The organism is Pseudomonas sp. CROZ-RG-20F-R04-15, from assembly GCF_022662375.1.
GTDB lineage: Bacteria > Pseudomonadota > Gammaproteobacteria > Pseudomonadales > Pseudomonadaceae > Aquipseudomonas.
This window is the reverse complement of record NZ_JAKNQL010000017.1, coordinates 1-115,343: the sequence shown is the minus strand read 5'-3', so window position 1 is coordinate 115,343 and position 115,343 is coordinate 1. Positions and strand designations below refer to the sequence as shown.

Here is a 115,343-nt window from a genome sequence, read left to right as displayed (position 1 = left end):
TTGCCAATCCCAAAGTGCGCGAAGCGGTGCGCAACCTGATCGACTACAAGGGTCTGGACGAACAGGTGATGCCGTATTACGGCCAGCTGAATCAGCAGCCGATGCAACTCGGTCTGGCGGCGCGCCTGCCGGATCCGGGTTATCACATGGACGTCGCCAAGGCGAAAAAGCTCCTCGCCGAAGCGGGTTATCCGGACGGCTTCAGCACGACCATTCGCACATTGTCAGAGCCGCCCTTCATCGACATCGCCGCGCGTCTGCAAGCGACGCTGGCCGAGGGCGGGATCAAGGCCAGCATCGTCAACGGCACTGGCAACCAGGTGTACGGCGCCATGCGCGCGCGCAACTTCGACATCATCGTTGCGCGCGGGGCCGAGCGTTATCCGCATCCGTATTTCAGCCTGCGCACGTTTGCCTACAACCCCAACAACAGTGATGACGCCGGCTTGCCGAATTTCCAGGGCTGGCGCGCGTCGTTTTTCAGCCCGCAGCTCAATAGCCTGATAGATCAGGCCGGGGTCGAACGCGATGCCGGCCAGCGCCTGAACCTGTATCACCAGGCGCAGAAAATCTACGACGAGCAGGTCGGCCCGATCATGATGATTTCGCAGATGACCGACACCGTGGTCAGCGCCGCCGACGTCAAGGGTTTCGCCGGCGATGATGCCGAGGCGACGCGTTATCTGGGTGTCTACAAACAACGCTGAACGCTGCCCGGTGCGTCGGCGTACGCACAGGGTGATCCTGAATTCAATCCGAGAACATGCCCATGATTGCCAACATGTCTTCTACAGATTCGAGCGCCAAGCGGCGGTCGGATCGTACCCCCGGATCCAGCTTCGACGCCTTCTGCAAAAGTGCCCTGAAAGTCTTGCGGCACTTGTTGCGCAACCCGATGACCCTGGCCGGATTGCTGGTTGCGCTGGTACTGGTGGTGGTGGCGCTGTTTGCGCCGTGGATCGCCACCCATGATCCGGTGGCGCAAAACCTTTCCAACGCCCTGCAGGCGCCGGGCGCTGCCCACTGGTTCGGCACCGATGAATACGGCCGGGATATCTTCAGTCGGCTGGTCTACGGCTCGCGCATCACGTTGTACATCATCACCCTGGTGACCGTGATCGTCGGCCCGATCGGCCTGTTTATCGGCACTGTCTCCGGCTACTACGGTGGTGTGGTCGACACGGTGTTCATGCGCCTGACCGACATCTTCATTTCCTTCCCCAGCCTGGTGCTGGCGCTGGCATTTATCGCTGCGCTCGGTCCGGGCCTGGAACACGCGGTGGTAGCGATTGCGCTGACGTCGTGGCCGCCAATCGCGCGACTGGCGCGAGCGGAAACCCTGTCGTTGCGCAAGGCTGATTTCGTCGTAGCGGTCGAGCTGCAAGGGGCTTCGTCAACGCGAATAATCCTGCGGCACATTGTGCCGATGTGCATGTCGTCGGTGATCATCCGCCTGACCATGAACATGGCTGGGATCATCCTCACCGCAGCGGCTTTGGGCTTTCTCGGCCTCGGTGCGCAAGCGCCGTCGCCGGAGTGGGGCGCGATGATTTCCACCGGGCGCCGCTACATGCTCGAGTGCTGGTGGCTGGTGGCTGTTCCGGGGGCCGCAATCATGTTGGTCAGCCTGGCTTTCAACCTGTTGGGCGACGGCCTGCGGGACATTCTTGATCCGCGCAGCGAGTAATCGGAGGCTGTATGTCTGCAATCAAATTGAACGTCGAAGGGCTCAATGTGCGCTTCGTCAATGCTCAGAAAGAAACCCATGCCGTGCGCGACGTGTCCTTCACCCTCGGGCGGGAAAAACTCGCCATCGTCGGTGAGTCGGGCTCGGGTAAATCGACGGTCGGTCGCAGCTTGCTGAAGCTGCACCCGGCCAGCGCGCGGATCACTGCCAAGGCCATGCAGTTCGGTGAAGTCGATCTGTTGTCAGCCGGCGAAAAGGTCATGCAGAAGATTCGCGGCCAGCGCATTTCGATGATCATGCAGGACCCGAAATACTCGCTGAACCCGGTGGTCAAGGTCGGCGATCAGATTGCCGAGGCGTATCTGGCGCACCACAAGGCCAGCCGCAGCGAGGCCCGCGAGCGGGTGCTGGAAATGCTCGAAAAGGTCCATATCCGTGATCCGCAACGGGTCTACAACCTGTACCCGCATGAGGTTTCCGGTGGTATGGGTCAGCGCATCATGATCGCGATGATGGTCATCACCCGGCCACAGGTGATCATCGCCGATGAGCCGACCTCGGCCCTTGATGTCTCGGTGCGTCAGCAAGTGCTCAACGTGCTGGAAGAGCTGGTCGAGCAGCAGGAAATGGGCCTGATTTTCGTCAGCCACGACCTCAACCTTGTGCGCAATTACTGCGACCGCGTGTTGGTGATGTACGCCGGCAGGGTGGTCGAATCGCTCGCCGCCGGCGACCTGCAACATGCGCAACATCCCTATACCCGAGGCCTGATGGCGGCGTTGCCGAGCATGGACAACCGTCGCGAACGGTTGCCGGTGTTGCAACGCGATCCACTGTGGCTGACTTGCTGAGGAATCAACCATGTCCATGATCCAAGCACACGCGCTGAACCTGAGTTTCGGCGCCGGCCCGGCCCTTAACCAGGTGCTGCACGACGTCAACCTCAGTGTCGCCGACGGCGAATCCTTCGGCCTGGTGGGGGAGTCCGGCTCCGGCAAGACCACGGTATTGCGCTGCCTGGCCGGGCAGTACCGGCACTGGACCGGCGAGTTGAGCATTGCCGGCGCGCCGCTGCAGCACAAGATTCCCAAGGAACATTTCCGTCAGGTGCAGATGGTGTTCCAGGACCCTTACGGCTCGCTGCATCCGCGCCACACCGTCGACACGGCCCTGCGTGAGCCGCTGATTATTCACGGCGTGCGCGACAAGGACGACCGGATCAACGAGATCCTGCTCAAGGTCGGTCTGAACGACAGTTACCGTTTTCGCTATCCGCACCAGTTGTCCGGTGGCCAGCGCCAGCGCGTGGCGATTGCCCGTGCGCTGATTCTCGAGCCGCGCGTGCTGCTGCTTGATGAGCCGACCTCGGCGCTGGATGTCTCGGTGCAGGCGGAGATTCTCAATCTGCTGGCGGATTTGCGCCGGCGCGAGAAACTGACCTACCTGATGGTCACTCACGATCTGGGCGTGGTCACGCACCTGTGTGATCGAGTGGCGGTGATGCAGCAGGGCAGAATCGTCGAATTGCTCGATAGTCAGGCGCTCAGCCAGGATCTGGCAAGTCACGCCTACACGCGGATGCTGGTGCAGGCCAGTCGCGATTTCAGCCAGGAGTCGGTGCGCCAGCTCGCTGGTTGAACCGATCCATCAAGGAGCGCGACATGCCGCATTGCCTTATCGATTGCCCGCAGACCCTGGCCCAGCGTGTCGGCGAGCAAACCTTGCTCGCTACCGTGCATGACGCCCTCGATGCCTTCGGCCTGTTCAAGGCCGGCGACATCAAGGTGCGCCTCAATACGTTCACGCATTACCGCTGCGGCGCGGGCGCGGACGATTTTATCCACGTCGTCCTGTCGGTGCTGTCCGGGCGCAGCGCTGAACAGCGCCGGCGTCTGGCCTCGGCGACCGTGGCGGCGCTGGTCGCTTTACTGCCGGACGTTGAGTCGTTGTCGATGGAGGTTGTGGAAATGCCCCGCGAGACGTTCGTCAACCGCAGCCAATATCTGCAAGAAGCCGGATTGTCGGCCTGAACAAGGAGTGCTCATGCCTTATCGATATGTTGTTCCGACGCAGCGCAAACAGCCTTTGGCCTTGTCGCTGGCAGCCACGTTGACGCTGGTTTGCAGCGTGCCGTCGTGGGCGCTGGAGGCGCCGGTAAAATTGCAGGTGCCGACCCTGGCCTACGATGATCAGCAGATCATCCTGGTCTGGGAAAAGCCCGCCGATCACGCCGACATCAGCGACTACCGGGTCTACGCCAACGGTGTGTTGCTGGGTGGCAGCAACGCCAACAATGACCGCGTCTCGCCGGCCAAACCTTACATCGACCGCTTCTATGAACAGGATGTTGCCGGTTTTCATCATCGCATCGGCATTCACAGTTACACCGCGCAAGGCTTGAAACCGGATACGGTCTATCGGTTCACCGTGCGTTCGGTGGGCACCGATGGCACGGAATCGGCCGACAGTCCGCCCGTTGTGCAGCGTACGAGCAAGGTCGCCGCCGTGTTCGATGTCAGGAAATATGGCGCCAAGGGTGACGGCAAAAGCCTTGATACTTTGGTGATCCAGAACGCCATCGACGCCTGCACCCCCGGTTGCAAAGTATGGTTGCCCAAGGGCACCTATAAAAGCGGGGCGCTTTACCTGAAGAGCAACATCACTCTGGAAATCGCCGAGGGCGCAACGCTGTTGGGTTCCGAGCGTGCCGAAGACTATCCGCTGGCCGGCTACATCCAGTATCCGTATTCGAGCACCGTGCGCCCGGCGTCGCTGATCAATGCCTTGCCGCGCGATCCGCGTCAGCATCAGTCCTTCGAAAACATCCGCATCGTTGGCAAAGGCACGATTGACGGCAACGGCTGGAAGCGCCGCGCTGATGTCGTCGACGAACGCGGTCAGCCATTGCCGTTCTACCTGCCCAGCGACAACACCCGCTACCAGCAGGACGGCATTCTGGCCAAGGCGCAAGTCGAACAAGCGGTCGCGCGCGGCATGAACGTCAAGGACGCCTACGGCCAGATGCGCTCGTCGCTGATCACCCTGCGCAACGTGAAAAACGTGTTCTATGGCGGTTTTACCGTGGTGAATCCGGCATTCCACGGGATCATGAACCTGGAAACCGAGAACGTGGTGCTGGCCAATACCACGCATAAAACCTACGACGCCAATAACGGCGACGGCATCGAATTCGCCAACAGCAAGGGTGCGATGGTCTTCAACAACTTCTTTGATACCGGCGATGACTGCGTCAATTTTGCTGCGGGCACCGGGGCTGATGCCGTGCAGCAAAAGCCGCAGGAAGATGCCTGGATCTTCAATAACTACTTCCGCAAGGGCCACGGCATGGTGGTTGCCGGTAGCCATACCGGCGCGTGGATTCAAAACATCCTCGCCGAAGACAACGTTTCCGATGGCACCGATGCCGGCTTGCGCATGAAGAGCACCAACTTCATGGGCGGCGGCGCGCGTAACGTGATCTTCCGCGACTCGGCAATCCGCAATACGCTCAAGCAGGCGTTCATTTTCACCCTCGACTACAACGATCCGAATGCCAAGCTGGATTACCAGCGCTCAACCATTCCCGGGCAATTCCGCGATATCCGTGTCGCCGACGTGAGCGTCGAAAATGCCCAAGGCAAGGCGATCGAGGTCAAGGGCGACAGTCAGCACAATGCCTGGCATCAGGGGTTGGTGTTCGAGCGCGTGCGCTTCAGTGGTCCGGCCAAAGCGCAGATCGACGGGTTGAAGGATTCGCTGTTCGACCATGTGTCGTTCGGCGAGCACGGCGCTGCCAACCCGTGGCAAATCACCGGGAGTGTCGGGCTGACGTTCACGGAGGTGCAGCCACCACCTCTGTAGAACCCTAATCAAGGTTTCGGCGCTTTACCGAGTTCTTCCGAGTCGCTTGAAGTGGCTGCATCTTTGGCCGTTTCATGCGACTCGGCGCCGGAGTTTGAACCCGAGGCCTCTTCACCTTTCTTGTCGGCCTTGTCGTCGTTGGATTGAGCTTTGCTGGCCTGATTCACGCCGGGAAGCGCGGTCGGCGGCGCGGCAGACTCGTCAGCTGCCTGCCCGGCTGCCGAGGCGAAAAGCGGGCAGGCCGAGAGCAGGCCTGCGAGGGTGAGCACTGCAATTTTGCTGTTCATGATGGTTGTCTTCCGGTCGAAGCGGATGGTGATCATTGGAAGCACCCGGCGAGCGAAGGTGCCCGCTGCTGGACGGGCGGTCAGTCGCTGCGTTCTCATCACTGGAGGTCGACGATCTGGCTCCACTCAAGCCCGAACCGGCCGAGGTATTTCCTCAGTCGATCGGCGTCGTTGGCTTGTGCCTTGGCCTGGCGCGATATTCCGAACAGGCGGCGGCCGGCGTCGGACAAGCTGTCCGCCTGCCGGCACACCTCAATCACTGCCTTTAATTGCAAGCGGTCGAACAGATCCATGGTTTCGGCGTCCCCCGGCAACTCTCCTGAAATCGCCTGCGGTTGCGCCAGGCCCCAGGCGTAGCGCAGCCGATCAATTTCTTCCTGCACCTGGGCCTCATCGATACGCCCGCTGTCGGCCAGGGTCGCCATGCGCGTGATCGAGGCGGAGAGTTCGCGGAAGTTGCCCAGCCACGCCGCCTCACGAGAGCTGGCGAACGCCAGATAACTGCGCCGGGCTTCCAGATTGAAGCGCACCAGTTGCCCGTGTTCGCGGGCGTGGCGCTCCAGCTCGAAATCAATGTTCGGTTCGATGTCCTCGCGGCGGCCGGCGAGGCCGGGCAGGTCGAACGTCCATAGGTTGATGCGCGCGTACAAATCTTCGCGGAACAGGCCGTCAGCGACGCGGCTGCGCAGGTCGCGGTGGGTGCCGGCGATGATCAGGAAATCGCTTTCGACTTCCTTGTCGGAACCCAGCGGAAAGAAGCGTTTTTCTTCAATCGCCTTGAGCAGCATCGCCTGTTCGTCTGCGCCCAACTCGCCGATTTCATCAAGGAACAGCATGCCGCCATCGGCGGCGCGCAACAGGCCGTCGCGAGCATTCTGTGCGCCGGTGAAGGCGCCTTTGACATGGCCGAACAGCGCCGACATTGCGCCATCGCCACGCAAGGTGGCGCAGTTGACCTCGACAAAACGCCCCTGCATTTGATGGCGGCTGCGTTTGAGTTCGTAGATGCGTCGGGCGAGGAAGGATTTGCCGGCGCCGGTCGGGCCGATCAGCAGCATCGGCGCCTTCGAGCGCACGGCCACCCGCTCGATCTGTTCGATCGAGCGGTTGAAAGCGGCGTTGCGTGTGGCAATGCCGGACTTCAGGAACTCCAGGCCTTCGAGGCGCTTGTTGGCGAAGCGCGAGGCGATGCGATCGTAGCGCGACAGATCGAGATCGATCAGGGCGTGAGTGCCGATGGCGTGATCGCTGTCGCTGTTGCGTTTGGCCGGGGAGGTCTGAATCAGCCGCGCCGGCAGATAGCGCGCCTCGGTCAGCAGAAACCAGCAAATCTGCGCGACGTGGGTGCCGGTGGTGATGTGGACGAGGTAGTCCTCGCGCTCGGTGTCGAAATCGTAGGCGGTAGTGAAGTCGTGTAGCGCACCGTAGACCTCTTCGAAATCCCATGGGTTGCGCAACGACATCGGGTGCAGGCGCACTTCGGTCTCTGGCGAAACCTGCTGGATGTCGGCGCGCACCCGCTCGGCCAGGCTGACGTCGCGGGCGTCGATGCCGTGAATCAGCTCGAGCCGGTTGATCAGCACGTCTTGCTGTTGGCAAAGGCCAACGCTGGGGCGCCAATGGCTCCAGCGATTGGCACCTTTGCCGACGCGATCAAGGGTGGCGCCGATAAATCCGATGGCGACGGTTTGCTTGTTTGGCATGTTTATCTCAAAAGATAAAAGACGATACCCAATGATAATTATTCGGCGAAGGGTTTGTCGTCGGTTGATTCAATGAAATACGAGATAAAAATAAAAGACATATAAAACAATAAGATAAGAATATTTTTAAAGAGAAATCCAAAGCTGGCACAGCCGCTGCAATACCTATCGCAACGAACAGGACAACACAGCGAGACGCCAAGATGGCCAACTCAACTCTCTTCAACACGCAATCGAATCACTTGCCGGCCTGCGATACCTTGAATGCTTCCGGTGCCAGCGCTTATGCCTACAGCCCGAAGCACCAACTGGCGCAATTGGCAGTCACCGGTTGCCTGAGCCAGACCTTTTACGCCTCCGCAGAAAGTCAGCTGGATCAAGTGCTGAAGCTGGTGGCCGAGCTCGACAGTCGCTTCGTGGCGAAAGCCGCGATCTACGCTCGCAAGAAAGGTCACATGAAAGACATGCCGGCCTTGTTGCTGGCGGCATTGAGCGCGCAGCGTTCAAGTCTGGTGCCAGAGGTTTTCGAGCAAGTCATCGACAGCGGCAAGATGTTGCGCAACTTTGTACAGATCCTGCGTAGCGGTGCCACCGGACGTAAATCCCTTGGCTCGCAACCCAAGCGTCTGGTGCAGAACTGGCTGAACAGCGCGACCGAGCGGCGACTGCTGCAAGCGTCGATCGGCAATCAACCGTCGTTGGCGGACGTGGTGAAGATGGTTCACCCCAAACCTGCCGAAGCGTGGCGCGAAGCGTTTTTCGCCTGGTTGATCGGCAAACCGGTGGAGGCGAAGGCCTTGCCGGAGCTGACCCGCGATTTGCTGGCGTTTCGCAGCGGCGCGAGCGATGAAGTGCCGGCGGTGCCGTTTCAGTTGCTCGGCAACGAAACACTGAGCAAGGAACAATGGGCCCATCAAGCCCGCAACATGGGCTGGCAGGGACTGCGCATCAACCTCAACACCCTGGCGCGCCACGGTGCATTTGAAGTGCCGGGTTGCATCGAATATGTCGCAGCGCGGTTGGCCGATCCACAGGAAGTGGCGAAGGCGCGGGTGTATCCGTACCAGTTGTTGTCGGCTTATCGGATGATGGGCGAAAACACCCCGGCAGCGATCCGCGAAGCTTTGCAGGAGGCGCTGGAGTTGTCGCTGGCCAACGTGCCCAAGCTTGAGGGTGCGGTGGTGGTTTGCCCGGATGTGTCGGGTTCGATGGGCAGCCCGGTGACCGGTTATCGCCCTGGTGCGACCTCGCAGGTGCGCTGCATCGACGTGGCGGCACTGGTGGCCGCAGCGGTGTTGCGCAAACAGCCGGCTGCGCGGGTCATGCCGTTTGAGGTCGATGTGGTGGGTATCCAGCTCAACCCGCGTGACAGTGTGATCAGCAACGCCGAGAAGCTCGCCGGAATTTTTGGCGGCGGCACCAACTGCTCGGCACCGCTGAAGAGATTGGCGGACAGCAAGGCCAGGGTCGATACGTTGATCATGGTCTCGGACAACGAATCGTGGATCGATTCGCAGCGTCGCGGCGCCAGCGAGACGATGCGCCAATGGGAGCGGATCAAGAAGCTCAACCCACACGCCCGGCTGGTGTGCATCGACATCCAGCCAGGCCATGCAACACAGGCGGCGGATCGTGATGACATCTTGAATGTCGGCGGTTTCAGCGATGCGGTGTTCGACGTGATCGAGCAGTTCACCAGCGGCCAATACAGTGCGCAGCACTGGGTCGAGGCGATCGAAAGCGCGTCATGAATTGATTGATCACCGGCGCTGAATGCCGATGGGACTACATCCAAAACGTCTCATCAAGCCCTTGTCAGCGCCAGTGACGGCACGAATGCCTGATGGCTGTACATCTGAGGCCGGTTAAGTCCGGAGCGCGGCAACGCGCAACAGTCATCAACTTTTGTCGTGCCACCTTTTTTGCAGTTATTGGCAGCGAATGCGACAGGTACTACATCGGAAAGCGGGTTCGACTCCTGCCCCGGCAACGGGGGCTCAACTGGCAGAGCCACAGTGTCTGTGTTTTTGTCGCTGCGACTTACAGAACAACGCCGAATGATCGGCCAATGAATAAAGAATGAAGACATGAAAGAACACACTTACCAACTGCTCGAAGTCGCCAATGGCAAACCGATCAAACTCTGGACCGAAGGCGTTCCGGTGGAAAACGAGGCCCGCGAGCAGTTGATGAACACCGCGAAAATGCCGTTCATCTTCAAACATCTGGCGGTCATGCCGGACGTGCACCTGGGCAAGGGCTCGACCATCGGCAGCGTGATCCCGACCATCGGCGCGATCATTCCGGCAGCGGTCGGCGTCGACATCGGCTGCGGCATGATCGCCGCGCGTACGTCGCTGACGGCCGCTGATTTGCCGGACAACCTGCTCGGTCTGCGCAGCGCCATCGAGCAAGCGGTGCCGCATGGCCGCAGTTCAAACCGGTCGCGACGCGACAAGGGCGCCTGGGATGAGATCCCGCAGCAAGCCGATCAGGCCTGGGCGGGGCTGCAACCACGGTTCAAGTTGATCACCGACAAGTACCCGAAACTGGCCAACACCAACAACCGTGGGCACCTCGGTACGCTCGGCAGCGGCAACCACTTCATTGAAGTGTGCCTGGATGAAGCCAACCGGGTCTGGTTCATGTTGCACAGTGGCTCGCGCGGTGTCGGCAACGCCATCGGCAACCTGTTCATCCAGATGGCTCAGGCGGACATGCGTCAGCACATCGCCAACCTGCCGGATCGTGACTTGGCCTACTTCGAAGAAGGCAGTCAGCACTTTGATGATTACGTGGAAGCAGTGGGTTGGGCGCAGGACTTCGCCAAACAGAACCGCGAACTGATGATGCGCGCGGTGATTCAGGCGACGCGACAGATTATTCGCAAGCCGTTTGAAGTGGCGCTGGAAGCGGTCAACTGCCACCACAACTATGTGCAGAAAGAGCGGCATTTTGGTGAAGAGGTGCTGGTTACCCGCAAAGGCGCGGTGTCGGCGAAGAAGGGCGAGTTGGGGATTATTCCGGGCTCGATGGGCGCCAAGAGTTTCATCGTGCGTGGTCTGGGCAACGAAGAGTCGTTCAGTTCCTGCAGCCACGGCGCCGGTCGCACCATGAGCCGCACCAAGGCGAAAAACACCTTCACCGTCGAAGATCAGATTCGCGCCACTGCCCACGTGGAGTGCCGCAAGGACGAAGCGGTGATCGACGAAATTCCGATGGCTTACAAGGACATCGACAAAGTCATGCACGCCCAGCGTGAGCTGGTGGAAGTGCTGCACACCTTGCGTCAGGTGGTGTGCGTCAAAGGATAAAAGGAAAAGCAGGTCATGGAACTGGAAGAGCGTCATCCGCTGTGCGCCACGATGCGTGCGCGGGTACTGGCAGAGCTGACGCGCATAGAGCGTGAACGCAATGTCACGGTGTTATACGCCTGTGAGTCAGGCAGCCGGGCCTGGGGTTTTGCCTCGACCGACAGCGATTACGATGTGCGGTTTGTTTATGTGGAAAAGCCCGAGTGGTTCGTTCAGGTCGATGCGCCGCGTGATGTGATCGAACGTCCGCTGGACGATGAACTCGACGTCAGTGGCTGGGAGCTGCGCAAGACCCTCGGTTTGTTGCGCAAATCCAATCCGACGTTATTGGAGTGGCTCGACTCGCCGCTGGTTTATCGCAGTGAAACCGCTCAGGTGGCACAGCTGCGCGAACTCGCCGAAGCGTTCTACAGCCCGCCAGCGGCGCGCAATCACTATCTGTCGATGGCGAAGAAGAACTTTCGCGGCTACCTGCAAGGTGAAACCGTGCGTTTCAAGAAGTACTTCTACGTGCTGCGGCCGCTGCTGGCGGTGCGCTGGATCGACCAGGGCCGAGGGCGGCCGCCGATGACGTTCGCCGACCTGCTGACCACCGTCGACGACCGCGCGCTGCTCGCGGAAGTCGACGAACTGCTGGCCCTCAAACGCAATGCCGACGAGAGCGCCTACGGGCCGCGTCGTCCGGCGCTGCACGGGTTCATCGCCGCCGAACTTGAGCGCGAAGTGCCCACATTACTCAGAACTCAGGAAGACTCGCGACGTCTGGATCGGTACCTCAGGGATACGGTCGGACGATACGCGTAAGGAATGCAATGGAACAGGAAGTGATAGAGCTGGACGGTGCTATCGGTGGCGGCCAGGTGTTGCGCAGTGCCTTGAGCCTGTCGATGCTGACAGGCCGGGCGTTTCGCATTAAACAGATTCGTGCCAAACGCAGCCGTCCGGGACTGCTGAGGCAACATTTGACGGCCGTCATGGCGGCGGCCGAGGTCTGCGGCGCGACGGTTTCCGGTGCGCACTTGGGCTCGCAAGCGTTGAGCTTTGAGCCCGGCGCGATTCGCTCCGGCGATTACCAGTTCGCCATCGGCACTGCCGGCAGCTGCACGCTGGTGTTGCAGACCTTGTTGCCGGCACTGTTGCGGGCTCCGCAGGCGAGCCGGGTGCGTATCTCGGGTGGCACGCATAACCCGCTGGCGCCGCCGACCGATTTCCTCACGCGCAGTTGGCTGCCGCTGCTGCGGCGGATGGGCGCAAACGTCGAGCTGGACTTGTTGCGACATGGATTTGTCCCGGCAGGCGGTGGCGAGATCGAGGTGAACGTGCAGCCGTCAAACCTGATGCGGCTGGACCTGTGTGAACGCGGCGAGGCAATTTCGCAACAGGCATCGGCGCTGACTGCCGGGCTGGCACCGACGGTGGCCGAACGTGAGTTGAGCCAAGTGGCCAAGCGCTTGAGTCTGCCGCCTGCGGCGCTGCAACCTGTCACCCTCGATCCGGCGCGGGGGCCGGGCAATGTGTTGCTGCTGGAGTACGCATTCGAGCACGTCACCGAGGTGTTCAGCGCGTTTGGCCAAGTGTCGTTACGGGCTGAAAAGGTCGCCGACGCCGCGATCAATCAGGCCGCCGACTGGTTGCGCAGTGGTGCTGCGGTGGCCGAACACCTTGCCGATCAATTGCTGTTGCCAATGGCGCTGGCCGGTGGCGGCTCGTTTACCACGCCGCGCATGACCGAGCATCTGCACAGCAATATCGCGGTGATCGAATTGTTTTTGCCGGTTAGCATCGATTGTCGGGAAGAGGGTGGTGATCGATTGCGCATTGAGGTCATCGCCAACTGATCGTCAGGCCAAGGGCGGTGGGATTTCATCAGGAAATCCCGTCGCCCTTTTCTACGTCCGCAAAAAACTCGCGAAAGGCGGCAAATTGCTGGCCCCCGGATTTTTGCTTCCCCGGCAAAATCGCCTTTTTTCAAAAGGTTAGGTTGGCTCTATGCGGACGATTGTCATCACCGTTGCAACGCTTTCCCTGGCTGTTTTCGCGGTGGGAGTGCAGGCAAAAGAACTGAGCAAAAGCCATCGCTTTGCCTGCACCTGGGGCTCGGACATTGCTGCCGGTGCCCAGCAATCGAAGTTGTCGGGCGTCTCGCTGTACGGTGCACGCAAACAATTGCAGGTGCGTCGCTTCCAGCAGCCGTGGATGCGCATGACCGCGATGGGGATTACCGAGCAAACCTACAACAGCACGTCGAAGCTCAAACCGGCGGCGGTCAAGCAGACGTATTACGAACAATGCGTACGCCACGAATTGGCCCAGCGTTAATACAAAAAGCCCAACCAGAACAGGTTGGGCTTTTTCATGCCTGAGGAAATCTCAGCGTTACTTTTCGCTCTCGCAATTGACCATCCACGATACGCCGAAACGATCCACCAGCATACCGAAGCGCGCGGCCCAGAAGGTCGCTTCCAGCGGCATGTCGATGCGACCGTCCTTGGCCAGTGCGTTGAACACACGTTCGGCCTCGGCAATGCTGTCGACGTTCAGCGAGATCGAGCAGCCGCTCATGCCTTGAGTCGGCCGATCGGGCGTGGTGTCCGAGGCCATGATCATTTGATCGCCGACTTTCAGGCACGTGTGAATGATCAGGTGCTGATGCTCTTTCGGCACATGCTCGGCGGCGGGCGTCTCGCCAAACGTCATCATGGCCTCGAGTTTTCCCTGCAGGGCTTGCTCGTAAAAGGTGAACGCCTCGCGGCAGTCGCCGTTGAAGATCAGGTACGGGTTGATTCTCATGTCTCTGCTCCCGGCAGTCAGGCGCGGAGCGTGGCGGGGGTTCGCCGGGTTCCGCGTAGGGCGGTTAAAACATAGCAGAGCGTTGGACGTCGGAAAGGCCTGAGTCTTCCAGATGTTTTTGTTCTGAAAAGCGCGTCGACGATAACGCGCTCGTCGTGTGAAATTCAGTTGTAGCGCTGGAGTACCATAACGCACCGCCATCACCTGCCGAGCCCAATGCCCCATGCCTGATCTATCGCGTTTCACCTCCTTGTTCGATCAGGCGCAGCGAGCCTTGCGCTTGGTTTGGGGGACATCGCGTGGCTTATTTCTCGGGCTGGTGCTGGCAACGTTGGTGGCCGGGCTGCTGCCGGCACTGGCGGCGTGGCTGGGGCAGCGGATTGTCGATGCCGTGGTTGCCGCGATGCAGTTGCACGCGCAACACGGCAGTGCACCGCTTTGGCCCGTATTGCGTTACGTATTGTTGGAGGCGGGGGTGTTGGCAATGTTGTCCGGCACGCAACGGGCACTGTCGGTGCAGCAGTCGCTGCTGCGGGTGCAACTGGGGCAGAAGGTCAATACGCTGATCCTGGAAAAAGCGCAGACCCTGTCACTGGTGCAGTTCGAGAACTCCGAGTTCTACGACAAACTGGTGCGTGTCCGGCGTGAGGCTTCGACCCGGCCACTGGCGCTGGTCATGAAGTCGTTGGGATTGATTCAAAACCTGATCATGCTGATCAGCTTCGGTGTGCTGCTGGTGCACTTTTCCCCTTGGGCGCTGGTGCTGCTGGTGGTCGGTGCGTTGCCGGTGTTCTTTGCCGAGGCGCATTTTTCCGGTGACGCTTTTCGTCTGTTCACCCGCCGCGCGCCAGAGAGTCGGCAGCAGAGCTACATCGAAACCTTGCTGTCCCACGAAACGTATATCAAAGAGGTCAAGCTGTTCGGCTTTGCACCGCTGTTGCTGCAACGCTACCGCGACACGTTTGCCAGGCTGTATGCGGAAGACCGGCGTCTGACGTTGCGGCGCGACGGCTGGGGTTTCGGCCTCGGCCTGCTCGGTACGGCGGCTTTTTATGTGGCCTATGCCTGGGTGGTGATCGATGCCGTGCATGGTCAGATCAGCCTCGGTCAGATGACCATGTATCTGGTGCTGTTCAAGCAAGGCCAAAGTGCGGTGAGCAGCAGCCTGAGTGCGATCAGCGGTCTGTACGAAGATGGCCTCTATCTGACCAGTCTTTATGAATACCTGGCCGAACCGGTTCAGGTTGATACCGGCCACCTGACGGTCGGAGCGTGCCCGGGCGATGGTTTGCGTTTCGAAAACGTCGGTTTCCGTTATCCCGGTGCCAGTCGACCGGCCTTGGAAAACATTGATCTGCAACTGGTGCCCGGCAAGAGCATGGCGTTGGTCGGGGAGAATGGCTCTGGCAAGACCACGCTAATCAAGTTATTGACCCGGCTCTATCGCCCCGATCAAGGGCGCATCCTGCTCGACGGCAGCGATTTGCAGGATTGGCAGGAAACCGCGTTACGTCGGCGCATTGGCGTGATTTTTCAGGACTACATCCGCTACCAGTTCAGCGTCGGAGAAAACATCGGCGTCGGCGACACCTTGGCGTTCAACGACTCGCAACGATGGAAAGAGGCGGCTGCCCAAGGGATGGCGGCACCCTTTATCGAAGGACTGGACAAGGGCTATGCCACGCAATTGGGACGCTGGTTTGCCGGTGGCCAGGAATTGTCTGGCGGGCAGTGGCAGAAGATTGCCTTGTCCCGCGCGTACATGCGCCGTGATGCCGACATTCTGATCCTCGATGAGCCGACTTCGGCGCTCGACCCGGCCGCTGAAGCGGCGGTATTCGAGCATTTCAGCCAGCACAGCGAAGGGCGCATGACCCTGCTGATTTCCCATCGCTTTTCCAGCGTGCGCAATGCTGACCACATCATCGTGCTGCAACAAGGGCAAATTCTGGAGCAGGGCGGCCACGATCAATTGATCGCCGCCGACGGGCATTACGCGCAACTTTTCGATTTGCAGGCTCGCGGCTACCGTTAAGTGTCCCGGTCGCTGCGCACGGTCGCAGGCCCGGCCACCCGCGGGGCCGGCTTGCTCTGCATCAGGCTGTCGAGCGCCTTGCGGTAATTCTGCCCACCGAGCGCCATGCTGTTGTTGTGCGTCGCGCCCGGCACCAACAGCAGGCGCTTGGGTTGTTGCGCGGCGTTGAACAATTGCTCACTGAAACGTGGTGGCACGAACGCGTCAGCCAGACCGTGCACCACCAGCAGTGGCATGTGAATGTCGGCGATCTTGTCGATCGAATCGAATTTCTGCGACAGCAGCCAGCGCACCGGCAGTGACGTGTTGGCCACGGAGGCAGCGACATCGGCCAGCGTGGTGAAAGTGGACTCGATCACCAGTCCGCGCACCGGCAATGCAGAGTGATCGCGAGCGGCGGTCTGCCCGAGTTCAGCGGCCAGATCGATGGCCACCGCGCCACCCAGAGAGTGACCGTAGATCAGCCGTTTGGCTGGGTCCGGTTGCAGCAGTTTGAAACGCTCCCACGCCACCCGCGCATCTTCGTAAACGCTGCTTTCCGAGGGCAAGTCGCCTTTGCTCTGGCCGAACCCACGGTAATCGATGGCCAGTACCGAATAACCTGCCGCGCGCAATTGTTCGATGCGGAACAACTGCCCGGTCAGATTCCAGCGCACCCCATGCAGATAAAGAATGGCCGGCGCATTGGCTTTTTCCGCCGGCCACCACCAGGCATGAATGTTTTGCCCAGCCTTGAAACTTTTCGGTTGCAGGTCGAGTTCCTGCACGCTGCCGGGTAAACCGTGATACCAGCCGGCGGTGCCCGGTTCGATGCGAAACAGCAATTTGCGCTCGGTGTGTTGCAGCACACCACAACTCGCCGGCACGCCGATAATCAGCGCGGCCATACAGGCAAACGCCAAGCGGCGGCGTCGTAGACGCGTCATGAAGGACTGGAACATTAAACGTTTCACCAAGGCGCAGACAAAGAACGCTTTTTACCAGATGCCTCGGCCTGCGCGTGAATTTTTCGACCACCGCCCCGGCGCAACGATTACCAAATGCTGCAAGGACTCACACGACCTGCAGCACGATCTTGCCGATATGGTCTTCGGCCTCCATGTGCGCGTGAGCCTGAGCCGCGTCGTTGAGTGAGTAAACCTTGTCGATCATCGGCAGGCAGCGCCCGGCAGACAGTGCCGGCCATACGTGCTCACGCAGTTGATCGGCAATCGCGGCTTTTTCGGCAGCGGTGCGGGCGCGAAGGAGAGACCCGGTGATGACCGCGCGTTTGGCCATCATTGCCAACAGATCAAAGTCGTTGGCCCGCGCGCCGCCGAGGAAACCGAGCATGACCAGACGGCCGTCCATTGCCAGTGCGCTGACGTTAGCGTTGAGGTACGAACCGCCCATGATGTCGAGGATCACATTGACGCCTTGGCCTGCGGTTTTCTCGGTGATGACCTTTGCGAACTCTTCATCACGATAGTTGATCGGCAGGCCGCCGAGCTTGCTGATCGCTGCGCATTTCTCTGCGCTGCCGGCGGTGGCGAACGCTTCTATACCGAACTCTCGGCACAGCATCAACGCGGTAGTGCCGATGCCGCTGGTACCGCCGTGAATCAGCGCGCGTTGACCACGGCTGGCGCCGCCAAGGCCGAACAGGTTGGCCCACACGGTGAAGAACGTTTCCGGGATCGCGGCGGCGTGCACCCAGTCCAGGCCGTCGGGAATCGGCAGGGTCTGGCCGGCTGGAACTGCGCAGTACTCGGCATAACCGCCGCCATTGGACAGCGCGCAGACTTTGTCGCCCACGGCGAACTGACTGACACCCGCTCCGAGTGCGACGACTTCGCCGGCAACCTCCAGCCCGGGGATCGGATTCATACCGGGTTTCATCGGATATTTGCCGGCTCGCTGCAAGGCGTCTGGCCGGTTGATCCCGGCGGCGTGCACGCGGATCAGCACTTCGCCTTCTGCGGTGACTGGCAGCGGGACGCGTCGCGGTTGCAAGACTTCGGGGCCACCGGGCTCGGTAATTTCGATTCGGGTCATTTCATTGGGCAGGGACATATCGTTTCTCTTGGCTTGAGTTGTGTTAGTGGGAGCCTGCCGAGCAGGCAATGATTCCCTTCAATTTGCGCAGCAGCGCGGCTCAACCGGGGCGGGCAGCCATTTCATCGCTTGCTCCAGCAGCAGCGCCACGACGATTGCGCCAGCGGCGATGACGAACAACAACGCGTGGTGGCCGCCGCTGGCATTGAACAGCGCCGAATAGGCAAATCCGGCCAGCGCCTGAAACGTAGCGAACGACACCGTGGCACGGCTCCAGGCGATTTGCTGACGGTGGTGCTCCGGCACCAGTTCATGCACCCGCGCCAGCGCCAAGGGCACGATGCCGGGCGGAAACGAACCGAGAATCACCGCCAGCAACGCCAGCGCGAGAAACGAGTGCGACATCGCCAGCAGCCCAAGGGCAATCGCCTGCACCAGCAGCACGAGGCGAATGCCGGACCGAGGACCCAGCTGATCGGCGAGAAAGCCATAACTCACCGGGCCAACAATAGCGCCCAAGCCATACATCACCCAGATCAACGCGCCGACATGCGCCCCGGCGCCGAGTCCACGCGCCACGTAATCCACCAGAAACACCATCGCCGGCACCAGACCAGCGGCCATAAAGGCATATTGGGCGAACAGCACGTAGACAGCGCTCGGCGTCGGTTCAACGGACGCCGTTTCGTGCGCAGCCACCGGGTGCGCAAAATCGGACGGCCAGCCGAACCAGCTCAGCGTAGTCAGCAGCAGGGCCAATGCGCCCAGGCCCAGCCAGGTCGCCTGCAAACCCAGGCTCAACAGCGGCGGCACAAGCGTCCCCGAGCCGGCAATGCCAAGACCGATGCCGAGAAAAATCGCGCCACTGGCCAGCCCTTTACGCGCCGCCGGAACATGCGGCAATACCGTCGCGGCAACCAACACCATGATCGCGCCACCGGCAATCCCGGACAGCAGTCGCCAGCCGAAGAACCAGCTCACCGACAAAGGGAATGCACAGGCAAAAAATGCGGCGGTGACGATCAGCATCATCAAGCGCAAGGCATTTTTATTGCCGAGCTGGCGCGCTGTCGGCCGCCCGAGCAGCGCGCCGATCAGGTAGCCCACCAGATTGGCCGCACCCAGGTAGACCACATCATTGGCGCTAAACCACTGCGCTTCAATCAGTGAAGGAATCAACGGCGTGTAAGCGAAACGCGCCAGCCCGATGCTGACCAGGCTGGCGCAGAGGCCGGCAAAGATCGGCAGCCAGATACCGGTGGAGTTTGAAGTACGCATGACAGCGATCTCGCGGAAGGTTTATGGCGTTCAGCATATCGGCTATCTTTGCTGCGTTAATGCAGCGATTAAGCGGCACGCTGATGCGTATTTGCATCATACGGAGGCAGCATGAATTGGGATGACGCACGGGTATTTCTCGCCGTTTGCCGCGAGTCGACGCTGCGGGGTGCGGCACGGATTCTGGGGGTCGATCAGGCGACCGTCGGGCGGCGGATCACAGCGCTGGAAAAGTCCCTGGGCGCGACGTTGTTTTTGCGCACCTCAGACGGCTACGCGTTGACGGCCGTCGGCGAAGCGGCGCTCAAAAGCGTGGAGAAGATGGAGCATTCGGCGTTGGAACTGGAGCGGCAGATTCAAGGCCTGGACGATCGCCTGACCGGCACGGTGCGCGTCAGTACCACCGATTCGCTGGCCATCGATTTTCTGATTCCGGCCATTGCCCGTTTGCATGCACGGCACCCGGATGTGCGCGTGCAACTGGATGCGTCCACGCAAATCCTCAGCCTGGCCAAGCGCGAGGCGGATATCGCCGTGCGCAATACCCGGCCGGACAATCCGGACCTGATCGCCCGGCGAGTTGCCCGATGGCCGGTGGGGCTGTTTGCTTCCCAAGCGTATATAGACGCCAATGGCGTACCGCCGCCGGGCACGGCATTTGAAGGGCATGACCTGGTGGTTTATCAACCGTATCTGCAAGGCAAAAAGGACCTGACGCTGGTGTCTGAGCCGTTGAGTCGCGGTCGGATCGTCGCCAGCCTCAGTTCCAGTTTGCTCGTCCGTCGTTCGATTGCCGCAGGGTTGGGTGTAGGAGAAATCCCGGTGTACATGGGCGAGCGCGATGGCTTGATCAGGCTCTGGCCGGAGCGCACTACGCCGCTCCCGTATGAGGTATGGCTGGTAACCCATGCGGACCTGCGCCATACCGCGCGGGTGAGGGCGGTGATTGAGCAGATTGTCGACGTGTTCGCGTCGGAGAATGAGTAGGTAAATGCTGTTTTGGCAGGGCTACAACCTCTGACGAAACGGCCTACACCAGAGGCAGAATCCCCCGGCTTGTGAGCCTGTTGGATGGGGCCTATTGTTACGGCATGTCGGTGAGGGGCGCAGGGCTCGCACTGATATTGATACCAGGGAAGGTATTGGTAAACCCAGGAAGGTGCCGAATTGAGAACCACGGAATTCAGTCAAAATCCAATCAGTGATCTATCGGGTAAAGGTCGGAATACTCAAACCATGAACGCTATAAGCCGCGAAGAGTTCAATGCCAGGATCGAGACCATTGAGACGAGGATGGACGCTCGGTTCGAGGGTGTGTCGGCAAAAATCGATGCTTATCTTTTGACTCAAGCGGAGAGGGACAAACGGTACGATTTGATGTGGGACGGCGTACAACAAATCGCCGAAGACTCAAAAGAAGCCATCAAACAAGCCTCGACAGTGAAGGCGCATTACTGGGCGACGACAGCCGTCCATTTCCTCGGAATGATCACTGTCGTCGTGGGGGCGCACTTTGCCAATCAGGCAGCGGTGTTAACCACCTTGCAGACGACACTCGCTGCGATCCAGGTAGGTAAGGATATAGGCGCTCCAAGACCTGCTCCGCAACAAGCACCCGAATCAGCACAATAGAAAACGGCCTTCAAAGAAGGCCGTTTTTGTGGGCGTTGAAACGCAGCGTTATGGCATCTCTGGCAATTCCTGCGGCCGCAGGTCGAATACCAGCACTTCGGCATCGACACCGTTGCTCAAGGCCAGCAACTGTTCCTCGCGAACCCGCACGCCGTCACCTTCGCGCAGTGGCTGGCCATTGAGTTCAACGCTGCCACGTGCGACATGCACATAGGCATAGCGGTTGGCTGGCAATTTCAGCGTGGCGCTTTCCTTGCCGTCGAACAGCCCGGCATACACCCGTGCGTCTTGGCGTACTTTCAGTGAGCCGTCGTTGCCGTCCGGCGAAATGATCAACTGCAAACGACCGCGTTTTTTCCCGGCGCTGAAATGCTCCTGTTGATAGCGCGGTTTGGCGCCGCTGACTTCCGGCACGATCCAGATCTGCAGGAAGTGCACCGGTTTGGTCGCCGAATGGTTGAACTCACTGTGTGCCACGCCACTGCCGGCGCTCATCAATTGCACGTCACCCGGGCGGATGACCGAGCCGGTGCCCAGCGTGTCCTTGTGTTCCAGCGCACCTTCCAGCACGTAGGAAAAGATCTCCATGTCGCGATGCGGATGCTGGCCGAAACCTTTACCGGCGGCAACGCGGTCATCGTTAATCACCAGCAGGTCGGAAAAACCCTGTTCGCGAGGGTCGCGATAGCTGGCGAAGGAAAAGGTGTGGAAGGACTTCAACCAGCCATGATTGGCGAGGCCACGATCGGAGGCTTTGCGAAGGGTCAGCATCATGAAATCTCCTTGCGGGACGTGAATTCGTCCGAGTGAGGAGAAGGTTACTGTTTACTGATGGACGCAATAAGTAGATGAAAATTGAAAGACTGTCCCGATCAGGTTGACAGTTATGCGATGCGCTTCGCACAAACTCTTGCGCCCTCTATGTCGTACTTGGCCATAATGTCTGGCCTGTCTCATGTCTCCTTGATTTAAGTGATGTCTGCCCATGAAAACCGTGGCAATGGTGCTGTTTCCCGACTTTCTCCTGCTCGATATGGCCGGGCCATTGGAGGTTTTTTCGGTTGCCAATCGCTACCTGAAACCCGATGCGCATTATCAATTGATCACGCTTGGCACTGAACGTGGCCCGTTGCGGGCATCCAACGGCGTTTTGGTGCATGCCGACAGGATTATCGACGACAACACCGAACATTATGATCTGCTGTTGGTTCCGGGCGGCCCGGGTGCCTACAACCAACAGTTTCCGGCGCTGTTCGCCTGGCTCAAGGACGCCGTTCGGCGCGTGGAACATTACGGTTCGATCTGCACCGGCGCCTTTGTGCTGGGCCATGCCGGATTGCTGGACGGTTACCGGGTGACCACCCACTGGAACTACACCGAACGCCTGATCAAGCGTTTCCCAATGGCTCAAGTCGCCACGGATCAGATCTATGTCGAAGATCGCAACCTGATCACCTCCGGCGGTGTCACCGCCGGGATCGATATGGCGCTCGCTGTCATCGCCCGCGATCACGGCAAGAAACTCGCCCAGGACGTGGCCAAAGTCCTGCTGGTGGTGATGAAACGGCAGGGCGGGCAGGCCCAGTTCAGTCCGCTGATGGCCGCCGTGGCACCGCAGGAAACGCCGATCACCCGCGCGCAAAGCTACGTGCTGGAGCACCTCGACGAAGCCTTCACGGTCGAACGCATGGCCGCTATTGCCAATATGAGTGCGCGGCACTTCGCGCGGCTGTTCACCCGCGACATCAACATGACGCCGATGGAGTTTCTGCAAAGTGCGCGCATCGACTGCGCGCGAAATCTGCTGGAAACCAGCGATCTGCCGCTTAAAACCGTGGCTTACAAAAGCGGTTTCGGCAGTGTCCGGCACATGCGCTCACTGTTCGCTGAAAAGCTCGGCCTGACCCCTGCGCAGTACCGCGAACAGTTCAGCTAGAGCGCTTGTGTCCGTCTGGCGCACCCGGATGTCCGTGCTGCGCCTCGTCTAGCGGTTGTCGCGTCATCTGAGGCTGCCAAGATAGTTGGCATGGATAGCCTCAACGATTTGAACACGGCGTCGGTGCTGCATTTCGGCCCTTACGCCTTCCACCTGCGGCAACGGCTGATACTCGATGGAGATCGGCCCTTGCGCATGGGCGGTCGTGCGCTGGACATCCTGCAAGTGCTGGTCGAGCGTGCCGGTCGAGTGATCAGAAAAGAGCAGTTGATTGCTTTGGTGTGGCCGACGTCGGTGGTCGAGGAAATCAACCTGCGCGTGCACATCGCCGCACTCCGGCGCGCATTGGGTGATGGTGAAAACGGTCAGCGCTACATCGTCAACGTGCCGCAATGCGGATACAGCTTTATTGCCCCGGTGCGTTGCGACAGCGCCGCGCAAGTGGTCTTCGAGGGGCTGCAAACGCCCCAGCATAATTTGCCTGCGCGACTGACTGCGGTCGCCGGACGCGACTCGCTGGTCGGCGGGCTGGTGCGGCAAATGCCGCTATGCCGGCTGGTGACCGTCACGGGGGCGGCCGGGGTGGGTAAATCCACTGTCGCATTGCGGGTCGCGGAGCTGCTGTTGCAGTACTACCGAGACGGCGTCTGGCGGGTCGATCTGAGCTTGGTCGACGGCGACACGTCGGTCCTCGATCATGTGCTGCGCACCCTGGAGGGCGATTTGACCGGGTTCTCGACTCGCCACGCCTTGCTGCTGCTGGATAACTGTGACCACCACCGCGACGCTTGCAAAGCAGCGGTTGAAACGTTGCTCGAAGCCGCGCCTCGACTGTCGATTCTCGCCACCTGCCGCGAAGCCTTACACGTCAGTCTGGAAACGCTTCAGTACGTGCCACCGCTGGCCACCCCGAAACGCTCGACGGCCGATTGCATCACGCAAGCCATGGGCCATTCGTCGGTGCAGTTGTTCGTCAGCCGTGCGCGGGCGCGACAGCATGATTTCCGCTTGCGTGAGCAGGACGTCAAAGTCGTGGTCGAGATCTGTCGGCAACTCGACGGTTTGCCCTTGGCGATCGAGCTGGCGGCGGCGCAGATCGATGCACTGGCGTTGGTCGGCTTGCAGGCGCAAATGGCCCACGGCCTGCAAGTGCTCAGCCATGGCCGGCGCACCGCTGTGCCACGGCACCAATCCATGCAGGCGGCCCTCGACTGGAGCTATCAGCGCTTGAGTGAACAGGAGCAACGCGTACTGCAGCGTCTATCGGTATTCAGAATGGCGTTTACGCTGGAGGCGGCGCTGGCGGTGATCAGTTGCCCGCAACTGGCTCCGCAGCGGCTCGCCGTGATCATCGAAGGTCTGGCACTGAAGTCGTTGCTGACGGTGGAGCGGGGCGGCAGTGCGGGCCGATACCGGATGCTCAACACCACCCGCTGCTATGCCCGCGAGCAACTTGAGCGCAGCGGTGAAGGGATTGAGCTTGAACGCCGGCATGCGCGTTACATCAAGCGGATTCGTCTGGCCTCAGGTGTGCACGCACTCGCGTAACTCGTCGATCAGCAAGCGCACCTTGCGCAAGTCCGGGGTCGCGTAGCCCTCGGTGAAGCGTTGATAGATCGGACTGAGCAAATCCAGCGCCTCGCGACAGCGCGACTGGCGCTGCCAGAGTTGCGCCAATGAAGTAGCGCTGCGCAGTTCCCAGGCGAGCGCGCCTTGGGTGCGGGCGATTATCAGGGATTGTTGCAAGAGTGCTTCGGCTTCCTTGAGGGCCTCTTCGCGAGCAGGCTCGCTCCCACAGGGGATTGTGGTGAACTCAGAATCAGTGTGGGAGCGAGCCTGCTCGCGAAGAGGCCCACCCAGACAACCCGGATCGTCACTCAATAACGCATCCGCCCGAGCCCGCAGGATCTCCGCCGTGCTCCACCCGGCATCACCACTCAACGCCCGCTCAAGCAGCGCGTCATCCATAAAGCGGCCATCCAGTGTCACCATGATTTCCCGGATCAGCCCACTGCTGTCCGTCAGCACCGGCGCCTTGGCTTGCGCGTCAATCACCTGCGCATAGTGCCGCGCCCACGTGTTGAACAGCAGCACCGAATGTTTCTGCGACTGCTCCAGCAACAGCTGCAACAGCGCCCGGGCGTTTTGCTGATCACCGTTGTAATGAGCGATCAGACAACTCGCCAGCGCGAGGGTGTAGCAAATCGAGGTGCCATGGTCGATCTGTACAGCAATGTCCAGGGCCTGCCGCGCCGTGTGCCAGGCTTGTTCCGGCAGACCTTGCATCCATAAGACCCGCGCCAGCACCGTCAGCGACGCGACGCTCTGGTCGTATTGCACGCCAAAGCCATGAGTGAAGCGGTTGACATGGCCGCTTTGCGCCAGGCGCTGGAGGACCTGTTCGGCGTGAATGCGCGCCTGTGGCTGGTCGCCGGCATAATGCAGGGCCAATACGCGCAAGCGATGGGTACTCAGTGACAACAGCGGGTCGCCGTGCAAGCCGAGGCGGTCGAAGTGCTCGCTCTGTGCCAGCGCCATGCGGTAGTGCCCGCAACTGAGGTTGACCGCCATGTGCCCGGAAACTGCGCGCAATTGCCCGGCAACGTCGTCGTGTTCATGCGCCAACTGGCGAGCTTCGGCGAAAGCTTCGATAGTTTCCGCCGTGCCACCCCACGTGTGATAGCAGGCACTACCGAGGGCCAGTTTCAGCGCAACTTTCAGGCGCGGGCAAGGTTCGTCGAGTTCATCAAGCAGGCTCAGCGCCCGGCGTACATAGCCGCCGTACTCCTTGAGCAGCGACAACTCTTGCCACAAGGGCGCCGACGCTGCCGCCAGTCGAATCCCTAGACCCCCGGGGCCGACACCGTTCAGGCTCCAGTCCAGCGCCGCGCGCAAATCTTCTAGTCCTCGGGCGTAGCGATCGATCCACAACAGCGTCGGGGTATTTTCCCAATCGTTCTGCGCCTGCTGCATCAACGCCAGACAGCGTTCGGCATGCCGTTCGCGGGTTTCTTCGCATTCGGCAGCGTGATCGAGTTTTTCCAGCGCGTAACGTCGGGTGGTGTCGAGCAAACGGTAGAACACGTCCTCGTCACCGACTTCGACGGCGAGCAGCGACTTGGCCACCAATTGCGTGATCGACACAAACACCACACCGGGGTCGATCTGTTGGCCGACGATAACGGCCGCCGCCGACTCCAGGGTAAAACCACCGCGAAACACGCCCAGACGACGCAGGCAGGTTTGCTCGCAGTGGTCGAGCAGATTGAAACTCCAGTCCAGCGTGGCGCGCAGGGTGAGGTGGCGCTCCAGACTGCTTTGATTGCCCGCCGCCAGCGGCGGCAAACGGCCCTGCAATTGGCTCAGCAGGCCGTCCAGACCGAGTTCGGCGACCTGCGCTGCGGCCAGCTCAAGCGCCAGTGGAATGCCATCGAGCCGATGGCAGATCTCGATCGCTTCCGGCAACTGGGTATCGCTCAGTTCGAAGCTTTCCTGCGCGGCCGTCGCTCGTTCGACGAACAATTGCAGCGCCGAAAAATTCAGCGTTTGCTCACGATCCAGCGTCGTCGTCATCGGCGGGTATTCGAGGGAGTCCAGACGCTGCACGTATTCGCCTTCAGCCCTTAGACTCTCGCGACTGGTGGCGAGGATATGCACGTGCGGCGCCCCGCGCAGAATGCTTTCACTGAGCGTCGCAACGGCATCAATCAAATGCTCGCAGTTGTCGAGCAGCAACAGCATCTGCCGCTGTTGCAGGCCTTTGACCAGCGCCGTCTGCGGGTCGCCCTCAAGGAGTGCCAGATCAAGCAGGGCGGCCAGGTGTGAACAGATCAACCGCGGATCGCTCAGCGGTGCCAGATCCACCAGACGAATGCCGTCGCGATAGTGCCCGATCAACTGCTCGGCTACCCGCAGGGCCACGGTGGTCTTGCCGATCCCGCCAGGGCCGACCAGGGTGATGCAGCGTTGGCGCGGCAAATGCGTCATCAAGCTGTCGACCAGCGGTTGGCGACCGATCATCCGGGTGCGCCGCAAGGGCAGATTGTGCCGACCGCCAACATCGCCCACAGGACGCTCCTCCATGGATTGCGGTAAAACCGGGGCGACGAAACTGTAACCTCGTTGCGCCACGGTGATGATGTAACGCTGGCCGGCCTGACCGTCACCGAGCGCTTTGCGCAGCGCTGCCATGTGCACACGCAAATTGATCTCTTCAACGACACTGTCTGGCCAGACGCCGGCCATCAATTGCTGCTTGCTCACCACTTCGCCGGCATGGGCCAGCAGAATCAGGAGGATGTCCATTGCCCGTCGGCCCAGACGTAACGGCTGCTCGCCTTCGAGCACGCGCCGTTGTCCGGGATGAATCCGATAGGGGCCAAAACCGAGGGCCTGATTCGGCGAAAGACTCAACAGCTCACTCCTGCGGTGCTGCGGCGGACAGAGCGGAGCAGTGCCGCGCGCATGCGCAGGCCTTCTAATCCGGGGTGTCCCGGCATAATCCTCAGGTTTGAGCGTCAGTGCAACGGGGGCCGCGATCAAAACATGGCGGTCTGTGAACGGTGAGCTTTGGGTTCACGCATGATCTGGCAGCGCCAGGCAAACGGATTGATGCCCTCGCTGCGGGTAAACATATGGCAGAAATGCGCCTGATCGCAGAACCCGCATTCCAGGCTGATTTGCGTCAGGCTCAGGTCAGTGTGCTGGATCAGCAGCTTGGCCCGCGCGATGCGCTGGGTGCGAATCCAGTCCTGCGGCGACAATCCGGTACTGCATTTGAAGGCGCGGGAAAAATGACTGCGTGACAGCGAACAGGCGCGGGCCAGTTCGGTGACCTCGAGGCTTTCGCCCAAACGTTCGAGGATCAATTGTTTGACCTGTCGTTCGCGCTGCGGACTGAGCCCGCCGATCCCGGTCTTGCGCGGTTCGCTGGCAGGGGCGAGGGCGACGCTGTGCTGTAAGTGAGCCATGGCCAAAGTCCGTGTCGATGGGGAATGCACGGTCGGCGCATGCCCTCAGGTCAAAAAAACAACGCTGCGCAGAGGGACTCATTGTTGGGTGAGGGCGGGAGGCTGACGAGTTAATCGTTGTTAATTTCGCTGCGAAACGGCGCTAACAGTCCGGTTGATCGCGTAAAGTGCGCAGCACTGGCGTCTGACTGGCTAAAAGGAATCTGTGCCCATGAACCGTAACGATCTGCGTCGCGTCGACATGAACCTGCTGGTGATTTTCGAAGCGCTGATGTTCGAAAAGAACCTGACCCGCGTCGCCGAAAAACTGTTCATGGGGCAACCGGCCGTCAGCGCGGCGTTGGGGCGTTTGCGCGACCTGTTCGATGATCCGTTGTTGCTGCGCAACGGCCGTAGCATGGAGCCGACCGCGCGGGCGCTGGCGATTCTCAAGGAGCTGCAACCGGCGATGGACGTCATTTCCGGCGCGGTCAGCCGGGCCAAGGAGTTCGAACCGGCGAGCAGTTGCGACGTGTTTCGCATCGGCCTGTCGGACGACGCCGAATTCGGCCTGTTTCCGCCGTTGTTGCGTCAGCTTCAGCAAGAGGCGCCAGGGATTGTCGTGGTCGTGCGCCGCGCTAACTACCTGCTGATGCCGGCACTGTTGGCGTCTGGAGAAATCTCCGTCGGCGTCAGTTACACCACTGAGTTGCCGGCCAACGCCAAGCGCAAAAAACTGCGCGACATTCCCTGCAAGGTCCTGCGCGGCGATGACCGCCCGGGGCCGCTGACCCTCGACGAATACTGCGAGCGCCCGCACGCGATGGTGTCGTTCTCCGGCGACTTGAGCGGCAATATCGACATGGACCTGGCCAAGGTCGGACGCAGTCGCCGCGTCGTCCTCGGCGTGCCGCAATTCAGCGGTTTGCGCGCCTTGCTCGCTGGCACCGAGATGATCGCCACCGTGCCGGATTACGCCGCGTGTGCGCTGGTTGAGGGCTGTGCCTTGCGTGCCGAAGATCCACCGTTTCCGATCGATGCGGCGCAATTGTCGATGGCGTGGAGCGGGGTGCATGACAACGACCCGGCAGAGAAATGGTTGCGTTCGCGGATCAGCCAGTTCATGGCGGCGCCGCTGGATATTCCAGTGATTTGAATCCCTGCGCATATCTCACAAACAACACCAATCCCCTGTGGGAGCGAGCCTGCTCGCGAAAGCGGTGTGTCGTTCAAAGCATTTATCAACTGACCCGACGCCTTCGCGAGCAGGCTCGCTCCCACAGTGTTCTGCGGTGTTTCAAAAAACCTGGCGCGCCGTGGAACTGAGCACACCTATCCAATTTCCTCCCACCCAACCCCGGCATGATTCACCCAATAATTATTCACGGGTGAGTCCATGCACGTTTCTCAACGGGATGAACAGGCACGCGACATCGGTTTGCTGTTCCTGCGGGTCAGCGGCGGATTGTTTCTGCTGTGGGTCCATGGCTTGCCCAAGCTGCTCGATTTCACTGCGCAACTGCAGTTGATCGAAGACCCGTTCCACCTCGGTGCCCACCTCTCCCTGATCCTGGCGATCTTCGCCGAAGTGCTCTGTCCGCTACTGATCGTCGCCGGGTTACTGGCGCGATTGGCCTGCGTGCCTATTCTCTTTGTGCTGCTGGTGGCACTGCTCGTCGTGCATCCGCAATGGAGTGTGGCCGAAGGGCAGTTCGGCTGGTTGCTGTTGATCCTGTTTACCACTGTGTTTATCGCCGGGCCGGGACGGCTGGCGATTTCTGTTCGTTTGCCCGGAGTGTTGCGTTATGCCTGAAGTCCTCAATCCACAAGCACCGGGGGTCGACGAAACGGTCACGTTGATCATCAAACACCGGGTCAAGGCTGGTTTCGAGTCGGCGTACGAGGCCTGGTTGCGCAATATCGTCCACGTGGCGGGGCAGCGTGAGGGCCATCTGGGTGTGGACGTGGTGCGCGGCAAGCGCGGCCGTCTCGATTTCTACACCTGCGTACTGCGCTTCAGTTCCACCGAATCGATGCAAGGCTGGCTGGAGTCGCCGCAGCGCCAGGCACTGGTTGCCGAAGCCGCGCCAATGCTGGCTGATGGCGATCAGACGGAAGTCGCGCCGATCAATGAATTCTGGTTTACGCCACTGGCCGATGCCGCTTCGCGGCCACCGCGCTGGAAGCAGGCCGTGGTCACGCTGCTGGTGATTCTGCCGCACACCTTGCTCGTGCCGCTGATCTGGGGGCCGCTGCTGGCGCTGCATCCGCTACTTTCCAACTACGTGGTCGCCACGTTCCTGATCACCCTGACCATCGTTCTGTCGGTGGTGTACGTGGTGATGCCGCCGGTTACCCGTTTGTTTACGCCGTGGCTCGAAGCCAGTCAGGCCCATGAACACCTCGATTCCCAAGAAACCTCGCCACGCTGAGCGCGCGGGGTTCGCTCCTTTTCACTTTGCTTGAGGAACTGCGATGAGCGCCGATCTGATTCTGTTCAATGGTCAATTTCATACCGTCGACCGCACCAAACCGCTGGCCAGTGCCGTGGCCATCACCGACGGCCGCTTCGTGGTCGTTGGCAACGATAATCAAGCGATGGCCCTGCGCGGGCCGAACACGCAAGTGGTCGATATGCACGGCCGCTGCGTTATCCCAGGTCTCAACGACTCGCACTTGCACTTGATTCGTGGCGGTTTGAACTACAACCTCGAACTGCGCTGGGAAGGCGTGCCGTCGCTGGCCGATGCGCTGCGCATGCTCAAGGATCAGGCTGACCGTACGCCAACCCCGCAATGGGTGCGCGTGGTCGGTGGCTGGAACGAATTCCAGTTCGCCGAAAAACGCATGCCGACCCTCGAAGAAATCAATCAGGCTGCGCCGGACACCCCGGTGTTCATTTTGCACCTGTATGACCGCGCGCTGCTCAACCGCGCCGCGCTACGTGTGGCCGGTTACACCCGCGACACGCCGAACCCGCCGGGTGGCGAGATCGTCCGCGACAGCAATGGCAACCCGACCGGCATGCTGGTCGCGCGACCGAACGCGATGATTCTCTACTCGACGCTGGCCAAGGGGCCGAAGCTGCCGCTGGAATATCAGGTCAACTCGACCCGCCAGTTCATGCGCGAACTCAATCGCCTCGGCCTGACCAGTGCGATCGATGCCGGCGGCGGTTTCCAGAACTACCCGGACGATTATCAGGTGATCGAACAATTGGCCAAAGACGACCAGTTGACCGTGCGTATCGCCTACAACCTGTTTACCCAGAAGCCGAAAGAAGAGCTGAGCGATTTCCAGAACTGGACCGGCAGCGTCAAGTTGCATCAGGGCGATGACTTCCTGCGTCACAACGGCGCTGGCGAGATGTTGGTGTTCTCGGCGGCGGACTTCGAAGACTTCCTTGAGCCGCGCCCCGATCTGCCGCAAACCATGGAAGAAGAGCTGGAGCCGGTGGTGCGCCACTTGGTCGAGCAGCGCTGGCCGTTCCGTTTGCACGCCACCTACAACGAGTCGATCAGCCGCATGCTCGACGTGTTCGAGAAGGTTAACCGAGACATTCCGTTCAACGGTCTGCCGTGGTTCTTCGACCACGCTGAAACCATCACTCCGCAGAACATCGAGCGTGTGAAGGCATTGGGCGGCGGCATCGCGATTCAGGATCGCATGGCGTTCCAGGGCGAATATTTTGTCGATCGCTACGGCAAGCAAGCCGCCGAGGCGACCCCGCCGATCAAACGCATGCTCGCCGAAGGCGTACCGGTCGGCGCCGGCACCGATGCGACGCGGGTGTCCAGCTACAACCCGTGGACTTCGTTGTACTGGATGGTCAGCGGCCGCACCGTCGGCGGTCTGGCGCTGTACGAAGAAGGTTTGCCGCGCACCACCGCGCTGGAATTGTTCACCCACGGCAGCGCCTGGTTCTCCTCGGAGCAGGGCAAGAAAGGCCAGATCAAGGTCGGGCAACTGGCGGATCTGGCGGCGCTGAGCGCGGACTTCTTCCATGTCGAGGAAGAAGCGATCAAGTGGATCGAGTCGGTCATGACCGTGGTCGGCGGCAAGATCGTTTACGCCGCTGGCGACTTCGAAGACCTCGGTCCGCGCTCGATTCCGGTGCTGCCGGACTGGTCGCCAGTGGTGAAAGTCCCGGGCCACTGGCGGCCGAATTCGCCGTTGCAGGCGCAGGTTCACCAGTGCAGCGGGCCGTGTGCGGTGCACACCCACAGCCATGAAAAGGCGCGGATGTCGAATGCGCCGGTCAGCGACTTCGCCGGTTTCTGGGGCGCGTTCGGCTGTTCCTGTTTCGCCTTCTGATTCCCCCTAAAGCGCCGGCCATCCGGTCGGCGCTTCACGCTTCATCCATCCGTCCATCAGGAGTTTTCCCATGAGCGTTCCTTACACACGTCTGAACAAAGATGATGCGGTTGTATTGCTGGTCGATCACCAGACCGGTCTGATCTCGCTGGTCCAAGATTTCACCCCGAACGAATTCAAGAACAACGTGCTGGCGCTGGGTGACATCGCCAAGTTCTTCAAGCTGCCAACCATCCTCACCACCAGTTTCGACGCCGGCCCCAACGGCCCGATCGTGCCTGAGCTGCGTGAGCAGTTCCCGGATGCGCCGTTCATTCAGCGTCCGGGGCAGATCAATGCGTGGGACAACGAAGACTTCGTCAAGGCGATCAAGGCAACCGGTCGCAAGCAACTGATCATCGCCGGTGTGGTGACGGACGTTTGCGTGGCGTTCCCGACCCTGTCGGCGATTGCTGAAGGGTACGAAGTGTTTGTGGTGACGGATTCGTCCGGCACCTTCAACACCACAGTGCAACAAGCGGCATGGGCGCGGATGTCGGCGGCGGGTGCCCACCTGCTGAACTGGTTCTCGGTAGCGTGCGAGCTGCAGGGTGACTGGCGCAACGATATGGAAGGTCTGGCGCATCTGTTGTCGGAGCGTCTGCCGAACTACCGCAACCTGATCAACAGCTATACCAAGTTCACTGCCAAGTAATCGGCTGATCCTGAAAAGCCCCTCACCCTAACCCTCTCCCGGAGGGAGAGGGGACTGACCGAGGGGCTCTTTCGAGGTACGCCGACCTGTAATACCGAGCCGAACTCAGGTCTTGAAAACCCCGGAGATCGGCTCCCTTTCCCTTCGAGGTTTTGGGGAGAGGGGACTGACTGAGGGATTTTTTCGAGGTGCGCCGACGTGCAATACCGAGCCGAACTCAGGTTCTGAATTGTATGCGGTCTGCTCCCTTTCCCCCTCGCCCCCCTGTGGGAGAGGGCTGGGGTGAGGGGGCTTTTGATCTTGATCTTGCCGCTTCAACGCTTCTGCAACCAACCCAAAAACCCACCTTTCCTCACCGCCACCGGCTTGGCCATCAACGCGAGGCGACTGTTCTGCTGACGCACCGCGTGCAACTTGTTCAGCGCCCGACCCACCTCTGTGCGCTGCGCCATGCACTCGCGGGTCAGATTCTTGTCGAGACGATAAATGATGCTCGACGTCAACGCCGTGAACGTCGCCTGCGACGGCGTATCCGCCAGAATGCTCTGCTCACCCATGACCTCACTCGGCCCCATCCGCCCGGCTTCGACCTTGCTGTCGCCATCAGGCACAGTCGCACTGACCACTCCGGTGGCGATCACGAAAAGACTGTCCGGCACTTCGTCCAGATCGAGCACCACTTGGCCCGCCGCATACTGCTGCGCAACCATCGATTCGGCGAGGCGATCACGCTCCTCACTGCTCAGCGAGCGGAAGATTTTCACTTCATCGAGCAATGCGCGAGCGCGGGTCGACGGTTCGATCACCCCGTCAGGTTGCCGCGAGATTCCCGCCGCTTCGAGATGCCGGTGAGCGAGGTCGAACAGCTGATTGCGCACTTCGCTTTTCTTGCCAAGCTCGGCGATGAAACCGCTGGCCACGTATTCCGACATGGTTTCGCCCGCCTCTTTCAGTACGGCTTTCGGTGCCGGACTCAACAGCAGCGAACTGCTGCCTTGCAGCGTGCGATCAAGCGCATCGAGTACCCGACGCGGGCGAATGTGATTTGGCACCTGAATGCTGATCGACACGCCATGCATGTTATTCGGGCGACTGAGGTTGACGATCTTCGCCTTGGCCGCGACCGAGTTCGGCACTACCGCCATGGTTCCGGCGCTGGTCAGCAGGTGCGTGGCGCGCCAGTCGATGTCGAAGACCTTGCCTTCGACGCCGTCGATCACCACGAAATCATCCACCTGATAGGGCTTGGTGGTGTTGAGCACGATCCCGGAAAACACATCGGCCAAGGTGCTTTGCAGCGCCAGACCGACAACGATGGCGACCACGCCGGAGGTTGCCAGCAAACCTTTCACCGGCAATTCCAGCACGTAACCGGCTGCGGCGACGGTGGCGACCAGAAACACCAGCGCACCGATCACGTCCTGCAGCAAACGACCGCTGTGGCCGATGCGGCGCATCAGTGCCAGGCCGATGACTTCGGTCAGCACCCGCGCGGCGTACAGCCACCAGAGAATTCCCAGTGCTGTCGCGCCCAGTTGTGCCACCCGGTCATCGGCGAACAATGGCGCTTGCAGCGGACTGACACCCGCGTTGATTACCAACGCCGTGAACGCCAGAAACAGCACCAGCCGCACACCCACTCTCGGGGCGCGATGAGTGAAGGGCGAGAAGTGCCAGAGCACAGCGTCGAGCAGCAGCAGGGCGGCGCTCCAGGACAGCAGGTGAGTGTAGAAAAGGGTCATGACCGAAGCTCCGCAGTGTCTGCCGATAAAAAGATCGCAGCCTGCGGCAGCGTCTACAGAAGAACGTATTCCAATGTAGGCGCTGCCGCAGGCTGCGATCTTTTGCTGTTATGGATTCAGATGAGTCTTCAGCTCAGCCGCCGCCTGACGCACCGCCGCTTTCACTTCCGGAATCTGACTCAGCGGATTGAGCAGGCCAAAGTCATGAATCATCCCGTTGTAACGCACCGAGGTCACCGCCACGCCGGCCGCATCGAGGTGTCGCGCATAGCCTTCGCCTTCGTCACGCAGCACGTCGAATTCGGCGGTCTGCACCAGTGCGGCAGGCAGGCCTTTGAGCTGTTCGGTGCTGGCGTTGAGCGGCGAGGCGTGGATCTGCGCACGCTCGGCCGGGTTGGTGGTGTAGTTGTCCCAGAACCACTGCATCATGCCTTTGGTGAGGAAGTGGCCCTCGGCAAATTGCTGGTACGAACCGTCATCGAACTGCGCGTTGGTCACCGGCCACATCAGCAACTGGAAGCGCAGCGCCGGGGCTTTCTGTTCCTTGGCCATCAGCGCCACGACCGCCGCCATGTTGCCGCCGACGCTGTTGCCGGCCACGGCCAGACGTTTGCCGTCGACCCCGATGTCCTTGCCGTGCTCGGCCACCCATTTGGTGGCGGCGTAGGCCTGGTTGATCGCGGTTGGGTACTGTGCTTCCGGCGACGGCGTGTAATCGACGTACACCGCGACGGCGCCAGAGCCCACCACCAAATCACGAATCAAGCGTTGGTGCGTCGGGTAATCGCCGAGCACCCAGCCGCCACCGTGGAAGAACATGAACACCGGCAACTCGCCTTTGACCTTGGCCGGACGCACCACTTTCAGGTTGATGGTCTGGCCATCAACCTTGATCGCCTTGTCGCTGACTTCAACACCCGACAGATCCACTTTCACCGAAGCCTGCGCGCCGGTCAGTACTGCACGGGCGTCTTTCGGGCTCAGTTGCTCAAGGGGTTTGCCACCGCCGGCGGCGAGGGCGTTGAGGAAGGCTTGGGTGTTGTGTTCGACGCCGCTGGTTTCAGCGGCGAAAGCGTTGCCGATGGACAGAGCGAGGAGGGAAGCGGTGAGGGTTTTTTTGACGATGTTCATGGTGGAAATCCTTTTGAATGTTTTTTGATTTGTTTGCCTGGGTTGCGGGCTGCTGTGGCGCTGGGGTTCAGGCCTCAGCAACACCGTGAGCACAGATTAATAGGCTGCCGAAAAGTGAAAAAGCGGCTATAAAGCGTTTAACTGTCCACCAGAGAGTGACAATGAACCCGTTCGAAGACATGCGTATTTTTTGCCAGGTCATGGAGTCCGGCAGCTTCACGTCGGCGGCTGATCAATTGGGCTTGTCCAAGCAATTCGTCAGCCGACGCTTGATGCAGTTGGAAGAGCGCCTCGGCGTGCGATTGTTGAACCGTTCGACGCGGCGCCTGGACGTCACGCCGTTGGGACAGAGCTATTACGAATCGGCGTTGCGCCTGTTAGGTGAAGTCGAACAAGTAGAGCAGGGCATCGCCGGGCAGACTGCCGAGCCACGCGGGACGATTCGCTTGAGTGCGCCGCTGTCGTTTGCCGTGGCGCATCTGGGCTGTCTGCTGCCGATGTTTTTGCAGCGCTATCGCGAGGTCACGGTTGAGGTCGATCTGAGTGATCGCCCGGTGGATTTGCTCGGTGAGGGCTACGATCTGGCGCTGCGCATTGGCGTGCTGGAAGACTCGACCCTGATCGCGCGGCGTATCGCGTCCATTGAGCGGGTGTACTGCGCCAGCCCTGCGTATCTGGCTGAACGGGGTACGCCTCTTGAACCAGAAGACCTGCACAGCCATGACTGTTTGCCATACGGGCATAGTCGTTCGGTGCAGTGGCGCTTCAACGCGGGGCAGGGCAAGCCAGTGTTGGTCAATGTCACCGGGCGGATGCGCGTTAACAACGGCGAGTTGCTCAGGGATGCAGCGGTGCAGGGGATGGGCATTACTTATCTACCGACGTTCATTGTCGGTGCGGCGCTGAAGGATGGCCGGCTGGTGCCGGTGCTGGATGATTTGCGCCCGGAGCCACTGACGTTGTCGGCGGTGTATCCACAGCATCGTCAGGCGTCGCGGCCGGTGCAAGCGCTGGTAGAGTTTTTGCGCGAGCGCCTGAATCAGAGCCACGTCGATCTCTGATCTATACGCAGATCAAACTGTAGGAGTGAGCCTGCTCGCGAAAGCGTTCTGTCTGTCACAACTTCAGTGTCTGAATGACCGCTATCGCGAGCAGGCTCGCTCCTACACTTGATGGTGGTTGTCTGCGGAATCTGCGTACGTCGCAAAACCTTGTGGGAGCGAGCCTGCTCGCGAAAGCGGTGTGTCAGTCAAAACATCATTGGCTGACCCACAGTATTCGCGAGCAAGCTCGCTCCCACATTTGATAAGGGTTGTCTGCGGAATCTGCGCACGTCGCAAAACCCTGTGGGAGCGAGCTTGCTCGCGAAAGCGGTGGGTCAGTCAAAACATCATTGGCTGACATACAGCATTCGCGAGCAGGCTCGCTCCCACATTTGTTAACGGTCGTCTGCGTAATGTGCGTACGTCGCAAAACCTTGTGGGAGTGAGCCTGCTCGCGAAAGCGGTGAGTCAGTCAAAACATCATTGGCTGACATACAGCATTCGCGAGCAGGCTCGCTCCCACATTTGATAAGGGTTGTCTGCGGAATCTGCGCACGTCGCAAAACCCTGTGGGAGCGAGCTTGCTCGCGAAAGCGGTGTGTCAGTCAAAACATCATTGGCTGACCCACAGTATTCGCGAGCAGGCTCGCTCCCACAGGTTTTGTGGTGTTTCTAAAAATCAGTTGGCGCGCTTGTCATCGCCCGGCTCTCCGCCGATATGCACGCCGCGATCATCGCCGGCTTCAGCCGCAGCGTGGACGCCACGATCATCACCGACTTCACCGGCACGATGAACGCCACGATCATCACCGACCTCACCGGCGCGGTGGACCCCGTGGTCATCGCCGACTTCTCCAGCGCGGTGCACGCCATGGTCATCTCCCGCTTCAGCATGGGTGCCGTTGCGGCCGGATGAGGCGCTGTCGCCCGAGTGCCCCGAGCCGTGGTCGCTGCCACTGTGGCCACTGTTGCCGCCGCCACCGCCACCGCCACTGCCACTGTTGCCGCCACCGCCGTGACTGCCTCCGCCGCCACTTCCGCCCCCACCATTTCCACCGCTGCCACCACCGCTGCCACCGTGACCGCCGCCGCCACCGCCACTTCCTCCGCCTCCACTTCCGCCGCCGCCCCCTCCGCTACCGCCACCACTGCCTCCACCACCACTCCCACCATCCTTGGCATAAGCACTGGACGCCCCGGACAAGCTATCGGGAATGAGTACCGTTGACGCCGACAGAACTGCGCCGATGGCCATTGCGAGCACGAGCTTTTTAATGTGCATATCGTTCTCCGTCTTTGTGGTTTTGTTGGGAACGTAAAAGTGCGTTGTTGCAGGGACCGGACCCGTTCCCGGAGTCAGTGAATACTCGAAGCCAGTTCGAAAATCGGGATGTACATCAGGATCACGATGACCCCGATCAGCAGGCCGATAAACGTCATCAACAGCGGTTCGAACAATTTCACGAACCACTCCAGCCAGCGACTGATTTCCTCGTCGTAGAAGTCGGCGCTGCGTTCCATCATCTGCCCGAGGTTGCCGGACTGTTCACCGGCCCGGAGCAGTCGTAGCGACACCGGTGTCACCAGGTGATTGAGCTCCAGCGCGGTGGACAACGATTGCCCTTCGCGCACCCGCTCGCAGGCCTGATCCAGTCGCGTCCGCGAAGCCACAGTGAGCAAGCCGCGCACCATGCTCATGGCGGTCACCAGCGGAATCCCGCCTTGCAGCAGAATCCCCAGCGAACGGTAAAACCGCGCGAGTTCATACATGAAAATCCGTTGATGCACGGCCGGCAGTTTCTCCACCAGCCGATCCAGCCCACGGCGAAACGCCGGTTGCTTTTGCAGCAGGGCGAGGGCGATGACAATTGCCGCCAGCGCACCGAAGAATTCAGCCTGATGCGCATGTAAAAACATGCCGCTGCTCATCAACACCTGCGACAGCCACGGCAGGTTATTGCCCAGCCCTTCGAACACCAGACTGAAGCGCGGCACCACATAACCCATCAAGAACAGCACCACGCCACCGCCAACGATCAGCAACAGCATCGGGTAGATCGAGGCACTGATGATCTTCTGCCGCACCTCGTCCATGCGCTGGCGATAACTGACGTAGCGACCGAGCGCATCGCCGACCGCGCCGGTCTTCTCGCTGGACTGTACCAGCGCCACGTACAGCGGCGGGAACACCGCCGACAACTGGCCCAACGCCTGCGAGAAGGATTTGCCCTCATAAAGCAGGCGCACCAGCTCACTCAAGGTTTTCCGGGCAGCGGGCGCGGTTTCTTTTTCGGCGAGGCTTTCCAGCGCATCGATCAGCGGTAGGCCGGCATTGAGCAGCGTGGTCAGCTCCTGGCTGAACAACACCAGATTGAAGGTCTCGCGCTGGCGCAGTTTCAGCGAACGCCAATGCTTGTCGGCGTGCGAGCTGAGCACGCGCAAACCCTGATCCTCGGCGATCCGCCGTGCCTCGCTGTCACCCGCAGCTTCGACGCTCAAGGACACCACGCCAGCCTTGCCGACCGCTTTCAAATGAAATCGCATGGGCCGCGCTCCGTTTACTGCCAGTTGGTCACTTCAGCGTTTTCACCTTCGCCGCCGGGCTGGCCGTCCTTGCCCATCGACAGCAAGTCGTACTCGCTGTTTTCGCCGGGATAGCGGTAGGTGTAGTTACGCCCCCACGGATCCTGCGGCAGCTTTTTCTGCAAGTACGGGCCGGTCCATTTCGCCTCGTCGCTGGGTGCGGTGACCAAGGCCTGCAAGCCCTGTTCGGTGGACGGGTAGTGACCGACTTCCAGTCGATAGATATCCAGCGCTTTGCTCAGTCCTTCGATCTGCGCCTTGGCCACTTTCACTTCCGAGCGGCCGAGTTGGGCGAAGTATTTCGGCGCGACGATCCCGGCCAACAGGCCGAGCACCACCAGCACCACGAGCAATTCGAGCAGGGTAAAACCGCGTTGGTCACGCGGACGAAATTGCAGCTTCATGATGACCTCCCGTGAGTGGCAGCCGTGTCGCCTGAAGGGCTTATGCAATTGCCATGCTCAGCCCCCACTGAAAACCACCTGATTGGCTGAAACCCTTGTAAACCGGCCGTCTCAAGAGTCGGCACAGTGCTTGCGTATGGCTCAAACGTGATCGGCCATTGGGGCATTTCCCCCAATTTATCGGGGTCGATCCGGGGAGGCCCGACATGAAATTTCTCGCCAGCGGATTGCTTGGATGTGTGCTGCTCAGCGGCGCCGCGCAGGCCGATGTGTTCATCTCGGTGGACGCCAAGGGCAGCTATGTCCTGTCCAACGTTCACCGGCCTGGACGCACTTACGAACGGGTGATCCACGAGGCTGAATTGCCTGTGGCCAGCCTCGATCAACAGCCGCAAATGATCGCCAATCAGCCCTACGCGGAGCTGGTCTCAGCGGCAGCCAAAGTCAATCAATTGCCCGAAGCGCTGCTGCACGCGGTGATCAACGCGGAATCCCACTACAACCCCGGCGCCACCTCAGCCAAAGGCGCGGGCGGGCTCATGCAGTTGATGCCCGACACCGCGCGCGAACTGGGTGTGACCGACGTCTATGACCCCAAGGCCAACATCCAGGGCGGTGCGAAATACCTCAAGCGCCTGATGACCCTGTTCGACAACGACATCGCCCTTGCCGTGGCGGCCTACAACGCCGGGCCCGACGCGGTGCTCAGCCGTGGCCGGGTGATTCCGCCGTTCGCCGAAACCCAGCGTTACGTGCCGAACGTGTTGCGCCAATACCGGCGTCTGCAAGGCCTGGCCATGGATGCGCCGTTGTGAGCCCAACCCGGTTTCCCCACTTTCGGGGCAAACCGGATACACCCGAAAAGTGGGGAAACGGGGTGGGGAATATTCCCCGGATTCTCAACTGGTCGCGGTAACTGATTGAACGGACATGCAATTTTTTGTGGCACGCGGATTGCTCCGGGGCATTTGTCGAGAAGTGTTCCCAAGAGCACCCACTACGAGGTTACTGATCATGGTTGGCATTCATCACGCTCCGTCTCTGTTGAACTGGCTGCTGATCCTGGCCTCGATGCTCAGCGTCGAGCTGGCCAGTGCGGCCGTGCGTTGCGAGCGCAATCTGGTGGCCAACGTCGTCGCCCTCGATCAACCGCTGATGTTCAACCGCCTCGGCGCGCAGAACATCAACGGCATGATGTTCGCCCTGCGACGCGACGTGGTCGATGAACATGAGCAGTCGCTGGCTTACGGTGGCGCCGCGGTGCCAGGCAAAGTCTCGCTGCGCCCGGACAAGCGTCCTCGGCCACTGGTGTTGCGCGTGGCGGCGGGTGATTGCCTGACGATCAATCTGCAAAACCTGCTCGACTATCAGGCCAACCCCAACAAGCATTTTGAAAACGAGGGCGAAGAAGAGGGCGCGGAAAACGCCAACGGCGCTGAAGACTTCAAAGTCGATGAGCAAGTGGCGGATCGTCACGTCGGTTTCCAGGTCAACGGCCTGCAAGCAGTGAACAGCATTGATGACATCTCTTCATTCACCGGACGTAACGCCAACAGTCTGGTGCCACCGGGGGCGAGCCGCTCCTACACGCTGTACGCCGAGCGCGAGGGCGCGTTTGCCGTCAGCAGCCGTGGCGCGACGTTTGGCGGCGAGGGCGCGGCCGGCAACGTTGCCAATGGTCTGTTCGGCCAGGTCGTCGTGCTGCCCAAGGGCGGTCGCACTTATCGCAATACCCTCACCGAAGAAGAAATGCGCCTGGCCACGACTGGCCGCGCACCCACCGGCCAACCGATCGTTGATTACCAGGCGCGCTACCCGCAGCGCCAACCGTGGCTGCGTGAAGGCAAGGCTGGCACGCCGATCATCGGCATGGTCGACGGCAATGAAATCATTTCCAGTGAAAGCGACGCGATTGTCATGGGCAGCAACGCCGATGGCAGTTTCCCACCGAGCACTTATCCGCTGGAATCGATGGGCAAACGCAACCCGGCGATCCCCAACCGCCTCGAAGCGTTCCGCGATTTCGCTTCGCAATTCCAGGACGAAACCGCCGCCACTCAAGCCTTCCCGGCGTATTGGGCCGATCCGGTGATGGCTCATGTGCTGGAGCCGACCCGCGACTCGTTCATGATCAACTACGGCTCCGGCGGCATGGGCGCCGAAGTGGTCGCCAACCGCTTGGGCGTGGGGCCGATGCACGACTGCCTGTCGTGCGCCTATGAAGAATTCTTCCTCAGCTCGCACACGGTCGGCGATGTCGCGATGCTGGTGGATGTGCCGGCCAACACCGGGCTTGAGAATATCGCTCCGGGCCAGACACCGCGCGCCGATCAGATCGGGGTGAAAGCCACCATGGCGCTGTATCCGTCGGAGCCGTCGAACGTCAACCACAGCTACATCGGTGACTTCGTCAAATTCCGCAACACCCACAATGGCCACGAGCAACACATCTTCCACCTGCACGGCCATCAGTGGCTGTTCAACCCCAACGACGACAACTCCGATTACGTCGACGCCCAAGGCATTGGCCCGGGTGCCGGTTACACCTATGAAATCGCCAATGGCGGTTCGGGCAACCGCAACCGCGTGGCCGGCGATGCGATCTATCACTGCCATTTCTATCCGCATTTTGCCCAAGGCATGTGGGCGATGTGGCGGGTCCACGATGTCTTCGAAGAAGGCACCCGGCTCGACGTTTCGCAGCAGGGCGCCGACGGTTATCACAGCGAACCGTTTGCCCTGCGCAGTGGCAAACCGGCGGCCGGCGCACGCGCCTTGCCCGATGGCGAAATCGTCGCCGGTACGCCGATTCCGGCGATTGTGCCGCTGCCGGGCAAAGCCATGGCGCCGATGCCCGGCAAAGTCGTGGTGGTGCCGAAAATCGGCGAAACCCTGGTCGCCGGCAATGATGACGACGATGACGAAGAAGAGGGTGATGATGACGGCGAGCACCATGGCGGCAACGCCGGCGGTCAAGCCATCGGTTCGCTGGCGCTGGTCGATCGCAGCGAAGCCAACCGCAATGCCGACGGCAGCCTGAAAAACCCTGGCTATCCATTCTGGATCGGCGGCATGGAAAGCTCGGTCGGCCAACGTCCGCCAACGCCGCCGCTGGACATGCTCGACGCCGCCACCGCGCAGTCGCTCAAGGCCAGCGGCAAAGTGCTGTGGGCCAACCTTGATCCGGCGCAATCCGGTGGTTGGAATGGCGGCTTGCAGCGGCACGCACTGGATGGCGTCGCGGCCGGTGGCGAAGCGCACACCGTGACCACTTCGCTCGACTTCTCCAAGGAAGTCACTCGCGCCAAACCGATTTACCTGCCGGAAGAAGGCACCGAAGTCGAACAGGCGGCGATGGCTTTCCACGCGAAAAAAGATCACCCAAGCTATGCCTTGCTGCCCGGCAATCAAGTGGTGGCCAAGGCGTTTCGCACCAACGGTGCCTTGCCGATGGCCGGCGCGCCGTACTACGAACCGTGCATGGACGATCGGCAAAAACGCCTGACCAGCAGCGCCGGCAGCGGCGAGTTCGCCAGCGGTGAGCGCGTCGACGGCATGTCCTTCGTCGGCGCCTCGACCTTCACTGCCGACCGGCCACGGATCTACAAAGCCGCCAATATTCAATTCGATGCGGTGTACAACAAAGTCGGTTATCACTTTCCGCAGGCACGCATTCTAGCGCTGTGGGAAGACGCCTGGCCGGTGATCACCAAGCAGCGTCCGCCAGAGCCGCTGGTGATGCGCATGAACACTTTCGATTGCGTGCAATACCAGCAAACCAACCTGGTGCCGGCCACCTATGAGATGGACGACTATCAGGTGCGCACGCCGACCGATGTGATCGGTCAGCACATCCACTTGCCGAAGTGGGACCTGACCTCGGCGGACGGCTCGTCCAACGGCTGGAACTACGAGGACGGCGTGCTCTCACCCGGCGCTGTGCAGGAACGTATTCACGCGATCCGTGAGTTCAACCAATGCGCCAGCACTGACCCGCGCGACGGCACCCAGGCTTGCCCGAAAGCCAAGAACCATCCGTTCTTCGGCCAGTTCGGCCGCGCCGATTGGGTTGGAGCGCGCACGGCGATGCAGCGCTGGTTCGTCGATCCGGTGGTCAACGCCAAAGGCGTCGATCGCGGCCTCGGCACCATCTTCACCCACGACCACCTCGGCCCATCGACGCACCAACAGATCGGTCTATACGCGACTGTGCTTGCCGAGCCGGCCGGTTCCACCTGGTTCCACGCCGAAACCGGCGAGCCTCTGTACAGCGGCGCGCGGCAGGACGGCGGGCCGACGTCGTGGCAAGCGGTGATCAATACCGGCGACCTCGATGGTGACGGCAAGAACGACAGCTTCCGCGAGTTCTTCCTCGAATACAGCGACTTCCAGCACGCCTATGAAGCTGGCGTCTATGTCGGTGCCGGGCCTAACGGTGTGCCGAACGCGCAGGCGTTCCCGGCGACAGCCGACAGCTTCCGCTACGCGATCAATCCGCCAGTGCGCAACAACGCCAGCAACTTGCTTGAAGGTGTATTGGAAGTGCAGGGCGGTCAGGTCCCGGGCTGCCCGAGCCGGCCATGTCCGCAGGCGATCTCGGTGGATGATCCGGGCATGTTCGTCGTCAACTATCGCAACGAGCCGCTGGCCCTGCGCGTGTACGACCCGAACAAGGTCGGCCCGGACGGCAAGCGCGGCATGCAGGCTGACGGCCTCGGCGGTGATCTGTCGTTCGCCATGCAAAGCCGCACCGACCGCGCAATTCCAGCGATGAACCTGGCGCCGAATCTGCTCACCTCCGCCACCGGCCCAACCGGCGGCACCACGCTGTTCCCGCCGCACATCAACAAGGGCGGCGCCGAACCGGGTGATCCGTTCACGCCGATGCTGCGCACCTACACCGGCGACAACGTGCGGCTGCGCGTGCATGCCGGCGGCCATGAAGAGGAACACAACGTCACCCTGCACGGTGTGAAATGGCTGCAGAGCGGTTCCGGTTTCGGCAACAGCTCCAACTCTGGCTGGCGCGCGTCGCAGATGATCGGCATCTCCGAGCAGATGGGTTTTATTGCGCCGGTGTCGATGCTCTCCAGTTCGGCGGCGACCACGGGTGATTATCTGTACTCGATGGACGCTTCGATCGAAGGCTACTGGAGCGGCATCTGGGGGGTGATGCGCAACTACACCGCCAAACGCAATGACCTGTTCGCCATCCCCAACAACCCGAATCCGGCGGGCATGCGCAACACCGTGGCGTTCGAGGGCAGTTGCCCACGGATCAGCGCCAACCCCAACGGCATCGGCACGCGGCCGACGGTGCAGCGCAACTATGAAGTGGTCGCGGTGCTGGCCAACGACATTCTCGGCAATGCGCTGGGCCTGACCATCGGCGATCCCGAAGGGCTTGGCCAGCATGTCGGCGGGCCGCTGAATCCGGCGGGCGGCACCCTGGTGCTGAACTCGCGCACGGTGAGCATTCCGCAAGTCACCGTGACCGATCCGGAGGATGGCGAAACCATCACCATCGGCGGGCAGAGCGGGCCGCTGCATGACCCGACCGCGATTCTGTACGTGCGTAAATCCGATCTGGATCCGCTCAGCGGCAAGCTCAAACCCGGTATCCCGGTCGAACCGCTGGTGTTGCGTGCAGCGGCAGGGGACTGCATCAACATCACTTTGGAAAACCGTCTGCCGAGCGTGATGCCGGACCTGACCCAGACGGCGGTGATGCAAGGCATGGTCAAGCGTGATCGCAACAGCGGACTGGGCTCGACCACCTTCAGCAACAACCTGATGCGGCCGTCCAGCCACGTCGGCCTGCATGCGCAATTGCTGGCCTACGACATCACCAAATCCGACGGGGCCAATGTCGGCGCCAACCCGATCCAGACCGTGCCACCGCGCGTCGGCAACAGCGGCGCGTACCCGACCCGTACCTATCAGTACTACGCCGGGCACTTGGAGCGTGAAGGCAAACCGGTGACGCAACTGGGCCGCAGCGTCGACAACATCAACGCCACGGCGGTGGAGTTCGGCGGTTTGAATTTCACCCCGGCGGACGTGATCAAGCAACCGCAAAAAGGCCTCGGTGGGGCGATGAGCATCCTGCCGATCGGCGCGACCTGGGTTGATGATGCGCGCAAGGTCAACGCCACGGTCACCGCGCCGGGGCAGACCAGCTACCGCGATTTTGCGATGGTCTGGCACAAGGCGTTGAACACCCGTTGGGCCAATGGCCGGCCGGTGGAAGGGATTGCTGCTGAGGGTTTCGGCGTGCCGACCGATCCGCAGGACAACTCGAGCATGGCGATCAACTACAAGACCGAACCGCTGTGGTACCGCTTCGGCCTCGCCCCGGATGCACCGTTCGGGCATGCCGATGGCGCGGGTTATGGCGATATGACCAACGCGCACATGGCCTACAGCAATGCGCTGGTGGGTGGCGATCCGCAGACACCGGTGTTGTATGCCAAACCGGGGCAACCGTTCCGCACGCATATTTTGATGCCGAGTGGTGGCAGTCGTGGCACCACGTTCCAGCTCGACGGGCACGTCTGGTCGGTGAACCCGTTCCAGGCCGAGAAGAGCGATGTCGGCGGATATCCGATGGGCTCGCCGGGCGTGGGCTCGGTGCGCTTCGGCTACAACCCGATGTCGATGTACATCGGCGCCCACGAAAGCGTCCTGCCGGCCGCGCACTTCAGTTTCATGATCCCGAGCGCCGGCGGCAGCAATGCGATCCCGGGGGATTACCTGTTCCGCGACTACGCCGCTTACGGCAACACGTCCGGGTTATGGGGACTGCTGCGCGTGACCAACGAACCGGAACCGGCGCCGCCAAGCCAGTAGGTACAACGAAGAGCCTTGTGGGAGCGAGCCTGCTCGCGAATGGGCCCGACTCGATTCTGAACGGTGCGGCAGATGACGCCTTCGCGAGCAGGCTCGCTCCCACAGTGGGCAGTGGTGGCAGTGAGGGAGTGGGATGCATGCAAATCCCTTGTGGGAGCGAGCCTGCTCGCGAATGGGAGCAACTCGGTTTCGAGGATGAGGCGCAAGACGCCATCGCGAGCAGGCGAAGGCCTACAGGGGGCCGGTGGTTGGCAGTGAGGGAGCGGTAGGAATGCAAATCCCTTGTGGGAGCGAGCTTGCTCGCGAATGGGAGCAACCCGGTTCTGGATGGTGAGGCGGACGACGCCTTCGCGAGCAAGCTCGCTCCCACAGGGATCGCGTCGTTTGGTTGGAATGTGTAGGGGAGGGTTGTATGAACAGGATCATCAACATCATCGGTATTTGCACGCTGGCCATGGCCGGGGCGTTGCTGACGCTGAGTGAGATTGCGCTGGCGCAAAACGGCAGTGGGCAGACGTTGAACCGTGATGGCGTGGCGGTGGATTTCAACCTCAAGCCACTGGCCGCCGACGGCAAGCTGCGCGAAGGCGAGTTCGCCGATGTGCAGTTCCGCGTCACTGATAGCGCCTCCGGCCAGCCTTTGTCCGGGGTGGCGCCGGGCGCCTGGGTCGATCCGCAGACCCTCGCCGCCGATCAGGCCCAGGGCCGCGATCAGAGCTGCAAGGCCCGGGTTGGCGTGTTCCTCAAATCCAACATCGGCGCACGGCCGTTGCTCGACCTCAACAGCTATTTCCTGCTGGTGATGAACCGCGACGCGAGCATCGCCGTGGTCGATCCTTCGGTCTCGGTCGGCGGCATCACCAGCACCCTCGCGCGGATCGAACTCAAACAACCGCCGATGGACTGGGTCACGCCCAAAGACAACAAACGCGTGTTCGTTTCCATGCCGACAGCGGGCGAAGTTGCCGTCATCGACAGTGAGCAATTCAAAGTCATCGATTCGATCAGCGCCGGCAGCCAACCGTATCGCGTCGCGCTGCAACCGGACGAACGCCTGCTCTGGGTCGGCAACAATGCGAGCAAAGCCGAAGACTCCGGCGTCACGGTGATCGACAGCCAAAGCCTCAAACCCCTCAAACATTTACAGACCGGTCGCGGCCACCACGAAATCACCTTCAGCAAGGACAGCCGCTTCGCCTTCGTCAGCAACCGCGACGACGGCACCGTCAGCGTGGTCGACATCGCTAGGCTGAGCATCGTCGAGCAGATCAAGACCGGTTCGCATCCGCTGTCAGTCGCCTATTCAGCCCTGTCCGGCGCGGTCTACGTCGCCGACGGCAAGGACGGCACCGTCACTGTGATCGACGCCAGCACCCACGCCATCCGCCGGGTGATCCAGTTGCAACAAGGCCTCGGCCCCATGGGCTTCAGCGCCGACGGCCGCTTCGGCGTGGTGCTCAACACCGTGGAAAACCGCGCCAGCGTCATCGATGCCGCCACCAACAGCGCCATCCATGATCTGGAGGTCAGCGCCGAGCCGTACCAAGTGGTGTTCACTCAGGCCTACGCCTACATACGCGGTCTCGCTTCACCGAAAGTCACCATGATCAACCTGTCCTCCCTCGGCGAAGGTCGCCAACCGATCAGCCAGGGATTCGAAGCCGGCCCGCAAGCACCGCGCCTGGCCGGTGACTTGCCGCTGGCCTCAAGCCTCGCGGTGTCGCGCGATGACAACGCGGTTTTCGTGGTCAACCCGGTGGACAACACCACCTATTTCTACGCCGAAGGCATGAACGCGCCGATGTCCGGCTACCCCAACCGTGGCCAGATCGCCCGCGCCGCGATGGTCATCGACCGCAGCCTGCGCGAAGTCTCGCCGGGCCTCTACAGCGCCAGAGTAAAACTGCGGGCAGCGGGGCGTTTCGACGTTGCGTTCCTGCTCAATCAACCGAACATCATTCACTGCTTCACCGCGCAGATTGATCCTGACGGCAAACCGCAAAAACATTTTGGCCTGCCGAAAGTCGAGTTCCTTCTCGACAAGACTGCCGTGGCGCTCAACGACCCCTACGTCGTGCGCTTCCGCATCGTTCAGGGCAAAGACAAAACCCAACGCAGCGGCGTCAAAGACGTGCAACTGCGCTACTACCTCGCGCCCACTTCACACCCGCGCCAAGTGGCGGCGCTGGAAGTCGCCGACGGCGTGTTCGAAGCGCCGATCACCCTCGACCGCAGCGGCGCCTGGTACCTGCATGTGCGCGCGGCCTCGCTGGGCGCCGGTTTCGATGACAAGACCTTTGCCAGTGTTCGGGTAACCCCCGGCCAGGCCCGTTGAAGAGGAGTTTCGACATGAACCGATTTGCATCCACTGGCCTGTTGACCCTGTGCCTGTTGAGCCTTGGCATCCAACACGCCAACGCTCACTCGGCAGACGAACACGCTGGGCACAAAGCCCCGGCTAGCAACACGCAAGAACACGCTCAAGTGAAATTCGCCAACGTGCCGCTGCTCGACCAGAACGGCAAAACCGTGCGCCTGGAACAGGATCTGGTGCAGGGCAAAATCGTCGTCATGAGCTTTATCTACACCAGTTGCACCACGGTGTGCCCGGTGGTCTCGTCGATCATGGGCAAGGTGCAGAAACAACTTGGCGCGCGCGTCGGCAACGAAGTGCAACTGGTGTCGATCAGCATCGACCCGCAGCGCGATGACCCGAAACGCCTGCAGGATTACGCCCGAACCTTCCAGCGCGGGCCGGGCTGGAGCTGGCTGACCGGTTCACCGCAGTCGATCAACGAAACCCTCAAAGGCCTCGGCAGTTTCAGCGGTGACTTCAAGAATCACCAACCGTTGATCCTCGTCGGCGACGGCAACAATCGTCACTGGATGCGCTATTACGGCTTCACCGACCCGGCGCTGCTGGCCAAGGAAGTGGAAAAACTCAGCGGCCTGCGCACCCACGCCAAACACACCGCCATCGCCATGGAGCAACAGCCATGAGACTGCTTGACTGGATTTCCCTGAGCGTGTGTTTCTGGATCTTCAGCACCGTGGCGTTTGCCCACGAAGGCCATGCCCCTGAGCCGACAACCGTGGTGGCGGCCGCGCCGGCCAAAGGCACCCACGACGCAAAAACCTGGTTCACCGACACGCCGTTGCAGGATCAGAACGGCGAGACTTTGCGCTTCTACAGTGACGCACTGCAAAACCGCATCGTGCTGCTCAACGTGATCTTCACCAGTTGCACCGATGCCTGCCCGCTGATCACGCAAAAGCTCAAAGAGGTGCGTGAGCTGTTGGGTGACAAGGCGCAGGACATCACCTTCATTTCCCTTACCAGTGACCCGCTGCGCGACACGCCGGCGGTGCTCAAGGCTTACACCTTGAAGCAGGGTTCCGATGACCCTCATTGGCTTTTTCTCACCGGCGACAAGGCGCAGATGGACCTGGTATTGAGCCGCATCGGCCAGATCGTGCCGACACCCGAGCAGCACTCCACACAGTTGATCGTCGGCGACGTCGCCAACAAACGCTGGAGCAAGATCCGCCCCGACGCCCCGGCCGCCGCCATTGCCCAGCGCTTGCAGTTGCTGACAATGCCCGTGGCCGGCCGCTGAGTCCGTGCCATGGACCTGAGCCGCGTACTCGCCCTGATCCTGCTCGCTGGCGTCAGCCTTGGCGCGGGCGCTGCGCCGCTGACCCCGGAAGAAACGGCGGGCAAGCGTCTGTACCGCCAGGGTCTGTCGGCCAGTGGCGAGGCGATCATGGCGCGGGTTGGCGCGGCGGACGTGTTGCTGCCGGCGACCAGCCTGCCGTGCGCCAACTGCCACGGCGCCGACGGCCTCGGTCGACCGGAAGGCGGGGTACGTCCGCCGCCGCTGAACTGGGCGCGACTGACCAGCATCTACGGCCAGCAACAGGTCAACGGGCGCAGCTACCCGGCGTACACCGAAAGCTCACTGGCGACCGTCATCGAGCAGGGCCGCGACCCCGGTCACAATCGCCTCGACCCGAGCATGCCGCGCTTTCTGCTGTCGATGAAGGATCAGCGCAACCTCACCGCGTACCTCAAACGCCTCGCCGACGAACGTGATCCCGGCCTCGATGCCGAGACCTTGCACCTGGGCACCTTGCTGCCCAGCCAAGGGCCGCTGGCGGAAGAGGGCATGACCATTGCTGCGGTGCTCAATGGTAGCGTCGCGCGAATCAATCAGGCCGGCGGCATTCACGGTCGGCAACTGCGCCTGACGGTGATCGACCCCGGCCCGGATCGCGCCAGTGCCGAACAAGCCTTGCAGCAGTTGATCGAGCAGGAACAAGTGTTCGCCCTGATCGCACCGCTTGCACCGGCCCTCGACAGTGAACTGGGGCCGCGTCTGGAACAGGCCGGCGTGCCGCTGATCGGCGCCTTGTCGTTGCTCGGGGCGATGCAGGCCAGTCCGCAGATTTTCGAGCCGTTGCCGGGCTTGCGCGAGCAATTGATCGCCTTGGCCGACTACGCCACGGCCAGCCTGCGCGTACTGCAAGGGCCGACGCTGATCGCTTATCCCGATGACCCGGCACAAACACTGGCCGCGCAAAACCTCGGCGAGTATTTGCACAATCACGGCTGGCAAAACGTCCATCTGCAAGCCTACGGCCCGGCGGCGGATGCGCTGCCGCTGGGTTCGCGTTCAGTGTTTTATCTGGGCAATGGCGGCGGCTTCAGTCGTCTGGCAACGCGTCTGCAAAGCGCCGGGCAAGTGCCTTACCTGTTCGCCGCCTCAAGCCAGGTGGCCGGCGATCTGCTGCAAGTCCCCGACGGTTTTACCCGACGGGTGTTTCTCGCTTATCCGTTCGTGCCCAGCGACTGGACCCAAACCGGGCGCATGGCCCTGACGCTGTTGCGCGAAAGCCAAGGCCTCGGCGCCCAGCACGCGGTGCTGCAAGTCGGCGCCTACGCCTCGATGCTGCTGCTCAGCGAAGGCATGAAACAGGCTGGCCGCGACGCCAGCCGCGAAAAACTGGTGGCGGCGCTGGAAGGCCTGCACGATTTCGACACCGGCCTGACCCCGCGCCTGAGCTTCGGCCCCGGTCGGCGTCTAGGCTTGAGCGGCGCCCATGTGGTCACCGTGGATTTGCCCGATCAGCGCTTCTATCTGGTCGCGCCCTATAAACCGATTGTTGCCAGCCCCTGAACGGAGGGCCCGATCATGAAACGCACAACGCTGATCTTGCTGCTGAGCTGCTGGTTCCCCCTGGCCTGGGCCAATAACGAGCCGGCCGTGGCGCGGGTCAACGGCGAGGAAATTTCCGGGTTTCGCTTCGAGCGTTTCTTCGCCGAATACCTCGAAGATCAGGGCCGTGCGGTGACGAGCATTCGCAGTCCCAAGGCCTACAAGGAACTGCGTCAGGCCGCGTTGCAAATGCTGATCGACAAAGAATTGCTGTGGCAGGAGTCGCAAAAGCGCGGTGTGCAGATCGACGATCAAGTGGTGCGCGAGCAGATCGAGCAAACCCGCATGGCCATCGGCGGCGCGGATAAATTCGTCCGTCGCCTGCAGGATGCCGGTTTCGATGAGGCGTCCTTCACCGAGTACACCCGCCGCGAGCTGGCGGCGCAGCAGATGTTCGCCGAGCTGATCCGCGCTAATACCTTGCAACCCCGCCACCTGCTGATCCGTGTGCCCGCGCAAGCGGATGCAGCCACAGTGGCTCAAGCGCGTCTACGCTTGATGCAAATGCGCGCCTCGGTTGTCAGTGGGGCGAGTTTCGCCAGCGATCCGGTGCGTTCACCGTTCGGCTGGCATGTGATTTATTTGCCGAACCACTTGGAGGCCGCCGATGTCCCAGATTTGCAGGGGCTGGATACAGTCAGGGCAGAGCTCGCCCGACAGCAACAGACCCAGGCTCGTCGCCAAGTGCTCGCGCAGTTACGGGTGCAGAACAGGATCGAACGAATTGACGACGACTGAAGGTTCCCCCCCAATAGTGGGGAATGGCTTCGATGCCCATTCAGGTGCTTCCCCGTTTCTGGGGAACGGGGTACCGGGACGAGCGGGCATTGTCATTAATTTCAAGGACATGAAGACATAAAATTACCGGCACTCAGCCTGGCATGAAGTGTGCGTTACCCCTGGTAAGGCGCACTCTCAGGGCGGGGTCATCGGACCTGCTGTTTCAAGGAGTCGACCTTGGTTAACAAAGTACTGGTTGTCGAAGACGAACAGCTGCTTGCACAGAACCTTCAGGATTATCTGTCGGCGCAGGGGCTGGACGTCGCGATTGCACATGACGGAGCGACGGCTATCGGTTTGGCCGAAACCTTTGCCCCCGACGTGCTGGTGTTCGATTACCGCTTGCCCGATATGGAAGGCTTTGAGGTGCTCGACGCAGTCCGCCAGAACAGGACGTGCCATTTTGTGCTGATAACGGGTCACCCGACCGCTGAAGTCTGTGAGCGGGCGCGGCAACTGGGGGTCAGCCACATCCTGTTCAAACCGTTTCCATTGGCGGAACTGGCGCGGGCGGTCTGCGACCTTCTGGGCATCAAGCGTGAAGCGAAACCCGGTGCGAGCCCTTCCGAGGGTTTTGTCGAACGACGCCAGAGCAGGACCGAGAGCTTCCCGTTGCAGTTGTACGATGGCAGTTGGGTGTTGGCGGATCGGCGACGACAGTTGCACGCCATGGCACCGGACGACGATCAAATGCTCACCGGGGAGTAATGGCGCGAACAGACGTTCCGGCACTTGCCGCCAAGGTTTGCCGCGCCGACAGGGCTCTGAGCCCCGGTTGGAGAGCAAGCCATGGAACGTCTGTCCGTTGTCGTCGAACCACTGCCGGCCGAAAGCGCCCCAGAGCGTTTTTCCAGTGAACAGCTTGCCCAGGCCCGGGCGCGGGCCGCCACCTCCGGCGAACGCGTGCTTGAAGCCCTCGGCGTGTTGTGCGAACTGGCGCCGATGCCGTTCATTCACACCCTCGGCGCCACCCTGCATTACCCGGTGCTCGACACCGACAGCCTGTTTGCCGCGACGCCGGTGTTCGACCGGGTCACCCTCGCACAATGCCTGAAACGTGAATTCATCCTGCTGCGCCACAACGACGAAGTCATCGGTGTATTCGCCGACCCCTTCGACCCGGCGCGGCTGGCCTGGATCGACGATTGCCTGCACGGCGCGCCGCTGTATCTGGTGCACGCCGATGACCTCAAGGCCTATCTGGCCCGCCACGAAGAAAGCTTCCACGCCGTCGAATCGCTCAACGCTCAGGGCGACACTCACCACGAAATCGACACCCTGCAAAGCCTGTCGCTGACCAGCATCAGCGAAGACGCCAGCAGCGTGGTGAAACTGGTCAACTCGACCCTCTACGACGCGCTGAAAATGCACGCCAGCGACATCCATCTCGGCACCACCGGCCACGGTCTGGTGATCAAGTACCGCATCGACGGCGTGCTCAATAACATCAGCAAAGTCCAGGGCAACGAGTTCGCCGAGCAGGTGATCTCGCGGGTCAAGGTCATGGCCGAACTGGACATCGGCGAAAAACGCGTGCCGCAAGACGGTCGTTTCAAGATCGGCATCAGCGGCCGCCAGATCGACTTTCGCGTATCGATCATGCCGAGCATCTTCGGCGAAGACGCCGTGCTGCGGGTGCTCGACAAGCAGGATCTCGCCGACAAGGTCTGCGGCGTGCAATTGCAGGCGCTGGGCTTTGAAGACGAAACCCTGCGCCAGTTGCGCCGCCTCGCCGCCGAACCCTACGGCATGGTGCTGGTCACCGGCCCGACCGGCAGCGGCAAGACCACCACGCTGTACGCGATGATCACCGAGATCAATCACGGCGTGGACAAGATCATCACCATCGAAGACCCGGTCGAATATCAATTGCCGGGCGTCCTGCAAATTCCGGTCAACGAGAAAAAAGGCCTGACCTTCGCCCGTGGCCTGCGCTCGATCCTGCGCCACGACCCGGACAAAATCATGGTCGGTGAGATCCGCGACCCCGACACCGCGCAGATCGCCGTGCAATCGGCGCTCACCGGCCACCTGGTGTTCACCACCATCCACGCCAACAACGTCTTCGACGTGATCGGCCGCTTCACGCAAATGGAAATCGACCCCTACAGCCTGGTTTCGGCGCTCAACGCGATTCTCGCCCAGCGCCTGATCCGCCTGGTGTGCGCCAGTTGCAGCGCGCCGGTCAATCCAAGCGATGAAGAACTGCGCGCCTCGGGTCTCGATCCGCAGAAAGTCGATCACTACCACTTCGTTCACGGCAAAGGCTGCGGCCATTGCCGGGGCAGCGGTTATCGCGGGCGCACGGCGATTGCCGAACTGCTGCACCTCGACGACGAGCTGCGCCAGATGATCGTCGAGCGCCAACCGATCAAACAAATCAAAGCCCTGGCCTGTGCCCGTGGTTTGCGCCTGCTGCGCGAATCGGCGCTGGAGCTGGTGGAACAAGGTCGCACCACGCTGGAGGAGATCAATCGTGTCACATTTATCTCGTGAGCGTTTTGTCGCCGTGCTCGGCGCCAGCGGTGTTGGCCTCGGCCAGCGGCGCGGCAGCGACACCCTGTGGCTGGGCAGCGTCGGTTACATCGACGAAGGCTTCCAGAGCTACGCGGTGGCGCTGGACACCCTCGATCGCCTGCTCGGTGAACACGCCCGTGCCGGTGCCGAATTGAGCGTGGTCATCTCCGGCCATTTCAGCCGCTTCTGCCTGGTGCCATGGAGCGCGCAGATCAGCAGCCCGGAAGAACTGCGCGGCTTCGCCCAACTGTGTTTCGAAGACCTGTTCGGTGCGCCAACCCAGCCGTGGGGTCTGGTGCTGTCCGCCGAGCCGGCCGGTTACGACCGCATCGCCAGCGCCTTGCCGCAAGACCTGCTCGAACGCCTGCGCACGCTGGTAAGCGCTCGCGGCCTGCGCCTGCGCTCGGTGCAGCCGTACCTGATGGCGGCGTTCAACCGCTTCGACAAAAGCCTCGATGCCGGCGACTTCCTCTTTGTCGTCGCCGAGCCGCAGCGCAGCGTGTTGTTGCTGGCGAGGGAAGGGCGCTGGGCTGGCGTGCGTTCGGTCGGCGGCAGCGACAGCGATGCCGCGTTGAATGCGCTGATCGGGCGCGAACGGCAGTTGCAAGCCTCGACCAGCGAACGTGCGTTCAACGTGTATCTGCATGCGCCGGCGCGCCTCGATGCGCATCCGGACGTGGCGGGTGTGCAACTGCGCACCCTTGAAGACGCCTCGATGACCGTGCGTGACGGCTTGTACGTCATGTCCCGGGCGGTGGCCTGACATGCGCGCGCTCAATCTCGACTTCGAGCCACGGCCACGTTCCGGCCCGTTGGGTTGGAGCCTGCTCGGCGGCGGTGTGCTGCTGGCGCTGCTGTGCTTCGGCGTGCAACAGCACCTCGACGCGCACACCGAACAGCAACAAGGTCACCTGCAAACCACGCAGCGTCAGCTCACTGGTGACAGCGGCGCCAAGTCCACCCTGAGCCCGGCAGAAACCCGCGAGCAAGCGGCGAACCTCGCCGAGATGCGCAAGGTCTCGCAGCAACTGCGCCGGCCGTGGGAACGCCTGTTCGCCATGCTCGAAGCGATGCCGCGTGATGACGTCGCGCTGCTCAGCCTGACCCCAGATGCGCGCAAAGGCCAGGTCCGCATCAGCGCCGAAGCACGGGATCTGCAAGCGATGCTCGATTTCCACAAACGTCTGGAAGCCAGCGACGAGCTGTCCGACGTGTCGCTGCTGAGCCACGAAATCGTCGTCAAATCGCCGGAACAACCGGTGCAATTCAACCTGTCGGCGACTTGGGAGATGGGCGATGCGAATCCCTAGACTGATCGTCCACGAATACCTGCAAGGCCTCGGCATTCCGGGCCTCGCCGGGTTGGCGCTGCTGCTGGTCGCCGTGGCTTGGGCACTCGGTGGTTTGCTGCCGGGCTGGCAATCGTTGCAGCACTTGAGCCAGCAGACTCAGGAAGCCAGCGCGTACCTGGCCAAGGTTGAAGACGGCAGCATCGCGCCGCCGGTGGTGCCGCAACGTCAGCTCGACGACTTCCGCAACAAACTGCCGGCGCAGCCGCAAGCCACCGTCGCCATCGACCGCATCTACGCCCTCGCAGCCCAGGAGCACATCACCCTGGCACGCGGCGAATACGCCCTCGGCGTCGACCCGAAAACCCATCTGGCGCGCTATCAGATCCTCCTGCCAGTGCGCGGCAGCTACCCGCAGCTGCGCCGCTTCGTACACGCCTTGCTCGGTCAGTTGCCGGCGGTGGTGGTGGAAGACCTCGAGTTGCAACGCAAGAAGATTGGCGACACCGACCTCAATGGCCGGATCCGTATGACCCTTTACCTGTCGAGGTCGTGATGAATACCAAGCGCGTGACAGGGTGGGTAGCGTTCTTCGCTGTGGCGGCGGCGCTGGCGTGGTTGCCGGAATATTTCTCGCCGAGTGAAGACGCCGATTCCAGCGAAGTAGCGGTCGCCACGCCGGGGAAAACCCGGGGCGCGCTGCCGGCCAGCACCGCCAAGGCCAAGGAGGCACCGATCAAGGACCTGAGCCCGGCCGGCGACCTGTTCGCGGCGAAATCCTGGAAAGCCGCGCCGACCCTGGCCACGGTCACCGAGCAAGCGATCAACCCGGCCACAGTGGTGCAAGCCCCGAGCCTGCCACCGGTGCCGTTTCAGTTCGTCGGCAGGCTGCATGACCGCAGCGACCTGCAAGTGTTTTTGCAGAACGGCGAAAAGATCTACGTCGTGCGCAACGGGGATGTGATCGACGACACCTGGAAGATCACCGGCATTTCCGATGTGGAATTGAGCCTGGTTTACCTGCCTTTGCATTTGTCGCAGACCTTGTCTGTGGGGAGTACGCAATGAACCGTTCCCGTTTGCTGATGAGCCTCGGCCTGTGTGCCGGGCTGGCCGCGTGCAGCTCTGCGCAAGTGGCCAACAAGGAAGCCGCCGACCTGATTGAACAGGGTCAGTACGAGGCGGGACTGGCCCGAATTGAGGAAGGTCTGCGCGAGAACCCGCGCGACACCGAATTGCACCTGCTGCTCAACACCGGTCGGGCCAAGGCGATCACGGCGTTGCTGACCGCCGGCGACACCGACCGCGCGCGCCGCGATTTTACCTCTGCGCGCACCGCCTACATGCGCGTGCTGACCATCGAACCGAACAACCGCCGCGCGCAGGATGCGCTGAAGCAGATGGAATACCTGCGCAGCATGGACGAGAAACTCGAGCTGGCCCGTGGCGACCTGCGTCGCGGCGACATCTACGGTGCGGATCGTCAGGTCAAACAGATCCTCGAACTCGACCCGGCCAACGAAGGTGCGTTGGAGCTGCAAGGCAACATTCGCCTGGTGCAGAGCCGCAACGTGATCGCTTATCCGCAACTGCGCACCAAGCTCGATCGCCCGGTGACCCTGGAATTTCGCGACGCCAACCTCAAGACCATTTTCGAAGTGCTGTCGCAGGTTGCCGGGCTGAACTTCATCTTCGACAAAGACCTGCGCCCGGACATGAAAGCGACAATATTCGTGCGTGACGTGCGCATCGAAGACGCCGTGACCCTGTTGCTGCAACAGAACCAGTTGCACCAGAAAGTGGTGAACGAAAACACCTTGCTGATCTACCCGGATTCGCCGCAGAAAGTGAAGGATTACCAGGAACTGGTGATGCGCACCTTCTACCTGACTAGCATCGACGCCAACACCGCGCTGAACATGGTCAAAACCATGCTCAAGACCCGCGACGTGTTTGTCGACGAACGCCTCAATACCCTGACCATGCGCGACACCGAAGATGCCGTGCGCATGGCCGAGAAACTCCTGCAATCGCAAGACCAGTCCAACCCCGAAGTGGTGCTCGAAGTGGAGGTGATGGAAGTTGCCACCCAGCGCATTCTCGACCTTGGTCTGCAATGGCCAAGCACCTTCGGCGTGGTCAACTCCGATGGTTCGCCAGTCGCCCTGTTGGGCCAGCTCAAGGGCATCAACTCTGACCGGATCTCCATCGGCCCTTCGCCGCAAGCCAAGATCAACGCGCAGGACAACGACATCAACACCCTCGCCAGCCCGGTGATTCGCGTCAGCAACCGCGAGCAGGCGCGTATCCACATCGGTCAGCGTGTGCCGATCATCAGCGCCACCTCGGTGCCATCGACACAGGGGCCGGTGATCACTGAAAGCGTGACCTATCTGGATGTCGGTCTGAAGCTCGAAGTGACGCCCACCGTGCATTTGAACAACGAAGTGGCGATCAAGATCGCGCTGGAAGTGAGTAACGCCACGCCGCTGGAACCGACCCGTCAGGGCACGATCCCGGTGCAGGTCGATACCCGTAACGCGCAAACCTCGCTGCGTCTGCACGATGGCGAAACGCAAATTCTCGCCGGGCTGGTGCGCAACGATCACGGCGCCACCGGCAACAAGATTCCCGGCCTCGGTGACATTCCCGGTTTGGGCCGCTTGTTCGGCAGCAACAAAGACACCATCGGCAAATCCGAACTGGTGCTGTCGATCACCCCACGGATCGTGCGCAACCTGCCGTATCAGAGTCCGTCGGACATGGAGTTCTCCACCGGTACCGAAACCAGCATGCACATCCAGGCCCCGGATCGTTCGCAAAGCTACGTGATGCCGTCGCCTGCCGCGCAGCCGCGTGCCGTCGGTGAATCGGCCGTGGCCACCACCCACGTTACTGTCGAGAAGCCTTGATCATGAACGCCTCCCAACGCGGTTTCACCCTGATCGAAGTCGTGGTGACGCTGGCCCTGATCGGCCTGTTGGCGAGCATGGCCGCGCCACTGACCGAGACCTTGGTGCGGCGTGGCAAGGAGCAGGAATTGCGCAATGCGCTGTACCAGATTCGCGATGGTATCGACGCCTATAAACGCGCGTTCGATGCCGGCTACATCGAGAAGTCGCTGAACAGCAGCGGCTACCCGCCGAACCTGAAAGTGCTGGTCGAAGGCGTGCGCGATGTGCGCAGCGCCAAAGGTGCCAAGTTCTACTTTTTACGCCGCATCCCGCGCGATCCGCTGGTGCCGGCCAAACGTGATGACGAAGGGGGTTGGGGCGTGCGCGCCTACGACAGTTCGGCTCAGAACCCGCGCGATGGCGAGGACGTCTTTGACGTCTACTCCCACGCCCGGGGCAAGGGCCTCAACGGCATCGCCTACCGCGAGTGGTGAACCTCATGCGCCGGGAAAAAGGTTTTACCTTGCTGGAGTTGATGGTGGTGATGGCGATCATCGCCACGCTGATGACCATCGCGTTGCCGCGCTACTTCAACAGCCTCGAAGCGTCGAAGGAAACCACGTTGCGCCAGAGCCTGTCGGCGATGCGCGAGGCGCTGGATCACTTCTACGGTGACACCGGGCGCTACCCGGATTCCATCGAGCAACTGATCGAACAACGTTACCTGCGCAACGCGCCACTCGATCCGATCACCGAACGCAAAGACCAGTGGGTGCTGATCGCGCCACCGGACGGCGTCGCCGGTGGCGTGGCCGATATCAAAAGCGGTGCTACCGGGAGGGCGCGTGATGGCAGCCAGTATTCCGAGTGGTAACCGTGCGCAGCAGGGCGGCTTCACTTACCTGGGCGTGCTGTTCCTGATCGTGGTGATGGGCATGGGCCTGGCCAGTGCCGGCGAGTTGTGGTCGACCGCTTCGCGTCGCGACCGTGAGCGCCAGTTGCTCTGGGTCGGCACCCAGTACGCGCAGGCGCTGCGTAGCTACTACCGCAGTTCGCCGGGGTTGGCGCAGTACCCGAAAGAGTTGGTCGACCTGCTCGACGATCAGCGTTTTCCAGAAGCGAAACATCATTTGCGTCAGCTTTATCCGGACCCGATCGGTCAGGGTGAATGGGCAGTACAACGCGGTTTCGATGGACGCATCACCGGCCTCAACAGCCCGTCGACCGAACTGCCGTTGAAGCAGGCGGACTTCCCGTCGCAGTGGTCGGATTTCGAAGGCATGCAGCGTTATTCGGACTGGCAGTTCGTCGCCGAAAAAGCCTTTCTTGAGGGCACCAATGGTCCGGCCAAAGGGCAATCGGTTCTGCCGCGGGCGTTGCAGCCATGACTCGCCAATGGCTGTGCGTGCTGATCCTCACCGTAGTGGCGTGCTGCGTCCATGCCAGTGAAGAAGACGAAATGATGGGTTTCATCGTCGATGACACGATCTCGCACATCGGCCACGACTTTTACTATTCGTTCAGTGAACGCCTGCGCGACACCAGCCCGATGGATTTCAACCTGGTGGTGCGCGAGCGGCCCGACGCACGCTGGGGCAGCCTGGTGACCGTGGAATATCAGCAACGCCTGGTTTATCGGCGCTTCCTGCCGCCGAACACTGTGGAACTGAAGGACGAGGCCTACGAGGCCGCCGATATGGTTCGACTGGAGGTTGTCCGGCGCAAGCTGGAAGCCATGTTGCAGGACACCACCGACCTTGAGAAGGACGAACTATGAACAGCACAACGTTCTCACGGCGCAGCGGATTGTGGATCTCGGGGTTGTTGATCGGGCTCGCCAGCGCCGCGGCTGTCCAGGCCACTGAACTGGTCTACACGCCGGTCAACCCGTCGTTCGGCGGCAATCCGCTCAACGGCACCTGGTTGCTCAACAACGCCCAGGCGCAAAACGACTACGACGATCCGGACCTGAAGAAGCGCACCACGGTGGCCGGCACTTCGGCGCTGGAGCGCTTCACCAGTCAATTGCAATCGCGGCTGCTGGGGCAACTGCTGGACAACATCTCCACCGGCAACACGGGGAGCCTGTCCACTGACGCTTTTATCGTCAACGTCGTCGACGACTCGGGGGCACTCACCATTGAGGTGACCGACCGAGCGAGCGGTGAAGTTTCGGAAATTCAGGTGAACGGCCTCAACCCATGACGGGCTGACAGTTCCGGGGAGTGATGGACATGAAAAAAATAATTGCGCTAGGGCTGCTGTTGGCAACATTACAAGGCTGCAGTCTGCGTGAGCCGATGTCGGCCGAGCAGGACACCGAAACCCCGACCCTGACTCCAAGGGCCTCGACTTACTACGACTTGCTGAAGATGCCGCGACCCAAGGGGCGGTTGATGGCGGTGGTGTACGGCTTCCGTGACCAGACCGGGCAGTACAAGCCGACCCCGGCGAGTTCGTTTTCCACCAGCGTGACTCAGGGCGCGGCGTCGATGTTGATGGACGCGATGCAGGCCAGTGGCTGGTTTGTCGTGCTGGAGCGGGAAGGGCTGCAGAACCTGTTGACCGAGCGCAAGATTATTCGCGCGTCGCAGAAGAAGCCGAATACGCCGGTGAATATTCAGGGTGAGCTGCCGCCGTTGCAGGCGGCGAACATGATGCTTGAGGGCGGGATCATCGCGTATGACACCAATGTGCGTAGCGGTGGGGAAGGGGCGCGGTATCTGGGGATTGATTTGCAGCGTGAGTATCGGGTGGATCAGGTGACCGTGAACTTGCGTGCGGTGGATGTGCGCAGTGGGCAGGTGTTGGCGAATGTGATGACCAGCAAGACGATTTATTCGGTGGCGCGCAGTGCCGGGATTTTCAAGTTTATCGAGTTCAAGAAGTTGCTTGAGGCTGAGGTTGGGTATACGACGAATGAGCCGGCGCAGCTTTGTGTTCTGTCGGCGATTGAGGCGGCGGTGGGGCATATGGTGGCGCAGGGGATTGAGCGGCATTTGTGGCAGGTGGCGGGAGACGCTTCTACGCCTTCGCAGGATGATGTGTTGAATCGGTATTTGACTCAGAACAAGGTGGATCCGGAGGCGGAGTGAACGTGGCGGCCTTCGGGCCGACCAGGTTCTTGCAGATGTACCCAGTTCCCACTGTGGGAGCGAGCCTGCTCGCGAAGGCTTTTTGTCAGGCGGCGGGGGTCTTTTTGACTGAGTACATATCCGTTTCTGCGGTAACGGCTGCTTAGGGTTCCGCCCTTACGGCGGGTCACTTTTTCCAGACGCCGAAAAAGTAACCAAAAAGGCTTGCTCCTGCGTGCGGCCCGCTCGCTGGGGCTCGGGGTTCCTTCGCTCCGGGATCGATCCGGGCGCAGCGCCTACGGTTTGCTGCGCTGCACCTCCTCTCGCTGTGTTTGGCTGCGCCAAACGGTCGCTACGCTCCCACGCCCGGATCAATCCCTCCACTCAGCCTTCCGACGTCGCCCGTGGATCAAGATCAAAAGCTGCAGCCGAGCTAACGCTCATCCTGTTGAGTGGTGAAGAGCGGGGCGTGGTCGGCTTTGACCGAGTACATATCCATTCCTGCGGTAACGGCCACTTAGGGTTCCGCCCTGACGGCGGGTCACCTTTTCCAAACGCCGAAAAGGTAACCCAAAAGGCTTGCTCCTGCGTGCGGCCCGCTCGCTGGGGCTCGGGGTTCCTTCGCTCCGGGATCGATCCGGGCGCAGCGCCTACGGTTTGCTTCGCTGCACCTCCTCTCGCTGTGTTTGGCTGCGCCAAACGGTCGCTGCGCTCCCACGCCCGGATCAATCCCTTCACTCAGCCTTCCGACGTCGCCCGTGGATCAAGATCAAAAGCTGCAGCCGAGCTAACGCTCATCCTGTTGAGTGGTGAAGGAGCACAGCGTGGTCGGCTTGGGATTTGTGTTGGAACTGCCCCTCACCCCAGCCCTCTCCCCGAGGAGAGGGAGCCGATTTGTGTGCTTTTCAAAACCTGAGTTCAGCTCGGTATTTCACGTCGGCGTACATTTCCCAAACACCACAGTCAGTTCCCTCTCCCTCCGGGAGAGGGCTAGGGTGAGGGGCAGCGATCTGAAGTGTGTTTAAAGAAGTGTCTGAATCGGCGGAACCTTCCCACAAGGTTTTCAGGTTGTCCGTCGGACGTCCGGTCTCTAGCCTGTGTTCGTCGCTGTCAATTCAGCGACCGGGCGTGGAAACCCGAGTAACTACAGAGCGCACAAGCGCCATTCATAACGTATCCTTGCGCACCTCACTGTGTGCACTTTGTTATGGCGGCTGTGCGTGGGAGACCTTGTGTCTGCCGGGTTGCCTCTGTCCCGGGTTTCCAACCTGCGTACAGCTGCCACCTATTCGCTTGGAAACCGAATGGGGGGCCAGCTATAACCGTCATACAGGGTAAATAATCATGAAAAAACCAACACCCAACCCCCCAGAATCAGACACCAACACCACATCCCCCTACGCCTCAGTCGATAGCAAAAAACTCCATGAAGCCGCCGACCGCGCCCTCGATTTCTACCTCAACCCCACCGCCCACATCATGTCCAGCGCCAACGAGCCGGAACCCATGTACCTCGCCAACCCCAGGTACAACACCGAATCCCTGCTCGCCAACGCCAGCGAAACCCTCGGCTCGGCCAGCGAAATGCTGATCAACTTCGCCGCCTCGCTGGAAACTTCACAACGCAAGACTGCTCTGGGCATCGCACAAGTCGTCATGCTGGGCGAACTGGCGGTGAATCAAGCGCTGGATCACGTCGAGTTGAAGGATGGCTAATTCTCCGAAGATCCAAAACGATCAAGAAGTAGAGAAGCGCCGTCTGACCTTTGAAGCGTTGGCCGATGTGGATGCTGGTCGCGTTATTGATGATCAAGCAGTGCAGGACTGGGCTGACTCTTTGAGTTGCTCGGAATTACCATCCAAGAGTTCCCCATAACTGAGGAAGGATGGGAAACAAAAAACGCGACCTCGAAAAGCTCGCGTTTTTTTCGTTAACAAAATAATTACGTTTGATCTGCCGGCATTTTTCGGTCTGCGTTATGGATATTCCTGACGCGCATGCAAAACGCTCAGAATATTTATCCGGCCCACCACTTGATAAATGATCAGATAATTGGGGTTTACGACCATCTCGCGAGTACCGGGCGCTCGACCCACTCGATAGAGGTATGGATGTTGAGCAAGGGCAACCGTAGCGCCTTCGATAGCTTGGGAAAGTCTGTCAGCCGCTACTAAGTTCCTGTCACTGATGTAATCAAGGATTTTCAGGAGTTCAGCCCGAGCTTCGGGCTGCCACTCAACCTGCATCGTATTTTTTACGCTTTGCTTCCATCAGGGCACGCATCTCAGCCATAACCTGATCATTTGGAATGCTCGGTCTTGTATCACTCATCGAAGCCTGCACTTTGGCTATTAACCAACGGTCATAGCTCGCGGCCTGCTCTTCGGGGTCAAGATCTGAAACAACTGGGCACAGTGGGTCGATTAAAGACGGGTCGATCATGGCACCTCCGGGTTTAATGCCTCGAAGTCTATTCGGTAAAGCATTTGCTGTCGTCGCTGGCTGGATAAATAGCACGTTGGTCAAGCTCCATGAGGATCAATTTGTCCCAAAGAATCCTAGACGCCCTGCTTCCGACGGCCAACCGCCAGAAGTGGTAGGAAAACACCACGAATTTGGTAAAAGCTTTCTTTTTTCTGTAGGACTCGGCTGGTCTGGCAAGCCTCGCGTGTGGTTACGTCAGCCCACAAAAAAACCGCGACCCCCCTCACCAGAGAATCGCGGCCCATCAACACCCAACCCCTACTGCTGCAACACCGTCGCCTGGTTAGCCGACCCAAACTGCTGAATATTCGCTGTCTGCGTCACCCCACTCTGATCGACATTGGCAATGTTCCCGGTCCCGCCCTGGGTCACATACGCCACGTTCATCGTATCTGCCTGTTTCACCGTGATCATGTTGTCACTGCCATACAACTGCGCGGTATATGCCTGGTTCCCCGATCCGGACTGATCAAACTCGGCGCTGTTGCCGGTGCCATTCGAAGAACCCTGCACCAGGTTGCCAGTCCCGCGTTGATCGGAGATCAAAATGTTGTCGCTACCATTCTGATCAAAATACAGCTCGTTATACGACTCCGCCTGACTGACCGTGGTCTTGTTGCCCGTCCCGGTCTGTTGCGTGGTCATCACATGGCCGACGCCATCCTGAGTGAAGCTGGCGATGTTGCCATTGCCCGCTTGAGTGACGGTCGCACGCTGGTTGCTGCCGAACTGTCCACCCGATTGCGGGCCTTTCCAGTTGCTGGCGTAGACCTTGTTGTCGTTGCCCACGGAGGTGGCGCTGAGCGTGTGACCGTCGCCGCTCTGGTAGGTGTAGTGGACGTTGCCGTTGCCGACTTGGTACAGCGCCAGCGTCGAGTTGACCGATTCAAACTGGTCGGCGTAGATCGCGTTGGTGTTGCCGACCTGGGTGACCGCGGCGGTGTTGTTTTCGCCGAAGCTTTGGTCGACCACGGTTTCGTTGCTGTCGCCGTATTGGTTGACGGTGGCCTGACTGGCGAGTTGCGAGTCTTGCCAGATTTCGCTGCCGTTGAGGTTGCCGAACTGGTTGATGGTTATGTTGCCGCCGGTGCCGTTGCGCTGGTCGCCGTAGGCGTAGTTGCTTTCGCCGGCCTGGTTGATGCCGATCTGCCCGCCGTTGTGGGTGACCTGTTCGGCGGTGCCGTAGTTGGCGGTGCCGTATTGGGTGATCACCGAACTGTTGCCGCTGCCTTCATAGAGTTGTTCGATGTTGGCTTCGTTGCTGTCGCCGAACTGGAAGGTTTTGCCTTCGCTGCCGTTCTGCGAGTCCTGATAGATGAACGAGAAGTTGCCGGTGCCTTGCTGCTGTTGCAGCGCGCTGTTTGGTGAGCCGAAGCCCAGTGACTGGCTGGCGTGGGCGGTGTTGAAGGCGCCCACTTGTTGCTGGGTGATGGTGGCGTTGTCTTCGTAAAGTTGTTCGGCGTAACCGGCGTTGTAGTCGCCGACCGCGTCCTGGGTGATCACGCTGGTGGCGTGGTCTTGCACGGCGGCGGCGTCGTTGCCCTGGCCCAGTTGGGTCTGGGTGGCGGTGCTGAATGGTGCCTGGGTCTGTTTCACATCCGCAATGTTCGCGGTACCGACCTGGCTTTGGTTGGACAGGCTGTCGTCGGCCATCGCCTGGGCACTGATCATGACCAGGATGGCGGCGGTGAGGGGCGTCAGTTTGAACATGATGAACTCTCCGATGATGTGCAGTGCTTAGCGATATTGCTTGACCGAAACGCTCATGCCGTTGCCCGACTGGGTCACGGCGCTTTGCAGCCCCGTGCCGGCCTGCTCGATGCTGGCGTCGTTGTTGTTGCCGTTTTGCGATATCTGCGCGCGGTTGTGGCTGCCGTTTTGGGTGATGGAAGCGGCGTTGCCGGAACCGTTCTGGTTGATCAGCGCCATCAGGTCGCTGCCCTGTTGCAGGATGTACGCCTCCTGATTGCTGCCCGATTGCACGATCTGCCCGAGCAGCGACTGACCGTTCTGTTGCAGCAGGGCGACGTTGGCCTGGCCGAGCTGGTCGATCAGGGCTTGCTGACCCACGGGTGGGGGCAGTTCGCCGAGATCGCTGCTGGTCGGGGCCAGGTCGTCGTTGTCCATCAGGTCGTCGGCGCGCACACCCGCACTGCTGCACAGCAGAAGCAGGCAAAGCAGGGCGGCGGTCGGCGTGTTCATGGCTCACTTCCTGTCAGGCGTTAACCGGTTTCAATTCAGCCCCAGCCACCCGCGAGTGGCTGGGGATCTGGCTTACAGCGTGGTCACCGAGACCGTGCGCACGGTGCCCTGGGACGAGCGGATCGTCGCGGTCGGGTTGGCCGATGGCACTACCAGCGTGTTGTTCAGCGTCAGCCGCCAGCGTCCGGTGACCGGTACGGTGGTGGTGCCGAGGGTGACCAGCCCGGTCGGGGTGGTGACCTGCACGGTGATGGTGTTGCCGGTGGTCACCGACGAGGTGCCGGCGAAGTCCCAGTTGAAGCGTCCGCCCGAGCGTGCCTGCACCGTCGAGGTGGTGATGGTGAAGGTCTCCGCTGCTGGCCGTGGCGACACTTGCACGGTGACCGTGGCCGGCGTCGACAGGGCGCCGAAGCTGTCCCGGGCGATGTAGGTGAAGGTCGTGGTGAACGCCGTGGTCACGGTGGCCGGTGGCGTGTAGGTGATCAGCGTGCCGTCAGTGCTGACCGTGCCACGGCCGGCGGCCGGTTGGGTCAGGCTGGCGACGCCCAGCGGCACGTTGCCTTCCGGGTCGGTGTCGTTGGCCAGCACATTGATCGGGATCGCAACGCCCAGAGTGGCGACGCTGTCGGCGACGGCGGTCGGTGCCCGGTTTGGCGCGACGGTAATCGTCACGGTCGCCGGGTTGGCCGAGGCCAGGCCTTTGGCGTCTTGCGCCTTATAGGTGAAGGTGGTGGTCAGTGGCGTGTTGACCACGGCAGGCGGCGTATAAACCACGGCGGCGGTGCCGCTGAGGGCGACGGTGCCTTGGCCGGCCGCCGGTTGGGTCAACGCGGTGATGCTCAGCGGCGTGTTGCCGTCGGGATCGCTGTCGTTGGCCAGCAGGCTGAGGGTGATCGGCACACCGAAGCTGGTGCTGCCGGTGTCGGCATTGCTGATCGGTGCCTGGTTTTCACCAGTGTCCGGTGCGCTGCCGACCACGACTACCGGCTCGGTGTCACTGCCGCCAGCGGCGGATTTCACCGTCACGCTGGCCGGTGGCTGGGTCAGGTCGGCGACGGTGATTCGCTGCAGCGTGCCGGTCTTCGACAGGCGTCCGTAGCCTTGCGCAACCATGTCCGGGATCGCTACTTCATCGGTCGATGTCGCTTCGATCAACAAGGTTTTATTGGCCCAGTTGTAGCGCGCAGTTTGCACTTTCACCACGTCGGTGAGTTTGCTCGACACCGAGGTCGGGCGCGTGGTCCCGGCCGGGTTGGTCGCGGTCACGACGACGACTGACGGCAAGGTGCCGTTGCCCAGGCGCTGGCCGAAGAACAATCCGGTGTTGTCACCGGTCAGGCTGGTCTGGCAAGGCGTTGGCGGTGGGCCGGGCAGCAGCGCCACGGTTTCGCGGAAGCACAGGGTCGAGCTGCTGTCAGCCTTGGCGAACACTTCGGCACGCACTCCCGCCGAGGTGCGGCGATAGGTGGCGCGGTCGAGTTCGACAGCGGTTTGCTGACGGTTGTCGAGCACTTTGCCGGCGACGGTAAACAGGCTGGTTTGAATCGTACCGGCAGCGGATGGCCCGACGATGCGTACGAAGTTAGTGTCGAACGGGCTGCCGGTCACCGCCTCGGTGAGGTTCGGATCACCAACGAAAGTTTCGACACCGCCGCTGTCAGGATTCACTTCGGTGTAAGGGCCGTTGACGCTGCGCAGGAACGGGCCAATGGCACCGGTCAATGCGCCACTGAAGTTGCCCGGCGCGCCGATGCCGATGTCCTTGGTGATGTTGATCGCGCGGCGCCCGGGGGTGGTGACGTTGACCGTTTCGACGCCATACGGGTGGGTGATGGTGTATGTGCCGGCTACGGGAACGTTCACCCGGATGCGAATTCGCGCGAAAGCTATTTGATCGCCATCCACCGGATTATCCGAGGAAAACGCTGCTTCTATCCCCGCGACATAGGCGTCCATGCCGTAGCCGGCGCCATTGTTGGGGATGTTGGTTTCCGCGAGGAACCAGAAGGCTTCCGGCGGCCAGTTGTCGGGGAACACCATCGGCAGGGTGTCGTCGAAGACGCCCGGTTCCGGCAGCAGGGTGCACATGTAGGCCGGCGGCGTACTCACGGCCACCCGCGAACTGGCAGCGCGTGACTGGCACAGTTCCATCGACAGCAGGTTGTTGTCCTGATACCACATCGGGAATTTCCCGGTGGCAAAGGTGTAGGGGCCGGGGTCGACGGCGGCGAGTTGCGCATAGGCACTGCCGGTCAGCGAGAGAGCGAGCCCGAGCGCGTTGAGCGCAAAGCGTGGCCACTTGTTCATGATGCCTCCTGATGCGGATCTGGGCATGTGAGCGTTCATTGCACGATGACCACTTCTTCGGTGTCGCTGCCGCCATTGGACGACGTCACGCGCACCTTGGCCGGCGGTATCGGCGAGATCCCGGTGGCCAGGGTTTTCACCGCGCCGTCGCCGCTCAGCGCACCGATGGCGGCGCCGCTGCCGGAGGTGGCGGTGAGTACCGGTGGCGAGGTTTCGTCACTGGTCGAGGCCACCACGGTCAGTTGTCCGGAGCTCAAGCTGTATTGGGCGCTCTGGATCACCACCAGGTCAGTCAGGGTCATGGGCAGGGTGGTCGGCGTGCTGCTGGCGATGGCCAAGTGGTTGTCGGCGGTCACTTGCAGAACGCTCGGCACGGTCGGATTGGCCGACGATTGCGCGTACCAGGCACCGGTGGAATTGGCTTCGGTCATGTTCAGCACCGGGGTGAAACTGGTCACGGCGACGGTGCCGGGCGCTGGTGGTGCGAGGACGAATACGTCCTGCTGGGCCACCGGCGCGCTGGTCCCCGCTTTGCGCGAGTAGGTGCTGCGTTGGGTGATCATTGGCGTTGGTCGCACCACGCTCGACAACTTGCCGGAGACGGCAAATATCGTCGTGCGCAGATCGAGGCCGTTGGGGCCTTCGATGCGGATGAAGTTGGTGTTGAACGGGCTGCCGGTCACCGCCTCTTCAAGGTTCGGATCGCCGACAAACTGTTCGGCCGAGCCGGTCACCGGGTTGGTTTCGGTGTAGGGGCCGTTGAGGCTGCGCAGAAACGGTCCGACGTCGCCCTTGAGCGCGCCGTCGTAGGTTTTCGGTGTGCCGATGCCGATGTCGCGGGTCATGTTGATCGCGCGGCGGCCAGGGGTGTCGATGTTGAAGACTTCGACACCATACGGGTGGGTGATGACGTAGGTGCCGGCCGTGGGGATATCGACGCGGATGCGGATCCGCGCAAAGCTGATCTGATCGCCTTCCGCCGGGTCACCGCCACTGAACGCGGCTTCGATCGCCGAACCGTACGAAAGGTTGATACCGCGCGCGGCGTCGACAATCGTGCCGTCAGCGGTGAACCAGAACGCCTCGTCGGGGAAGTTGCTGGGGAAGGCCAGCGGTTGAGCGTCATCGAATATGCCGGGCGCCGGCAACAGCGAGCACATGTACGAAGGCGCGCCGGGTGTGCTCGGCACGCGTGAGCTGAGTGCTTTGGACAGGCACAGATCCAGCGTGCGACCGTGGGTGTCCTGATACCAACTGGCGAAACCGCCAGTGGCCACCGTGTACGGACCCGGGTCAACAGCAAACAAAGCAGCCTGGGCAATGCCCTGGGCCAAGGCGCTCACGACCAGGACGGTCGCGGTTTTGGACAGTAAAGGGTGCATGAGTTAATCCCTCTATCAAAGTACCTGCCCCTTGGGGATGGGTCAGTTGCAGAGGGCCTGTACACCTTCCATGCCAAGGTGCGGTGGATGGGCGGGACAGGGCCGAAATAGAGGGCTTGGCGCGCAGAAGTGGCAGGTTTTTGGTCAGCGGGGAAAGGGCGTCATTCCCCAGGATTGGGGACGGTGGGGAGGACATTGAACGTCTGTCGGATGAAAAACCTGTGGGAGCGAGCCTGCTCGCGAAAGCGGACTTCCTGTGACGAAAGTATTGACTGACCCACCGCCTTCGCGAGCAAGCTCGCTCCCACAGGGATTTGGGGTGAGTTTGGGAGGTGTGCATCGGGTCGATTTCCCCGCATCCGGGCAAACCCCCACCCGTGGGCTATAACCCTATAGGGACGTATAGAGAAGTCGCCGCCATGAACATGCAGTCGAAATCGTTACCGGTCGAGGAGGGCAATCTGCGGTTGGGCTCGCGCAAGCAGCCGTTCAACCTGCTGGGCTGGTTTTCGCTGATCAGCATGGCGGTGATCGGCACGGTGGCCGTGGCTCTTGGGGCGGTGTCGACGCGGTTCGTGATCGAGGAAAGCGTGCAGCGAGATGCCTTGCTCACGGCGCAGTTCATTCAGGCCATCGCGTCAGCCGAAGTGCGTCACGTGTCAATTCCCAACATCCGCACGATGGGCGAACTGCTCGACCCGCGCCAGGACAAGGATTTTCCGGATGTCGATCCGCAGGCCCGGGCGGGTGCGCGCGGTGAATTTCTCGACCACATCGAACACCTGCCGGACGTGATCCTCGCCAACATTTATGCCCCCGACCGCCAAGTGATCTGGTCGACCAACCCGGTGCTGATCGGTACCAGTATTCACGCCGATGAAGATCTCGATCGCGCCTTCAACGAAAAGATCCCGGTCTCCGCCAGCTACCACGACGTCGACAAGGCGCGTGAGGAGCAGAAATTCGTCATCCCGCCGGATTACATCTTCATCGAGAACTACATCCCGCTGTTCGACGCCGAGGGCAAGAACGTCACGGCGATGGTCGAGATCTACAAGGAGCCCAAGGACCTGATCGCGCGCATGGAACGCGGTTTGACCTTGATCTGGCTGGCCACCGCACTGGGCGGCGGGCTGATTTATCTGGGCCTGTACTGGATCGTGCGGCGCGCGGCGATTCTGCTTGCAGCCCAGCAAAAACAACTGATTGCCAACGAAACCTTTGTCGCGTTGGGCGAGATGTCTTCCGCCGTGGCGCACAGTTTGCGCAATCCGCTGGCGACGATTCGTTCCAGCGCCGAACTGGCGCTGGAATTCGATGCCGGCCCGGCCGAAAAGAACATCAAAGACATCATCGGTCAGGTCGATCGCATGTCGAAGTGGGTGCGCGAGCTGCTGCAATCGCTGCGTCCGCTCAACGATGAGCCGGAACCGGTGAACCTCGTCGCCACGCTGCACGAGAGTCTTGTCGCCTTCGAGCAGCAGATTGCCAAGGCCGGCGTGCAGGTGGTGTTCCATCCACAAAATACGCCGATGGTGCTGAGCCAACCGGTGCAGTTGACGCAGATTCTCAACAGCCTGCTGGCCAATGCGCTGGAGGCGATGGACAAGGGCGGCACATTGACTGTCAGCCTCGAACCGAGCGATGACCGTGGCGTGTGCGTGGTGCTCAGCGACACCGGCAAGGGCATGAGTGAAGAGCAACGGACCATGGCGTTCCGGCCGTTTTTCACCACCAAAACCGGTGGTCTGGGTGTCGGCCTGGTGCTGGTCAAACGCATCATGGAGCGCTTTGGCGGCGGCGTGACCCTCGACAGCCGCGAAGGCGAGGGCACCACCGTTCGTCTGGCCTTTCAGCTTGTCCCATAAATCCGCAAAATTTCTCTGAACTTCCCCCAGCAGTGGGTGTCAAGCCCCGGTCACCGGGGAGTGGGGAAACCCACAGCACCCCCAAGTCCCTGTTACAACTGGAAATAATTTCTTGGCGCACTAGTTGCAAAACACCATCACCCCTTCCTTGATGAGGCGGCTGGTGATGGACAGAACAACGCGTAACCCAAGCAACACCTTCCTGCTGACGCCGCTGAGCGTCTTTCTGATGTTAACCCTCGGCACCATGGCCGGCGTTCGCGCCAGCCCCATTGATGACGAACGACAGCCAGAAACCTCCGACCCGTCGGCGTATTACGACGAGCCGGCAGACGAGCCGACGGCGCTTAACGCCATCCTGACCCTGCCCGAAGCCAACGAAGATTCCTTCGACTTGCCCGACGGCGTCAAAGGCAACCGCGCTGAAACGCGCATCGAAAACGTCCTGCCGCCGTCCGTGCAGACCAGTTTCAACTACCCCACCAACGGCAAGCCGAGCCCGCTCTATGGCGCGCAGCCGTTCACCCAGCAGTTGACTCTGTTCGAAGAGTTCGGCCCGGAAAAACTCGACCCGACCACTCCGGCCGCGCCACTGCCGTTTCCACCGGCGGCGATTGGCCCGGCACCCGCGCAGGACCCGAACAACGTCGCCCGCAGCGCACCACCGGGCACCGCCCTCGATGCCTTCCTGCGGCAACCGGGGCTGACGCCATTCCCCAGTCAGTTCTCAAACGTAGTCGACCGCAACCCGTGGCAGGCGCAGATCGAGGTATTCCTCAACCGCCACATCGGCTCGTCCGCCGAAGGCCGGCCACCCGGAAAAGGCTGGGCGCACCAACGCTGGAACGAGTTCTACCCGCAAGCCGCCTACAAAACCGCGCAGACCGGCGCGCGGATCAACGGAGGCCTGCGCGACAGTCGACAAATGCATGGCTATACGATGGGCGAATTCGGTCCCGGCGGTCTGTACCACAACGTCGCTGGCGTACCGGCGACCGATGGCACTGCCAAAGGTGTCGATCCGCGTTTCCACCCGAACATGCCGGTGCAAAACCACAACGCGGTGTGGACCTTCGACGGCACACTGCCGCCGAAACTGTTGATGGTGCGCTACGGCCAACCGGTGATGATGCGTCACTACAACGGCTTGCCGATCGACCCATCGGCCAACCGTGGTTTTGGCCTGCACACCATCAGCACCCACGAGCACAACGGCCACGCGCCAGCGGAAAGCGACGGCTATGCCAACGCCTTCTTCTTTCCGGGGCAGTTCTACGACTATCGCTGGCCGATCCAGCTCGCCGGTTACGACAGCATCAACACCAAGGCCGAAGACCCGCGCGCAGCGTTTCCCTGCGCACCGGGCGAAACCCTGTGGGTCAACGACCTCGCACCGGCGAAGAAGACCTGCGACAACGGCACCATCAAGATCCGCGGCGATTGGCGCGAAACCATGAGCACTCACTGGTTCCACGACCACATGCTCGATTTCACCGCGCAGAACGTCTACAAGGGCAACGCGGCGATGATGAACTACTACAGCGCGCTGGATCGCGGCAACGAGTCGGTGAACGACGGCGTCAACCTGCGCTTTCCCAGCGGCAGCGCCTTGCCGTGGGGCAACCGCGACTACGACGTCAACCTGGTGTTCGCCGACAAGGCCTGGGATCAGGAAGGTCAGTTGTGGTTCAACCCGTTCAACACCGACGGCTTCCTCGGTGACCAGGTGCTGGTCAACTGGCAGTGGAAACCGACCCTCGATGTACGCGCACGCAGCTATCGCTTCCGCATCCTCAACGGCTCGGTGTCGCGCTACTTCAAACTGGCGCTGGTGCGGGAAATCAAAGGTAGCGGTGGCGAATTTCAGGGACCGAAAAATTCCGGCCTGACCTATAGCCGCGTGCCGTTCCACATGATTGCCAACGACGGCAACATCATGGAGCACAGCGTACCGTTCGACGGCAGCATGGACCTCGACGCCGATGGCGATAAACAGAACCACAACGCGATCCTGCCGACCCAGGGCATCGCCGAGCGCTTCGACATCATCGTCAACTTCTCGAAAAACGGCATCAAGCCTGGCGACAAGCTGTTCTTCGTCAACCTGCAGGCTCACGATGACGGCAAGGGGCCCAAAGAAGTTATTCCGTTGGGCGATATCCTTTCGGAGAAATACCTGGCGGTGATCAAGCAGACCAGCAAGGGTCCGCAGTGGGACAAGGGCGATCCGGCGGTGGGCAAGGTCTTGCAACTCAACGTCAAGGCTTACACCGGCCAGGATCTGGCGATGAACCCGGCAGCCTACGAACCAGCGAAACCGGGCAAGGCTGAAGGGCTGGTGATGATCCCGCTGAAACTCCATCGCGACAACGCCGCCGATAAAGCCGTGCTGGCCAAGGCCCGCCACCGCACCTTCACCTTCGGCCGTTCCGACGGCACCGATGAAGCGCCGTGGACGGTCAAGACCGATGGCGGTTTCGGTTTCCACATGGACCCGCGTCGCTTGAATGCTTCGACGCAACTGTCCAGTGGCCCGACCGATGCCGGTGTCACCGGGTTCGGCACCCTCGAAGTGTGGAACATCAAGGCCGGCGGCAAGGGCTGGAGCCATCCGGTGCATGTGCACTTCGAGGAAGGCATCATCCTCAGTCGCGGCGGCAAGGCCCCGCCAGAGTGGGAAAAATGGGCGCGCAAAGACGTCTACCGGATTGGCTCTGAAGCTGATGGTCTGGACAGCGTGGAAATGGCGATCAACTTCCGCGAGTTTGCCGGGACGTATATGGAGCACTGCCACAACACTCAGCATGAGGACAACTCGATGCTGCTGCGTTGGGACCTGGAGAAACCCGGTCAGCTGCAACTGATGCCAACCCCACTGCCAAGCTGGGACGGTGTGCGCTACGTCAACTCCGCCGCGCTGCCAACCTTCCGCAACGGTGACGGTATGGGCCCTCAAGTGGTGGTTAAGCCATGAACCGTCGCCACGGTGACAGCCAACCTGTGCATACCCCGCGCTCCCGGGCGCTGGGCATGCACCTGGTGCTGCTGCTGGTGGCCTGTGTGCTCGGCAGCCGCGTGCTGCTGGCGCACCAGGCCAGCGTCGGCGAACCACCAGCGGCCAGTGAATCCGCCACCCCATGGGGTGGCGACTATTTCCCCAATACCCTGCTGACCGATCAGGACGGTCGGCAGGTGCATTTCTTCGATGACCTGATCAAAGACAAAGTGGTGGTGATCAACTTCATCTTCACATCGTGCAGCGACTCCTGCCCACTGGAAACCGCACGCTTGCGCCAGGTGCAGAAACTGCTCGGCGATCGCGTCGGCCAGGACATCTTCTTCTACTCGATCAGCATCGACCCGCTCAGCGACACCCCCGCAGTGCTCAAGGCCTATTCGCAGCGCTTCAAGGTCGGCCCCGGCTGGAAGTTTCTCACCGGCGAATTCGACGACGTCACCGACCTGCGCAAGAAGCTCGGGCTGTTCATCGAAGGCGTCGACAACGGTCGCAACAAGGATCACAACCTCAGCCTGATCGTCGGCAATCAGACCACCGGGCGCTGGATGAAAGCCTCGCCGTTCGAAAATCCGTGGATCCTCGCCGATCAACTGGCCAACACCCTGCAGAACTGGAAGCAGCCGAGCATCGAGGAAAGCTACGCCAACGCCCCGGACATTCGTCCGCCGAGCAATGGCGAAGAACTGTTCCGCACTCGTTGCGCCTCCTGCCACAGCCTCGGCCCAATGGATGGGCAGGGCCTCGGCATGCGCAGCATCGGCCCGGATCTGATTGGCGTAACGCGTAATCGAGATCCGAAATGGCTGAATCGCTGGATCCGCGAACCGGATCGCCTGCTCGCGGAAAAAGACCCGATTGCTTTGCAACTCTACGAACAGTTCGAGCGAATTCCGATGCCTAACCTGCGCCTCGATGAGCAATCCGCGCAGTCGATCATCGACTTCCTCAACGATGAGACCGAGCGTCAGCAACCGTCCGCCAAAGCCTTGGCCGACGGCGCTTTGACGCCAGTAAAACCGGGCGATCCAGCCGCGACGGTGAGTCAGATGCGGTAGCGGCGAAATAGCATCATTGAACCGTGTGTCGTGGTCAGAGCCACCTACACTGATGGCTGTAACTGGCCCGATACAAAAACTCCAGGGCACTCCCATGCAGCGACTGGAAGCACAAAAAACATCTGCGCCGGACACGCCGGCGGCAATGGGCAAAAGTTGGCGCGAACAGTTCAATCTGCTGCGCTGGTTCTCGCTTGCGAGTTTTTTCATCATCGCCGCCGTGGCGCTGGGGCTCGGTTACATCTCCACGCGTTTTGTGGTCACCGAAAGTGTCGAGCGCGATGCGCTGCTGACCGCGCAATTTGTTCAGGCCATCGGCGCGGCAGAGATACGCCATGCAGGCATCACCCCTGCGCGAACCATGGGCGAAATGCTCGACCCGCGTCAGGACGACAACTTTCCCGATGTCGATCCGGGTGCCCATGCGGCGGCCCGCGCCGAGTTTCTCGACCACGTCGAGAACTTGCCGGACATTCTCCTGGCCACGGTTTATGCACTGGATCGCACGGTGATCTGGTCGACCAATCCGGAACTGATCGGGGTCAAATTCGAGGATGACGACGAGCTCGACGAGTCGTTCGAGATGAAAGTCGCGGTGTCCTCCAGTTACCACAAGATCGACGATGAGAAGCCCGAGCAGCAGTTGCTGCGCGAACCGAAATACCTGTTCATCGAGAACTACATCCCGATGTTCAACGCCGATAAAAGCAAAGTCATCGCCATGGTCGAAATCTACAAGGAACCGGCGGATCTGGTCGATCGCATCGACCGTGGATTCGCCTCGATCTGGGCAGCGACCTGCTTCGGCGGTGCGGCAATCTTTCTCGCCTTGTTCTGGATCGTCCGTCGTGCGGCGAAACTGCTGCAGAGCCAGCAGCAACAATTGATCAGCAACGAAACCTTTGTCGCCCTCGGCGAGATGTCCTCGGCGGTGGCGCACAGCCTGCGCAATCCGCTGGCGACCATTCGTTCCAGCGCCGAACTGGCACAGGAAGTCGCCAGCCCCGGCGCGCAACGCAATATTGGCGACATCATCAGCCAGGTTGATCGGATGTCACGCTGGGTGCGCGAGCTGCTGGTGTCGCTGCGGCCGATGAATGACGACGGCGAGGCGGTGGATCTGGTGATGGCGGTTGAAGACACCTTTGGCGCATTTGATGCATTGATCAAACGCAGTGGCGTCGAAGTGCGATTCAGGCCGCAACACTGCGCGCCGGTCGTCAGTCAAAAGGTGTTGCTCACGCAAATACTCAATAGCCTGTTTGCCAACGCCCTGGAAGCCATGCCCAAGGGCGGTGTACTCAGCGTCGAATTCGAATCGCCGCAGCCCGACAGCGTGCGCATGACCGTGAGCGATACCGGCAAGGGCATGAGCGCGCAGCAGCAACTGTTGGTGTTCAAACCGTTTTTCACCACCAAACAGGGCGGCCTAGGGGTTGGCCTGGCGTTGGTCAAAAGAATCATGGAGCGTTTTCAGGGCTCGGTCGTCTTGACCAGCAAAGAGCAGGAAGGAACCCGCGTCAGTCTCAACTTCAAAGTGGCATCGGGAGGGGAATATGGAACACAGCATTCTGCTGGTCGAGGATGACGAACTGCTGGCCGAGAATATTCAGACCTACCTGGAGCGCAAGGACTTCGAGGTGACCGTCTGCCATTCGGCCGAAGACGCGCTGGCGCAACTGGAAACCTTCATGCCCGACATTGTGCTGACCGACAACTCGCTGCCGGGCATGAGCGGCCACGACCTGATCCAGAAGCTGCGCGTCAGCGCGCCGGATCTGAAAGTGATCATGATGACCGGTTACGGCAATGTCGAAGATGCGGTGGTGGCAATGAAGGAGGGCGCCTTTCATTACGTCACCAAACCGGTCGCGCTGCAGGAACTCAAACTGCTGCTCGACAAGGCCCTGGCCACCGAACGGATGGAGCGCACGCTGTCGTTCTATCAGGAACGCGAGGCGCAGAAATCCGGGGTGCAGGCGCTGATTGGTGATTCGGCGCCGATGCAATACCTGAAGAACACCATCGGCCAGTTGCTCGACGCCGAGCGACGCATGGCCAACACCGATCTGCCGCCGGTTTTAGTCGAAGGCGAGACCGGCACCGGCAAAGAACTGGTGGCCCGGGCATTGCACTTCGACGGCCCGCGCAGCAAAGGCCCGTTTATTGAATTCAACTGCGCATCGATTCCTTCGAATCTGGTCGAGTCAGAGCTGTTCGGGCATGAGAAAGGCGCGTTCACCGATGCCAAGGATCGTCGCGTTGGTCTGGTGGAAGCGGCGGATGGCGGCACGCTGTTTCTCGATGAAATTGGTGAAATGGACCTGCTGTTGCAGGCAAAGATTTTGAAGTTGCTGGAGGACCGCACCATTCGCCGGGTTGGCTCGGTGAAGGAGCGCAAGGTCAATCTGCGGGTGATCAGTGCAACCAACTGCAACCTTGAGCAGATGGTGCAGCAGGGCAAATTCCGCCGCGATCTGTTTTTCCGCTTGCGGATCATTTCGATCAAGGTGCCGCGCCTGTTTGCCCGGGGCGACGATACTCTGCTGTTGGCGCGGCACTTCCTCGCCAGTCACGGCAAGCGCTATGGCAAACCGAATCTGCATTTCAGTCAGCAGGCCGAAGAGTTGCTGCTCAGTTACACCTGGCCGGGCAATGTGCGCGAACTGCGCAATATGCTCGAGCAGACCGTGCTGCTGGCGCCGAGCGACACCATCGCCGCGCATCAGCTCAACGTGTGCATGAGCCTGGTCGACGAGCCGCCGCTGCATATTCATGAAGCACCGATGCACTACGAACCGCGTCCGGCGAGCAACACCGAGTCGATGAACCTGCCGGAAGTCGAGCGCGACATGGTGCGCAAGATGCTCGACAAGACCGACTGGAACGTCACCAAGTCCGCGCGCCTGCTCGGCCTGAGCCGCGACATGCTGCGCTACCGCATCGAAAAACTCGGCCTCGCCCGCCCCGACAAACGGCAGTGGTAACCCAGACACACCGCATTTCCCCTGTGGGAGCGAGCCTGCTCGCGAAGAGGCCATGTCAGCCGACATCAATGTTGACTGGTCCACCGCCTTCGCGAGCAGGCTCGCTCCCACAGGGTTATCTGGCGTCTGCAGAATGTTTGGGCAACCCGGATCAATGCTGCTGCCGACTCAAACACTCCAGCAAACAACCCGGATCCAGCACCTCGTCATTCACATAAATCCCGCGCTCGGCATCGTACGTGCGGATAAACACCCGTACCGTCGCATCCGCCACGGTCGGCAGTTGTGAATCGTAGAACTCATGGTCACCCGGGATCACCAGAAAATCCTGTGGCGCCGTATCGTCGTAAGGTTTGGGCGGCGTCGAACTCAGTGAATACGGGGCAGGGTGGGCGAAGGGCTGGTTGGGCCCGTAATAATTGAAATTGCTGTCCAGCGCTTGCGCCTGAGTGGCAGCGAGCAGACAGCCAGTCAACAACAGCCGAGCGAGCATATGCATGGCGGCACCTGCGAGTGCGGTTTTCCCCAAGGCTGTTAACTATAGCTGCCCTGCATTCAAGCAACCGGGTGATTGATCACGTGCCCCGGTTGTGCGCAGGCCTTGAGCACATAGCCGATTGCGCGAAGAAACTCTTCGTTATCCCCGTCTGCAAGAACCTGGGACAGGTATTCGCTGATGGCTTCGTCACTGTCCAGCAGTGCTATCACGTCGAAATTCGTCAAAGTCTGGCTCATGGTTAAACCTCCTTAGCCATTTTTGTGCGCGTCGGATGACTGCGCTTTGTGAGGGTATCCACGTGAGCAGAGTTGAATAGTCAGCCGTGTCCTTTATCTGTTTTGATAATTCGCCGACATTTGTAGGCAAGAACACCCTGGTATGTAGGAGCTTACAAGTTTGCAACAACCGCAATTACCGGGCTGATCTAGACTCGGATTCGCTCAATCACGAGCATCGTCCGGAGTGCGCCATGGAAGTGCCCAACAATAAAACCGCCATCGAGAGCAATCGACAGGCGTGGAACGATTCCGCCCGCCATCACCAGGATTCGCCTGATTGGCAGGCCTTGCTCGGCGAAGTCGCACAGGTGGATTTCTCCTGCCTTGATGAGACGTTGAGCGGGTTGCTGGAGGTTGACGGCAAAGATGTGATTCAACTGGGCTGCAACAATGGCCGTGAGAGTCTGTCGCTGTTTGCGCTCGGTGCCAGGAGCGTGGTCGGTGTCGACCAGTCGGCGGCGTTTCTCGATCAGGCGCGTGAGCTGAACAAGCGTTCACCGCACAGCGCCGAGTTCATCGAAAGCGATATCCATCATTTGCCAGCGTCCTTGCACAATCGCTTCGATGTGGCGCTGATCACCATTGGTGTTTTGAACTGGATGCCGGACATCGGCGAGTTTTTCCGCCACGTCGCCTCGACCCTGAAACCGGGCGGAAAACTGGTGATCTACGAAACCCATCCTTTTCTGGAAATGGTCGATCCCGACGCAGTGGATCCGTATCGCCTCGCCAGTTCGTACTTCCGCGCCGAACCGTTTGTGCAGGAAGAACCGATTGTCTATGTCGGCAAGGTTGAGCAGCAGGCGGCGAAGTCGTACTGGTTTGTGCATAACCTTGGCGCCATCTTCAGCGCTGCGATTGCGGCGGGGCTGAATATTGCGCACTTCAAGGAGTATGCGCATTCGAATCGGGAGGAGGCGTATGACCGGTATTTGAATCAGCAAGCGCAGATGCCGATGTGCTTTACCTTGGTCGCCAGCAAAGCCTGAAATCTTTCATTGCCTTCACTGGCCCCTTCGTCGGAACGCCGCCCGGAGCAAGCTCGCTCCCACATTGGATCTGTGTAGTACACAAAACCCATGTGGGAGCGAGCCTGCTCGCGAAGACGGCCTGACTACCGCCAGATATCTCGAGTTTGAATCAAGCCTGCGCCGCCGCACTCACCACCGGCCGCCCCGGTTTGCGCAGCGGTTCCAGTCGTGAACCCTCATAGCGCGTTTCGCGGAAAAACTTCCAGCGACCGAACAGGCAGTAGACGTTCATCACACGCCCTTGCTCGTGATAGCCCATGCGGATATGCAGCTTCAGCGCCGGAATATTGTGCGTCTCGCAAACATCCACGACCTTGTCGCAACCCTGCGCCGCCATTGCCTCCCACAGCGCCACCTGCACGTCCACCGACAGGCTGCTGCCGAAATACGCACGAGTCATCTCACCACCGAATTCAAAGAACTCGCCGGGCTTCACCGGGAAGGTGCAGCCGTAATAGTGACGGTCGTGATAATCACGAATGCTGCCCCAGATAAACGCGACAGCGTGGCCGTCAGCATCGAGGTACATGTGCCCGGTGTGCCCCTCAGTGGCCAGCTCGGCCATGGTCTCCACGCGGTCACCGAAATGCTTGCTGAACGCCACGGCATTCTCCGGGGTGATATCGACTTTGCGCAGCCCATCGTAAGGACGCAGTTTGTGTGGCGGCACCGGGCTGACCAGGTCGCGCTCCATCCACAACAGCTCCCAATGGAAGAACACGTAGCGTTTCCACAACGTGCTAAACGTGCGGCCGAGGCCTTTTTGCCGGATACGTTCTTGTAGTTTTTCGATCACGCTCATGATGCCCTCCGTGGCCGCAGCCCGGGTGTTGTGGATGGTGCTTTGGTGGGTATAGATCACCCGTGCAAGTTCATTTCAAAGTGCCATCTTCGAAAGTATTGCAAGGTATGTAACTCAGTCGAGTGCTGTCGCACCGCGTAGAAAATCCTTGTTCAGATCGCTATAGGAAACTCGCGAAACCCCTGACAGCCGCAGCTCTAGCACGCGGCTCAGGGATTCCTCGGGGTTGAGATAGGCGTCACCAAAATCGGCGCCGAGTTGCGTTGGGTGCGCAACGATTTCCAGCACGCCGTCGGTCGGCGCGCTGTCGTTGCGCAGGTCGATTGGCGTGCACACATAGTCAGCGGTGACACCGGCCAGACTCCGCAGTCGCCAGTTGAGCAAACCCTTGAACACGCGTTTGGGCAGATTGAGGTTTTGCCCCAGATTGCGTGCCAGCCGAATCGGCACCCCTTGATGCGCGGCAAACCGCGCAACGATCTCGCCGATCGGCCAGATGTTGTGCACGTGCTGATGCGAATCGATATGGCTGGGACGTACACCGTGATCGACGCAACGCTGCCACTGCGCCTGCAACTCTTCACGCACCGCATCCCGGTCTTCGCGCGCGAGCCAAAAACTGTGACGCGGCAGGCTGAGATCGAACACGCCGAAGTCATCGCAGAAGGTGCGACGGGCCACAATTGCCTGACTCAGCGGGCGTCCGTAAGTCAGGTTGAAGTGCAGCCCGACGCGACCTTGCAGAGTCGGATGCCGCGCCATGGCACACGCGGCTTCAAACGCCGGCATGTTGGCCATGGCGGTGGCAGAACTGATGACCCCGGCCTGAAACGCGGCGAAGATCACCGCATTTTCGTTCGGACTAAGGCCGAAATCGTCAGCGTTGACTATGACTTGGCGAGGCATGTTCGCCCTCCGTGGTGATCGCGACAGGTTTCAATACAGATTTGGCTTGCCCGGCACGGCGTGCCCGCCACGTTTGTACGTGCGGTTTAAGTCGATGCCACAGGCGCAGGCCGAAACCAAGAAGGAGGCCACTCGGCCGCCAGGAATAAAAACTCCAGCGCCAGTGCTCCAGTTGTCCGGTCATGCGTTCGTGCAGTTGATGGCTGGAATTTTCCAGACTGACCCGCGAGGCATCGATCCAGCGCCAGTTATCTTCCAGCCCCCAGCGAATCCATTCCTCCAGCAGCACTCGACCACTGCCCAGATCAGCGTATTGCGGCAGGAAGGCGAGGTTGTAATCGTATAGCCGACCTTGCTCCAGCAGACCGAGGCGATAACTGATGCAGCGGCCATTCAGTTCCAGCGTCACTACGCGCACCAGGCCTTGGCCGGCGAGCGCGGTGAAGGCACGCTCGATCATCTGGCGGCTACGCTCGCTGGCAAAAATCCCCACGCCTTCGTCACCTTTCCAGCTCACCGCTTCGACTTCGCTGATGACCTGCAGCAATGGGCCCATGCTCAGCGCATCGGGAGTGATCTGCCGCACTTCGGCACCGCACGCGGCAATCCGCTTGCGCGCTCGACGCAGCTTGTAACGCGGGTCGCCGGAGACTTCCTGATGATCGGCTTCACTGATCAGATGCACCGGCACCCGGCAACTCAGCCGTCGTTCACCGGTTGAACTGCGCGCCATCCACTCGGTGAGCGCGCTTTCTTCACCGGCAGGCTCGGACAATTCATTCAGCTGCAACAGCGCGTGGGGCAGTCGTTGGCGAATCACGTTCAGCGCCTGACGCATGTCTTCGCTGCCGAGCAAAGACAACAGCGCCAAGCGATCGGCCAGCGGATACCCCAAGTGATGCAGCACCCGAAACGGTACCCCGGCAAAGCGCTCGCGACTCGCCACCAGCGGCAGACACAGACGCAATTCGTCCGCCTCCCAACCCAGCAGGATGTGCAAACGCTCACCCTCGCCAAGAGCCTGTTCGGCCGCGCACAACCAACCGAGGTGGTTAAACGGCGTGTGATCCGTCACCCGCAGGCGCAGCGCTTCATACGCCGCTTCGGGGAAATCGGCAGCGCACATTGATGTGCGCCATTCGAATCGCATCACCATAAGCTCAGGCCGCCGTGGCCGTTACGGGTGGACGGGAGGGTTTGCGCAGTGCATCCAGACGCGAACCGCTGTAGCGGCTTTCGCGGTAGAAGCGCCAGCGACCGAACAGGGTGTACACATTCATGATGCGGTTCTGCTCGGTGTAGCCCATGCGCAGGTGCAGCTTGAGCGCCGGGATGTTGTGGAATTCGCAGACGTCGACCACCTTGTCGCAACCTTGCGCGGCCATGGCTTTCCACAACTCCAGTTGCAGATCCACCGACAACTCGCTGCCCCAGTAGGCGCGGGTCAGTTCGCCGCCGAATTCGAAGAACTCACCGGGTTTCACCGGGAACAGGCAGCCGTAGTAGTGCCGGTCGAAATAGTCCCGCGAGCTGCCCCAGATAAACGCCACGGCGTCGCCCTGATCGTCCAGGTGCATGTGCCCGGTGTGGCCCTCATTGGCCAGTTCGGCCATGGTGCCGACGCGGTCGCCGAAGTAGCGGGCGAAGGCGCTGGCGTTGTCCGCTGTGATCTTCACCACCCGCAGTGGCGGATAGGGCTTAAGGTTGTGCGGTGGCACCGGGCTGACCAGGTCGCGCTCCATCCACAACAGTTCCTGATGGGAAAAAACGTAGTGTTTCCACGCTTTGGCGAGGGTGGCGCGCAGGCCTTTCTGCTTGATGTGTTGACTGAGTTTTTGCACAGCGTTCATGGTCTTGGCTCCTGATGACGAGGCATCGCGCGGCCACGGGCCCGCGCGGCTGAACATCAACGGACGGTTCATGAAGCGCTCCAGCTGAGGGCGAACAGGGTTTGCCCCGGCAGCTCGAAACGCACACGCCCGTCCTGGCAGGTAAATGGCGCGTCGCGACTGCGATTGTCAGCACCGAAGTAGCGCAGGGCGCCGTTGTTCAGCGGGCATTTGGCACCGCTCAAGTCGACACGCTGCAAGCGCGTGCCTTTGTTCACCCCGAGCAGGCCACGTTGATCGTCGCCGGCCATCGCCAGCACATCGACTTCAAAGGCATCGTTTTCCAGCCACAGCACCCGATGCAGCCAGTGCTGGGCAATGAACTGCTGGGCCAGACCAACGGGTTTCAACTCGAAGTGTTGTTCATCGGCCGAGACCCGCAACATGCCCTTGGGATACTGCGGCTCATCGGCAGCCTGAAACCAACTGAGCATGCTCAGCAAACCATCCTGCGAAGCGTTGATCACCACCGACGCCCACCACAGCGCAGCGTAGTGGGTGTCCTGATCGTAGGGGCTAAGGCTGGAGCCGCTGGACATGTTGGTCTGGTCGAGCAGCAAGGCTTTGCGCGGCTGGCCTTTGCTGTCGAGGCCGACCAGCTCGGCAGCACGGCGCACGCTGTCGCGGTAGACACGGGTGGCGAGCAGGTCGCGGATCATCCATTCGTGCCATGCCAGCGCGTCGACCTGATCAGCGGATTCGCTGAGCAAGCGCCGCGCCCAATCAATCCCGCGCTTGTCTGCCGCGTTGTTGGCAAACGGCCCGTTGACCAGCCGCGAACTGGCCGGCATGGCAATGCGCACGCCAGCCTTGGCATTCGCCGGATCGCTGCGCACCTGGCGGGCCATGCTGGCGAAAATCGCTTGATACTGCGCGTAGCTGGAATAGTTGAGGTTCGGCTCGTCGGCAAAACCAATGTAGTGCGTGCCTTTGCCGCCCAGCGTACGCGTGCTGGCCAGCCATGCATCGAGGCCGCTGTTGCTTTGCACATCGGCGCGCAGATCGGCCTGACGCTGACTGCCGGCCAGCAGGGTGATGTCCTGTTTGATGCCGAAACGATCCTGATAGACCTGGCGGAACGCGTCTTCGAAATGCGGATTCTTCGCCGTCACATCAACAAAGCTGTAGTAACTTGCGGCGGTCGGTTTCAGCGCATCGAGCGCGGCATGACTGGCGGGCGGCGGCATCACGTAGGGCAGGGCGACGCCGAGATCCGGCGTGCGTCCGAGGATTTTGTCGTGCAGGACCAGACGCGTCTGGCCGGCGTCTTCACGCAGCGGTTTCAGTTGCTGCGGATTCTGTGCAAACAGATTCGCCGTTCCATCGAGCCAGAACGCCGCTTTGCCACTGCCTTGCAAACGCAGACGCCAGATCTGTTCTCGCTCACTGACGGGCAGGGCGACCTGATCGAACTGCCAATAAGCACGATAGGGTTTCAGCGCCAGTGTCCGTTGCTGATCATCGCCGACGCGCTGCGCCTGCAAGCCGCTGACGCCACCATGAAACTTGCCCGCCAGCACTGCGTGTTCACCCGCTGCGACTTTGAAATACAACTCGTCGCCGTTGCGGGTGTCGACGCTGAAATGCACTTTCGCCGGGGCGAACAACGCCACCGTGCGCTCGTCGTGTTCAACCCGATAATTGCGGAAGCTGTAGCCGGGAATTTCCAGCCGATAACTGCTCGCGCCGGGCAGCAATGGCCAGCTCTGACTGCCACGCACTTCACTGGCCTTGATGAACCGATCAGCGGCCAGTTTGCCCTGACCATCGAGCAGATACAGATGCTCTTCGTTGGCGTCTGCCTGCCACGCTGGCGTCCAGCGCACGGTCACCGTATCGGGGCGATCGGCTTGCAGGTACAGACTGCCGTCACGGATCTCGCCCCAACGCATCGACGCGGCGAAGGCGTCCAGCGACAGGCCGAGACCGAACAGCAGGGCCAGGCCTTTCATGCGGTTTTCCGCCGTTGCAGCATCAGCCACATCGGCGTGATGTCGCGAGGGAGAATGATCAACGTTTGCCAGAACGGCACGCCGCTTAAACGGCAGTACAACACCAGCATCGCCACGGTCACTGCCAGATAAGCAATCGACGACGCCGCCGCGGCGCCGACGATGCCGTAGGCGGGAATCAACACAAGGTTCAGCGCCAGATTCAGCAGCGCCCCCAAACCCATCAGCAACGACACCGTGCCTGGGCGATTCTTGCCGAGCAGATCCAGACGCAAAATGCTCGCGTAGCACAGGCCCAACAGCCCCGGCAGCAATGCGAGCAGCGCCGGATACGCCGGTTGGTACGCTGCACCGAACAAGGTGACGATCAGCCACTCGCCAATCACCGCCATGGTCAGGCAGGCGCCGAGCATCACCGTGGCAGTCAGGCGCAGGGCCAGCGGGGTGACCTTGTCCATGCCTTCGTCCTGTTGCAGCAGGCGCTTCATCAGTGGCGTGGTTACCGCTTCCGGGACGATCAGCAGTAGCTCGGCGGCAGCGCTGGCCATCGCGTAATGACCGAGCGCGGTGCTGCCGAGCAGAGCACCGATAAACAGATAATCCGAGCGCAGGATCACTTGCTGGAACAGCAGATCGGGATGGCTGCGCGCACTGTAGCGCAGCAGTTCTTTCTGGCTGGCGCGGTCCCATTGCAACTGCAACGGTTGCGCGCGTTTAAGCCAGACCCAACCGACCAGCACTACCAGACTGATGCCGGCCAGCCAACTGATCAGCGCCGCTTCGAGGGCGGCGCTTTTCCACATCCAGAACAGCGCGAGAAACAGCAACAGCGGCGCCAGCGATTCGACCAGACGCAAGGCGTTGAACGCAACCACACCACCGGAGGCGTTGTGCAGCGTCAGCAAGCCGCTTTTCAGTACGGTCAGCGGCACCGCCAGCAGCAACAGCCAGGCGAGCAAGCCGAGTTGCACCGTCACATCCAGCTCAGTGCCAAACTCACGCACCAGCGCCACCACCAACAAGGTCAACAGCGCCGCCAGCAAACAGCCGAACACCAACACCTGACTGAGCAACAAGCCCATCGGCCGTTGCTTGGCCGCCTGATAACCGACCGCCGAATTCAGCCCGCCGCTGGTGGCGGCGCTGATCAAGTCCGGCAACGTGCTGAGCAAGGCAAACAAGCCACGTTCACTTGGCCCGAGAATCCGCGCCAGCAGCACATTGCGCAGCAAACGCAGGGCGATCATCGCCAGTTTGGTGCCCATGCTCAGCGCCAGATGCTTGAGGTAGTTGCCTCGGCTCATGGCCGCGCCCCGCGAAAAATCCGCCACGACAGCAACTCCGGATTGCGCGCGGTGCGCTGGCTGACGCCGAAGCGCGGCAGGTTCAGCGGATTGCCTTCACCGCGATAAATACCGGTGCCGGTGCCGAGCGCAAAGGGATAGTCATGGCTGGCGATCTGTTGGCGCACGCGGTCATCGTTGTCGCCATTGGGGTAGCAATACACCGGTAATGGCCGGTTGCAGCCGTTGTGCAGGGCATCGCGGCTGCGGCTGATTTCTTCGCCGAGGCGCACATCGTCAAGACCGGTGAGGATCGCGTGACTGGCACCGTGCGGGCCGAAACGCACGAGGCCGGAGGCTTCCAGCGCGCGCACCTGATGCCAGTCCAGCGCCTGCGGTTGCGACTCTTGCGGGCATTCATCGGTCAGCTGTTCCAGCTCCTGCGGGTCAATCGACTTCAGACTTTGCAGGTAATGCAGCAGCGCCAGGCTGCGGCGGTCGACGTCGATGTCATCGAGCAGCACCGGCAACGGGTGATGCAGCGTGTGCAGGCATTCGATCAAATGCATCCGCGCCTTGTCGCCATGGCTGCCCCACAGGGTTTCGCCGAGGCTTTCCCACCAGAAGCGCTGACGGCTGCCGATGAAATCGGTGGAGAGGAAAATGCTCGCTGGCACCTGATGTTTTTGCAGCAGCGGAAAAGCGTTGACCGCGTTGTCACGCCAGCCATCGTCGAAGGTCAGCGCCACTCGTGGGCGCTCGGTGCGCAGCGAATTGGGCTGAAGGATTTCCATAAGCGGTACGCAATCGAAATGTTTGCGCAGCCACACCAGCAAATGCTCGAAGGCTTTCGGCCCGACGCACAGTTCATTGCGGTGCGGCAGGTCGGCGGCGCGGTCGTTCGCCAGCACCCGGTGCAGCATCAGAATCACCCCGGCGCCGTGCAACTGGTTACGGCCCATAGACGAGTTGAGATAGAGCCAGCCACTGGTGCGTTTTATCAGTTGTTTGATCGCCATGGCTTCGGTCCTCTTAACGGTTCTGTTCAGGATTCCACTGGGCATACCGCTGACCGCGCAGGAACTGCCACAGACCGAGACTCATCCCGGCGAGGGTGACCAGCAGAAACGCGGCGAGGCGGAAGGGTTTCGGCAAGCGGTGTTGCGAATCCAGCAGCCCGGCAATCGCGATGGCGTAGCCGAACAGTTGTGCGATCAGGGCCAGGCGATAGAAACCGTGGTCGTCCCACAGCCAGAAGTTGCTCAGCAACAGCGGCAACAACAGGATCGGCGCTAGTCGGCGGATCAGTTTGTGGCTGATCAACGCAATCGAGTACAGACCATATTTCAGCGGATTGAGCAGCTCGCGGCGCTGGGCAAGGCTTTGCAGACCACCCACGGTGACACGCTGACGGCGGCGGAATTGCTTGTCCGCCTCATCGACACCGTGGTCGATCACTTGCGCTTCCGGCACATAGACGATGCGTTTGTGCGCGAACGGTGCGCAAGTGCTGATAAAGAAGTCGTCGTTGACCTCGGCCGGCACGTTCTGGAACAACTCCCGGCGCAAGGCGAGCAGGGCGCCGTCGGCGGAGACCATGCAACCGGTGCGGTTCTCGACCCGGCGCAGCCAGCCTTCGTAATGCCGATAGAGGCTGTCGCCGACGCTCAAGCCGCCGCCAGTCACGGGGATGACCATGTGCCCGGCACAACCACCGACGTTGGGATCATTCAACGGCGCGAGCAGGTAACCGAGGGTTTCGCGTGACCATTGGTTGTCGGCGTCGGTGAACACCAGAATGTCGCCGGTGCTCAGCGCTACACCCGCATTCAGCGTTGCGGCTTTGCCCTGGCGCGGCAGGTCGAGCACGGTGATACGCGGGTCAATGACCTTTTGTGCGCACGCGACCGTGTCATCGGTCGAACCGTCACTGGCGAGAATGATCTGCAGGGTCGCCGGCTGATAATCCTGCGCCAGCAACGTACGCAACTTGTGCTCGATATGCCGCGCTTCGTTATGCGCAGCAATCACGATGCTGACGTTCAGTGGCGGCGCTGGCGTGTGGCGCCAGGCCGGGAACAGCGGCGCCAGAATCGTCAGCAGCAGCGGGTAGCCAATATAGGCGTAGACCGGCAGCAACAGGCACATCCAGAAAATGAATTCAGCCACGGGCAGGCCTCCTGGCGTTCCAATGACACAGACTCAGAATGAACGCGGCGCCGGCCAGGTGCAGACGCACCCAGTGCAGGCCCCACAGTTGCAGGGTCAGGCTGATGTCCCGGTGTTTGGCGCTTTGGCGCAGGCTGAGGACCAGTCCCGGTATCAGTGTCAGCATGACCATGACGGCCGCATGATGCGGAAAGCCGTCGAGCAGCGCCGAGATCGCCAGAAAATCCAGCAACCACACCAACAGTGACAGCATCGGAAAACGCAGCAGGCGCAGACTGAAACCGTGGGTGCGCAGCAGTTGCAGGTGACTGCCCTGACGCCACATCTCTTTGCCCATCCACTCGCGCCAGTTCATTTCGTAACCCCAATGCAGGGCGACGTTGTCATTGATCGACAGCAGCCGCGCACCCTGTTCATGCAGGCGCAGGGTCAACTCCTTGTCTTCGCCAGTGCGCAGGGTTTCGTTGAAACCGCCGACCTTGTCGAACCAGCGACGGCGCATCAGCAGGTTAGAGCTGGGCAGCCAGTCAACGACGTGGGACGCCTGCGACGACACGCGTGTGGTGCGGCGTTGCCAGGCGGTGGCGTACCACGGCGCTTCGGCGGGAGTGAGCAGATCAAGGCCGAAGACATCGGCCTGACCGCTGGCCTCAATGTCGAACAGCGGCTTGAGCCAGTTCTCCGGCATTTCAATGTCGGCATCGATGAACGCCAGCCATTCACCCGTGGCGACGGCCGTGCCGCGATTGCGCAGGGCGCCGATCAACAAACCCGGCTGCACCAGCACTTGTGCACCGAACTGACGGGCAATGTGCGGCCCTTCATCGGTCGAACCGTTATCGACCACGATCAACTCGCACTCGACATTGGCGGCGAACGCGGCTTTTTGCGCGGCGAGCAAGGTGCGGCCAATGTGCCGGGCCTCGTTGAACATCGGAATGACGATGCTGATCCGGCTCATGCCTGGGCCTCCGTGGTCAGGGGTGCCTGCTCGGCTTTCAGGCGCAGCGCGCTGGTCAGCGCGAGCATGATCCACACGTACTTCTGGTTCGGCGCGCTGAGGAACATCAGGAACAAGGTCAGCGACAGGAAGCTCACGCCCAGGTGGGTCATCAGATCTGTCTGATAGGAATTGCCGCGCAGCATCCACGCGGCCCGTGCGCGAATCAGGTTGTACAAACCGAGGCCGAGCATGCCGACGAACAACAACCCGGCGGGTACTCCCAGCTCACTGAAGATTTCCAGATAGGTGTTGTGCGCGCGACGATAGAGGTCGCCGATCTTGCGGTTGGCCGAAAACGCCTTGGCGTAACCGGTGGTCGCGTAGTGCAGCGGGAACGTGCCGGGGCCGGAGCCGAGCAGCGGGTTCTCGCGGATCATCTGGCTGCCGACGACGATGTACGACGCGCGGCGGCCGAGGGATTCGTCGTCGTGCCCTTTGGCGCCGGCGCTCAACACGCTCAGCGATTGAATCCGAGCGAGGTAACCGGCGGGCATCGCGTAAATCGCCAGCGGAATCACGATGGCCGCGCCGAGCATGGCGAAACCCAGATGCCGTGGCCGAATACGGGTCAGTTGCGTGCGGTAGTGCCAGCAGCCGATCAGCAGGCTCAAGGCCAATACCACCAGACCCGAGCGCGATTCGGTTTTGGTCATGCCGCCCAACAGCAGCAGGCAGCAACCGCCCCAGAACAAGCGGTGCAGCAGGTTCGGGCTGCGGATCACCAGAAACAGTCCCATCGGCACAGCAAAAGCGATCAGCAGGGCGAACGCGTTGGGGTCTTCGAGCAAACCCGCTGCACGGCCCTGATCCTGGAACCTGGTCGAGAACATCGCCATCGCGCAGGTAGTGCTGACGGCGAGGGTGACCAGACGGGCAAACAGATCAAGGTTCAGCTCGCGGCCGATCAGCAGGGTGATGACAAACAGGATCAGCCCGACACTCAACTCGCGAAGGTGCCCGAGCGACATGCCCATGTCATCGGTGTTGAGCAGGCTCAGCAAGTACAGAGCCATGAACCAGATCAAGTAGCGCCAGATATTGCTGCGCAGGCGCTCCGACGGAATCTGGTGCAGCGCCAGTTGCAGCATCAGGATCACCGCCAGCGAAGCGCCGATGAGCTTGCTGCCGGAGAACGAGGTGTCCTTGAAAAAGCCCTCGAACGGCACCAGTGCGGCAATGCCGAGCAAACCCCAGGTCGGCTTGCGGTACAACACCGCGAAACCCACCAGGCCCAGCACCGCCCCCGGCGCCAGAAACGGATAAGGGCTGGCCAGCAAACCGATGCAGACCAGACCGAGCAGACTGACGATCGAGAGCGGGAAAATCATGCGCGTGCCTCCCGTGCCGTGCGGATGTACAGCTGCGACCAGCGTTCGGCCAGAGCCTTGAGGTCGTAGCGATCCTGTTGCGTGCGTTTTGCGTTGTCGCGCAGTTGCCGGGCCAGCTTCGGCTCGCTCAGCAACGTGTCGAGCTGACGGGCGAGGGCGGCGCAGTCGGCCGGTGTGGCGAGTAAGCCGTTGTGCCGGTGTTCGAGCACATCGGGAATGCCGCCGACCGCGAACGCCACCACTGGCACCCCGGCCTGCATGGCTTCGAGCAAAATCATCGGGGTGCCTTCGGTGCGCGAGCTGATCACCAGCGCATCGAGTTGCTGCCACCACGGTTGCATGGCGATCTGGTAACCGGGCAAACGAATCCGTTGTTGCAAACCGGCGTTGTCGATTCGTGCCTGCAACGCCTCACGTTCCGGGCCATCGCCGAGCATCACCGCGTCCAGTTGCGGATGCTGATGACACAGCGGGATCAAGGCATCAAGAAACAGATCCGGGCCCTTTTCGCTGCTCAAGCGACCGACGTAACCGGCGAGCCAGCGTTGCCGATCCGCGTCCGGCACCAGCGCCGCAGCGGCCGGCAAACCGTTGGGGATCACCTGCAATTTATCCGCCCGTACGCTGGCCTGACGGTGCAGCGTGGCGATGCTTTCCGCCACGCAGACCACCCGGTCCACCGACGCCGTGCGGCACAGTTGCAGGCTCAGCCAGGTGTAGAACTTCTGCTTGCGACTGCGCGGAGTAAAACCGTGTTGAGTGATCACCAGCGGCAGACGCAACAGGGTTGCGCCGACCCAACCGAACAACAGCCCTTTGAAATTATGCGTATTGATCAGCGGTTTTTCCCCGCGACGCTGACGCAAGTGCCGGAGTAATTCGCCAATCCCGGCACAGCCGCGGCAGTCCACCCCGGCCTCGCGAAAGCGTTGGATCAATTCTGGCGGCGCGTCGAGAAACAGCACCTGATGCTGCCCCGGCGTCGCCAGACAATGATCCAGCAACATCCGCTCGGCCCCATAGAAGCCGCCGCTGCTGAGCAAATGAATGATCGGCAGCGCGGCAGTCGGGGAGGATGCGCTGCTCAATTGCGCACCCAGTGCAGGAAGCTTGGCACTGTCCAGTTCTTGTGCGGATTGCTCGGCAGCGCGTTCTGATCGTTGATCACCAACAGCACCGGTACGCCCAGCTCGTGGCTGATTTGCGCCGGGTGTTTGAAGCGGTGATCGAAGAACTCACGCACGTAGACCAGCGCAATTGCCAGCAGCAACCCGGTGAACAAACCGAACGGAATGATCAGGCCCGGTTTCGGGAACGCCGCTTCGGTCGGTTCGAACGGCGGGCTGAGCACCCGGGCGTTGGACAGATCGTCGTTGAGCGCGCCGGTGGTGCTGCTTTCGGCAAACCGCTGAGCGTAAGTCGAGAAGGCGGCGTGCAGGGCATCGATTTCGGTGTCCATCTGCCGCAGCTTGCTTTGCGTCTGCTGCAACTCGTGGATGCGGTTCTTGAACTCGGCGATGCGCGCGGTTTTCTGATCGATCACTTGCTTGACCACCGCCAGATCATTAGTGCGTTCCTGAATGCGGTTGCTCACCACTTTGAGGAACTGGCCACGGGTGCGGGCAATCTGCTCGCGGGTCAACAGCATCGGCTCGCTGCCAGGCTGGAACACCGCCAGGTCATTCATGTAGCGGCTGACCTGGGTGGTCAGTTGTTCGCCCATCTGTTTGATTTCCCGATCCTCGAACGCCACGTTGTCGACGGTGGTGGTGAAGGTGTAGGGGAAGGTGTAATCGTTGAGCTTGTTATTGCTGGCAGCGGCCAGCGCGGTTTTCAGGTATTCGAGCCAGCGCTGGCTCTGCAACAGGCGATCCTGGTACAGGTTCAGGGCTTGCTCTTCGGTGTTGATCGCGTTGAGGCGGAAGGTGATTTCTTCCTTCGGATCCGACGAGCCGACACTTTCCAGCAACGCTTGACGATTGCCTTCCAGGCCATCGAGGCGCACTTGATAGAGGTGCTTTTTCGACTCATAGAAGGACTGCGGCAAGTCGATCGACTGCAAAGCCTGACGGCTGAACAGATAGTTTTGCAGCAAGGCTGAAACAAACGTTGTGCCCTGATGCGGATCGGGGAAGCTGTAGACGATCGAGATCACGTTGGAGCCGGGCAGGGTCTCGATTTTCAGACTGTCGATGGCTTGCTGGGTCAGCGCGTCGAGCGCGGTGTCGCGCACCGGATCAGTCTCAAGTCCAAGCACGTTGCGCACCGGGTTGATCACGTACTGACGCAGCGGCGAGCTGATGTAGCGCTTGAACGGTTCGGCCACCAGTTTGCTGAAGATGCCCGGCGAAGGTGTGTATTCACCCTTGTCGCGCAGTTCGCTGATGGTCTGCCGGATCAGCGCCGGCGAACGGAGGATATTGCTCTCGGTTTCCATGTCCGCCAGCGATGGCGGAATGAACGTGGCGTTGTCCACCGTGAGCGACGTGGTGGCGTCACCCTGGGAGAGTTTTTTCGACTGCACGATGACCTGCGCGGTGATATCGAAGCTCTGTTTGAGCACCAGCGGCAGGAGCAGGGCGATGACTGCAAAGATCAGGAAGACCCGTTTCACCAGTTGCTTGTTGGCGAAGAAGATCCTGAAGAACTCATGCAGGTAGTTTTCCTTTGGATTCATGTCGTTCACCTGAGAGTCAGTTGTTGTTGCTGTCTTTGTTGTCGACGCGGTAGCCGAAGCTGAACCCGACGCCCTGGAACAGCACCACGTCAGCCAATTGGCGGGCCAGTTCGCCGGCGCTGGCCAGTTTGGTTTTCGGCACGTAGAGCATGTCGTCCGGTTGCAGGTACGCGATCTGCGAAGCATCGCCGGACAGCGCTTTCTCGACGTCGTAACGCACCGCCTGCACCTGATTGCCGTTGCGGCGCATGATCACCACCGAATCCAGACGGGCCTTGACGTTGGTGCCACGGGCCAGGGTCAGCGCTTCAAGCACCGAAACCGGCCGGCGGATCGGGTAGGAACCCGGTTGACCGACTTCGCCGAGCACATAGATTTCGTTGCCGGCGGTGGATTTCAGCAGCACGTCCACGGTCATCCGGCCGGGCAGTTGCGCGTACTTCTTGTTGAGGAAGGTCTCCAGTTGATTGACGGTCATGCCTTGCAGCGGCACAGCGCCGATTTCCGGGAAACTCGCGTAGCCGTCAGTGCCGACAGTGATCTCGCGGCTCATGCCGGTGGCCGGGTGGTTCAGCGCGCTTTTCAGGTTCTGCTCATTGGTCAGCGGGCTGATGATCTGCACGGTCAACTGATTGCGATTGGGCTGGAACAGTTGCTTGCGCTGATAGGCGCGCTGGATTTCCTCGCGGGCCTGATCGCTGGTCAGCCCGGCGATTTTCACCGAGGTATTGGCGCCCGGCAGTTCGATGGTGCCGTCCGGCAGCACCAGTTGATTGCCGTTGAGCTGGCTGGCGGCGGTGAAGTTCAGGCCGATCTGGTCACCCGACTGCACGCGGTACGCGTCCGAGCCGCTGGTGCTGATATGGAAGATCACGTCGAGCACATCCTGCGGACGCAGGGTCTGCTCGATCTTCGGCATGTCGGTTGCCTGGGCGTTGGCCGGGCTGGCGGTGAGAATATTCACCGGCATGTTCTGGGTGTCGGAGTTGCTTGAGCAGCCTGCAAGCGGCAGCATCAGCAGCACAAGAATCTTGGCGTTCATGGCGTCATCCTTTGCGTTTGCTTACAGGTTTTTGTAAAGCCATTTGGGCATGTAGTACTTGCGCCGGTTGAACACGCTGCCGACCACTTTCGCTCCGGCCTGGGTCAGACGTTGCACCGCGGCCTGGGCGACTTCCCAGCGGGTGTCTTCGGCGCGCACGACAAACACCACGCCATCGACCTGGGTGCTGATCACCAGCGTGTCGGCGGCGGAATACACCGCGTCGCCGTCGATCACCACGAAGCGGTACTGGCTGCCCAGTTGATCGAGCAACGGGCTCAGGCGCTCGGCGGTCAGGTGTTCCATGGTGCGGATCGGCCGGCCATTGGGCAGCACGTGGAAGGGCAGGCTCGACACCTGCACCACGCAGTCCTGCAACAGCGGCGGGTTGTCCGGGTTGAACAGCAGGTCGCGCAGGCCGCGCTCCTTGCTCAGGTTCAATTGCTGGGTGAGGTTGCTCGCCGACTGGCTGGCGTCGACCAGCAGCACCAGGCCGCTGCTCATTTGCGCCAACTGGCTGGCCAGTGCAACTGCGCTGGTGGTGGTGCCTGCGCCGGGGTTGGCGGCGGTCAGGAACAGGATCCGCAGATCAAGATCCAGCACGGTCGAGGTCAGGTTCGATTCGCTGGGATTGGCGATGCTCAGGCTTTTGTTGGTTGAACCGTCCATTAGCTTGCTCCGTGGCCGCTGAATACTTTGAAGGGGGTTTTCAACAGAATCTTCAGATCAAGCAAAAGGCTCTGCTCGGCGATGTAGCTGAGGTCCAACTCAACGCGCTGGTCGAAGTCGATATTGCTGCGTCCGGAGATCTGCCACAGGCCGGTCATTCCGGGGTAGATCGCCAGTCGGGCGAGGTGACTGTCTTTGTAGCGGTAGGCGTTGAACGAGGTCGGACGCGGGCCGACCAGGCGCATGTCGCCGGTGAATACGTTGATCAGATTGGGCAATTCATCGAGGCTGGTGCGCCGCAGAAAACCGCCGATGCGGGTGATGCGCGGGTCGTGGTCGATCTTGAAATCGATGGCGTCGGCACCGTGCTTGTTGAGGTGACGCAGTGACTCTTTCAACTCTTCGGCGTTGGCGACCATGGTGCGGAATTTGTACATGCCGAACTTGCGACCGCGATAACCGGTGCGTTTTTGCACGAACATCACCGGGCCTTCGCTGGTGAACTTGATGGTCAGCGCCAGACCGATCAACAGCGGCGAAATCAGCAGCAGAATCATCAGGGCGCCGAGGCAGGCGACCACGCGATTGGTGCGCGACAGTTGCCACGGGCGACCGCCTTCGCGACCGGTAACCCAGCCGCGACCCTGGCGGTGAATCGCAGCATCCAGGCGCATGCGCTGCTCCGGATCGATGCGCTTGTCACGCTGCAGCTGTTGGATCGGTACACCTTTTTCATGTCCAGTCATGGAGTCCTCCGCTGATGTTCAGCCGCGAGCGGCGCGTGGGCGATAGGCAGTGGGGTAGTAGTCGCGAAACCATGCGATGAAGCGTCCGAGTCCTTCATCCAGCTCGATGCGTGGCTGGAATCCGGTGGCCTGTGCCAGATCGTCGGTTTCGGCACAGGTGTTGAGCACGTCGCCCGGTTGCAGCGGCAACAGCTCGACAAGGGCTTTCTGGCCGAGGTGTTTTTCCATCAGCGCCAGATAGGTTTTCAGTTCCACCGGGTGGTGGCCGCCAATATTGAACAACCGCCACGGCGCCATGCTGGTGCCGGCGTCCGGGTGCTCGCGATCCCATTCGGGGTGGGCATGCGGCGGGTGATCGGTGAGCCGGGCGATGCTCTCGACGATGTCGTCGATGTAGGTGAAGTCGCGCTGGTGTGCGCCGTAATTGAACAGTTTCAGTGGCGTGCCGTCGCTGATCGCTCGGGCGAACTGGATCGGCGACATGTCCGGCCGGCCCCATGGCCCATACACGGTGAAGAAGCGCAGCCCGGTACTGGGAATGCCAAACAGGTGGCTGTAACTGTGCGCCATCAGTTCATTGGCTTTTTTGGTGGCGGCGTACAGCGAGAGCGGGTGGTTGACGCCGTCCTTCACAGAGTAAGGCGTGTGCTGATTGGCGCCGTACACCGAACTCGACGAGGCGTAAATCAGGTGTTCGACCGGGTGATGCCGGCAATTTTCCAGAATGTTGAGGAAGCCGCTGAGGTTGCTGTCCAGATACGCCCGTGGATTTTCCAGCGAGTAACGCACCCCGGCTTGCGCGGCGAGGTGAATCACCACTTGCGGGCGTTCGCGGACAAACAGTGCTTCGATGGCCGAGGCATCGGCCAGGTCAACCGTGGCGAGCTGGAAATCGCCGACCTGCTCACGCACCCATTGCACACGATCGTGCTTGAGTTGCGGATCGTAGTAGGCGTTGAAATTGTCCAGGCCGACCACCGCGTGCCCGTCGCGGATCAGCCGCAACACGCAATGGGCACCAATGAAACCGGCCGCACCGGTGACCAGCACCTTCATGGCCGTAGCCCTTCAGGGGCAATGTGGCGCAGACCGATGCCGCTGTAATGCAGTCCGGCAGCCGCCACTTGTTCCGGGTTGTACAGGTTGCGACCGTCGATGATTACCTTCGAACGGAGTTTTTCGGCGAGCAGTTCGAAATCGACCACGCGGAAGTTTTTCCACTCGGTGCAGATCACCAGCGCATCAGCGTCTTCCAGAGTGTCGTCGCGGGTGGCGCACAGGTGCAGATCGTTGCGGTAACCGTAAAGGCGCCGGCATTCGGACATGGCTTCCGGGTCGTAGGCCTGCACGCTGGCACCTTCAGCCCAGAGTGCGTCCATCAGATAGCGGCTCGGCGCTTCGCGCATGTCATCGGTGTTCGGTTTGAACGCCAGGCCCCAGATCGCGATCGACTTGCCGGCCAGTCCCTGGGGGAATTGCGCTTTGAGTTTGCTGAACAGGATGTGCCTCTGCAGGTCATTGACGTCGGTGACGCTGCGCAGCAGTTTCAGCGGCATGCCGTTGTGTTCGGCGGTGTGCAGCAGGGCGCGCAGATCCTTGGGAAAGCACGAGCCACCGAAGCCGCAGCCCGGATAGATGAAGTGGTAGCCGATCCGCGGATCAGAACCGATGCCCTTGCGCACCGCTTCGATGTCGGCGCCGAGCAGTTCAGTGAGGTTGGCCAGTTCGTTCATGAAACTGATGCGCGTGGCGAGCATCGCGTTGGCGGCGTACTTGGTCAGTTCGGCGCTACGGTTGTCCATGAACATCAGTTTTTCGTGGTTGCGGCAGAACGGCGCGTACAACTCGCTCATTTGCTCACGGGCTTGGTCGTCGCGGGTGCCGACGATGATCCGGTCCGGGCGCATGCAGTCGGCGAGGGCGCTGCCTTCCTTGAGGAATTCCGGGTTGGAGACCACACGCACGGTCAGGTGGGACTTGTCGCGGCGTTGCAGTTCGCTGTTGGCGGTGGCCAGCACTTGATCCGCCGTGCCCACGGGCACCGTGGATTTGATGATCAGCGTGCGGTCGGCTTCCATGTGCGAGGCGATCTGCCGGGCAACGTTGAGCACGTGGCTGAGGTCGGCTGAGCCATCCTCATCGGCTGGGGTGCCAACGGCGATGAAGATCAGTTCGGCGTGTTCGACCGCATCGCTGGCCTGGGTGCTGAACAGCAGACGGCCGGCCTTGATGTTCTCCTCAAGAGTGCTGGACAAACCGGGCTCGCTAATCGGCGGTACCGCTTGTTGCAGTTGTTTAATCTTGTTCGGGTCAATATCCACGCATAAAACCCGATGACCGACATCTGCAAGTGCGGCGGCTTGTATTAGTCCAACATAGCCCGTGCCAAATACGCTCACGTCCATCTGCGCACCCTCGATAGAGCAAAAAGAAGAAGTTCGAAATGAGACTGTCAAAAGGGGTATAGCGCAGGGTTTGAAAAGCGTGTCAGCAAAATGACATGTTGCACCTGTATAACAGCCCCAATTTTGGGGGCGATTGGCCATCAAGTGCTTGCTATTGCTGGATTTGTCCCGTGCTTGACGCTTTTTTCACATTTCAAAGAAAACGATGGACGGTCGAAGGCCGCGAATTTAAAGGCTTTCAGCAACTTGAGTGTGTCAGATTTGAGTCATCGGTTTTTTGACGCTTTGTAAGAAAGTCAGCCATTTCTTGCGCTTTGATGGCCGGGTGCTAGTGTCAGATTTTGACCGACAAACTCTTGACCCTTTACGGTTTTGCCCGACCGGGATTGCCATGTTTCGATATCTGAAAGAACTGCTTTTAGTTGTTTATTTGCTGCTTTATTCCGAATATTACATTGATCGGTTAAATGCTATCGGCTTCGGTTTCGCTGTACTTCTTTTTGGCGCGATGTTTTTGGCGCTTACTTTAGCGTTATATCTAACGGCCTATATACGGCAAACCCTCATACGACATTTATTCGCATTGGCAATGTTCGCCTCGGCGGTATTTTTTGACGTATATACCCGCGTCACTGCGGATTACCTGAGCTACAGCAGCTTCGTTTCTCTGGTGTATTCCGGCGGTTTCATTCAGGAAGCGGCCTACCAGTATCGAGACGCGATCCTGCACGGCGCCCTCAGTGGTTTGCTGTTGTTGTTCGGTATCGGTCTGAAGCCACGCCATGGCTTGGCCATTCCCAACGCGTTACGTGTGGCGGCGCCGTTGTGCGGGGTGTTGCTGCTCAGTGCCGTGCTGTTCTTGCGTGCGGGAGAGGGCGCTCGGGGTTTGCCGATCATGTACACGCCGCTGGCCTACCTGAACCTGTTCACCTATGAAGCGCTGCACAACACCGTCGGCCCGCGCGAACCGGTGACACTGGCGCGCAGCTCGCAAGCTGTCGGCCATGACATCGTGCTGATCATCGACGAAAGCATTTCCGGCAATTACCTCGACATCAACGCGCCGTTCGGTGTGCACAGCAATCTCAAACAGGCGCACCCCGGCGTCGACATCTTCAATTACGGCTACGCCGCCTCCATCGCCAATTGCAGCGCCGACACCAACGTGACCCTGCGCTACGGCGGCACCCGCGCCGATTACATGCGCATCAACAGCACGCTGCCGTCGATCTGGCAGTACGCCAGGAAGGCTGGACTGCGCACCGTCTACATCGACGCCCAGCGCACCGCCGGCAATCTGCAGAACCTGATGACCGACACCGAGAAGAAGGACATCGATCAGTTCGTGCAATTCGACCAGACCAGCGTGCGCGATCGCGACATGGCGGCAGCGGCGAAGCTGATCGAATTGCTCAACGATGACACGCCGGAGCTGGTGGTGATCAACAAGGTCGGTGCGCACTTCCCGGTGCACGACAAATATCCCGATGCGTTCATGGCCTACCGCCCGACCTTGCCGCGCGGGCAGTTCACCGAAGTGGCGGATACCGGCGAGCGCACCGGTTTCAATGGTCAGCCGGATGACTGGGTGCTGTACCGCAACGCCTACAAGAACACGCTGTTGTGGAACGTCGGCGAGTTTTTCGCGCGAGTGTTTGCCCAGGCCAATCTGAACAATGCGTTGCTGATCTATACCTCTGATCATGGCCAGGATTTGCATGAACGCGGTAATCCGGGATTGAACACCCACTGCGGCGGTGATCCGGTGGAGGAAGAAGGGTTGGTGCCACTGGTGGTGATTCAGGGCAGTGGGTTAAAGACGCTGGACTGGCCGGCGCAACTGGCGGCGAACAAGGATCGCTCCAGCCACTACAACATCTTCCCGACGCTGTTGCAGTTGATGGGCTATGACCTGGCGGGGATCGAGGCTGTTTATGGCAAGCCACTGAGTGTCGGGACGGCGGACGAATTCACCTTCAACTACCGCTTCAATGCGCGGCTGGGGGCCAAGCCTGAGTGGAAACACATTGATCTGGGCAGCATTGTCACGCCGTCGCAGGCGCCAGCGAGTGTGGCTGCCGGGCAGTGAACTTCAGCTTGTCCGGGTCGACGCTTTCGCGAGCAAGCTCGCTCCCACCTTTGGAACGCGATCTACCTGTGGGAGCGAGCCTGCTCGCGAAGGGGCCGGTCAATTCAACGCTGAGTTCAAGTCTGTCATCGGCATCCGCTATCCTTGCCCCACACTGACCGATCAGGTGGCGGCATGCTTCGTGTTGAAAATGTCTTCAAAAGCTATCTCACCCCGCAAGGCCCATTGCCGGTGCTGCAAGGTGTCGACCTGTCGCTCGACGCGGGCAGCAGCCTGGCGCTGATGGGCGAATCCGGCAGCGGCAAAAGCACATTGCTGCACCTGGTGGGCGGGCTCGACAAGGTCGACAGTGGCAGCATTCGCAGCGGCGAGCATCGACTGGAGACGATGAACGAGGCGCAACTGGCGAACTGGCGGCGGACGGAAATCGGTCTGGTGTTCCAGCAGTTCAACCTGATCGGCAGTCTGCGCGTCGAGGACAACCTGGCCTTTCAGGCGCGCCTGGCCGGGCGCCATGAGCCGCGCTGGCAGGCGCATCTGGTGCAGCGTCTGGGCCTCGGCGATTTGCTCAAGCGTTATCCCGAGCAGCTTTCCGGTGGTCAGCAGCAGCGGGTCGCGTTGGGCCGGGCATTGGCCTCGCAGCCGAAATTGCTGCTGGCCGATGAGCCCACCGGCAGCCTCGATGAAGCGACCAGTGACGAAGTGCTGCGGCTGTTGCTGGAATTGCTCGATGACACGCCGACCACTTTGTTGATGGTCACTCACAGCCCGCGAGTCGCAGCGCGATTGGCGCAGCGAGTGGTGTTGTCCAGCGGACGGCTGACGTGATCGTTTTCCGTCAGACCCTGCGTGCGCTGCTCAGCCATTGGCGGCGTCATCCGGTACAGTTTTTCAGTGTGCTGACCGGGTTGTGGCTGGCGACCAGTCTGTTGACTGGCGTCGAAGCGCTGAACAGTCAGGCGCGCGACAGTTACGCGCGGGCCAGCCAATTGATCGGCGGCGAACCGCAGGCCAGTCTCGGTACGCCGAACGGGGCAACGTTCGCGCAGCAATGGTTCGTTGATCTGCGCCGACAGGGCTGGCCGGTGTCGCCAGTGTTGCAAGGTCGGGTGCAGCTCAAGGGCTTCGACAATCAGCGGCTGCAATTGATGGGCATCGAACCGGTGTCGCTGCCGGCCGATTCGGCGGTGGCCGGGCAGGCGCTGCCGATCGAGCGTGTCGTCGAGTTTTTCACGCCGCCCGGAAATACGTGGATTTCCCCGGATACCTTACAGGCGCTGAATCTGCGCGAAGGTGACACGCCGCAAACGCTCAATGGCTTGAAACTGCCACCGCTGCTCGCGCAGAAGGACATGGCGCCGGGCGTGTTGCTGGTGGACATCGGCGTCGCACAAACCCTGCTCGAACAACCCGGGCAATTGTCGCGGCTGTTGCTGCCCAAGGATTTTCACGTCGAGTTGCCTGCCGTGTTCAAAGGTCAGTTGCAGCTTAAAAGCAGCGGTGAGGAAAACAATCTGGCGCGACTGACCGAGAGTTTTCACCTGAATCTCGATGCGTTGGGATTTCTCTCGTTCGTGGTCGGCTTGTTCATCGTCCACGCCGCGATTGGGCTGGCTCTTGAGCAACGTCGCGGCTTGCTGCGTACGCTGCGCGCCTGCGGTGTCAGTGCGCGGATGTTGATCTTTTGCCTGATCGTTGAGTTGGGTGCGCTGGCGCTGCTCGGCGGGCTGCTCGGCGTGATCAGCGGCTATTGGCTCGCCAGTGTGTTGCTGCCGGACGTCGCCGCCAGCCTGCGCGGATTGTACGGCGCGGAAGTGGCGGGGCAGTTGCGTCTGAGTCCTTGGTGGTGGTTCAGCGGCATCGGTCTGAGCCTGCTCGGCGCCTTGCTCGCCGGGGCCAACAGCCTGTTGCGCGCCGCCCGTTTGCCGTTGTTGGCCGTGGCCGATCCGCAAGCCTGGCATCAGCAATATGCGCGCTGGTTGCGTCGCCAAGGCTGGCTGGCGGCGCTGTTGGCGATGATAGCGTTGGTGGCGTTGATCTGGGGCGACAGTCTGGCCAGCGGTTTTGTCTTGATGGCCGGGTTGCTGATCGGTGCCGCATTGGCGCTGCCGGTGTTGCTCAGCGCGCTGTTGAACCAGTTGCTCGGGCGCAGTCGCTCGGTGCTCGGCCAGTGGTTTCTCGCCGATTGCCGCCAGCAACTGCCGGCACTGAGTCTGGCGTTGATGGCGTTACTTTTGGCACTTGCCGCCAACATCGGCGCCGGGAGCATGACCGCCGGTTTCCGTCAGACCTTCACCGATTGGCTGGAGCAACGCCTGAGCGCCGAGTTGTATATCAATCCGAGCAATCCGGCACAGTCGCGGGAAATGTACAGCTGGCTCAAGCAGCAGCCGAATATTGCGGCGATTCTGCCCAACTGGCAGGTCGCGGTCACATTGCAGGGCTGGCCGGCGGAAGTGTTCGGCATCATTGATCACGCGCACTATCGCCAGCACTGGCCGTTGCTCGATTCGATTGGCGGCGATCCATGGGCGCATCTGGCGACGGATGATGCGGTGATGCTCAGTGAACAACTCGCCCGGCGCTTGAGGCTGCACGCGGGCGAACATCTGGCGATTCCCACGCCGAACGGCACATGGTCGCCACGCATCGTTGGCATCTACGCCGACTACGGCAATCCCAAGGGGCACTTGCTGGTCAACATCAATCACCTGCTGCGTGGCTGGCCGCAACTGACGCCGAACCGTTTCAATCTGCGCATCGAGCCGCAGAATATCCCGGGATTCTTAGCTGCATTGCAGGCGCGCTTTCAACTCGATGACAGTCGCATCGTCGATCAGGCGCGGCTCAAGGGCTGGTCGGTGCAGGTTTTCGAACGGACCTTTGCGGCGACGGCGGCGTTGAACAGCCTGACCCTGGCGGTGGCAGGCGTGGCGCTGTTCATCAGCCTGCTGACGCAAAGCCAGAGTCGTCTCGGCCAACTCGCACCGCTGTGGGCATTGGGCGTAACGCGACGGCAATTGATGCTGCTCAATCTTGGTCAGACCTGGCTGCTGGCGGTACTGACGCTGGTGCTGGCGTTGCCGCTGGGGATCGCGCTGGCGTGGTGTCTGGACGCGGTGATCAATGTGCAGGCTTTTGGCTGGCGGCTGCCGTTGCGGGTGTTTCCGTGGCAATTGTTGCAGTTGATGGGGTTGGCATTATTGGCGACGTTATTGGCTTCGGCATGGCCGCTGTACTCGCTGTACCGCACGCAACCGGCGGACCTGCTGAGGACGTTTGCCCATGAAGATTAATCTGGTTGTGCTCATGGTTTTGTTGCTGCTCGGTGGTTGCGATCAATCGGCTCCGGAGCAGAAAGGCTTTGCCGGGATGGGCAATCAGGCGTTGGCATTTACGCCGGTGGTGCCGGGCCGGGTGTTCAGGTTTCCCGCAGATCACGGCGCGCATGACGGTTTTCGCATTGAGTGGTGGTACGTCACCGCCAATCTCAAGGATCAGCAGGGCAATCAGTTTGGCGTGCAATGGACGCTGTTTCGCAGTGCGCTGAAACCGCTGGCGGAGCAGGCCGGGTGGGCGGATCAGACGATCTGGCTGGGGCACGCGGCGGTGACTTCCAGCACGGTGCATCACGCGGCTGAACGCTATGCGCGGGGTGGAGTGGGGCAGGCGGGTGTGCAACTGGCGCCGTTCGAGGCGTGGATCGATGATTGGCGGTTTGCCAGTCAGGCGCAGGATCCCATGAGTGACCTGCAACTCAGCGCTCGCGACAAGGATTTCGCCTATCAACTGCACCTGACTTCCAGCCGCCCGCTGGTGTTGCAGGGCGACAAGGGCTTCAGCCAGAAATCCGAAGAAGGTCAGGCTTCTTATTACTACAGCCAGCCGTTTTTCCAGGCGAGCGGCACGTTGCAGATCGACGGTCAGAGCTACACCGTCGCCGGCCCCGCGTGGCTCGATCGCGAGTGGAGCAGCCAGCCGCTGACCGCCAATCAAACCGGTTGGGACTGGTTCTCTCTGCACCTGGACAGCGGCGAACACGTGATGCTCTATCGCATGCGCCAGAAGGACGGCGCGCCGTATCTCACCGGCACGTGGATTGCTGCTGACGGTCAGACGCAAACCCTGAGTAGCTCGCAGATCCAGCTCACCCCGCAAACCACTGCCAAGGTTGCTGGTAAGTCGCTGCCCGTAAAATGGTCGATCAGCATCCCCGACAAACAACTCGATATCAGCCTCGACGCGCTCAACCCCAATGCTTGGATGAATCTGCGCATTCCTTACTGGGAAGGCCCGGTACGCATCAGTGGCAGCCATCCCGGCCAGGGCTATCTGGAGATGACCGGGTACTGAAATATCTCCTGCAAAGGATCGGTTTGAACTCGGCTTGGTGTGTTGTCCTCTACAGAGAAACCTGTCGAGGATTAGCCATGAGCGACGACCTGCAACCCCCAGACCTGAATTCCTGGCAGCGCCTGTTCGACGACCAGACCTACTGGCAGCAATCCCCCGACGCGCACTATTTCGACCTGCAACGCATCGCCGACGACTTGCTCGGCCAAGGCGCCATCGACCTTGAGCAATGGCAGATCCTGCGCGCCAAGGCCGACGATCTGCACAAGGACTCTCCCGCGATCAACGTGACCCGTGAACTCGACGACCCCGAAGCCTGAGGACAACCCCATGAAACCGATCACCCAAGGCGAACACCCCGACGAACCCCGACCACCGGGCGAAACCGAACGCGACAACGATGCGCTGCGGCCCACCGATCCCAAACAACGTCAACATAGCGGGAAGGGCACGCCCAGTGGCGAATCCACCGCGCAGGACACCGCAAAGCAACAAAGCTCGCCGTCACAAACCAAGGCCAAGCCCTGAACAGCGTCTATGCTCAGTGGCACGCCCGGCGTCGAAGCCGCTTCAACGTAGGGCGCTGCCATTCATCACAGGGAAAGTATCGCTTATGAAGCTCGACGCACTGGCCAAGGCCATCACCCTCGCAACCGTACTGTCCGCCACCAGCTTCGGCGCAATGGCTGCAGATATTCCGCTGTCTGCCACTGTTGAAGCCGATCAGGTCACCACCAAAGTGATCTCCGTCGATGCCGCCAACCATCAGGTTGTGCTCGAAGGTGCCGAAGGCAAGCCGGTTCATGTTCAGCTCAGCGACAAGGCGAAAAACCTCGCCAATCTCAAGGCCGGCGATCTGGTTAACATCGAAGTGCAGCGTTCCGTCGCCGCTTACCTCGACACCGATGTGGATAAAGGTCTGCCTGGCACCACCGAACGTACCGGTGAGTTGCGTAAGGCTCCGGGCAGCGATAACCCCGGTGGCGAGGCGTACCGTCAGGTTCAGGTGCAATTGAAAATCACCAAAATTGATTTGAAGAAAAATCAGGTGACCCTGCAAAACCCGGCGGGCGTATCGAAAGTGCTCGACGTGAAAAAGCCTGAAATTCGAGCCAAACTGAAAAATCTGAAAGAAGGGCAAAGCGTTATTGTCACTTACACCGATATCTTGAAAGTGACCAGTCAACACGAAAGTTGAGCTTTAACTCTACAGGGTGACTGCTCTTGTACAGTTTTTGTATGAGAGTAGTCATACTATTAGTTACCTTTGGTGTTATTGAAAGTTTCGCGAAAGAAATCGTCGATAAATATCCATTAACGTTTTCGTACATAATTTTTACATTCAAGAATGACGACATAAGCGCCAACTTCTATTAAAATCCTTCCCGTTCGCCCAGTGTCAGGGCTCTTTACCGGTGCATGGATTGCCAGGCCATTACACTGGGCGAACACCTCTTCGGAGTGAATGTATACAATTTCTGCAAACAAAAAGGGCGACTTGATAGTCGCCCTTTTTGTTTGTCGGAAATTAAACCGAGGTGTGCGCCGCAGGCTAGCCTTGCTGCCCTTGAAAGCGCTTCAGCGTGGCCTGATACATTTTTGTCCTGCGGTGATTTTCCCCGTAGGTGCCGGCAGCCGCGACGGTTCCTGCCTGGATGTGATCCAGATAGCTGAAAATCTTGCGCGGTGACAGGAACTTGATGCCATAGCCCAGGCTGCTCATTCGGTCTTGCAGTGCATATCCGGGTACCTGCTCATCCATGCAGAAGTGCAAGCCTTGGGACTTCATCAACCGCGCATTCCACAATGTGCAGAAACTTTTCAGATGAGTTTCTTTGTAGGGTCTTGGCATTTTCGAGCGCAGACCCAGACGCACTTTCGCTTTACGAGCATAGTGCTTGCAGAAACGCGAAGTTAACCGCCAAGTGTCACGAACAACCCCGCGATTGAGTTGTTCTACACAACCGACTGCGGCCATATCCGGTTTTTTCGTGCATTCACGCATCATCATCGCAAACACTTCCTTGTCGTAGACAAAGGTGTCGGTGTGCAACAAAAACAGATAATCGGTGTTGACTTTTTCCAGCGCCAAATCAAGTGCCTTGCCATGCGCAATATGGCCGACTTCCTTGCCCGGCGAAGGCCGTTCGATCAAGTTGATCCAGTCGAGCGAACGCAAGTAATCGAGACTGGCATCCGCCGAATCGTTATCCACCACCCACACCGGAATGCGCTGTGCCTGGACGTGCTCACGCAAAAGCTCGAGGCACATTCTGGTGATGTCCGGGGTTTTGTAATTTACCAAGACGAGGCTGAAATTCGACGATGGCTGGGTTGGTAAATCAAACGCTTTCATGTCGGAAGGACTCATCTGCGATTCAAGGACAACAGGGTTTCGTGGCCGCGATCGTAGCGAGGCAACCTTAGTCGAACCTTAATTTGCGGATGTGACGGTAGATGTGTGCCGAAGAGAGGCTGCTGATCTAATGAAATGCATGGGGTGCTGCCGGTCATTCCCGGATAAAATGCGCGCCCTCTCACGATTCAAGGAAGAAACGGCGCGCGCGCCGTTGTGTCACGGATGAAACCACTCTCCCTCTACCACCCAGCCTTGTACTGGCTGCGCGTGTGGCAAAAAAGACTGTTCCGCCAGATTGCCTGGCACTGTTCCAGCAAACGCTACGCACGTCCCGTCGCCACGGTCGAGTGCCTGCCATATCGCTACCTCAAACACACCTCGAAACTCATCCGCAAACTCGGCGACTCCGACCTCGCCCTGCAACACAACAAAGTCATCAACCTCAAACTCGCCGTCGCCGCCATCGACGGCGTCATCATCGCCCCCGGCGAACACTTCTCCTTCTGCCGCCTCGTCGGCCGCCCGACGTTGAAGCGCGGCTACGTTGAAGGCATGGAACTGTCTTTCGGCGAGGCACGACGCGGGGTAGGCGGTGGTATTTGCCAACTGAGCAACCTGATTCACTGGATGGCCATTCATTCACCGCTGGTGGTAGTCGAACGCTCCAACCACAGCTTCGACCCGTTTCCGGATGAAGGGCGGGTGCTGCCGTTCGGGTCCGGGGCGGCGATTTTCTTCAACTACGTTGATCTGGTGCTGCATAACCCGACGGATCGGAGCTTTCAGCTGAAGTTGAACGTCGGTGAGACACAACTCGAAGGGGAGTTGTTGTGTGATCGGGTGAGGGAATATCGCTATCACGTGTTTCAAGAGGCGCATCGTTTTGTGCGGGAGGGGGCGCGGGTGTATCGGGAGAATGAGATTTGGCGGGAAGTGCGCGAGAAGGGGCAGGTTGGGGAATTGGTGGAGCGGGTGAGGTTGTATCGGAATCGGGTGGTGGTTAAGTACGAGGTGGACGAGCGGATGTTCGAAGCGAGCTAGTATTTTGCGCAAGATTTTCGTTGGAATTTTTAAGCCACAAGGAAGTAACAAATGATCAAGCGTTTCAAAACTGTCGGTACGGCGGGCACGGCACTTTTTTCACTGTTCATCACCTGTAATACGTGGGCACAAGCGCCGCGTGATTACTACGACGGCATGAAGGCAGGGAAGTGCGCGCCAAATTCTGAGCGGCTGCATGAACAAGCGGTCGCAGGTGATCTCGACGCGCAGACGCAGTTTGGCAAAGCCATTCAGGAGAACCTCTGCGGGGTGGTTGAGCAGTGGTCACCGGGCATGCCGGAAGTGTGGTTTCGCAAAGCTGCAGAGCAAGGTAATGCCGAAGCGCAAGTTGGATTGGCTGAGGAACTTCGATGGGATCGAAGCGTTGAGGGTGAAGACGCAAGTGTTTACTGGGATCTGAAAGCTGCGGAGCAAGGTAATGCCAAGGCCCAGTTCAGTTTGGCGCAGATCTACCATCGCGGTGGCCGATCAATCAAAAATCTCAAGGACATGGACAAAGCATTAGCGTACTACCACCAATCCGCCGAAGGTGGATATCCCTCAGCCTACATGCTGCTGGCAAGCCTTTATGAGAAAGGGGACGGAGTTACACAGGATGATGTTGTTGCCGCTCAGTGGTATCGCAAACTGGCTGAAACCGGTGACGATTACGGACAGCTGAACCTCGCGGAGATGATTGCCGCAGGACGAGGTGTGGACAAGGATGAAGCGCTGGCATTTTCCTGGTTTGGCAAATCGGCCGCGCTCGGCAATAAGTACGCGCAGTATGAAATGGCGCAAATGCTTGAACAGGGGCGAGGCACCGTAAAAAACCAACGTGAAGCGGCCAAGCTTTACCGCAAGTCTGCGGATGCCGATTTTGGCAACGCGCAGTTGGCGCTTGGGAAAATGTACGCACAAGGACGTGGCGGCTTGCCAAAAAGCAAATCCAAGGCCGAGTATTGGATGCTCAAAGCAATTGATCGTGGTGCTCCGGGAGCTAAAGAAGAGCTGCAAAAGCTTTGATTTAAACGGGGAGAATATATTGATTTAAAAGAGGGCGATCATGGGGTCGCCCTTTTTTTATTTGGATAAATCAGACTTCTTGTCGCCAAGCAGAGAGTGTGATCGCTGTGCCTTCGTCTTTTCTATTACTGATTTCAATCTTGTAGGTGCCGCCACCAATATAGCCTTCAACGAGTGCCTTTCTCTGGTTGCCGCTGATTTCGGCATCCTTCGCATTCTGCTGATAGAAGTCGATGACGTCTGCGTACTCTGTAAAAGTCCGGAGAATGACTTCGAACTCATGTTGTGGACGGCCGGCTATTTTGTCCCAATCACCTTCAATCGGCGTGCCCTCCATCCCCGGCGTCGTGAAAACACCGTGGGCGCCAGCACCTATCAGGTGAGCCCGCTGCGGAAGCATCGCCAGCATGGCTTTGGGAAAGTCGGAAGGTAACTGTGCCGCTGTCCACGCTCCCTGTTCCGGTTTGGTTGCAGCGTATTCAACGCTGGCAATTTTCTGCGCGTTGGCTCGGCGTTCCGGATCATCACTTTCCGCCCATATCGCCATCATCGGAGGCAGTTGTTTACTCCAGCCGATCAAAGATTCGGCATCAGCTTGTTTAGCGCCTTGCGGTTGGAAAATGGTCAGCACGGTTTGCGGGGCATCATTACAGGTCAAAGCCTCCTCACGCGACTTGACCGTGCAGTGGCCATTGACCAGCCCGACAGCGACCAACTGGCCCTTGTCGTTAAGCAACAATGCGCCGCGCTCAAACCCATTGTTGCCATCATCCATGTCAGTAATCATTTTGCTGCCGGCAGGCACACCGTCCGCAAACGTCGACATTTCCGAATCAAGCGCTTCCAGAACTTGCTGCACAATCATTGTGTTGTCGTTGGTGTAGCTACCGGTTTGATAGCCAAAAAAATCGACCAGTGCAGAGCGCACCGCTGGATCCTGATTGAGCTTTGGCGCGCGTTCTGCGGCGGGTTCGTTTGAAAGTAACAGGGCAGTGGTGCCGTCGGGGCGTTGTTCGGAGCGAAGGGACAGTGCAGTCGCATTAAGGGAGAAGGTGAGGGCGAGGAGGATGGAAAATGGGCGACTCAGGCGTTTCAAGGCTACAGTCCTTTGATTGTTCAGTCCGGGGGAGTAGAGGTTAAACAACGAGATTTCTCAGGGGCTGCCTGTGGTTCTCTCGTTTTTTCTAAAGCCAATACCAGGCTTGTCGGGATTAAAGTTTTTAGTCCTCGTTGAGCCACTCGGCATTTTGCACCATGGCTTCTTCTAGCCACTTATCGAAGCTAGCGTAGGTGGCATGAAGTTCCCAGCCCTTTGACGCATAAGCATGAATTATCAACACATGGGGCTGCCCAGAAAAATCATCTCCATCAAAACACGCGATGTCATCATTCGCGTTGAATTTGGCAAATGGGATCAAGGTGCGTTTTGGATAAAGCTGTTTGAGTGTTTTGTACCAGTTGTTAATTGTACCTTCGTTGTATACCAGCAGCCACCAAGGCTCGATGTCTGTTTCTGGTTCAATGGATGCAAAATGCAGGAAGTTTGTAGGGTATGGGTAGGCCGGTAGGTCTTCGATGTTGAGATGGATTTTCATAAGTGATTAATCAGGAGGAAGTCCATGTTTAGAGCGTGAAAAGGTTCGGGTAAAACCACCTTTGGACAAAATAAAATTTGTCCTGCTCCTCTGTTATGTCTTTGCTATTTAAGTTGGTAATTGAACTTATCATTCAGTCCAAAGCTTTCATCTTGAGTTTTAACTCGATCAAGAATGATTAATATTTTTTTGTATGAGTCGCCCATTAATTTTTCTGAATGTTTTGAATTTGTCCAAGTTAATTAAATTGGGCGATCTACGTCGGTGCTGAGCAGGTCCCAAAGAGCATTAAGGTTGTTTCCGTAGTATTGGGTGACCGAAAAAGAAGATGATATCTGTTTATGGAATGCTTCCTCGGTTGAGATGGATAATCCATCAAGCTGAATTATCATATTTATCTGCTTCCACTTTTAGTAGGGGGGCGCAATGATCACTATTGATAAAGCGGTCTGTCATTTGGGCAGTATCCAGGAGGGAACCACGTTTGAAACGCGGAACCGTGATCTATTCCTTGCTCTTTCGGTTACCTAGAGTGGATTTTTTATTGAGTGCTATCACTGGTATGAACGCAGTCATGATCATCGATATAGATTAGCACTTTGAATTTGTCGTCGACTATCCAGAATGGGAACCCAGTTGTTTCGGAAAATAGCGTTTTAAGATCTGCAGAGGTTGCTAGTTTCCAAGCATGAATCTTACTGTCTTGAACTATTAGGAAAGGGTTTTCAAAATTTTCGAGAGTGTCTACTTTTTTCCAGAAGTCTGGGTTTTGTTTTTTCTGGGGATTCTTCAAGTAGAAAGGGTCGAGACTCTTTGTCTCGGAAGGAAAAAATGATCTCGTTAGCTTGGCGATCAATTTAGATAGTTCATCGTTGCGTACTTTCTCATGCGCTAAGCCCTGCTCTGCTAATGCCGAGTCGATTTCTTTTTCTAGGTAGTTCATTGAGGAAATCCAGTTCTCGGGCGTGATACAGGCACAGATTCTAACAATATGTGTCCTCTATAAGCCCCACCTGTACCACGCTTACCTGGCGTTTGGTAACCGACATGGAAAAAAGTGGAAAAAAGGGGGCAGATTTATCTTCAGTTTGTAGACGATAAATTTGTCCCCTGTTTTATCGCTTGCTATGTATAGTTGGAATTTGTACTCATGTAATCTTGATTCCGCCAGAAAATAAAAACGTAAACTGCCCCCGATTGCGCCCGTTTTTGTTTTAGTCTAGTGGATACTCACAAGTCCATGGGGGTGTGAAAAGTTCGGGGTTTATATTGTGTTCGTGAAGGAATGAGTTTATTTCTTCTTCTGTCTCAAAGGTTTCCCATGTTGTTATTGTTGTGTCGTTGGCGCCAACACTATCTCTTGTTTCAAGGATATGAACTGGAAGGGTGAACTCTACAATAACGTATTTAGAATGCTTTGCATCTTCTAGGAATTTATAGTAAAGCTCTCCAGGGTGTCTGTCTTCGAAGTTTAAATGGTAAATAGCGTATATTGCGACCCACTTTCGAAGTGACTCTTCCTCTGTCGGAAGTTCTTGAGCAATCTCTGTATATGATTTTGCCTCTAGGCCCCACCACACTTTTCTAGGGATTGTTTTTTGAGTGCTCATTTTTGTCCCTCAAACTGGTTTGGCCAATAGATTCTTATGACTTCCCCTTTCACCGGGTGAAGTTGCAAATGTGGATGATCACCATGTGGGTCGCTTGGGTCGTGATTTGCCATCGTGACCTTCCTAGTTTTAATATCTGAAACTGGAGTGTCATCCCAAGAGAAAAGGGGACAGATTTATTTTCATTTTTTAGAAAATAAATCTGTCCCCTTTAACCCGTGTCCCCTTTAACCCTGTCCCCGATACAATTGATATTTAATCATGGCTCTTGGTTTTTTTTAGTAGGCTTGCAAGCTCTGGATAAGAATCCACCTCTTCCGGTGGAAGTAGATCTATGATTCTTTGTATTTTCCCCGCGTATTCTTGTTCAATCGCTGCTTCTGTCCAGTCTAATTCCGATGCCGCAGCGATAGTTACCTCGGGAAAATTCGAGTCAAGGAGTGCTTTTAAAATCTCTATTGCTTCATGAGATCGTAGCTCTCCGAGCGCAGAAGTACTTCGTTCTTGCCAATACTCCTCTTTTGAAAGAATGGTTTCTCGAAGAAGTTTCCAGTCTTCGGAGTCAAATTTTCGCAAAACTCCTTGGGCTACCTGCTCGGTAATGTACTCATTCCAATTCGAGTCTTCATTTTGGCCAAGCCAGTAATTGTATTCATCGTAAGTCTTGCTGGTCATTTTTTATCTCTACTTAGATTGGTGGTGACATAGGTGCGTCGCCCGCCGGGAATGAAGATGTCACGACGCCATTGTCTTTCAACACCTGCCACTGAACACCATCAACCGTTTTGGTGTGTAGAGTGGTCGTAACTCCGTCAACATCGCGCATGAGTACACCCGGTGTTGCGGCTACTTCATCCGTAACCCAAAGTATCTTATCGTTACTCCAAGTTTCCGGCGCTAGTGTGTGTTTCCCTCCTTTTTTGGCCGACATGCCGACGGTACCGTCTTTTCGTTCAAGAATCATTTTGAAATCTTCGACTTTTATCGTGCCGTCCGGGTTTTTCTGCAATACGGTCATCTGGTGCTTAGGGGACTTCAGTACTTCAGAGGAGTGTCCGCCAATTGGTTTATTACTGTTCGGACTACGTGTGCCGAACAGAATCTTGTCTTGCATCTGGGCGGGCAGTGCTCCAGCGTATGGGCGATTATATGGATCAGGTGGTGCTCGACCTTCGTCGTGCTCAGCCTTTTCCGAATCATCCGCCTTCTTACCTTTAGTTTCATCTCCAGGCGGGCAAGAATTCAACCCC

Annotated in this window: 104 protein-coding genes and 2 pseudogenes (1 of these 106 running past the window's edge); 58 read left to right on the top strand and 48 right to left on the bottom strand. The window is 60.2% G+C overall.

Annotation, left to right across the window (positions count from 1 at the left end):
* The 6 genes from L8H52_RS22030 to L8H52_RS22005 all read left to right on the top strand — a co-directional run.
* A protein-coding gene (locus L8H52_RS22030) for an ABC transporter substrate-binding protein (protein WP_242208652.1) crosses the window boundary here: on the top strand, positions 1–707 show its end. 904 nt of this gene lie to the left of the window's left edge; only the last 707 of its 1,611 coding nucleotides appear in the window; its start codon lies off the left edge, out of view; it ends in the stop codon at positions 705–707.
* 62 nt (positions 708–769) lie between these two features.
* Positions 770–1,687 (top strand): ABC transporter permease, encoded by a 918-nt coding sequence (locus tag L8H52_RS22025; protein ID WP_242208653.1) that lies wholly within the window; start codon positions 770–772, stop codon positions 1,685–1,687.
* A gap of 11 nt (positions 1,688–1,698) precedes the next feature.
* Positions 1,699–2,538, top strand: a complete 840-nt coding sequence (locus L8H52_RS22020) for an ABC transporter ATP-binding protein (protein WP_026000816.1) — start codon at positions 1,699–1,701, stop codon at positions 2,536–2,538.
* A gap of 10 nt (positions 2,539–2,548) precedes the next feature.
* Positions 2,549–3,325 (top strand): ABC transporter ATP-binding protein, encoded by a 777-nt coding sequence (locus L8H52_RS22015; protein WP_242208654.1) that lies wholly within the window; start codon positions 2,549–2,551, stop codon positions 3,323–3,325.
* A 23-nt stretch (positions 3,326–3,348) separates the two neighbouring features.
* Entirely contained in the window at positions 3,349–3,717 is a 369-nt protein-coding gene (locus L8H52_RS22010; protein ID WP_242208655.1) for a 5-carboxymethyl-2-hydroxymuconate Delta-isomerase, read from the top strand.
* Positions 3,718–3,730: 13 nt separating this feature from the next.
* A complete protein-coding gene (locus L8H52_RS22005; RefSeq protein ID WP_242208656.1) occupies positions 3,731–5,548 on the top strand; it encodes a glycoside hydrolase family 28 protein in 1,818 nt (605 codons plus the stop codon).
* Positions 5,549–5,556: 8 nt separating this feature from the next.
* Here L8H52_RS22005 and L8H52_RS22000 read toward each other — a convergent pair whose 3' ends face one another.
* Entirely contained in the window at positions 5,557–5,835 is a 279-nt protein-coding gene (locus tag L8H52_RS22000; RefSeq protein ID WP_242208736.1) for a hypothetical protein, read from the bottom strand.
* A 98-nt stretch (positions 5,836–5,933) separates the two neighbouring features.
* The gene (rtcR, locus tag L8H52_RS21995; RefSeq protein WP_242208657.1) at positions 5,934–7,538 is read right to left on the bottom strand and encodes an RNA repair transcriptional activator RtcR; all 1,605 of its coding nucleotides are present in this window, start codon (positions 7,536–7,538) and stop codon (positions 5,934–5,936) included.
* A 203-nt stretch (positions 7,539–7,741) separates the two neighbouring features.
* Between rtcR and L8H52_RS21990 the strand changes: the two genes are divergently transcribed.
* The 5 genes from L8H52_RS21990 to L8H52_RS21970 all read left to right on the top strand — a co-directional run bounded on the left by L8H52_RS21990 (position 7,742) and on the right by L8H52_RS21970 (position 13,171).
* Positions 7,742–9,289, top strand: coding sequence for an RNA-binding protein (locus tag L8H52_RS21990; RefSeq protein ID WP_242208658.1), 1,548 nt, complete (start codon positions 7,742–7,744; stop codon positions 9,287–9,289).
* Between the two features lie 336 nt (positions 9,290–9,625).
* On the top strand, positions 9,626–10,852 hold the full coding sequence (locus L8H52_RS21985; protein ID WP_242208659.1) for an RtcB family protein: 1,227 nt from the start codon (positions 9,626–9,628) through the stop codon (positions 10,850–10,852).
* A gap of 15 nt (positions 10,853–10,867) precedes the next feature.
* Entirely contained in the window at positions 10,868–11,656 is a 789-nt protein-coding gene (locus L8H52_RS21980) for a nucleotidyltransferase domain-containing protein (RefSeq protein ID WP_242208660.1), read from the top strand.
* Between the two features lie 8 nt (positions 11,657–11,664).
* Positions 11,665–12,690 (top strand): RNA 3'-terminal phosphate cyclase, encoded by a 1,026-nt coding sequence (gene rtcA, locus L8H52_RS21975; RefSeq protein ID WP_242208661.1) that lies wholly within the window; start codon positions 11,665–11,667, stop codon positions 12,688–12,690.
* Between the two features lie 151 nt (positions 12,691–12,841).
* On the top strand, positions 12,842–13,171 hold the full coding sequence (locus tag L8H52_RS21970) for a hypothetical protein (RefSeq protein WP_016987808.1): 330 nt from the start codon (positions 12,842–12,844) through the stop codon (positions 13,169–13,171).
* 57 nt (positions 13,172–13,228) lie between these two features.
* Here L8H52_RS21970 and L8H52_RS21965 read toward each other — a convergent pair whose 3' ends face one another.
* Entirely contained in the window at positions 13,229–13,642 is a 414-nt protein-coding gene (locus tag L8H52_RS21965) for a VOC family protein (protein WP_242208662.1), read from the bottom strand.
* A 223-nt stretch (positions 13,643–13,865) separates the two neighbouring features.
* Between L8H52_RS21965 and L8H52_RS21960 the strand changes: the two genes are divergently transcribed.
* On the top strand, positions 13,866–15,677 hold the full coding sequence (locus L8H52_RS21960; RefSeq protein WP_242208663.1) for an ABC transporter ATP-binding protein: 1,812 nt from the start codon (positions 13,866–13,868) through the stop codon (positions 15,675–15,677).
* Here L8H52_RS21960 and L8H52_RS21955 read toward each other — a convergent pair.
* The 3 genes from L8H52_RS21955 to L8H52_RS21945 all read right to left on the bottom strand — a co-directional run bounded on the left by L8H52_RS21955 (position 15,674) and on the right by L8H52_RS21945 (position 18,989).
* Complete coding sequence (locus tag L8H52_RS21955) at positions 15,674–16,618, bottom strand: alpha/beta fold hydrolase (protein ID WP_242208664.1); 945 nt, start codon at positions 16,616–16,618, stop codon at positions 15,674–15,676. The two genes, L8H52_RS21960 and L8H52_RS21955, sit on opposite strands and share 4 nt — an antisense overlap.
* Before the next feature lie 112 nt (positions 16,619–16,730).
* A complete protein-coding gene (locus L8H52_RS21950) occupies positions 16,731–17,729 on the bottom strand; it encodes an NAD(P)H-quinone oxidoreductase (protein WP_242208665.1) in 999 nt (332 codons plus the stop codon).
* 60 nt (positions 17,730–17,789) lie between these two features.
* Positions 17,790–18,989, bottom strand: a complete 1,200-nt coding sequence (locus L8H52_RS21945) for a YbfB/YjiJ family MFS transporter (protein ID WP_242208666.1) — start codon at positions 18,987–18,989, stop codon at positions 17,790–17,792.
* A 111-nt stretch (positions 18,990–19,100) separates the two neighbouring features.
* On the opposite strand from L8H52_RS21945, the gene L8H52_RS21940 reads away from it, so the two are divergent.
* Positions 19,101–19,976 (top strand): LysR family transcriptional regulator, encoded by an 876-nt coding sequence (locus L8H52_RS21940; protein WP_242208667.1) that lies wholly within the window; start codon positions 19,101–19,103, stop codon positions 19,974–19,976.
* A gap of 249 nt (positions 19,977–20,225) precedes the next feature.
* The gene (locus L8H52_RS21935) at positions 20,226–20,621 is read left to right on the top strand and encodes a hypothetical protein (protein ID WP_242208668.1); all 396 of its coding nucleotides are present in this window, start codon (positions 20,226–20,228) and stop codon (positions 20,619–20,621) included.
* A gap of 48 nt (positions 20,622–20,669) precedes the next feature.
* Here the strand turns inward: L8H52_RS21935 and L8H52_RS21930 are convergent, their stop codons facing one another.
* Positions 20,670–21,392 (bottom strand): pirin family protein, encoded by a 723-nt coding sequence (locus L8H52_RS21930; RefSeq protein ID WP_242208737.1) that lies wholly within the window; start codon positions 21,390–21,392, stop codon positions 20,670–20,672.
* Between the two features lie 214 nt (positions 21,393–21,606).
* Here L8H52_RS21930 and L8H52_RS21925 point away from each other — a divergent pair, with 214 nt between their 5' ends.
* Positions 21,607–22,557, top strand: a complete 951-nt coding sequence (locus L8H52_RS21925; protein WP_242208669.1) for a GlxA family transcriptional regulator — start codon at positions 21,607–21,609, stop codon at positions 22,555–22,557.
* A gap of 90 nt (positions 22,558–22,647) precedes the next feature.
* On the top strand, positions 22,648–24,105 hold the full coding sequence (locus L8H52_RS21920; protein ID WP_242208670.1) for a winged helix-turn-helix domain-containing protein: 1,458 nt from the start codon (positions 22,648–22,650) through the stop codon (positions 24,103–24,105).
* On the opposite strand, the gene L8H52_RS21915 is transcribed toward L8H52_RS21920, so the two are convergent.
* On the bottom strand, positions 24,082–26,970 hold the full coding sequence (locus L8H52_RS21915) for a winged helix-turn-helix domain-containing protein (protein WP_242208671.1): 2,889 nt from the start codon (positions 26,968–26,970) through the stop codon (positions 24,082–24,084). The two genes, L8H52_RS21920 and L8H52_RS21915, sit on opposite strands and share 24 nt — an antisense overlap.
* Before the next feature lie 125 nt (positions 26,971–27,095).
* Positions 27,096–27,527, bottom strand: a complete 432-nt coding sequence (locus tag L8H52_RS21910; RefSeq protein WP_242208672.1) for an AraC family transcriptional regulator — start codon at positions 27,525–27,527, stop codon at positions 27,096–27,098.
* A gap of 211 nt (positions 27,528–27,738) precedes the next feature.
* On the opposite strand from L8H52_RS21910, the gene L8H52_RS21905 reads away from it, so the two are divergent.
* Positions 27,739–28,662 (top strand): LysR family transcriptional regulator, encoded by a 924-nt coding sequence (locus L8H52_RS21905; RefSeq protein WP_186613500.1) that lies wholly within the window; start codon positions 27,739–27,741, stop codon positions 28,660–28,662.
* A gap of 35 nt (positions 28,663–28,697) precedes the next feature.
* Here the strand turns inward: L8H52_RS21905 and L8H52_RS30530 are convergent.
* A pseudogene (locus L8H52_RS30530) lies at positions 28,698–28,838 on the bottom strand (DUF4381 domain-containing protein); the annotation flags it as partial.
* A gap of 64 nt (positions 28,839–28,902) precedes the next feature.
* Here L8H52_RS30530 and L8H52_RS21895 point away from each other — a divergent pair.
* The 4 genes from L8H52_RS21895 to ycaC all read left to right on the top strand — a co-directional run bounded on the left by L8H52_RS21895 (position 28,903) and on the right by ycaC (position 32,514).
* Positions 28,903–29,319 (top strand): DoxX family protein, encoded by a 417-nt coding sequence (locus L8H52_RS21895; RefSeq protein WP_242208673.1) that lies wholly within the window; start codon positions 28,903–28,905, stop codon positions 29,317–29,319.
* Entirely contained in the window at positions 29,312–29,938 is a 627-nt protein-coding gene (locus L8H52_RS21890) for an antibiotic biosynthesis monooxygenase (RefSeq protein WP_242208674.1), read from the top strand. Before L8H52_RS21895 ends, L8H52_RS21890 begins: the two co-directional genes overlap by 8 nt.
* Before the next feature lie 43 nt (positions 29,939–29,981).
* On the top strand, positions 29,982–31,820 hold the full coding sequence (locus L8H52_RS21885; protein WP_016987824.1) for an amidohydrolase: 1,839 nt from the start codon (positions 29,982–29,984) through the stop codon (positions 31,818–31,820).
* Positions 31,821–31,890: 70 nt separating this feature from the next.
* Positions 31,891–32,514 (top strand): isochorismate family cysteine hydrolase YcaC, encoded by a 624-nt coding sequence (gene ycaC, locus L8H52_RS21880; protein ID WP_007913541.1) that lies wholly within the window; start codon positions 31,891–31,893, stop codon positions 32,512–32,514.
* Between the two features lie 314 nt (positions 32,515–32,828).
* Here ycaC and L8H52_RS21875 read toward each other — a convergent pair whose 3' ends face one another.
* Entirely contained in the window at positions 32,829–34,256 is a 1,428-nt protein-coding gene (locus tag L8H52_RS21875) for a mechanosensitive ion channel family protein (RefSeq protein ID WP_242208675.1), read from the bottom strand.
* Positions 34,257–34,364: 108 nt separating this feature from the next.
* The gene (locus L8H52_RS21870) at positions 34,365–35,387 is read right to left on the bottom strand and encodes an alpha/beta hydrolase (RefSeq protein WP_242208676.1); all 1,023 of its coding nucleotides are present in this window, start codon (positions 35,385–35,387) and stop codon (positions 34,365–34,367) included.
* A gap of 161 nt (positions 35,388–35,548) precedes the next feature.
* On the opposite strand from L8H52_RS21870, the gene L8H52_RS21865 reads away from it, so the two are divergent.
* Entirely contained in the window at positions 35,549–36,448 is a 900-nt protein-coding gene (locus tag L8H52_RS21865; RefSeq protein ID WP_242208677.1) for a LysR family transcriptional regulator, read from the top strand.
* 661 nt (positions 36,449–37,109) lie between these two features.
* Here the strand turns inward: L8H52_RS21865 and L8H52_RS30455 are convergent.
* The 3 genes from L8H52_RS30455 to gspG form a co-directional block, all read right to left on the bottom strand.
* The gene (locus L8H52_RS30455; protein ID WP_277930487.1) at positions 37,110–37,712 is read right to left on the bottom strand and encodes a hypothetical protein; all 603 of its coding nucleotides are present in this window, start codon (positions 37,710–37,712) and stop codon (positions 37,110–37,112) included.
* Between the two features lie 74 nt (positions 37,713–37,786).
* The gene (locus L8H52_RS21850; protein WP_242208678.1) at positions 37,787–38,974 is read right to left on the bottom strand and encodes a type II secretion system F family protein; all 1,188 of its coding nucleotides are present in this window, start codon (positions 38,972–38,974) and stop codon (positions 37,787–37,789) included.
* 14 nt (positions 38,975–38,988) lie between these two features.
* Entirely contained in the window at positions 38,989–39,417 is a 429-nt protein-coding gene (gene gspG / locus L8H52_RS21845) for a type II secretion system major pseudopilin GspG (protein WP_034152611.1), read from the bottom strand.
* A 206-nt stretch (positions 39,418–39,623) separates the two neighbouring features.
* Between gspG and L8H52_RS21840 the strand changes: the two genes are divergently transcribed.
* The 21 genes from L8H52_RS21840 (at position 39,624) to L8H52_RS21740 (ending at position 63,752) form a co-directional block, all read left to right on the top strand.
* The gene (locus tag L8H52_RS21840) at positions 39,624–40,232 is read left to right on the top strand and encodes a lytic transglycosylase domain-containing protein (protein ID WP_242208679.1); all 609 of its coding nucleotides are present in this window, start codon (positions 39,624–39,626) and stop codon (positions 40,230–40,232) included.
* Between the two features lie 199 nt (positions 40,233–40,431).
* Positions 40,432–46,266: a manganese-oxidizing multicopper oxidase MnxG gene (mnxG, locus tag L8H52_RS21835; RefSeq protein ID WP_277930488.1), complete on the top strand. Its 5,835-nt coding sequence runs from the start codon at positions 40,432–40,434 to the stop codon at positions 46,264–46,266.
* 412 nt (positions 46,267–46,678) lie between these two features.
* Positions 46,679–48,601 (top strand): cytochrome D1 domain-containing protein, encoded by a 1,923-nt coding sequence (locus L8H52_RS21830; protein ID WP_242208680.1) that lies wholly within the window; start codon positions 46,679–46,681, stop codon positions 48,599–48,601.
* Positions 48,602–48,615: 14 nt separating this feature from the next.
* Positions 48,616–49,266: an SCO family protein gene (locus tag L8H52_RS21825; protein ID WP_034152606.1), complete on the top strand. Its 651-nt coding sequence runs from the start codon at positions 48,616–48,618 to the stop codon at positions 49,264–49,266.
* Positions 49,263–49,883, top strand: a complete 621-nt coding sequence (locus L8H52_RS21820; RefSeq protein ID WP_242208681.1) for an SCO family protein — start codon at positions 49,263–49,265, stop codon at positions 49,881–49,883. Before L8H52_RS21825 ends, L8H52_RS21820 begins: the two co-directional genes overlap by 4 nt.
* 9 nt (positions 49,884–49,892) lie before the next feature.
* Positions 49,893–51,443: an ABC transporter substrate-binding protein gene (locus L8H52_RS21815; RefSeq protein ID WP_242208682.1), complete on the top strand. Its 1,551-nt coding sequence runs from the start codon at positions 49,893–49,895 to the stop codon at positions 51,441–51,443.
* Between the two features lie 15 nt (positions 51,444–51,458).
* Positions 51,459–52,220 carry a SurA N-terminal domain-containing protein gene (locus L8H52_RS21810; RefSeq protein ID WP_242208683.1) on the top strand — a complete coding sequence of 254 codons (762 nt, stop codon included), beginning with the start codon at positions 51,459–51,461 and terminating at the stop codon, positions 52,218–52,220.
* A gap of 219 nt (positions 52,221–52,439) precedes the next feature.
* Positions 52,440–52,970: a response regulator gene (locus L8H52_RS21805; RefSeq protein ID WP_034152602.1), complete on the top strand. Its 531-nt coding sequence runs from the start codon at positions 52,440–52,442 to the stop codon at positions 52,968–52,970.
* Positions 52,971–53,051: 81 nt separating this feature from the next.
* Positions 53,052–54,758, top strand: a complete 1,707-nt coding sequence (locus tag L8H52_RS21800; protein ID WP_242208684.1) for a GspE/PulE family protein — start codon at positions 53,052–53,054, stop codon at positions 54,756–54,758.
* Entirely contained in the window at positions 54,739–55,542 is an 804-nt protein-coding gene (locus L8H52_RS21795; RefSeq protein ID WP_242208685.1) for a hypothetical protein, read from the top strand. Before L8H52_RS21800 ends, L8H52_RS21795 begins: the two co-directional genes overlap by 20 nt.
* 1 nt (position 55,543) lies before the next feature.
* Positions 55,544–56,089, top strand: a complete 546-nt coding sequence (locus tag L8H52_RS21790) for a PilN domain-containing protein (protein ID WP_242208686.1) — start codon at positions 55,544–55,546, stop codon at positions 56,087–56,089.
* Positions 56,076–56,624 carry a GspMb/PilO family protein gene (locus L8H52_RS21785; protein ID WP_093439253.1) on the top strand — a complete coding sequence of 183 codons (549 nt, stop codon included), beginning with the start codon at positions 56,076–56,078 and terminating at the stop codon, positions 56,622–56,624. Before L8H52_RS21790 ends, L8H52_RS21785 begins: the two co-directional genes overlap by 14 nt.
* On the top strand, positions 56,624–57,136 hold the full coding sequence (locus L8H52_RS21780; protein WP_242208687.1) for a hypothetical protein: 513 nt from the start codon (positions 56,624–56,626) through the stop codon (positions 57,134–57,136). Before L8H52_RS21785 ends, L8H52_RS21780 begins: the two co-directional genes overlap by 1 nt.
* Positions 57,133–58,980, top strand: a complete 1,848-nt coding sequence (locus tag L8H52_RS21775) for a secretin N-terminal domain-containing protein (protein WP_242208688.1) — start codon at positions 57,133–57,135, stop codon at positions 58,978–58,980. Before L8H52_RS21780 ends, L8H52_RS21775 begins: the two co-directional genes overlap by 4 nt.
* A 2-nt stretch (positions 58,981–58,982) precedes the next feature.
* Positions 58,983–59,456 carry a type II secretion system protein gene (locus L8H52_RS21770; protein WP_099758586.1) on the top strand — a complete coding sequence of 158 codons (474 nt, stop codon included), beginning with the start codon at positions 58,983–58,985 and terminating at the stop codon, positions 59,454–59,456.
* A gap of 5 nt (positions 59,457–59,461) precedes the next feature.
* Positions 59,462–59,836, top strand: coding sequence for a type II secretion system protein (locus tag L8H52_RS21765; protein ID WP_007919395.1), 375 nt, complete (start codon positions 59,462–59,464; stop codon positions 59,834–59,836).
* Positions 59,811–60,350, top strand: coding sequence for a type II secretion system protein (locus tag L8H52_RS21760; protein ID WP_242208689.1), 540 nt, complete (start codon positions 59,811–59,813; stop codon positions 60,348–60,350). The genes L8H52_RS21765 and L8H52_RS21760 overlap by 26 nt, the downstream gene beginning before the upstream one ends.
* Positions 60,347–60,739, top strand: coding sequence for a curli production assembly/transport protein CsgE (csgE, locus tag L8H52_RS21755; protein WP_242208690.1), 393 nt, complete (start codon positions 60,347–60,349; stop codon positions 60,737–60,739). The genes L8H52_RS21760 and csgE overlap by 4 nt, the downstream gene beginning before the upstream one ends.
* Positions 60,736–61,167 carry a curli assembly protein CsgF gene (locus tag L8H52_RS21750; RefSeq protein ID WP_242208691.1) on the top strand — a complete coding sequence of 144 codons (432 nt, stop codon included), beginning with the start codon at positions 60,736–60,738 and terminating at the stop codon, positions 61,165–61,167. The genes csgE and L8H52_RS21750 overlap by 4 nt, the downstream gene beginning before the upstream one ends.
* A gap of 29 nt (positions 61,168–61,196) precedes the next feature.
* Positions 61,197–62,057, top strand: a complete 861-nt coding sequence (locus L8H52_RS21745; protein ID WP_242208692.1) for a CsgG/HfaB family protein — start codon at positions 61,197–61,199, stop codon at positions 62,055–62,057.
* 1,323 nt (positions 62,058–63,380) lie between these two features.
* Entirely contained in the window at positions 63,381–63,752 is a 372-nt protein-coding gene (locus L8H52_RS21740) for a DUF6124 family protein (RefSeq protein ID WP_038364897.1), read from the top strand.
* 261 nt (positions 63,753–64,013) lie between these two features.
* Here the strand turns inward: L8H52_RS21740 and L8H52_RS21735 are convergent, their stop codons facing one another.
* The 6 genes from L8H52_RS21735 to L8H52_RS21710 form a co-directional block, all read right to left on the bottom strand.
* Positions 64,014–64,283, bottom strand: coding sequence for a type II toxin-antitoxin system RelE/ParE family toxin (locus L8H52_RS21735; RefSeq protein ID WP_242208693.1), 270 nt, complete (start codon positions 64,281–64,283; stop codon positions 64,014–64,016).
* Positions 64,273–64,479 (bottom strand): antitoxin, encoded by a 207-nt coding sequence (locus tag L8H52_RS21730; protein ID WP_083368637.1) that lies wholly within the window; start codon positions 64,477–64,479, stop codon positions 64,273–64,275. The genes L8H52_RS21735 and L8H52_RS21730 overlap by 11 nt, the downstream gene beginning before the upstream one ends.
* A 300-nt stretch (positions 64,480–64,779) precedes the next feature.
* Positions 64,780–66,231, bottom strand: coding sequence for a curlin (locus L8H52_RS21725; RefSeq protein WP_242208694.1), 1,452 nt, complete (start codon positions 66,229–66,231; stop codon positions 64,780–64,782).
* A gap of 27 nt (positions 66,232–66,258) precedes the next feature.
* On the bottom strand, positions 66,259–66,723 hold the full coding sequence (locus L8H52_RS21720; protein ID WP_103305806.1) for a curlin: 465 nt from the start codon (positions 66,721–66,723) through the stop codon (positions 66,259–66,261).
* 72 nt (positions 66,724–66,795) lie between these two features.
* Positions 66,796–69,030, bottom strand: coding sequence for an Ig-like domain-containing protein (locus L8H52_RS21715; protein ID WP_242208695.1), 2,235 nt, complete (start codon positions 69,028–69,030; stop codon positions 66,796–66,798).
* Between the two features lie 35 nt (positions 69,031–69,065).
* Positions 69,066–70,412, bottom strand: coding sequence for a hypothetical protein (locus tag L8H52_RS21710; RefSeq protein WP_242208696.1), 1,347 nt, complete (start codon positions 70,410–70,412; stop codon positions 69,066–69,068).
* A 419-nt stretch (positions 70,413–70,831) separates the two neighbouring features.
* On the opposite strand from L8H52_RS21710, the gene L8H52_RS21705 reads away from it, so the two are divergent.
* From L8H52_RS21705 to L8H52_RS21685, 5 genes are all read left to right on the top strand, one after another.
* A complete protein-coding gene (locus L8H52_RS21705; protein ID WP_242208697.1) occupies positions 70,832–72,280 on the top strand; it encodes an ATP-binding protein in 1,449 nt (482 codons plus the stop codon).
* 166 nt (positions 72,281–72,446) lie between these two features.
* Positions 72,447–75,254: a multicopper oxidase domain-containing protein gene (locus tag L8H52_RS21700; RefSeq protein ID WP_242208698.1), complete on the top strand. Its 2,808-nt coding sequence runs from the start codon at positions 72,447–72,449 to the stop codon at positions 75,252–75,254.
* On the top strand, positions 75,251–76,354 hold the full coding sequence (locus L8H52_RS21695) for an SCO family protein (RefSeq protein WP_242208699.1): 1,104 nt from the start codon (positions 75,251–75,253) through the stop codon (positions 76,352–76,354). Before L8H52_RS21700 ends, L8H52_RS21695 begins: the two co-directional genes overlap by 4 nt.
* Positions 76,355–76,448: 94 nt before the next feature.
* Positions 76,449–77,942, top strand: a complete 1,494-nt coding sequence (locus L8H52_RS21690; RefSeq protein ID WP_242208700.1) for an ATP-binding protein — start codon at positions 76,449–76,451, stop codon at positions 77,940–77,942.
* Complete coding sequence (locus L8H52_RS21685; RefSeq protein WP_242208701.1) at positions 77,911–79,341, top strand: sigma-54 dependent transcriptional regulator; 1,431 nt, start codon at positions 77,911–77,913, stop codon at positions 79,339–79,341. The genes L8H52_RS21690 and L8H52_RS21685 overlap by 32 nt, the downstream gene beginning before the upstream one ends.
* A 151-nt stretch (positions 79,342–79,492) precedes the next feature.
* Here L8H52_RS21685 and L8H52_RS21680 read toward each other — a convergent pair whose 3' ends face one another.
* Both L8H52_RS21680 and L8H52_RS21675 read right to left on the bottom strand, forming a co-directional pair.
* Positions 79,493–79,840, bottom strand: coding sequence for a hypothetical protein (locus L8H52_RS21680; protein WP_242208702.1), 348 nt, complete (start codon positions 79,838–79,840; stop codon positions 79,493–79,495).
* 98 nt (positions 79,841–79,938) lie between these two features.
* Positions 79,939–80,076, bottom strand: a pseudogene (locus tag L8H52_RS21675) (transcriptional regulator); the annotation flags it as partial.
* Positions 80,077–80,309: 233 nt separating this feature from the next.
* Between L8H52_RS21675 and L8H52_RS21670 the strand changes: the two are divergent.
* A complete protein-coding gene (locus tag L8H52_RS21670) occupies positions 80,310–81,107 on the top strand; it encodes a class I SAM-dependent methyltransferase (protein WP_242208704.1) in 798 nt (265 codons plus the stop codon).
* 151 nt (positions 81,108–81,258) lie between these two features.
* Here L8H52_RS21670 and L8H52_RS21665 read toward each other — a convergent pair whose 3' ends face one another.
* The 17 genes from L8H52_RS21665 to L8H52_RS21585 all read right to left on the bottom strand — a co-directional run bounded on the left by L8H52_RS21665 (position 81,259) and on the right by L8H52_RS21585 (position 100,020).
* A complete protein-coding gene (locus tag L8H52_RS21665) occupies positions 81,259–81,951 on the bottom strand; it encodes an N-acetyltransferase (protein WP_242208705.1) in 693 nt (230 codons plus the stop codon).
* 114 nt (positions 81,952–82,065) lie between these two features.
* The gene (locus L8H52_RS21660; RefSeq protein ID WP_242208706.1) at positions 82,066–82,857 is read right to left on the bottom strand and encodes a ChbG/HpnK family deacetylase; all 792 of its coding nucleotides are present in this window, start codon (positions 82,855–82,857) and stop codon (positions 82,066–82,068) included.
* Complete coding sequence (locus L8H52_RS21655) at positions 82,829–84,013, bottom strand: GNAT family N-acetyltransferase (RefSeq protein ID WP_242208707.1); 1,185 nt, start codon at positions 84,011–84,013, stop codon at positions 82,829–82,831. Before L8H52_RS21655 ends, L8H52_RS21660 begins: the two co-directional genes overlap by 29 nt.
* A 4-nt stretch (positions 84,014–84,017) precedes the next feature.
* Entirely contained in the window at positions 84,018–84,707 is a 690-nt protein-coding gene (locus tag L8H52_RS21650; RefSeq protein WP_242208739.1) for an N-acetyltransferase, read from the bottom strand.
* A gap of 68 nt (positions 84,708–84,775) precedes the next feature.
* Positions 84,776–86,698, bottom strand: coding sequence for a hypothetical protein (locus L8H52_RS21645; protein WP_242208708.1), 1,923 nt, complete (start codon positions 86,696–86,698; stop codon positions 84,776–84,778).
* On the bottom strand, positions 86,695–88,002 hold the full coding sequence (locus L8H52_RS21640) for an oligosaccharide flippase family protein (protein ID WP_242208709.1): 1,308 nt from the start codon (positions 88,000–88,002) through the stop codon (positions 86,695–86,697). The genes L8H52_RS21645 and L8H52_RS21640 overlap by 4 nt, the downstream gene beginning before the upstream one ends.
* Entirely contained in the window at positions 87,999–89,000 is a 1,002-nt protein-coding gene (locus tag L8H52_RS21635; RefSeq protein WP_242208710.1) for a polysaccharide deacetylase family protein, read from the bottom strand. The genes L8H52_RS21640 and L8H52_RS21635 overlap by 4 nt, the downstream gene beginning before the upstream one ends.
* A gap of 13 nt (positions 89,001–89,013) precedes the next feature.
* Complete coding sequence (locus L8H52_RS21630; protein WP_242208711.1) at positions 89,014–90,150, bottom strand: glycosyltransferase family 2 protein; 1,137 nt, start codon at positions 90,148–90,150, stop codon at positions 89,014–89,016.
* A complete protein-coding gene (locus L8H52_RS21625; protein ID WP_242208712.1) occupies positions 90,143–91,111 on the bottom strand; it encodes a glycosyltransferase in 969 nt (322 codons plus the stop codon). Before L8H52_RS21625 ends, L8H52_RS21630 begins: the two co-directional genes overlap by 8 nt.
* A complete protein-coding gene (locus L8H52_RS21620; RefSeq protein WP_242208713.1) occupies positions 91,108–92,481 on the bottom strand; it encodes an O-antigen ligase family protein in 1,374 nt (457 codons plus the stop codon). Before L8H52_RS21620 ends, L8H52_RS21625 begins: the two co-directional genes overlap by 4 nt.
* A complete protein-coding gene (locus tag L8H52_RS21615) occupies positions 92,478–93,569 on the bottom strand; it encodes a glycosyltransferase family 4 protein (protein ID WP_242208714.1) in 1,092 nt (363 codons plus the stop codon). Before L8H52_RS21615 ends, L8H52_RS21620 begins: the two co-directional genes overlap by 4 nt.
* Positions 93,566–95,158 carry a Wzz/FepE/Etk N-terminal domain-containing protein gene (locus tag L8H52_RS21610; RefSeq protein WP_242208715.1) on the bottom strand — a complete coding sequence of 531 codons (1,593 nt, stop codon included), beginning with the start codon at positions 95,156–95,158 and terminating at the stop codon, positions 93,566–93,568. The genes L8H52_RS21615 and L8H52_RS21610 overlap by 4 nt, the downstream gene beginning before the upstream one ends.
* Positions 95,159–95,174: 16 nt before the next feature.
* Entirely contained in the window at positions 95,175–96,200 is a 1,026-nt protein-coding gene (locus L8H52_RS21605) for a polysaccharide biosynthesis/export family protein (RefSeq protein ID WP_242208716.1), read from the bottom strand.
* Between the two features lie 21 nt (positions 96,201–96,221).
* Positions 96,222–96,869, bottom strand: a complete 648-nt coding sequence (locus L8H52_RS21600; RefSeq protein ID WP_242208717.1) for a CpsD/CapB family tyrosine-protein kinase — start codon at positions 96,867–96,869, stop codon at positions 96,222–96,224.
* Complete coding sequence (locus L8H52_RS21595; RefSeq protein ID WP_242208718.1) at positions 96,869–97,615, bottom strand: sugar transferase; 747 nt, start codon at positions 97,613–97,615, stop codon at positions 96,869–96,871. Before L8H52_RS21595 ends, L8H52_RS21600 begins: the two co-directional genes overlap by 1 nt.
* An 18-nt stretch (positions 97,616–97,633) precedes the next feature.
* Positions 97,634–98,671: an NAD-dependent epimerase gene (locus L8H52_RS21590; RefSeq protein WP_242208719.1), complete on the bottom strand. Its 1,038-nt coding sequence runs from the start codon at positions 98,669–98,671 to the stop codon at positions 97,634–97,636.
* Positions 98,668–100,020, bottom strand: a complete 1,353-nt coding sequence (locus L8H52_RS21585; RefSeq protein ID WP_242208720.1) for a UDP-glucose/GDP-mannose dehydrogenase family protein — start codon at positions 100,018–100,020, stop codon at positions 98,668–98,670. The genes L8H52_RS21590 and L8H52_RS21585 overlap by 4 nt, the downstream gene beginning before the upstream one ends.
* A 391-nt stretch (positions 100,021–100,411) precedes the next feature.
* On the opposite strand from L8H52_RS21585, the gene L8H52_RS21580 reads away from it, so the two are divergent.
* The 7 genes from L8H52_RS21580 to L8H52_RS21550 all read left to right on the top strand — a co-directional run bounded on the left by L8H52_RS21580 (position 100,412) and on the right by L8H52_RS21550 (position 107,660).
* Entirely contained in the window at positions 100,412–102,109 is a 1,698-nt protein-coding gene (locus L8H52_RS21580) for a sulfatase-like hydrolase/transferase (protein ID WP_242208721.1), read from the top strand.
* Positions 102,110–102,283: 174 nt separating this feature from the next.
* On the top strand, positions 102,284–102,937 hold the full coding sequence (locus L8H52_RS21575) for an ABC transporter ATP-binding protein (protein ID WP_242208722.1): 654 nt from the start codon (positions 102,284–102,286) through the stop codon (positions 102,935–102,937).
* The gene (locus tag L8H52_RS21570; protein WP_242208723.1) at positions 102,934–105,405 is read left to right on the top strand and encodes an FtsX-like permease family protein; all 2,472 of its coding nucleotides are present in this window, start codon (positions 102,934–102,936) and stop codon (positions 105,403–105,405) included. The genes L8H52_RS21575 and L8H52_RS21570 overlap by 4 nt, the downstream gene beginning before the upstream one ends.
* The gene (locus L8H52_RS21565) at positions 105,395–106,462 is read left to right on the top strand and encodes a lipocalin-like domain-containing protein (RefSeq protein ID WP_242208724.1); all 1,068 of its coding nucleotides are present in this window, start codon (positions 105,395–105,397) and stop codon (positions 106,460–106,462) included. The genes L8H52_RS21570 and L8H52_RS21565 overlap by 11 nt, the downstream gene beginning before the upstream one ends.
* A gap of 77 nt (positions 106,463–106,539) precedes the next feature.
* Complete coding sequence (locus L8H52_RS21560; protein ID WP_242208725.1) at positions 106,540–106,782, top strand: hypothetical protein; 243 nt, start codon at positions 106,540–106,542, stop codon at positions 106,780–106,782.
* A gap of 10 nt (positions 106,783–106,792) precedes the next feature.
* Entirely contained in the window at positions 106,793–106,990 is a 198-nt protein-coding gene (locus tag L8H52_RS21555) for a hypothetical protein (RefSeq protein ID WP_242208726.1), read from the top strand.
* An 85-nt stretch (positions 106,991–107,075) separates the two neighbouring features.
* Complete coding sequence (locus L8H52_RS21550; RefSeq protein ID WP_242208727.1) at positions 107,076–107,660, top strand: hypothetical protein; 585 nt, start codon at positions 107,076–107,078, stop codon at positions 107,658–107,660.
* Positions 107,661–108,014: 354 nt separating this feature from the next.
* On the opposite strand, the gene L8H52_RS21545 is transcribed toward L8H52_RS21550, so the two are convergent.
* Positions 108,015–108,818, bottom strand: coding sequence for a glycosyltransferase (locus L8H52_RS21545; protein WP_242208728.1), 804 nt, complete (start codon positions 108,816–108,818; stop codon positions 108,015–108,017).
* 225 nt (positions 108,819–109,043) lie between these two features.
* Here L8H52_RS21545 and L8H52_RS21540 point away from each other — a divergent pair, with 225 nt between their 5' ends.
* A complete protein-coding gene (locus L8H52_RS21540) occupies positions 109,044–109,862 on the top strand; it encodes a VanW family protein (RefSeq protein ID WP_242208729.1) in 819 nt (272 codons plus the stop codon).
* A 51-nt stretch (positions 109,863–109,913) separates the two neighbouring features.
* Positions 109,914–110,888: a tetratricopeptide repeat protein gene (locus tag L8H52_RS21535; protein ID WP_150794750.1), complete on the top strand. Its 975-nt coding sequence runs from the start codon at positions 109,914–109,916 to the stop codon at positions 110,886–110,888.
* 70 nt (positions 110,889–110,958) lie between these two features.
* Here L8H52_RS21535 and L8H52_RS21530 read toward each other — a convergent pair whose 3' ends face one another.
* The 7 genes from L8H52_RS21530 to L8H52_RS21500 all read right to left on the bottom strand — a co-directional run.
* A complete protein-coding gene (locus L8H52_RS21530) occupies positions 110,959–111,984 on the bottom strand; it encodes a hypothetical protein (RefSeq protein WP_242208730.1) in 1,026 nt (341 codons plus the stop codon).
* Between the two features lie 124 nt (positions 111,985–112,108).
* On the bottom strand, positions 112,109–112,483 hold the full coding sequence (locus tag L8H52_RS21525) for a hypothetical protein (protein ID WP_242208731.1): 375 nt from the start codon (positions 112,481–112,483) through the stop codon (positions 112,109–112,111).
* Positions 112,484–112,725: 242 nt separating this feature from the next.
* Positions 112,726–112,875 (bottom strand): barstar family protein, encoded by a 150-nt coding sequence (locus L8H52_RS21520; protein ID WP_242270258.1) that lies wholly within the window; start codon positions 112,873–112,875, stop codon positions 112,726–112,728.
* Between the two features lie 149 nt (positions 112,876–113,024).
* Complete coding sequence (locus tag L8H52_RS21515) at positions 113,025–113,426, bottom strand: hypothetical protein (protein ID WP_242208732.1); 402 nt, start codon at positions 113,424–113,426, stop codon at positions 113,025–113,027.
* A 271-nt stretch (positions 113,427–113,697) separates the two neighbouring features.
* Entirely contained in the window at positions 113,698–114,093 is a 396-nt protein-coding gene (locus tag L8H52_RS21510) for a hypothetical protein (RefSeq protein WP_242208733.1), read from the bottom strand.
* 255 nt (positions 114,094–114,348) lie between these two features.
* Positions 114,349–114,768: a HEAT repeat domain-containing protein gene (locus L8H52_RS21505; protein WP_242208734.1), complete on the bottom strand. Its 420-nt coding sequence runs from the start codon at positions 114,766–114,768 to the stop codon at positions 114,349–114,351.
* A 13-nt stretch (positions 114,769–114,781) separates the two neighbouring features.
* Positions 114,782–115,343 (bottom strand): EndoU domain-containing protein (locus L8H52_RS21500; protein WP_242208735.1); only part of this gene is annotated, 562 nt, incomplete at its 5' end.

Coding starts and splice junctions, on each gene's coding strand:
- L8H52_RS21920 (WP_242208670.1), top strand. CDS start 22,648: ATGGATAGCCTCAACGATTTGAACACGGCGTCGGTGCTGCATTTCGGC.
- L8H52_RS21510 (WP_242208733.1), bottom strand. CDS start 114,093: ATGAGCACTCAAAAAACAATCCCTAGAAAAGTGTGGTGGGGCCTAGAG.
- L8H52_RS22005 (WP_242208656.1), top strand. CDS start 3,731: ATGCCTTATCGATATGTTGTTCCGACGCAGCGCAAACAGCCTTTGGCC.
- L8H52_RS21955 (WP_242208664.1), bottom strand. CDS start 16,618: ATGTTCCAGTCCTTCATGACGCGTCTACGACGCCGCCGCTTGGCGTTT.
- L8H52_RS21585 (WP_242208720.1), bottom strand. CDS start 100,020: ATGGACGTGAGCGTATTTGGCACGGGCTATGTTGGACTAATACAAGCC.
- L8H52_RS21650 (WP_242208739.1), bottom strand. CDS start 84,707: ATGAACGCTGTGCAAAAACTCAGTCAACACATCAAGCAGAAAGGCCTG.
- L8H52_RS21850 (WP_242208678.1), bottom strand. CDS start 38,974: ATGCGATTTCATTTGAAAGCGGTCGGCAAGGCTGGCGTGGTGTCCTTG.
- L8H52_RS21775 (WP_242208688.1), top strand. CDS start 57,133: ATGAACCGTTCCCGTTTGCTGATGAGCCTCGGCCTGTGTGCCGGGCTG.
- L8H52_RS22010 (WP_242208655.1), top strand. CDS start 3,349: ATGCCGCATTGCCTTATCGATTGCCCGCAGACCCTGGCCCAGCGTGTC.
- L8H52_RS21515 (WP_242208732.1), bottom strand. CDS start 113,426: ATGAACTACCTAGAAAAAGAAATCGACTCGGCATTAGCAGAGCAGGGC.
- L8H52_RS21620 (WP_242208713.1), bottom strand. CDS start 92,481: ATGATTTTCCCGCTCTCGATCGTCAGTCTGCTCGGTCTGGTCTGCATC.
- L8H52_RS21700 (WP_242208698.1), top strand. CDS start 72,447: ATGGACAGAACAACGCGTAACCCAAGCAACACCTTCCTGCTGACGCCG.
- L8H52_RS22000 (WP_242208736.1), bottom strand. CDS start 5,835: ATGAACAGCAAAATTGCAGTGCTCACCCTCGCAGGCCTGCTCTCGGCC.
- L8H52_RS21680 (WP_242208702.1), bottom strand. CDS start 79,840: ATGCATATGCTCGCTCGGCTGTTGTTGACTGGCTGTCTGCTCGCTGCC.
- L8H52_RS21595 (WP_242208718.1), bottom strand. CDS start 97,615: ATGACTGGACATGAAAAAGGTGTACCGATCCAACAGCTGCAGCGTGAC.
- L8H52_RS21905 (WP_186613500.1), top strand. CDS start 27,739: ATGAACCGTAACGATCTGCGTCGCGTCGACATGAACCTGCTGGTGATT.
- L8H52_RS21830 (WP_242208680.1), top strand. CDS start 46,679: ATGAACAGGATCATCAACATCATCGGTATTTGCACGCTGGCCATGGCC.
- L8H52_RS21705 (WP_242208697.1), top strand. CDS start 70,832: ATGAACATGCAGTCGAAATCGTTACCGGTCGAGGAGGGCAATCTGCGG.
- L8H52_RS21605 (WP_242208716.1), bottom strand. CDS start 96,200: ATGAACGCCAAGATTCTTGTGCTGCTGATGCTGCCGCTTGCAGGCTGC.
- L8H52_RS21960 (WP_242208663.1), top strand. CDS start 13,866: ATGCCTGATCTATCGCGTTTCACCTCCTTGTTCGATCAGGCGCAGCGA.
- L8H52_RS21735 (WP_242208693.1), bottom strand. CDS start 64,283: ATGCAGGTTGAGTGGCAGCCCGAAGCTCGGGCTGAACTCCTGAAAATC.
- L8H52_RS21940 (WP_242208667.1), top strand. CDS start 19,101: ATGAATTGGGATGACGCACGGGTATTTCTCGCCGTTTGCCGCGAGTCG.
- L8H52_RS21885 (WP_016987824.1), top strand. CDS start 29,982: ATGAGCGCCGATCTGATTCTGTTCAATGGTCAATTTCATACCGTCGAC.
- L8H52_RS21945 (WP_242208666.1), bottom strand. CDS start 18,989: ATGCGTACTTCAAACTCCACCGGTATCTGGCTGCCGATCTTTGCCGGC.
- L8H52_RS21565 (WP_242208724.1), top strand. CDS start 105,395: ATGAAGATTAATCTGGTTGTGCTCATGGTTTTGTTGCTGCTCGGTGGT.
- L8H52_RS22020 (WP_026000816.1), top strand. CDS start 1,699: ATGTCTGCAATCAAATTGAACGTCGAAGGGCTCAATGTGCGCTTCGTC.
- L8H52_RS21740 (WP_038364897.1), top strand. CDS start 63,381: ATGAAAAAACCAACACCCAACCCCCCAGAATCAGACACCAACACCACA.
- L8H52_RS21780 (WP_242208687.1), top strand. CDS start 56,624: ATGAATACCAAGCGCGTGACAGGGTGGGTAGCGTTCTTCGCTGTGGCG.
- L8H52_RS21895 (WP_242208673.1), top strand. CDS start 28,903: ATGCACGTTTCTCAACGGGATGAACAGGCACGCGACATCGGTTTGCTG.
- L8H52_RS21840 (WP_242208679.1), top strand. CDS start 39,624: ATGAAATTTCTCGCCAGCGGATTGCTTGGATGTGTGCTGCTCAGCGGC.
- L8H52_RS21935 (WP_242208668.1), top strand. CDS start 20,226: ATGAACGCTATAAGCCGCGAAGAGTTCAATGCCAGGATCGAGACCATT.
- L8H52_RS21985 (WP_242208659.1), top strand. CDS start 9,626: ATGAAAGAACACACTTACCAACTGCTCGAAGTCGCCAATGGCAAACCG.
- L8H52_RS21600 (WP_242208717.1), bottom strand. CDS start 96,869: ATGGACGGTTCAACCAACAAAAGCCTGAGCATCGCCAATCCCAGCGAA.
- L8H52_RS21745 (WP_242208692.1), top strand. CDS start 61,197: ATGAAAAAAATAATTGCGCTAGGGCTGCTGTTGGCAACATTACAAGGC.
- L8H52_RS21640 (WP_242208709.1), bottom strand. CDS start 88,002: ATGAGCCGAGGCAACTACCTCAAGCATCTGGCGCTGAGCATGGGCACC.
- L8H52_RS21890 (WP_242208674.1), top strand. CDS start 29,312: ATGCCTGAAGTCCTCAATCCACAAGCACCGGGGGTCGACGAAACGGTC.
- L8H52_RS21730 (WP_083368637.1), bottom strand. CDS start 64,479: ATGATCGACCCGTCTTTAATCGACCCACTGTGCCCAGTTGTTTCAGAT.
- L8H52_RS21815 (WP_242208682.1), top strand. CDS start 49,893: ATGGACCTGAGCCGCGTACTCGCCCTGATCCTGCTCGCTGGCGTCAGC.
- L8H52_RS21810 (WP_242208683.1), top strand. CDS start 51,459: ATGAAACGCACAACGCTGATCTTGCTGCTGAGCTGCTGGTTCCCCCTG.
- L8H52_RS21930 (WP_242208737.1), bottom strand. CDS start 21,392: ATGCTGACCCTTCGCAAAGCCTCCGATCGTGGCCTCGCCAATCATGGC.
- gspG (WP_034152611.1), bottom strand. CDS start 39,417: ATGAAGCTGCAATTTCGTCCGCGTGACCAACGCGGTTTTACCCTGCTC.
- rtcA (WP_242208661.1), top strand. CDS start 11,665: ATGGAACAGGAAGTGATAGAGCTGGACGGTGCTATCGGTGGCGGCCAG.
- L8H52_RS21665 (WP_242208705.1), bottom strand. CDS start 81,951: ATGAGCGTGATCGAAAAACTACAAGAACGTATCCGGCAAAAAGGCCTC.
- L8H52_RS21970 (WP_016987808.1), top strand. CDS start 12,842: ATGCGGACGATTGTCATCACCGTTGCAACGCTTTCCCTGGCTGTTTTC.
- L8H52_RS21610 (WP_242208715.1), bottom strand. CDS start 95,158: ATGAATCCAAAGGAAAACTACCTGCATGAGTTCTTCAGGATCTTCTTC.
- csgE (WP_242208690.1), top strand. CDS start 60,347: ATGACTCGCCAATGGCTGTGCGTGCTGATCCTCACCGTAGTGGCGTGC.
- L8H52_RS21770 (WP_099758586.1), top strand. CDS start 58,983: ATGAACGCCTCCCAACGCGGTTTCACCCTGATCGAAGTCGTGGTGACG.
- L8H52_RS21725 (WP_242208694.1), bottom strand. CDS start 66,231: ATGTTCAAACTGACGCCCCTCACCGCCGCCATCCTGGTCATGATCAGT.
- L8H52_RS21535 (WP_150794750.1), top strand. CDS start 109,914: ATGATCAAGCGTTTCAAAACTGTCGGTACGGCGGGCACGGCACTTTTT.
- L8H52_RS21695 (WP_242208699.1), top strand. CDS start 75,251: ATGAACCGTCGCCACGGTGACAGCCAACCTGTGCATACCCCGCGCTCC.
- L8H52_RS21690 (WP_242208700.1), top strand. CDS start 76,449: ATGCAGCGACTGGAAGCACAAAAAACATCTGCGCCGGACACGCCGGCG.
- L8H52_RS21555 (WP_242208726.1), top strand. CDS start 106,793: ATGAAACCGATCACCCAAGGCGAACACCCCGACGAACCCCGACCACCG.
- L8H52_RS21870 (WP_242208676.1), bottom strand. CDS start 35,387: ATGAACATCGTCAAAAAAACCCTCACCGCTTCCCTCCTCGCTCTGTCC.
- L8H52_RS21550 (WP_242208727.1), top strand. CDS start 107,076: ATGAAGCTCGACGCACTGGCCAAGGCCATCACCCTCGCAACCGTACTG.
- L8H52_RS21965 (WP_242208662.1), bottom strand. CDS start 13,642: ATGAGAATCAACCCGTACCTGATCTTCAACGGCGACTGCCGCGAGGCG.
- L8H52_RS21980 (WP_242208660.1), top strand. CDS start 10,868: ATGGAACTGGAAGAGCGTCATCCGCTGTGCGCCACGATGCGTGCGCGG.
- L8H52_RS21760 (WP_242208689.1), top strand. CDS start 59,811: ATGGCAGCCAGTATTCCGAGTGGTAACCGTGCGCAGCAGGGCGGCTTC.
- mnxG (WP_277930488.1), top strand. CDS start 40,432: ATGGTTGGCATTCATCACGCTCCGTCTCTGTTGAACTGGCTGCTGATC.
- L8H52_RS21710 (WP_242208696.1), bottom strand. CDS start 70,412: ATGCACCCTTTACTGTCCAAAACCGCGACCGTCCTGGTCGTGAGCGCC.
- L8H52_RS21590 (WP_242208719.1), bottom strand. CDS start 98,671: ATGAAGGTGCTGGTCACCGGTGCGGCCGGTTTCATTGGTGCCCATTGC.
- L8H52_RS21545 (WP_242208728.1), bottom strand. CDS start 108,818: ATGAAAGCGTTTGATTTACCAACCCAGCCATCGTCGAATTTCAGCCTC.
- L8H52_RS21660 (WP_242208706.1), bottom strand. CDS start 82,857: ATGCCTCGCCAAGTCATAGTCAACGCTGACGATTTCGGCCTTAGTCCG.
- L8H52_RS22025 (WP_242208653.1), top strand. CDS start 770: ATGATTGCCAACATGTCTTCTACAGATTCGAGCGCCAAGCGGCGGTCG.
- L8H52_RS21910 (WP_242208672.1), bottom strand. CDS start 27,527: ATGGCTCACTTACAGCACAGCGTCGCCCTCGCCCCTGCCAGCGAACCG.
- L8H52_RS21950 (WP_242208665.1), bottom strand. CDS start 17,729: ATGTCCCTGCCCAATGAAATGACCCGAATCGAAATTACCGAGCCCGGT.
- L8H52_RS30455 (WP_277930487.1), bottom strand. CDS start 37,712: ATGCACATTAAAAAGCTCGTGCTCGCAATGGCCATCGGCGCAGTTCTG.
- L8H52_RS21580 (WP_242208721.1), top strand. CDS start 100,412: ATGTTTCGATATCTGAAAGAACTGCTTTTAGTTGTTTATTTGCTGCTT.
- L8H52_RS22015 (WP_242208654.1), top strand. CDS start 2,549: ATGTCCATGATCCAAGCACACGCGCTGAACCTGAGTTTCGGCGCCGGC.
- L8H52_RS21865 (WP_242208677.1), top strand. CDS start 35,549: ATGAACCCGTTCGAAGACATGCGTATTTTTTGCCAGGTCATGGAGTCC.
- L8H52_RS21820 (WP_242208681.1), top strand. CDS start 49,263: ATGAGACTGCTTGACTGGATTTCCCTGAGCGTGTGTTTCTGGATCTTC.
- L8H52_RS21790 (WP_242208686.1), top strand. CDS start 55,544: ATGCGCGCGCTCAATCTCGACTTCGAGCCACGGCCACGTTCCGGCCCG.
- L8H52_RS21635 (WP_242208710.1), bottom strand. CDS start 89,000: ATGGCGATCAAACAACTGATAAAACGCACCAGTGGCTGGCTCTATCTC.
- rtcR (WP_242208657.1), bottom strand. CDS start 7,538: ATGCCAAACAAGCAAACCGTCGCCATCGGATTTATCGGCGCCACCCTT.
- L8H52_RS21990 (WP_242208658.1), top strand. CDS start 7,742: ATGGCCAACTCAACTCTCTTCAACACGCAATCGAATCACTTGCCGGCC.
- ycaC (WP_007913541.1), top strand. CDS start 31,891: ATGAGCGTTCCTTACACACGTCTGAACAAAGATGATGCGGTTGTATTG.
- L8H52_RS21800 (WP_242208684.1), top strand. CDS start 53,052: ATGGAACGTCTGTCCGTTGTCGTCGAACCACTGCCGGCCGAAAGCGCC.
- L8H52_RS21825 (WP_034152606.1), top strand. CDS start 48,616: ATGAACCGATTTGCATCCACTGGCCTGTTGACCCTGTGCCTGTTGAGC.
- L8H52_RS21655 (WP_242208707.1), bottom strand. CDS start 84,013: ATGGTGATGCGATTCGAATGGCGCACATCAATGTGCGCTGCCGATTTC.
- L8H52_RS21625 (WP_242208712.1), bottom strand. CDS start 91,111: ATGAGCCGGATCAGCATCGTCATTCCGATGTTCAACGAGGCCCGGCAC.
- L8H52_RS21520 (WP_242270258.1), bottom strand. CDS start 112,875: ATGATAATTCAGCTTGATGGATTATCCATCTCAACCGAGGAAGCATTC.
- L8H52_RS21720 (WP_103305806.1), bottom strand. CDS start 66,723: ATGAACACGCCGACCGCCGCCCTGCTTTGCCTGCTTCTGCTGTGCAGC.
- L8H52_RS21505 (WP_242208734.1), bottom strand. CDS start 114,768: ATGACCAGCAAGACTTACGATGAATACAATTACTGGCTTGGCCAAAAT.
- L8H52_RS21525 (WP_242208731.1), bottom strand. CDS start 112,483: ATGAAAATCCATCTCAACATCGAAGACCTACCGGCCTACCCATACCCT.
- L8H52_RS21575 (WP_242208722.1), top strand. CDS start 102,284: ATGCTTCGTGTTGAAAATGTCTTCAAAAGCTATCTCACCCCGCAAGGC.
- L8H52_RS21645 (WP_242208708.1), bottom strand. CDS start 86,698: ATGAAAGGCCTGGCCCTGCTGTTCGGTCTCGGCCTGTCGCTGGACGCC.
- L8H52_RS21750 (WP_242208691.1), top strand. CDS start 60,736: ATGAACAGCACAACGTTCTCACGGCGCAGCGGATTGTGGATCTCGGGG.
- L8H52_RS21560 (WP_242208725.1), top strand. CDS start 106,540: ATGAGCGACGACCTGCAACCCCCAGACCTGAATTCCTGGCAGCGCCTG.
- L8H52_RS21875 (WP_242208675.1), bottom strand. CDS start 34,256: ATGACCCTTTTCTACACTCACCTGCTGTCCTGGAGCGCCGCCCTGCTG.
- L8H52_RS21670 (WP_242208704.1), top strand. CDS start 80,310: ATGGAAGTGCCCAACAATAAAACCGCCATCGAGAGCAATCGACAGGCG.
- L8H52_RS21765 (WP_007919395.1), top strand. CDS start 59,462: ATGCGCCGGGAAAAAGGTTTTACCTTGCTGGAGTTGATGGTGGTGATG.
- L8H52_RS21785 (WP_093439253.1), top strand. CDS start 56,076: ATGCGAATCCCTAGACTGATCGTCCACGAATACCTGCAAGGCCTCGGC.
- L8H52_RS21685 (WP_242208701.1), top strand. CDS start 77,911: ATGGAACACAGCATTCTGCTGGTCGAGGATGACGAACTGCTGGCCGAG.
- L8H52_RS21925 (WP_242208669.1), top strand. CDS start 21,607: ATGAAAACCGTGGCAATGGTGCTGTTTCCCGACTTTCTCCTGCTCGAT.
- L8H52_RS21715 (WP_242208695.1), bottom strand. CDS start 69,030: ATGAACAAGTGGCCACGCTTTGCGCTCAACGCGCTCGGGCTCGCTCTC.
- L8H52_RS21540 (WP_242208729.1), top strand. CDS start 109,044: ATGAAACCACTCTCCCTCTACCACCCAGCCTTGTACTGGCTGCGCGTG.